The organism is Streptomyces sp. NPDC004051 (assembly GCF_053604275.1).
Genome location: NZ_JBSGHG010000027.1, coordinates 1,863 through 98,383 on the forward strand (window position 1 = coordinate 1,863; position 96,521 = coordinate 98,383).

General features: G+C 69.9%; 70 protein-coding genes and 9 pseudogenes. 41 read left to right on the forward strand and 38 right to left on the reverse strand.

Annotated elements, in window-relative coordinates; genetic code table 11:
- The first annotated feature begins 328 nt into the window (after positions 1 to 328).
- Positions 329 to 715, forward strand: coding sequence for a DoxX family protein (locus ACWEQO_RS24430; RefSeq protein WP_361453478.1), 387 nt, complete (start codon positions 329 to 331; stop codon positions 713 to 715).
- 381 nt (positions 716 to 1,096) lie between these two features.
- Positions 1,097 to 1,744 (forward strand): hypothetical protein, encoded by a 648-nt coding sequence (locus ACWEQO_RS24435; protein WP_452985236.1) that lies wholly within the window; start codon positions 1,097 to 1,099, stop codon positions 1,742 to 1,744.
- 635 nt (positions 1,745 to 2,379) lie between these two features.
- Here the strand turns inward: ACWEQO_RS24435 and ACWEQO_RS24440 are convergent.
- The 5 genes and pseudogenes from ACWEQO_RS24440 to ACWEQO_RS24460 all read right to left on the reverse strand — a co-directional run bounded on the left by ACWEQO_RS24440 (position 2,380) and on the right by ACWEQO_RS24460 (position 6,855).
- Positions 2,380 to 3,225 carry a hypothetical protein gene (locus ACWEQO_RS24440; RefSeq protein WP_452985277.1) on the reverse strand — a complete coding sequence of 282 codons (846 nt, stop codon included), beginning with the start codon at positions 3,223 to 3,225 and terminating at the stop codon, positions 2,380 to 2,382.
- A gap of 65 nt (positions 3,226 to 3,290) precedes the next feature.
- Positions 3,291 to 3,515 (reverse strand): annotated as a pseudogene (locus tag ACWEQO_RS24445) (NAD-dependent protein deacetylase 1); the annotation flags it as partial.
- A gap of 110 nt (positions 3,516 to 3,625) precedes the next feature.
- The gene (locus tag ACWEQO_RS24450; RefSeq protein ID WP_361453487.1) at positions 3,626 to 4,765 is read right to left on the reverse strand and encodes a hypothetical protein; all 1,140 of its coding nucleotides are present in this window, start codon (positions 4,763 to 4,765) and stop codon (positions 3,626 to 3,628) included.
- Positions 4,766 to 5,395: 630 nt separating this feature from the next.
- Positions 5,396 to 6,046 carry a CBS domain-containing protein gene (locus ACWEQO_RS24455; RefSeq protein ID WP_452985237.1) on the reverse strand — a complete coding sequence of 217 codons (651 nt, stop codon included), beginning with the start codon at positions 6,044 to 6,046 and terminating at the stop codon, positions 5,396 to 5,398.
- Between the two features lie 512 nt (positions 6,047 to 6,558).
- A complete protein-coding gene (locus ACWEQO_RS24460) occupies positions 6,559 to 6,855 on the reverse strand; it encodes a hypothetical protein (protein WP_452985238.1) in 297 nt (98 codons plus the stop codon).
- A gap of 119 nt (positions 6,856 to 6,974) precedes the next feature.
- Here ACWEQO_RS24460 and ACWEQO_RS24465 point away from each other — a divergent pair, with 119 nt between their 5' ends.
- A complete protein-coding gene (locus tag ACWEQO_RS24465) occupies positions 6,975 to 7,592 on the forward strand; it encodes a DUF1707 SHOCT-like domain-containing protein (protein WP_452985239.1) in 618 nt (205 codons plus the stop codon).
- Between the two features lie 45 nt (positions 7,593 to 7,637).
- Here the strand turns inward: ACWEQO_RS24465 and ACWEQO_RS24470 are convergent, their stop codons facing one another.
- A complete protein-coding gene (locus ACWEQO_RS24470; protein WP_452985240.1) occupies positions 7,638 to 8,378 on the reverse strand; it encodes a class I SAM-dependent methyltransferase in 741 nt (246 codons plus the stop codon).
- A 402-nt stretch (positions 8,379 to 8,780) separates the two neighbouring features.
- On the opposite strand from ACWEQO_RS24470, the pseudogene ACWEQO_RS24475 reads away from it, so the two are divergent.
- A pseudogene (locus ACWEQO_RS24475) lies at positions 8,781 to 9,170 on the forward strand (helix-turn-helix domain-containing protein); the annotation flags it as partial.
- A gap of 107 nt (positions 9,171 to 9,277) precedes the next feature.
- On the opposite strand, the gene ACWEQO_RS24480 reads toward ACWEQO_RS24475, so the two are convergent.
- Entirely contained in the window at positions 9,278 to 9,556 is a 279-nt protein-coding gene (locus ACWEQO_RS24480; protein ID WP_055609180.1) for a GlsB/YeaQ/YmgE family stress response membrane protein, read from the reverse strand.
- Positions 9,557 to 10,026: 470 nt separating this feature from the next.
- On the opposite strand from ACWEQO_RS24480, the gene ACWEQO_RS24485 reads away from it, so the two are divergent.
- Positions 10,027 to 11,358 carry a hydroxymethylglutaryl-CoA reductase gene (locus ACWEQO_RS24485; protein WP_452985241.1) on the forward strand — a complete coding sequence of 444 codons (1,332 nt, stop codon included), beginning with the start codon at positions 10,027 to 10,029 and terminating at the stop codon, positions 11,356 to 11,358.
- 250 nt (positions 11,359 to 11,608) lie between these two features.
- On the opposite strand, the gene ACWEQO_RS24490 is transcribed toward ACWEQO_RS24485, so the two are convergent.
- The 5 genes from ACWEQO_RS24490 to ACWEQO_RS24510 form a co-directional block, all read right to left on the reverse strand.
- Positions 11,609 to 12,883, reverse strand: a complete 1,275-nt coding sequence (locus ACWEQO_RS24490; protein WP_361453544.1) for an ABC transporter substrate-binding protein — start codon at positions 12,881 to 12,883, stop codon at positions 11,609 to 11,611.
- Positions 12,880 to 13,902: a hypothetical protein gene (locus ACWEQO_RS24495; RefSeq protein WP_361453547.1), complete on the reverse strand. Its 1,023-nt coding sequence runs from the start codon at positions 13,900 to 13,902 to the stop codon at positions 12,880 to 12,882. Before ACWEQO_RS24495 ends, ACWEQO_RS24490 begins: the two co-directional genes overlap by 4 nt.
- Positions 13,899 to 15,287: a hypothetical protein gene (locus ACWEQO_RS24500; protein ID WP_452985242.1), complete on the reverse strand. Its 1,389-nt coding sequence runs from the start codon at positions 15,285 to 15,287 to the stop codon at positions 13,899 to 13,901. The genes ACWEQO_RS24495 and ACWEQO_RS24500 overlap by 4 nt, the downstream gene beginning before the upstream one ends.
- An 81-nt stretch (positions 15,288 to 15,368) precedes the next feature.
- Positions 15,369 to 17,675: a tetratricopeptide repeat protein gene (locus tag ACWEQO_RS24505; protein ID WP_452985243.1), complete on the reverse strand. Its 2,307-nt coding sequence runs from the start codon at positions 17,673 to 17,675 to the stop codon at positions 15,369 to 15,371.
- A 46-nt stretch (positions 17,676 to 17,721) separates the two neighbouring features.
- The gene (locus ACWEQO_RS24510; RefSeq protein WP_361453556.1) at positions 17,722 to 19,044 is read right to left on the reverse strand and encodes a S1 family peptidase; all 1,323 of its coding nucleotides are present in this window, start codon (positions 19,042 to 19,044) and stop codon (positions 17,722 to 17,724) included.
- Positions 19,045 to 19,135: 91 nt separating this feature from the next.
- Between ACWEQO_RS24510 and ACWEQO_RS24515 the strand changes: the two genes are divergently transcribed.
- On the forward strand, positions 19,136 to 19,516 hold the full coding sequence (locus ACWEQO_RS24515; RefSeq protein WP_452985244.1) for a trypco2 family protein: 381 nt from the start codon (positions 19,136 to 19,138) through the stop codon (positions 19,514 to 19,516).
- Here the strand turns inward: ACWEQO_RS24515 and ACWEQO_RS24520 are convergent.
- Positions 19,500 to 19,797, reverse strand: a pseudogene (locus ACWEQO_RS24520) (acyl-CoA dehydrogenase family protein); the annotation flags it as partial. The gene ACWEQO_RS24515 and the pseudogene ACWEQO_RS24520 overlap by 17 nt on opposite strands.
- 883 nt (positions 19,798 to 20,680) lie before the next feature.
- Between ACWEQO_RS24520 and ACWEQO_RS24525 the strand changes: the two are divergent.
- Positions 20,681 to 22,084: a TrkH family potassium uptake protein gene (locus tag ACWEQO_RS24525; protein WP_452985245.1), complete on the forward strand. Its 1,404-nt coding sequence runs from the start codon at positions 20,681 to 20,683 to the stop codon at positions 22,082 to 22,084.
- Between the two features lie 70 nt (positions 22,085 to 22,154).
- Complete coding sequence (locus ACWEQO_RS24530) at positions 22,155 to 22,796, forward strand: potassium channel family protein (RefSeq protein WP_452985246.1); 642 nt, start codon at positions 22,155 to 22,157, stop codon at positions 22,794 to 22,796.
- A gap of 83 nt (positions 22,797 to 22,879) precedes the next feature.
- On the opposite strand, the gene ACWEQO_RS24535 is transcribed toward ACWEQO_RS24530, so the two are convergent.
- The 5 genes and pseudogenes from ACWEQO_RS24535 to ACWEQO_RS24555 all read right to left on the reverse strand — a co-directional run.
- Entirely contained in the window at positions 22,880 to 23,014 is a 135-nt protein-coding gene (locus tag ACWEQO_RS24535; RefSeq protein ID WP_452985247.1) for a hypothetical protein, read from the reverse strand.
- Positions 23,015 to 23,114: 100 nt separating this feature from the next.
- Positions 23,115 to 24,899 carry a hypothetical protein gene (locus tag ACWEQO_RS24540; protein ID WP_452985271.1) on the reverse strand — a complete coding sequence of 595 codons (1,785 nt, stop codon included), beginning with the start codon at positions 24,897 to 24,899 and terminating at the stop codon, positions 23,115 to 23,117.
- Between the two features lie 297 nt (positions 24,900 to 25,196).
- The gene (locus tag ACWEQO_RS24545) at positions 25,197 to 25,481 is read right to left on the reverse strand and encodes a hypothetical protein (protein WP_452985248.1); all 285 of its coding nucleotides are present in this window, start codon (positions 25,479 to 25,481) and stop codon (positions 25,197 to 25,199) included.
- 569 nt (positions 25,482 to 26,050) lie between these two features.
- Positions 26,051 to 28,270, reverse strand: coding sequence for an ATP-binding protein (locus tag ACWEQO_RS24550; RefSeq protein WP_452985272.1), 2,220 nt, complete (start codon positions 28,268 to 28,270; stop codon positions 26,051 to 26,053).
- Positions 28,271 to 28,372: 102 nt separating this feature from the next.
- Positions 28,373 to 28,594, reverse strand: a pseudogene (locus tag ACWEQO_RS24555) (helix-turn-helix domain-containing protein); the annotation flags it as partial.
- A gap of 679 nt (positions 28,595 to 29,273) precedes the next feature.
- Here ACWEQO_RS24555 and ACWEQO_RS24560 point away from each other — a divergent pair.
- The 5 genes and pseudogenes from ACWEQO_RS24560 (at position 29,274) to ACWEQO_RS24580 (ending at position 32,346) form a co-directional block, all read left to right on the forward strand.
- Positions 29,274 to 29,846 carry a DUF6232 family protein gene (locus ACWEQO_RS24560; RefSeq protein ID WP_361453574.1) on the forward strand — a complete coding sequence of 191 codons (573 nt, stop codon included), beginning with the start codon at positions 29,274 to 29,276 and terminating at the stop codon, positions 29,844 to 29,846.
- The gene (locus ACWEQO_RS24565; protein ID WP_361453577.1) at positions 29,843 to 30,202 is read left to right on the forward strand and encodes a hypothetical protein; all 360 of its coding nucleotides are present in this window, start codon (positions 29,843 to 29,845) and stop codon (positions 30,200 to 30,202) included. Before ACWEQO_RS24560 ends, ACWEQO_RS24565 begins: the two co-directional genes overlap by 4 nt.
- 165 nt (positions 30,203 to 30,367) lie before the next feature.
- Entirely contained in the window at positions 30,368 to 31,063 is a 696-nt protein-coding gene (locus ACWEQO_RS24570) for a hypothetical protein (RefSeq protein WP_452985249.1), read from the forward strand.
- Between the two features lie 268 nt (positions 31,064 to 31,331).
- A pseudogene (locus ACWEQO_RS24575) lies at positions 31,332 to 32,006 on the forward strand (IS3 family transposase); the annotation flags it as partial.
- Between the two features lie 16 nt (positions 32,007 to 32,022).
- The gene (locus ACWEQO_RS24580; protein ID WP_452985250.1) at positions 32,023 to 32,346 is read left to right on the forward strand and encodes an IS3 family transposase; all 324 of its coding nucleotides are present in this window, start codon (positions 32,023 to 32,025) and stop codon (positions 32,344 to 32,346) included.
- Positions 32,347 to 32,378: 32 nt separating this feature from the next.
- On the opposite strand, the gene ACWEQO_RS24585 is transcribed toward ACWEQO_RS24580, so the two are convergent.
- The 4 genes from ACWEQO_RS24585 to ACWEQO_RS24600 form a co-directional block, all read right to left on the reverse strand.
- Positions 32,379 to 33,047, reverse strand: a complete 669-nt coding sequence (locus tag ACWEQO_RS24585; protein WP_361453612.1) for a nucleotidyl transferase AbiEii/AbiGii toxin family protein — start codon at positions 33,045 to 33,047, stop codon at positions 32,379 to 32,381.
- Positions 33,048 to 33,052: 5 nt separating this feature from the next.
- Positions 33,053 to 33,445 carry a hypothetical protein gene (locus tag ACWEQO_RS24590; protein ID WP_452985251.1) on the reverse strand — a complete coding sequence of 131 codons (393 nt, stop codon included), beginning with the start codon at positions 33,443 to 33,445 and terminating at the stop codon, positions 33,053 to 33,055.
- Between the two features lie 356 nt (positions 33,446 to 33,801).
- The gene (locus ACWEQO_RS24595; protein ID WP_361461603.1) at positions 33,802 to 35,331 is read right to left on the reverse strand and encodes a helix-turn-helix domain-containing protein; all 1,530 of its coding nucleotides are present in this window, start codon (positions 35,329 to 35,331) and stop codon (positions 33,802 to 33,804) included.
- An 82-nt stretch (positions 35,332 to 35,413) separates the two neighbouring features.
- Positions 35,414 to 35,614 carry a DUF4236 domain-containing protein gene (locus tag ACWEQO_RS24600; RefSeq protein ID WP_361461606.1) on the reverse strand — a complete coding sequence of 67 codons (201 nt, stop codon included), beginning with the start codon at positions 35,612 to 35,614 and terminating at the stop codon, positions 35,414 to 35,416.
- 389 nt (positions 35,615 to 36,003) lie between these two features.
- Between ACWEQO_RS24600 and acnA the strand changes: the two genes are divergently transcribed.
- Positions 36,004 to 38,727, forward strand: coding sequence for an aconitate hydratase AcnA (acnA, locus tag ACWEQO_RS24605; RefSeq protein WP_452985252.1), 2,724 nt, complete (start codon positions 36,004 to 36,006; stop codon positions 38,725 to 38,727).
- Between the two features lie 297 nt (positions 38,728 to 39,024).
- Here the strand turns inward: acnA and ACWEQO_RS24610 are convergent, their stop codons facing one another.
- Positions 39,025 to 42,840 carry a GH92 family glycosyl hydrolase gene (locus ACWEQO_RS24610; RefSeq protein ID WP_452985253.1) on the reverse strand — a complete coding sequence of 1,272 codons (3,816 nt, stop codon included), beginning with the start codon at positions 42,838 to 42,840 and terminating at the stop codon, positions 39,025 to 39,027.
- A gap of 405 nt (positions 42,841 to 43,245) precedes the next feature.
- Between ACWEQO_RS24610 and ngcE the strand changes: the two genes are divergently transcribed.
- The 9 genes from ngcE (at position 43,246) to ACWEQO_RS24655 (ending at position 55,495) form a co-directional block, all read left to right on the forward strand.
- Entirely contained in the window at positions 43,246 to 44,742 is a 1,497-nt protein-coding gene (gene ngcE / locus ACWEQO_RS24615) for an N-acetylglucosamine/diacetylchitobiose ABC transporter substrate-binding protein (RefSeq protein WP_361461613.1), read from the forward strand.
- A gap of 82 nt (positions 44,743 to 44,824) precedes the next feature.
- Positions 44,825 to 45,751 (forward strand): carbohydrate ABC transporter permease, encoded by a 927-nt coding sequence (locus ACWEQO_RS24620; RefSeq protein WP_452985254.1) that lies wholly within the window; start codon positions 44,825 to 44,827, stop codon positions 45,749 to 45,751.
- Positions 45,752 to 45,755: 4 nt separating this feature from the next.
- Positions 45,756 to 46,688, forward strand: coding sequence for a carbohydrate ABC transporter permease (locus ACWEQO_RS24625; protein WP_361461619.1), 933 nt, complete (start codon positions 45,756 to 45,758; stop codon positions 46,686 to 46,688).
- Positions 46,689 to 46,917: 229 nt separating this feature from the next.
- Entirely contained in the window at positions 46,918 to 48,129 is a 1,212-nt protein-coding gene (locus ACWEQO_RS24630; protein ID WP_361461621.1) for an ROK family transcriptional regulator, read from the forward strand.
- A 133-nt stretch (positions 48,130 to 48,262) separates the two neighbouring features.
- A complete protein-coding gene (locus tag ACWEQO_RS24635) occupies positions 48,263 to 49,363 on the forward strand; it encodes a substrate-binding domain-containing protein (protein WP_361461651.1) in 1,101 nt (366 codons plus the stop codon).
- A gap of 180 nt (positions 49,364 to 49,543) precedes the next feature.
- Positions 49,544 to 50,335, forward strand: a complete 792-nt coding sequence (locus ACWEQO_RS24640) for an ATP-binding cassette domain-containing protein (RefSeq protein WP_181383847.1) — start codon at positions 49,544 to 49,546, stop codon at positions 50,333 to 50,335.
- Complete coding sequence (locus ACWEQO_RS24645) at positions 50,332 to 51,621, forward strand: sugar ABC transporter permease (RefSeq protein ID WP_361461624.1); 1,290 nt, start codon at positions 50,332 to 50,334, stop codon at positions 51,619 to 51,621. Before ACWEQO_RS24640 ends, ACWEQO_RS24645 begins: the two co-directional genes overlap by 4 nt.
- A 215-nt stretch (positions 51,622 to 51,836) precedes the next feature.
- The gene (gene dxs, locus ACWEQO_RS24650; RefSeq protein ID WP_452985255.1) at positions 51,837 to 53,822 is read left to right on the forward strand and encodes a 1-deoxy-D-xylulose-5-phosphate synthase; all 1,986 of its coding nucleotides are present in this window, start codon (positions 51,837 to 51,839) and stop codon (positions 53,820 to 53,822) included.
- A 149-nt stretch (positions 53,823 to 53,971) separates the two neighbouring features.
- Positions 53,972 to 55,495, forward strand: coding sequence for an amino acid permease (locus tag ACWEQO_RS24655; protein ID WP_361461630.1), 1,524 nt, complete (start codon positions 53,972 to 53,974; stop codon positions 55,493 to 55,495).
- Between the two features lie 47 nt (positions 55,496 to 55,542).
- Here ACWEQO_RS24655 and ACWEQO_RS24660 read toward each other — a convergent pair whose 3' ends face one another.
- Complete coding sequence (locus ACWEQO_RS24660; RefSeq protein WP_452985256.1) at positions 55,543 to 55,917, reverse strand: NTP pyrophosphohydrolase; 375 nt, start codon at positions 55,915 to 55,917, stop codon at positions 55,543 to 55,545.
- Positions 55,918 to 56,029: 112 nt separating this feature from the next.
- Between ACWEQO_RS24660 and ACWEQO_RS24665 the strand changes: the two are divergent.
- Positions 56,030 to 56,987, forward strand: a pseudogene (locus ACWEQO_RS24665) (hypothetical protein).
- A 114-nt stretch (positions 56,988 to 57,101) separates the two neighbouring features.
- Here the strand turns inward: ACWEQO_RS24665 and ACWEQO_RS24670 are convergent.
- The 5 genes from ACWEQO_RS24670 to ACWEQO_RS24690 form a co-directional block, all read right to left on the reverse strand.
- Positions 57,102 to 59,231, reverse strand: a complete 2,130-nt coding sequence (locus ACWEQO_RS24670) for a 3-hydroxyacyl-CoA dehydrogenase NAD-binding domain-containing protein (RefSeq protein WP_452985257.1) — start codon at positions 59,229 to 59,231, stop codon at positions 57,102 to 57,104.
- The gene (locus ACWEQO_RS24675; RefSeq protein WP_361460661.1) at positions 59,228 to 60,445 is read right to left on the reverse strand and encodes a thiolase family protein; all 1,218 of its coding nucleotides are present in this window, start codon (positions 60,443 to 60,445) and stop codon (positions 59,228 to 59,230) included. The genes ACWEQO_RS24670 and ACWEQO_RS24675 overlap by 4 nt, the downstream gene beginning before the upstream one ends.
- Before the next feature lie 337 nt (positions 60,446 to 60,782).
- Complete coding sequence (locus ACWEQO_RS24680; RefSeq protein ID WP_452985258.1) at positions 60,783 to 62,081, reverse strand: HRDC domain-containing protein; 1,299 nt, start codon at positions 62,079 to 62,081, stop codon at positions 60,783 to 60,785.
- A 169-nt stretch (positions 62,082 to 62,250) separates the two neighbouring features.
- The gene (locus ACWEQO_RS24685; protein WP_361460658.1) at positions 62,251 to 62,910 is read right to left on the reverse strand and encodes a helix-turn-helix transcriptional regulator; all 660 of its coding nucleotides are present in this window, start codon (positions 62,908 to 62,910) and stop codon (positions 62,251 to 62,253) included.
- Positions 62,911 to 63,178: 268 nt separating this feature from the next.
- On the reverse strand, positions 63,179 to 63,856 hold the full coding sequence (locus ACWEQO_RS24690) for a DUF3000 domain-containing protein (RefSeq protein WP_361460656.1): 678 nt from the start codon (positions 63,854 to 63,856) through the stop codon (positions 63,179 to 63,181).
- Between the two features lie 159 nt (positions 63,857 to 64,015).
- On the opposite strand from ACWEQO_RS24690, the gene hemE reads away from it, so the two are divergent.
- Entirely contained in the window at positions 64,016 to 65,083 is a 1,068-nt protein-coding gene (hemE, locus tag ACWEQO_RS24695; protein WP_361460654.1) for a uroporphyrinogen decarboxylase, read from the forward strand.
- Here the strand turns inward: hemE and ACWEQO_RS24700 are convergent.
- The 3 genes and pseudogenes from ACWEQO_RS24700 to ACWEQO_RS24710 all read right to left on the reverse strand — a co-directional run.
- Positions 65,070 to 65,197 (reverse strand): annotated as a pseudogene (locus ACWEQO_RS24700) (rhomboid family intramembrane serine protease); the annotation flags it as partial. The gene hemE and the pseudogene ACWEQO_RS24700 overlap by 14 nt on opposite strands.
- Before the next feature lie 136 nt (positions 65,198 to 65,333).
- The gene (locus tag ACWEQO_RS24705; protein ID WP_452985259.1) at positions 65,334 to 66,797 is read right to left on the reverse strand and encodes an aldehyde dehydrogenase family protein; all 1,464 of its coding nucleotides are present in this window, start codon (positions 66,795 to 66,797) and stop codon (positions 65,334 to 65,336) included.
- Between the two features lie 13 nt (positions 66,798 to 66,810).
- A complete protein-coding gene (locus tag ACWEQO_RS24710) occupies positions 66,811 to 67,449 on the reverse strand; it encodes an ABC transporter substrate-binding protein (RefSeq protein ID WP_452985273.1) in 639 nt (212 codons plus the stop codon).
- Between the two features lie 47 nt (positions 67,450 to 67,496).
- On the opposite strand from ACWEQO_RS24710, the gene ACWEQO_RS24715 reads away from it, so the two are divergent.
- The 3 genes from ACWEQO_RS24715 (at position 67,497) to ACWEQO_RS24725 (ending at position 70,802) form a co-directional block, all read left to right on the forward strand.
- On the forward strand, positions 67,497 to 68,255 hold the full coding sequence (locus ACWEQO_RS24715; protein ID WP_452985274.1) for an aldehyde dehydrogenase family protein: 759 nt from the start codon (positions 67,497 to 67,499) through the stop codon (positions 68,253 to 68,255).
- Between the two features lie 325 nt (positions 68,256 to 68,580).
- The gene (gene argJ / locus ACWEQO_RS24720) at positions 68,581 to 69,741 is read left to right on the forward strand and encodes a bifunctional glutamate N-acetyltransferase/amino-acid acetyltransferase ArgJ (protein ID WP_452985260.1); all 1,161 of its coding nucleotides are present in this window, start codon (positions 68,581 to 68,583) and stop codon (positions 69,739 to 69,741) included.
- A 200-nt stretch (positions 69,742 to 69,941) separates the two neighbouring features.
- Entirely contained in the window at positions 69,942 to 70,802 is an 861-nt protein-coding gene (locus ACWEQO_RS24725; RefSeq protein ID WP_361460651.1) for a DMT family transporter, read from the forward strand.
- Positions 70,803 to 71,056: 254 nt separating this feature from the next.
- On the opposite strand, the gene ACWEQO_RS24730 is transcribed toward ACWEQO_RS24725, so the two are convergent.
- Complete coding sequence (locus ACWEQO_RS24730; protein ID WP_452985261.1) at positions 71,057 to 71,392, reverse strand: hypothetical protein; 336 nt, start codon at positions 71,390 to 71,392, stop codon at positions 71,057 to 71,059.
- Positions 71,393 to 71,568: 176 nt separating this feature from the next.
- Here ACWEQO_RS24730 and ACWEQO_RS24735 point away from each other — a divergent pair, with 176 nt between their 5' ends.
- The gene (locus ACWEQO_RS24735) at positions 71,569 to 71,898 is read left to right on the forward strand and encodes a hypothetical protein (RefSeq protein WP_452985262.1); all 330 of its coding nucleotides are present in this window, start codon (positions 71,569 to 71,571) and stop codon (positions 71,896 to 71,898) included.
- A gap of 659 nt (positions 71,899 to 72,557) precedes the next feature.
- On the opposite strand, the gene ACWEQO_RS24740 is transcribed toward ACWEQO_RS24735, so the two are convergent.
- Both ACWEQO_RS24740 and ACWEQO_RS24745 read right to left on the reverse strand, forming a co-directional pair.
- On the reverse strand, positions 72,558 to 73,790 hold the full coding sequence (locus ACWEQO_RS24740) for a cytochrome P450 family protein (protein ID WP_452985275.1): 1,233 nt from the start codon (positions 73,788 to 73,790) through the stop codon (positions 72,558 to 72,560).
- 9 nt (positions 73,791 to 73,799) lie between these two features.
- A pseudogene (locus ACWEQO_RS24745) lies at positions 73,800 to 74,595 on the reverse strand (IS5 family transposase); the annotation flags it as partial.
- Between the two features lie 725 nt (positions 74,596 to 75,320).
- Between ACWEQO_RS24745 and ACWEQO_RS24750 the strand changes: the two are divergent.
- Both ACWEQO_RS24750 and ACWEQO_RS24755 read left to right on the forward strand, forming a co-directional pair.
- Positions 75,321 to 75,890, forward strand: coding sequence for a hypothetical protein (locus ACWEQO_RS24750; RefSeq protein ID WP_361460645.1), 570 nt, complete (start codon positions 75,321 to 75,323; stop codon positions 75,888 to 75,890).
- Positions 75,891 to 76,098: 208 nt separating this feature from the next.
- Positions 76,099 to 76,380 (forward strand): hypothetical protein, encoded by a 282-nt coding sequence (locus tag ACWEQO_RS24755; RefSeq protein WP_361460643.1) that lies wholly within the window; start codon positions 76,099 to 76,101, stop codon positions 76,378 to 76,380.
- A 270-nt stretch (positions 76,381 to 76,650) separates the two neighbouring features.
- Here ACWEQO_RS24755 and ACWEQO_RS24760 read toward each other — a convergent pair whose 3' ends face one another.
- Positions 76,651 to 76,893: a hypothetical protein gene (locus tag ACWEQO_RS24760; RefSeq protein WP_361460641.1), complete on the reverse strand. Its 243-nt coding sequence runs from the start codon at positions 76,891 to 76,893 to the stop codon at positions 76,651 to 76,653.
- A 435-nt stretch (positions 76,894 to 77,328) separates the two neighbouring features.
- Between ACWEQO_RS24760 and ACWEQO_RS24765 the strand changes: the two genes are divergently transcribed.
- A complete protein-coding gene (locus tag ACWEQO_RS24765) occupies positions 77,329 to 77,787 on the forward strand; it encodes a DoxX family protein (protein ID WP_361460639.1) in 459 nt (152 codons plus the stop codon).
- 609 nt (positions 77,788 to 78,396) lie between these two features.
- Here the strand turns inward: ACWEQO_RS24765 and ACWEQO_RS24770 are convergent.
- Positions 78,397 to 78,858: pseudogene (locus tag ACWEQO_RS24770) on the reverse strand (rhomboid family intramembrane serine protease); the annotation flags it as partial.
- Between the two features lie 146 nt (positions 78,859 to 79,004).
- Here ACWEQO_RS24770 and ACWEQO_RS24775 point away from each other — a divergent pair.
- The gene (locus ACWEQO_RS24775) at positions 79,005 to 80,141 is read left to right on the forward strand and encodes a tyrosine-type recombinase/integrase (RefSeq protein WP_452985263.1); all 1,137 of its coding nucleotides are present in this window, start codon (positions 79,005 to 79,007) and stop codon (positions 80,139 to 80,141) included.
- A 3,649-nt stretch (positions 80,142 to 83,790) separates the two neighbouring features.
- On the opposite strand, the gene ACWEQO_RS24780 is transcribed toward ACWEQO_RS24775, so the two are convergent.
- Complete coding sequence (locus ACWEQO_RS24780; RefSeq protein ID WP_452985264.1) at positions 83,791 to 84,981, reverse strand: IS110 family transposase; 1,191 nt, start codon at positions 84,979 to 84,981, stop codon at positions 83,791 to 83,793.
- Between the two features lie 237 nt (positions 84,982 to 85,218).
- Between ACWEQO_RS24780 and ACWEQO_RS24785 the strand changes: the two genes are divergently transcribed.
- The 8 genes from ACWEQO_RS24785 to ACWEQO_RS24820 all read left to right on the forward strand — a co-directional run bounded on the left by ACWEQO_RS24785 (position 85,219) and on the right by ACWEQO_RS24820 (position 95,952).
- The gene (locus ACWEQO_RS24785) at positions 85,219 to 87,924 is read left to right on the forward strand and encodes a CRISPR-associated endonuclease Cas3'' (protein ID WP_452985265.1); all 2,706 of its coding nucleotides are present in this window, start codon (positions 85,219 to 85,221) and stop codon (positions 87,922 to 87,924) included.
- A 70-nt stretch (positions 87,925 to 87,994) separates the two neighbouring features.
- A complete protein-coding gene (gene casA / locus ACWEQO_RS24790) occupies positions 87,995 to 89,605 on the forward strand; it encodes a type I-E CRISPR-associated protein Cse1/CasA (protein ID WP_452985266.1) in 1,611 nt (536 codons plus the stop codon).
- 28 nt (positions 89,606 to 89,633) lie between these two features.
- Complete coding sequence (casB, locus tag ACWEQO_RS24795) at positions 89,634 to 90,308, forward strand: type I-E CRISPR-associated protein Cse2/CasB (protein WP_452985267.1); 675 nt, start codon at positions 89,634 to 89,636, stop codon at positions 90,306 to 90,308.
- A 23-nt stretch (positions 90,309 to 90,331) separates the two neighbouring features.
- Positions 90,332 to 91,507: a type I-E CRISPR-associated protein Cas7/Cse4/CasC gene (gene cas7e / locus ACWEQO_RS24800; protein ID WP_452985268.1), complete on the forward strand. Its 1,176-nt coding sequence runs from the start codon at positions 90,332 to 90,334 to the stop codon at positions 91,505 to 91,507.
- On the forward strand, positions 91,504 to 92,328 hold the full coding sequence (gene cas5e / locus ACWEQO_RS24805) for a type I-E CRISPR-associated protein Cas5/CasD (protein WP_406357230.1): 825 nt from the start codon (positions 91,504 to 91,506) through the stop codon (positions 92,326 to 92,328). The genes cas7e and cas5e overlap by 4 nt, the downstream gene beginning before the upstream one ends.
- Positions 92,329 to 92,516: 188 nt before the next feature.
- The gene (gene cas5 / locus ACWEQO_RS24810) at positions 92,517 to 92,897 is read left to right on the forward strand and encodes a CRISPR-associated protein Cas5 (protein WP_452985276.1); all 381 of its coding nucleotides are present in this window, start codon (positions 92,517 to 92,519) and stop codon (positions 92,895 to 92,897) included.
- Positions 92,894 to 93,541: a type I-E CRISPR-associated protein Cas6/Cse3/CasE gene (gene cas6e / locus ACWEQO_RS24815; RefSeq protein ID WP_452985269.1), complete on the forward strand. Its 648-nt coding sequence runs from the start codon at positions 92,894 to 92,896 to the stop codon at positions 93,539 to 93,541. The genes cas5 and cas6e overlap by 4 nt, the downstream gene beginning before the upstream one ends.
- Before the next feature lie 1,049 nt (positions 93,542 to 94,590).
- Complete coding sequence (locus ACWEQO_RS24820; protein WP_452985270.1) at positions 94,591 to 95,952, forward strand: hypothetical protein; 1,362 nt, start codon at positions 94,591 to 94,593, stop codon at positions 95,950 to 95,952.
- Positions 95,953 to 96,521: the final 569 nt, after the last annotated feature.

Sequence of the window (96,521 nt, forward strand, 5' to 3'; positions counted from 1 at the left end):
GCTTGAGGGCCTTGCCGGCGGTCGGGTCGGCGAAGTAGTTCAGGCGCGCGTCCATCGTGTGCTCCTCCGCGGTCGTCAGTGGCTACACCCCCCGAAGTGCTTGAGGGCCTTGCCGGCGGTCGGGTCGGCGAAGTAGTTCAGGCGCGCGTCCATCGTGTGCTCCTCCGCGGTCGTCAGTGGCTACACCCCCCGAGACGAGGTGGCCTGACACCGTGTGACATGAAAGCGTGTGATGCACGTCTCCCTGTTGCGAGCAGTTCGGAGATGTCACAGGCCGGGGTGCTGTCTCGTCTCGGGGTGCGGGCAAACCTCGATCAAGGAGCTGATGATGAACCTCGCACTGTGGATCACTGCCGGGCTGCTGGCCATCGTCTCTCTGGCCGGCAGCGCGAAGATGTTCGTGCCCAAGGAGAAGATGGCCGGCATGGGGGGCACCGCCACCCAATGGGTCGAGGACTTCAGTCCTGGCGCCCTCAAGGCCATCGGTGTCCTTGAGCTCCTGGCCGCGGTGGGCCTGGTCCTGCCCGCCGTGCTCGACATCGCACCGGTTCTGGTGCCGCTGGCCGCCACCGGTCTGGTGCTGCTGTTCGTCGGCGCGGTCACGACCCGCCTCCGCCGCGGCGAGAGAATGACGATCACGGGCGACCTGATCTACCTCGCGCTGGCCGCGTTCGTCGCATGGGGCCGCTTCGGTCCCGAGTCCTTCACCGGCTGACCTCTCGGATCGGGGTGAACCGGTTGCCCAAGGCGCCCGGTGAGACTGGACCCCAGGAGGGCTTCGATGCCGTGACCATGCCGGCCGCGACCTGAGATCACCGCGCAGCAGGATTGTTTACGGGACAAGCCTTGCATGGCGGCCTGAGCGCCGAAGCTTGACGAGTCAAAGCCCTGAGGTGCCTATGCGGTCACGGCACCAGCCCTGTCGGCAGTCCCTTCTGACGGTGGTCAGCAAGGGGTGGCACCGGCGTCGCCTGCCCCGAGCGCGAGCCCGAGCGCGAGCCCGAGCTCAGAGATGGCTCAAGTGCTTTGCTCGGCAGGTGACTTGCCGGGCAGGATCGACCGAACCATCTGACCAGTGGTTCCGGGGGACAAGAACATGAAGATCAAAGAGACGTTTCTGGCAGCGTGTGCTGTTGCCGTGGTGCTGGCGGGCACGGCTGCCTGTACCACGGACGGCGACAGGCCGACCGCCAAGGCCACGGCCGACATCCCTTGCGAGGACGGCACCTACTCATGGTTCAACGTGGACAAGCGGGACGTCCTGACGGGTGTCGCCGAGAAGGAGGAGATCAGCAGGAAAGGCGCCAGGCTCACGCACAAGCTGACACCACTTCACACACCGCGTACCGCCGTCACCTTCGAGAAGGGATCCAGGGCGGGCGACGCGGAGGCCGCCCTCCGCTCGCTGGCCGTCCTCATCGGAGAAACGAACGCCGATGACGACGGCGTGAGCACCGCATTCACCGATGTCCACAGGTCCGCACCGGACCTCAACGATGGCAGCATCACCATCGACGGTGTCGGAACCATCGTGCAGTACGCCTGGACGAAACAGGTCACCGCCGACTTCCGGTACACCTGCGGGGACGGCAAGCCGGTGACGGGCCGGGCGATCGGCTGGGTCAACGACGGCTCAGGCCTCCTGGAATGCTCCACACCGATCAAGAACGTGAAGGAGGGGGCACCGGCCCTCGCAGCGGCCCGCCTCTCCTGCGACCCCGACGCCCCGGCCGCCAAGACCTGATCGACCAGGTCGGACACGCCCGCACGCCCGCCTCCACCGACGCTACGAGCGCGAAGCCAAGGCGGCGCTTGCGTGGTGCGGGGCGAGCGGGTGGTGTTCACGGTCGAGGTGGACGTGCTGACGAGCGAGGGTGTGGCGGTCTCTGCCGGAGTCGTTCGGTGCCTCGCCGGCCACCGCGCGCCGTCGGTTCACCTCGTGGACCGAGGCCGCGCTGATGCCGACCGGCGACAGGCGGGCCGGTCCTCCGCACGGCCTTCGGCCCGCCCCCGGAACGGGGGTGCGGGCCGAAGGCCTCCGGGCCGGGCTCCAGCGCATCGCGGCGGTACGCCGTGCAGCGCGGCGCGCAGGCATGACGCTGACCGAGTGGCCTCTCTGGCGAAGATCCGCGAGCTGAAGACGCTCACCGCCGACTCAGGGATTCACGCACGGTGAGAGCCCGACCCGACACGGTGCTGATGACAGTGCCGGCGGCTGTCGTGCTGTTCCTGCAGTCCATCGTCACGCAGGCAGGCCGGCACGCTTGGAGCAGCCCGGGCGGCCATCCTCCGCTCACGGACGGCGGGCATTGCCCCTGAGAGGGGAGGCCTATTGGCCGGTGCGGTATCACCCGGCCGTCCGTGTGTGCGTCTTTGTTGTCAGTCGGTCGAGGTATCGGGGGTGCTCAGGCCCTGGCTGAGGGCTGTGGTCTGCTCCGGGCTCTGGGCGGGGGCGGGTACGCGGTCCGTGACGGAGGGGGAGGCGAAGACCTCGTCGAGGGTGGTGGCGTCGATGGCGCGGTCGAACCAGAGATCCAGGACCGGCATGTCCGTGCAGGTGGTGACGCGCTGCCGGATCTCTTCCGTCATCGAGAAGCCACGGCGCTCCATCAGACGCAGCAGTTGCTCGGATTTTCCGGCCACGCGTCCTTCCTCGAGTCCTTCCTCACGTCCTTCTTCCTGTCCTGCGAGGCGGGCATCGCCCACGATGGTGCCTCGCCTGGGGGTGAAGAGGGTTTCCATCAGGTTCCTCCAGATTTTCCGGGCGTGTTCGCTGCCCAAGCCGTCCTCGATCAGTCCCGCCAGGTCGTCCCGCGCTTCGCGGTCCGTGTCCTGGGCCAACGCCTCGCCCATTACCGTCAGTATGCCCTCGATGTCCGGGTCGTTGCTGTGGATCCACAGGCAGAACGCGGCGAAGTCCAGGTCGGTCGAGGCGTCCTGGATCCGGCTCACACGCGGAACGTTGGAAGGCCCCAGTACATGAGGCACTGTCACCTGGGTGGGGCGTCCCAGACCGGTACGCAGGGGTCTGGCCGCCCATGCCGCCGTCGCCGTGTCCACGCACAGGACCAGCAGGACGACCTCGAGTTTGTACCGGTCACGCAAGTAGGCGATGTAGTACGGCCACGAGGTCTCCTTCTTCGTCTCGACGCCGGTCTGCGCCTCGACCAGGAGGATGAACGGCTCGCGCCCGTCGGGACGGACCACCCGCGGCACGGAGTCCATGCTCCGGGTGAACATCTTCGGGGCGCCGGATGCCGGGCGAGGCGTTCGTGGAGCGTGCGGAGGAGGCGCCGAGCCCGGGCGCCGGCGGTGAAGTCCCGGTAGGTCATCGGGGTGTGCCGGCTCAGGTTCCCGCCCCGGTAGCCGGGGATGCCCGACTCCGTGGAGATGCCCGCCCCGCTGAGCACCAGCACACTGCCGGTGCTCAGCACATCGTCGACCGGCTCCGGATCCGTGGTGCCCGGCGGCAGGTCCTCGGTAGGGGGCTGGCTCACCGTGGGGCGCACGCGCATGCCGCCAGGGCACGGAACCCGGGAGCCACGGGCGGACAGAAAGCACCCGTGCGGTCACTCACCGTGCGAGTGCGGCACCCGGACTCCGGCCTCGTCAACGCTCGGCGCGATCAGAACTCGTCCTCCGGGAAGTCCGGGTCGGCGTAGTCGCCTTCGTCCCACTCGGCGTCGTCCATCGCCGGGCCGAGGAAGAACCCCTCCATGAGTTCCTGCAGATCCAGCTCGGTGGCACCGGCGGGAGCGGTGGGCTTGGTGCCGTCGCTCATCCGCACGGTCAGGCCGAGCTTCTTGACCTTGGCGTCCTCGGCCAACGCGGCGAGGTCCACATTGACCTCGGTCAGCTCGTCGTTCTTCAGCGTGAAGTCCGCCGTCACCTTGGTGTCGGGCGCGTCCTTGAGGTCCTTGTCCGTCGGCAGCTCCATGCCCGGCGGCAGGTCCTTCGCCAGCGGGCGGATCTCGCCGAGCAGCTCGGTGACCAGCGTGCGGAAGGGAGCCGTGGCGGTGACGTGCTCAGTGCCGTTCTCTCCGCCGGCCGTCTTGAAGCTCACCTCACGGGCGACGACCGTCCGGAGGGCTCCCATGAGCTTCTTCTGCGTCTTGGCGTCGAGGGACGGGGCGGGCGCGGGACCGCCCTGGTCCTCCTGGCCCTCGGCGGCGATCTCCTTCATCTTCTTGGCGTTGAACTTCACCCACTTGCCCTCAAGGACGTTCTTGAAGGACTGAGCCTGCGGAGGCAGGTCTTCAGCGGCCGGTACAGGGCTGCCCATCATCTTGCCGATGGTGTCGACGTCGGCACGGACGTAGATGTAGTCGCCGATCATCCGGTACTCGGCGAGATCGCCCTCCGGATTGCTGATCTTCATGGCCATGCCGACGAGATCCTTCTCGCCGGACTCGTCGAGCGGCTTCTTCGACTGCACGGTAACCGTGATCGTCGTGTCGCTCATCAGCTCGGCGGCCTCATCCGGGATCTCGTCGCCGAGCGCGGGGTCGGACTTGGCGTCCAGCGCCTTCAGAGACGTGATGTCGGTGTCCAGGTCGAGCTCGAGGGAGAGCGTCTTCTTCTTGCCGAGCTGCTCGAAGGCCTGGTCGAGCTTCTGGCCGGCGGAAAGCTGCTCCGCCGTTCCGCAGGCAGCGGAGCCCGCGAGTACGGCACCGACGACGGCGGTCGCGGTGAGGGTCTTGCGTATGGCGCTGATGATGGTCTCCTCGTGGGTCCGATCACGAAAGTGATCAATCAGAAGACTCACCACCAGCTCACAAGGTTGCACTGCCCGATCGGGCAACCGAAGTGAGCGGCAGAAGAGGACATTTGACGCAGCGTTCGACGAGCGGTCGGCGTAAAACAGGACGGAGCGTTGAGGGAGCGGCTGCTCACGCTGGACCTGTCGGACGCGCGCTCGACTCCCCACACTGCGCGACTGCTTCCCGTGCCCTGCGGCAGTCTTCGGCGCCGGCAGCCCTCTCGGCGTAGCTCGTCGTTGCGGGCTGTGCAGCGGGACGGTTGTGCGGGCGGGAGCAGCCGGCCGGCGGAGGAACGAGGGTTCTCGTCTTCCGTCCTGAAGGCAATGAGTTGATTTCGAGGCCGTGAAGGGCCGGGACCGTCACCCGCTCGGCCCGGTGCCCCGCGGTTCAAGCGGCTGATCACCGCACATGAGGTGCCTCTGTTCTTCTCGCCGACTCGCGACGAGCCGGAGTGGGCGGCCGAGGCGACGGACAGCGGCGGGACAGTAGGCATCCGGTCAGCGCGGCGGCGAGGCCGGCCGGCCCGGCCGCCGCGAAGCCGCCCGCCGGCACGGAGACGGCGATCGCCCCCCCCGACGATCGGGGATCCGAGCGCGAAACCCGCACTCTGCGCCGAGGATTGCCGACCTGTCGCCTCAGCCCGCCCGGGTGGCGGCGAGGTGGGCGTCCACGGCGGCGACACCGTCGACGCCCTGGCAGAGGCCCACGACCACCGGAACGAGCCGCGGTTCCGGGACGTGTCCCCGCAGGGTGACGACCCCGTCCCGGACCTCGACCGCGACGGTGCCCTCGTCCAGGCCGAGGAGGCGCCCCAGGACGTCCTGCTCGACCTCGCCGCGGATCTCCATGTCGGAGCGGATGAAGGCGTCGAGCAGGTCGCTGCGGGTGACGATGCCGGTGAGGAGCCCGTCGTCGTCGACCACCGGCAGCTGCTTGACGCGCCGCCTGCGGAGTTCCCGCGCGGCCCGGGGGATCGTCCAGTCGGCGCGGGCGGTGAAGGCGGGGCTGCTCATGAGCGCGCCCGCGGTCCGGGCCCGGGCCTTGCCCCAGGAACGCTCGTCGGTCCCGTCCTGACCCTGCGGATCGGGCCTGCCGGTCTCGTGCCGCAGCACGTCGGACGCGGACACGACGCCGACGGGAGCGCCGTCCTCGTCGACGACCGGGGCCGCGACGATGTCGTTCGCGTCCAGCAGGGCGGCGACCTCCTGGAGCGGTGTGGTGGGGCGGAAGGTGACGACCTCCTCGGTCATCACGTCACCGACCGTGCGGCGGTACAGCATGGGCATCGGCCTCCTCCGCTGTGCGACGGGGCGGCCGCGCCCTTGCCGGCTCGTCCACGCCGTCCTCCCTCCCCATGACAGCACCGTGCCGCTCCGGCGACCAGTGACGTTCGGCCTGATGGGGAGGCCGGCGGTCGCACGGTCGAGTGCGCGGGAGACGCCGACGACGCCGGGCGCCCGGCCCCTGCGCTCGTCCACGGGCAGGCCAGGTCGGGGATCACGCGGTTCGGGGAGCACGTCACCACGGCCAGGGAGAGGTACGAGGGGCGTTCGAGGTAGCAGCCGTACGACATGTCGGAACCCGCGTGCAGACGTCCGGCGGCGGCGTCCGCCAGCCGGGCCAGGCGCGCGGACCCGGCCCTCCGCGTCCGGTCCCGCTTCCTGACGCTCCTCCAGCACCCGGTCGACGATCGGCACGACGCACGACAGCGACTTGCCGGAACCGGTACCGGTGGTCAGGACGTAGGAGTCGCCCGCCTGCGCGGCCTCGATCGCCTGCCGCTGGGGGAGGTGGAAGGTTAGCGGCCGGCCGGGCGGGGCGACGTCTCCTCCTTGCCGGCCTGGAAGATCTCCGCGCACCCGGGGTGCAGCACCCCGTCCCGCACGAGGCCGGTGACCTGGCCGCCGTCGGCGAAGAACGGGTTCAGCGACAGCCACGGGTCGGGCCACTGCGACTTCGCCGCCAGGTCGTCCTCGACGAAGCCGGCGATCCGGGCGTCCCGGATCACCGTCCCGCTCTTGGTGAAGCTCGCGTACTCGTCGACCAGGTCGGCGTGGATGCCGAAGACGTCCATCGCGTCGGGCAGGCGCGGCACGGGCGCCGACGCGGCCGGGGCACGCTCCCTGTTCTAAGGAGCAACCCCGTTCGGCCGGGTCGTGTTCGAGATGTGCAGCCCCGGTCCGCTCAGTCCACCGGCTGCTTATCCTTGTGGCCATGACTGCCCAGCCTCCAAAGCCCTCTCCGCACCCTGTTCCCTCAGGAGAGCTCCGTGCCTCCCACGACGAGCGGGAGGCAGTGGTGGAGCAGCTGCGCGATGCGGCGGCCGAGGGGCGCATCGATCTCGACGAGCTGGATTCGCGCCTGGAACAGGCCCTGACGTCCAAGACCCACGCCGAGTTGGCCGTCCTGACCGCCGACCTGCCGAGGCCGGACTCCGCCGAGAGCATGCCGCCCATGGTGCTCAAGGGCGGCATGCACGGCGCGTCCCGGGGCCCCGGGCGCTGGGAGGTTCCCGGGCACGTGATCGCGCACGGAGGCCTGGGGGGTGTGAAGGTCGACTTCAGCCGGGCCGAGTGCCGCCTCACGGAGGTCGCGGTGGAGGCGTACGGGGAGACGGCCGGTGTCACGATCGTCATCCCCGACGGCTGGGCCGCGGACACCGGCGGCATGGATCCCGGCGTCGGCGGCCTGAGGGACAAGACCACTGCCGACCGGCTTCCGGGAACTCCGCTGATCCGGCTCACCGGGTCCGGCGGCATGGCGGGAGTGGTCATCCGCCACCCCAACCGCTGGGAACGGCGCAAGCTGCACAACAACCCGCTGCAGGGCTAGGCCCCTCCGGCGAGGGGATGCCTTCACGTCTCGGCGCGGCGGAACTTACGGTTTGTGGGTCACCCAGAGCAGTTCCGCCGGCCAGCGGTGTGCCCAGTCGGGTGGGTCGGTTTCGTTGTAGCCGTTGGGTGTTCCGGGTTCGGGCCGCGGCTCGATGAGGTCGTCGATGATGAGACCCGCGCCGCGCAGGACCTTGACCCAGTCGCCGTAGGTGAGCTGGTAGCTGGTCGCGCCGTCGTCTTCGGCGATGGTGTTCAGCCCGAAGTAGTCCTTCTGCAGCGTCGTGGTCACGCGGCTGGCGGCTTCGTCGTAGCAAGCTTCGAACCATGGGCTGGCGACGTTGAACACCAGGCGCCCGCCTCGGCCCAAGACGCGTGCGGCCTGCGGGACGGCCAGGTGCGGGGGCGCCCAGCTGAGTCCACCGAAGTCGCAGAACACCAGGTCGAAGCTGTCGGCGGCGAAGGGGAGTCGTTCGGCGGCGCCTTGCACCAGCGGGTAGCGGGCCGCTCCCATCGCGCGGGCTGCTGCGGCGAGTTGGGCTTCGGACAGGTCGAGCCCGACCACGGTGGCGCCCTCGGCGGCGAGCGCCCTGGACCACTGGCCGGCGCCGCAGCCGAGTTCGAGGACGCGCTTGCCGGTGACATCGCCCAGGGCGTGCAGGTGCGCGTCGGGGATGGAGTACATGCCCCACAGCCGGGGTGTGGCGCCGATTTGCGGGTCGTGCTCGTGCTGGTAGGCGCTGCTGATCCGGTTCCAGAACCGCCGGTTGGCGGGGATGCTGTCCACGTGCCGACTCCAGCACTGCCTGCCGGGGGCGGTCAACACGGTCAGGGCACTGGCCGGCCCTCGCCCCGGTCCGGCTTTGCCTCGTCCCATGATCCGCGGGAATCGTCACGAGCCCGAGCAAGCCGAGCAGCAACCACGCGGGCAGCGGCCGGGACAGCGCGCCGTGGACAAGCCCGCCGACCACAGAGGTCACGCCGAGCACGGCCACGACCACGGCGGCCCAGGACACCTGACCTGCCTCGTCGAGCGTGGCGACGCGGCCGGCCGACCGGCGCGCCTCTTGGGTCCGATCCGCCGCAGGAGTCTGCCAGGCGCCCGTACGCCGACGTCGTGGTCGGACGGGGTGGGGGCGAGCGCGGCACCCCGTGCGCAGAGCCGGAGTGCGGACACGAAGAGGGGACGGTGTGTCCGGTTTTCCGTCACGCCGGAGGCGCCGGCGCACGGGTTGTTCCGGCGGGGGAGCGGGAGCCGTATCCGTCGGACAGCCTGCGGACGTTCGGGGCGGTCGTCCAGGCGCTGCGCGGCATGCGGGGGTCAGCCGGGTCGGCCTCGGTGCCCGGGTCCAGTACTCCGAGCACACCGTGGAGTCGGTGGAGTCGGGTCGCCGGATGCCGGACGAGGCGTTCGTGGAGCGGGCGGAGGAAGCCCCGGGCAACACGGGGGCGCTGCGGAAGGCAGCCCGGCATCTCACGCGGGGCGAGGCGGGGCCGGCGGCGTGGTTCCGGCGGTGGGCCCGGCCGGAGGGGGGAGGCGGTGAGCCTGTGCACGTACGAATGCCGGTTGGCGCCGGGGCGCCGGGGACTCGGCCCCGCCGCCCCGCACACCCCGACGGCTCCCGCTCCTGCGGACAGGAGCGGGAGCCGTCCAGGTGGGTTCGGAGGCGGTATGCCTTCGACGGATCATGCGTGACGGTGCGAGCGCCGGTTGCCGGTGATGAGCCGGTAGAGGGCGAGCAGGATGAGGGAGCCGACGATCGCGGCGATCCAGGTGGAGAGTTCGAAGAACCCGTCGATGGAGTCGACGCCGAAGATGACCTTGCCGAGCCAGCCGCCGAGCAGACCGCCGGCGATGCCGATGAGCATGGTGATGATGATTCCGCCCGGGTCCTTGCCCGGCATCAGTGCCTTGGCGATGGCGCCGGCGAGCAGACCGATGATGATCCACGCGATGATGCCCATGGTGTGTCTCCGCTCCGTCGGGTAAAGGCTGTGTCAGTTCATCGTCTGTACCGATCGAGCCCGAACAAACGTCTCTTCCGGATCCGGGTTCTGTCGGCTCCCGGCCCGAGAGGGCCGGCGCGACGTGGCCGGAGGCTCGGCTCGGAACGGGGTGACTCGACGGGGACCGGGGCGCCCCGGCGCCGTTTCGGGTGCGTAACCAGGGGGTCGAGGTGTCGTTGAGCCGGTGCCGGGGCTGCCACCGGCGTCGGGGTGGGGACGAGGGGGAGTTCGGGCGTGGCCAGGACAAGGCGCCGGGCAGGGGCCGTCATCGAAGGCCCGGCTCGGCGCATCGTCCGCCGGGTCCGGCCGCGGGGCCACGTGCGCCGAGCGTCAGGAGCCGGTGATCACGTCGAACCGGTGTCCCCGCCCACCGCGACGACACCTGCGAACAACGGGCCGACGCCCGCCACAGAGGAAAGCGATGCCGTATGAGCTCTGGAGAAAACCCGGGTCTGCCCCGTCCGTCACGGTCCTCGGGGCGGTACGTGCCTGCCCGGGGGCTCTACACGGAGGCGGCGCGGCTCCAGCGGCTGGACTGGCTCCGCTCCAGGACCCGGTCGGGGCTGGACTCCCTGCAGCACACCCGGCTCGACGCCGGCAGGCTGACCGGCAACATCGAGGGGCTCGTCGGCACCGTCGAGATCCCGGTCGGCGTGGCCGGTCCCCTGCTGTTCTGCGGGGCGAACGTCCAGGGTGAGGTCTACGCACCCATGGCCACGACGGAAGGCGCCCTGGTCTCGTCGGCGACGCGGGGAGCCCTGGCCGTCACCATGGCGGGCGGCGTCAGCACACGCGCCACCCTGCAGGCGATGACGCGTGCCCCTGTCTTCGCGTTCTCCCGACTGGCCGGCGCCGCCCGCTTCGCCTCGGCGGTCCTCCGGCACCTCGACGACCTCCGCACGATCATCCGGCAGGTGTCCCAGCACGCCGCGCTCCTCTCGATCGAGCCCGTGGTCCTGGGCAGGGCCGTCCACCTGAGGTTCAGATACACCACCGGGGACGCGGCAGGGCAGAACATGACGACCGCCTGCACCTGGCACGCGTGCCAGTGGATCCTGCGCCAGCCGCACCTGGTCGCGGACGAGGAGCTCGAGTCCTTCCTCATCGAGGGGAACACCTCCGGGGACAAGAAGGCGTCGGCCCAGGCCGTGGCGGAAGGCCGCGGAATCAGGGTGGCCGCCGACTGCCTTCTGCCGGCGGGGGTCGTCCAGCGGGTCCTGAGAACCACCCCCGACGAGCTGGTCACGGGGTATCAGCACATCACGGCCGGAGCAGTGCACAGCGGGGTCCTGGGCTCCAACGCGAACACCGCCAACATCGTGGCGGCGATCTTCACGGCGACGGGCCAGGACATCGCCTGCGTTCACGAGTCGAGCGTGGGGCAGTTCATCCTCGAACGCACGCGGGACGGCGTCTACGCGAGTATGACCCTGCCCGGCCTGGCGGTCGGCACGGTCGGGGGCGGCACCCACCTGCCCACGCAGCACGAGCTCCTGGAAGCGATGGGGTGCACCGGCCGGGGAAGCGCCGTCCGGCTGGCGGAGATCATCGCCGGCTTCGCCCTGGCCCTGGACCTCTCGACGGTCTCCGCGGCCGTTGCCGGGCACTTCGCCGACGCCCACGAACGCCTCGGGCGCAACAGGCCGCCCCGCCGGAGCAGTACCGAACACCGGATCGGCGTCCCTTCGAGGCCGACGCCGACGGCTGGTGAACCCCGACCCGTACCGGTGCCTCGCCCGGCCCCGGAAGCCGGGTCCTGACCCCGGTTCCGGCCAGGGCCTTCATCCCGTATCGGCATGCGTGTCCGTACTTGCCGCAGCGGGGCACGCCTCCGGTCCGGACGAACGGCGGCGCACGCTTCCGGAGCGGCTCGTGGCTGGTGGGGGACCGGGCGCCGGGGGAACGGCGCTCGGCCCATACCCTGGGCGGCCGTGGCCCGTTGACGGTCGGCAGGAGTGGCGGGGCGCCGACGGGGAGGTCCCGAGGCCGGCACGGGCGCCGCCCCCTCGCTCACTGCTTACTGCACACCGTCTTCGGCGCCGCTCTGTTGTCGGTGCCTTGTGCGGACTGCGCGTCCTGCATCCTCTGCACATCGCGGAGGACACCCTTGATGTCGGGGTCCTGATGGTCGGCGACCCTTGCGATGGTCAGCAGGACTGCCTCGTAGAAGGCGCCCCGTACGGCAGGGGCCATCACGTCAGAGGCGTCCAGGCAGCGGGGTCCTTCAAGGAGCTGTTGTGCGATCTTGTGTTTGACTGTTTCGTCCTGTGGTTTCTCCTGCTTCACCCGACGGTTCGCCGAGAAGACGTCCGCCAGATCGACCCACTTCTGCTGGCCCTCCCTGGAGGCCAGCCGGCGGATCAGTTCACGGGCCTGGGGGCGGTCGCTGAACAGCGCGGCGAAGTCGCCGGTCACCTCGTGGGCCCGGACCTCGCCGCCGCCTCCGGGCAGGAGCGGAGCGGAGTCCATCAGGTCCGCGTGCCGCGCGTCGTCCTTGTAGAAGGAGAGCGCGAAGGAGCCCTGGTGCTCCAGGGTGCACCCGCCCCGGCTGTCGAACAGCAGCCCGTTGCCCTTCGGGGCGCCGCGGTGGTCGGTGAGCAGAGCACGCTTGGCCGCGCCCCTGTTCTCCTGGAGCAGCTCGGCCCACGCCTTCCAGGCCGTGTGCACCGGATCACTGCGCCACCACTCCACCTCGCCCGTGCCCAGTGCCCACTTCTCGTAGACGTCCGGGCCCGCGCGTTGCAGCACGAGGTCCTCGATCCAGTCGGTGCCGGGCCAGCCGGAGGCGCCGTCGTCCCCCATGCCGATGCACCAACTTTCCAGTGGGGCAGGCTCCTGGACGGGCTCGTGACCCCGGCGGTACCAGACGATGCTCTTCAGGTCCGCCTTGACCGGGACCCAGTAGACGTCTTCGGAGGGTGAGCCGGTCGGCTTCCAGGGGGCGCCGTACTCCTGCGGCTCGTAGAGCCGGTTCAGCGGTTTGAGGAGGCCCTGCTCGGCGTATTCGGCGAGTTCGCCGAGGCCCGGCATGATCACGATGTCCGGGGGCTCCCCCGACTGCACCTTGGAAAGCAGTACGTCCCGTTGGGCCGCGGTGCCCTGGTAGCGGAAGGGGATGCCGAAGCCGCGCAGCACGGTCTCGAACTGCTTCGCCTGCTTGGCCGTCCACGTTCCGAGGATGGTCACCGGCTCCTCGTCGTGCTGCGCCCAGACCACCACCATGCCGCAGGCGGTAATAAGCAGCATGACCATGACGAAGACCAGCATCTTGAACCGCCGGGTCACCGTCGCCTCCAGTAGTCGTTGTCGAGCCGAAGACCGAGCCCCAGCGCGGGTAGGACGATGGCCAGCAGGCTGCCGACGAAAGTGCCCTGGTACACCGGGGCGGTCCAGGCGTCCTCGGCCGTCTTCTGCCGGACCTCCTCCGACATCTTCGTGACGTACTGCTGTGCGTCGGCCGGCTTCGTGTCGCTTTCCCGGGGCACGTGGGTGATCTGCCGCAGATCCTTGACCGCCCCGTCGAGGCCCTCCTGGGTGGAGGACATCGCCGTCAGCGGGACCACCGCGAGCAGCACGGTGAGGACGAAGGCCGCGAGCAGGTACGGATTCCAGTCACGGCCGCAGCGGTCGCGCAGCACGAACAGCGCCGAGAGCAGGGTCAGCCCCACCAGGGCCAGGGTGACTTCGGCGAGCCACCACCCGCCGCGCTGCCACTGCCCCATGGTGGCTGTGGCTTCGGCGTGCTCCAACTGGACCCCCTGCAGCGCCTCCAGGCGGGGCACGAGTCCCACCGAATCGCGGGTGAGCAGCGATTTCGCTTCTTTGAGCTTCTGCTTCCGCATGAGGGGCTGGTCACGGTAAAGGGACGTGCCGAGGCCGAGTGAGTTGCTGTAGGTGTCGAGCAGGCCCTTGACCGTGCCGAGGTCCTGGTCCGTGCGGTCGGCGATCCCGGACAGGCCCTGGTCGGCGGCCGAGAGCTGGGACCGGTAGGCCTCGCCCGAGCCCGTGACGCCGGTGAGGTCCATTTTCACCAGACTGCGGGCCTCCTGGTCGGCCCGCAGGGCCGCGAGCCGGGTGGCGGCGAGCCCCTGCACGGCCGGTGCCTCGCGGGAAGCGAGCGCTTCGGCGCTGTGCTGGACCTGACGGCAGGAGAGGAACAGGGCGGTCGACGCCACGACCGTGAGCAGGAACAGAACCAGCAGATGCACCTCCAGCAGCCGGCGGGTCCGCCAGGGGCTCAGGCGTCGGCGCCAGAAAGCGGCGGGGGAGAACCGGTACCAGGAGGCGGCGCGTCCGGCCGTCACAGCAGCTTCTCCCCGCATGCGATGCAGTAGCGGGCCTCGCTCCCGGCCGGAGTGCCGCAGGCGCCGCAGCGCGGGCCCGGTCGCGCCCCGACGGCGTCGGCCAGGGGCCCGCCGGGACGGGACCCGGCGCGCAGGATCATCGGGCCGAGGGCACCGGCGTCGACGGCGCGCAGCCGGACCAGCCCCGCGGCCGCGTCCTCGATGTCGGCGACCGTGCGGATCTCGTCCAGCACCCAGTCCGTGCCCAACCGTGCCGCCAGCCGGGCGGCCTGTCCCAGTCGGTCCTCGGCGATGTCCGGCCGGTGTTCCTGGAGAGCGGTGAGGCCCTGGCGGAGAAGCCTCCGCATCCTGACGGTGGCGTTGAGGTCCCGCACGCTGTCGGTGCCCGTCGGGGCGTGGGGCGCGGACTGCTCGGGGAGGTGCCAGCGGGCGACGACGGGCGCGTGGACCTCACCGATGGAGACCATGGCGAACTGCAGCTCGGTCTCCAACGGGTCGGCGTCGGAGTCGGCTACCAGGGTGAGCAGGTAGTCGCGTCTGCCCTGCTCCCACTGGTAGGTCGGGAATCTCCAGCGGTGCGGTCGGCCGGGCTGGGGCAGCCCGCCGAGGCGGTGCGGCCGGGGCGTCTTCTCGCTGAGCGAGACCTGGCGGACCGAGGGCCGCACGGTCACTTCGATCGGCAGCCGGGGAGTGTGCACCCGGCGAAGCCGCTGGATGGCGGCGGTGATCGCACCGCCGAGTCCGTCGTCCACGAACTCGGCCGTGCCGTGCAGCCGTTCGGCGAGGGTCAGCAGGGGGTCGGGAACCCAGTTCGCGCCCACGGCGAACACGTCACAGGTGAACTGCCCTGCGCAGGAGTCCAGTTCTTCTTCCAGACGGGTCTCCCCGACGGCGCTGCTGCCATCGGTGATCAGCACCAGATGGCGTACGGACACCGGCCGTCCGAAGAGCAGGGCACGCGCTTTGGCCACCCAGGCGGCGTATCCGGCGGGGCGCGGCCCCTCCCGGTGCAGCGGGAGCGATCCCGCGACGAAGGCGGCCCGGCGTCTCTCCTCCCGGTCGGCGACGGCCCACTCGTCGGCGCCCCGCGGATAGCAGCGGACCGGTTCGGGGCCGCTGCCGAGCACGGCGAAGGAGATACGGTCGGGCAGGGCACGCAGCGCCGACGGCAGGGCGTGCCGGACGGCCGCCCGGTGGGACTCGGCGACGTCCACCGCGATGATCACGGCGAGCTGGACCGCGGGCAGGTCGGTGGGCGCGCCGTCGGCGGCCACGTCCACCCTCAGATGGGCTTCTATCTTCGCGCTCCGGTGCGGGTGCGGATCGCCGCCGAGGTCGACGTGGAGTCGGATGCCCGGCTGCGGCGGCCGGGTGGGGCTGCTCATGTCGTACGTCACCGCTCCTTCGCCTTCGTCGCCGCGGCACACCGGGTGCCGGGTGCCGAATCGGTCTGTCGTGCCGTGCGGTCAGAACACGCTCTGGGGCCGTACCGCGTGCATGAGGTCCACGAGGTCTTCATGGGCGGCCGGTTCGTGGTGGCGGGCCGCCAGTCGCCGGTAGTGCGCCTCCAGTTGCTTGCGCGCCTCGCGCTCCGGCGTGCTCAGACGTCTCAGCGTGCGGGCGTCGAGACGTCCGGCACCCCCTCCCGGCGCACCGGGCCGGTCGCTGAGGCTGTGCACCGCGTCCAGTTTCCATTCGTGGAGTTCGGTGCCCAGGCGCAGCGCCTCGTCCTCCGACAGGCGGGGCTCCCCGGCGCCCGGACTGCCGCCCTCGAGACCGCGCAGTTCGGCCAGCGCCGCGTCGACCTCGGCGGGCGAGGGCAGTGGATCGCCGTCGCCGGGCAGCCGGGCCGCGCGGATGCGCAGGGAGGCGATCCGGGCGACGGTGTGGTCCAGGGTGCCCTGCCGGACCCGGCCGAGCACCTCGACGGCCGCCCGGCGGTCACGTGCGCGGAGCGCGAGCCTGGCCAGGCCGAGGGCGGCGCCGCCATGCGCGGGGTTGCGGGCGAACACCACCTCGTACAGCTCCCTGGCCGTGGGCTCGGCCGTGTCGTCGCCGAGCCGTTCCGCGCAGTAGGCGAGGGCCAGTTTGGGCGCGTACTCACCGGGCAGTTCGAGGTGGACCCGCGTGAAGTGCCTCCTGGCCTCGACGACCTGCCGCGGGTCGTCGTCGAGGTCGGCGCTGCGCAGCGCGAGCAGGGCGCGATGCCACTCCAGCCGCCACCGGCGCACGGCGGGCGGCCCGGGAATCGAGTCGGCCGTGTCGAGCTCCTCCTGGGCCCGATCCAGGTCCTCTCCGGTGTTCCGGTCCAGCAGAACGCGCACGTTGTGCAGGTGGATCTCCACCGAGCGAGGCTTCTCGTCCTCCTGCTCGAGGAGCTGGCCCGGGTCGTAGCCGCTGCTCACCTCGAACCGCGCGGTCTGCGGATCGCCCGGATACGGTCTCGGCACCGGCAGACAGGCGGCGATCTCGGTGGGTGTGGGGGCGCCGAGGTCCAGGGCCGGTGCCACGGGCGGCTCGTACCGGTCGCGGCGGGGGCGGTCCAGCCAGTGCTCGATGCCCGGCACCGTGCCGAGCCGGGCGCCGAGCAGCCGGGTGGACGGCCGGAAGTAGTCGGAGGGCTCGGGCGGGTCGCTCTTGCCGCGCAGCGCGCGGATCTCCCGCAGGGCGCCGCGCAGTTGGCCGCCCATCTCGCGGGCGTCGGTGAAGCGCCGGTACGGGGAGGGCCGGACGGCGCGGTCGACGACCCGGTGGAAGGAGGCGGCGCCGAGGCCGGGCACCTCGGCGACGGCCCAGCGGGCGAGCTCCCGCAGGGTGGCGCCGACGGTGTGCAGGTCGTGGGCGACGGTGGGCACGGCCGACGTCTCGGTCTCGGGCGCCGTGTAGCCGGCCGTGACATGGGCGGGCGGCTGGCTCTGGCCCTGTTCGCGCATGCCGCCGAGATCGATGACCTTGACGCCGTCCCGGTGGTGCACGACGTTGGAGGGCTTCATGTCCCCGTACACGAAGACCCGTTCGCCGTCGGCATGCAGGTGGACGAAGGCTTCGAGGATCTGGCAGCCGTACGCCGCGACGTGCTCGATGTCGAGGACGGACGCACCGCGCCGGACGTCCTCGACGACTTTCGCGAGGGTGCCGTCGCCGACGTCGTCCATGACGATGTAGCCGCCGGTGATCCGGCCGGTGTCGTCGCTGCGGGCGACGAAGTCGCGGATCTGCACGATGCGGGGGTGGCGGATGGCGACGAGGTTGCGGCGTTCGACGTCGGCGAGCCGAGCGCCGTCGTGCTCGTACCGGTTGAGCAGTCCCTTGACGGCGACGACGTCACCGAGATGGGTGTCCTCGGCGAGGTAGACCCAGCCCTGCCCGCCGTGCGCGATGGGGCCCATGATCCTGTACTGGTCGCGCAGCATGTCGCCCTCGGCGAGTTCGGGCCGGTACGAGTAGCGCTCGCCGCAGACCGGGCAGAATCCCTTGATCGGCACCGGGCCCTCGGTGTAGGGCGGGACGAAGGAGATGCCGCACCCGGGGGACGAGCAGTCCATGCGGATGCGCAGGGGCGCTTCGGGGCGGACGAGGCGTTCCTCGGCGGGGCGTGGTTCCCGCGCGGGGAGGGAGAGGAGTTCGCGGGGGCCGCGTTCCCGGTGGTCCTCGGGAAGGGCGGGCAGTGGGGGGCCGTTCTCCGCGCGGCCGCACGCGGCGCAGTGGCCGGTGGGCAGCACGGTGCCGCCGCAGGGGGCTCCGGTGAAGCGCCGGTGCGGGCAGGTCGTCATCTTCGCGTGGTCCTCCTCCCCCGTCCGGGGCGGGCGGGGCACCGCATCACCGGTCTCCGTGGTGGCTCAGGTCGGCGCGCAGAGCCCTGACCAGTGCGCGCAGTCGGGTGAGTTGCCGCTGCGGGTCCCGCTCCCCATCGACCAGGCGGCGCGCGGCCCAGTGCCGGTCGGCCGTCTCGGTCACGGACTCGAGGGAGGCGCTGTCAACGATGTCGCGGAGGATCGCCCGGCTGAACTCCGCGTTCTGCAGACGGGCGAGCAAGGTGTCCGCGTGGTGGAGCAGCGCGGGCCGCAGGAGCCGGTCGCGGGCCGCGGTCCAGCCGGGGCCGCCCTCGTGGCGGAAGACGAGCAGCAACCGGAAGCCGAACACCCGCAGCCGGGCCAGAAGTTCGATCAGGGGGTCCGGCCGGGGCTCCTCGTCGAGACCGTCGACGAGGACCGTGACCGGCCGGACCGGCGCGCGGTCGGCCGCCTGCGCGGGCGCGGGCTTGGCGCCGCGCAGCCAGTCCCAGTACGCCAGGTACTCGCCGGCCGGGAAGGTGACCTGGTCCAAGGCGTGGTCGACGAGGTCCGGCCTGCTGGCGCCGCCGCGGTGGACCACGTGGGCGCGGTGCAGCAGATGGCGCAGCGAGCGGTCCTTTCCGCTGCCCGGAGGCACCACGGTGATCTTCACCGGGTCCTCGTCCGGGTCGTCGAACCACCGGGTCAGCCGCTCCTCGAAGCCGTGATCCCAAGCCCGCGGACTGATCAACTCCCTGATGATCGGCGAGAGTTCGGCGATACGGTTCATGGGGATCAGATACGAGAAGGAGATCCGGTTGTCCTCGGGCAGCAGTTCGCCCAGATCGCCGCGCCAGCTGACGACGAGGCCGACCACCCGGGCGGGACGGCCTTCCTGCGGCCGGGTGCACACGGCCGCGCCGCTGAAGCCGGCGCGCACCACCTCCGACTTGGTGACGGCGTCGAGCTGCACCCGCTCACCGCTGGCGCCGCCGATCCGCCCCCACAGGCTCATGCCGTCGTCGAAGCCCTCCGCGTAACCGGTCGCGTACACCTCCATCCCGCCCCACAGCCCGGTCTCCAGCAGGGCGCGACGCGCCTGCGGGCGGGGGCTGTCCAGGCGCAGCACGGCGACGTCCTCGCCGTTCTCGCGCTCCGGCAGCCAGCCGCCGGGCAGGACGCGGGCGGAGACCGGTTCGAGCCCGCTGTTCTCGGCGAACTCCAGCCACATGACGGCGTCCGGGCGGCGCACGACGTGTGCGCAGGTCAGTGCCGTATGCTGGTCGACGAGCACGCCGGCGCCACAGACGGGGCCGTGCGCGTCCTCGCGTCGCAGCCTGAGTCTCCAGTCCGCACGCAATTCCCCCATGCTGTCTCACACTACGCGCACAGCATGGTGCGTCCCTAGACTTGTGAGCAGAGTGGATCGGTCAACCAACGGAAAACGGGGGTGCGTTGGCATGAGAGACGTGGAACCGATCGGTCTTGCGGAGGCCATCGGCTCGGTCCGTGCGGAGCTGGCGCGGGCCCAGGCTGAAGGGGCGGAGAGCGACTGGCGGTTCACCGTGGAGCAGGTCAGCCTGGAGTTCTCGGTGCAGTTCCACCGGGCCGGCGAGGGCGGGGCGGGCCTGCGCCTGGGCGTGGTCGAGGCGCGTCTGGGCGGCTCGGTGAGCCATGACTCCACGCACCGCATCGAAGTCGCCCTCAAGCCCCTTCCCCGCCCCGACGGCCGCCACCACGAGGTGAGCCGCGAGGACGCCGCCCCCCGTCGGCCGGCACCGCACGACGGCTCCCTCCTGCGGGGCCGGGCGGTGGAGCCCGGGGTCAGGCGGGAAAGCTGAACGGAGGGTGGGCGCCGTTGAGGAAGTAGTCCCCGACATCGCGGAGCCGGTGGGTGACGGGCTCGTACAAAGTGGGTCCGGGCATTGCGCCAGAAGCGGTCGAAGCCCAGCCGCGAGGAGGCGGAGCGGGCGCCGACGACGCCGAGGACGCGGGTGGTGGACTCCTGCGCGGCCCTGGTGGCGGCGGCTTCGGCCACGGCCACCAGGACGGAGATCTCCGCGCACTCGTCGTAGGTGTCGTAGGTGAGGTCCTCGCCGCGTGCCGACCCCTCGTGCACGGCCGGGGCAGGGAAGCCGCCGGTGCGGCGGTGCAGATCGTGGACCGGGCGGCGTACGCACGACGGGAGGCGCCGGAACCGGCCCGGCTGACCGGCGAGCGGGCGGGCGCCCGCCCGACGGCCGGGGTTCTCGTCCGGGATTTCCGCGCGCGTACGGAAATGGATCTCAGACGTGCATGACGTCGGATTCCCGCCACGCACAGGGCGAAAAGGAGCCGCTCTCCGAAACGGTGCTCAATTCCCGGGTGGCCGTCGTTCCACCGCCGCACATCACTTTTCCGCAGGGAGCCTTCCCGCCTTCCTCGCGGGCTTGTCCGCCCTGTCAGGAGCCCACCGAGAAGGTGGCGCCGGCGCGGTCCGTGGCGGCGCCGAGGGGGACGCAGGCCATCCTGCGCCAGGATGAACGGTTTCCACAGGTCAGGCCGGTACGACGGTCGCAGCCCGCTCCGTATGCGCTGGAAGCGCCGGTGGAATCGGCGAGGAAGGTGTGTGTCGTCCGTTCCGCCTCACCACGGGAGGGGGCCGTAGCGGCCGATGATCCGGCCGGTTCCGGCGCTGGGGTCCTCGGTGGCCGCGTCACGAGGGCGACGGTTCCCTCGGTCACGGTCCGGGTGCCGGTGTGGCCGTCGAGACCGGTCGCGGTGCAGCCGGGATCGACGGCGACGCCCCGGACCGAACCGCGCACGGCCGGTCCCCGCACCGGCGCACGAGCTCCCGCGGAACCCGTGACGCCACACGGTGCCCCGCACACGGCGCACCGCCATCAGCCGGTTCCCACGTCTCCTTGACGCCGTGGCGCGTTCCGTACGCCCGCTCCGGGAGGGATGCTGTGGGCAGGTGGCCGCGTTCACCGGCCTCCTCGTGCGACGGGGCACGAGGAGGAAACGTGGCGGAGGGGCATCGGAGGTTGCTGGTGGCCGTGGGTACGACTCGGGCCCGGTGGTCCTGGCTGGCCGCCTATCCCGCCCGTGGCGTCGTCCTGGCCTTCGCGATCGTCGCCGTGCTGGGTGCGGCCCTGCTGATGCTGCCGGCCGCCACCGAGCCCGGCAGGGACACCGACGTACTGACTGCCCTGTTCACCTCCACGGGGGCGGTCAGCGGCGGGTTGCCCCTCGTGGGGACCGGCAGCCACTGGAGCGCGTTCGGCGAGGGCGTGGTCCTGGCTCTGATCCAGATCGGCGGGTTCGGCATCATGACGCTCGCGTCGCTGCTGGCACTGCTCGTCTCCGGTCGGCTGCGACTGGGGACACAGCTCGCCACGCAGGCGGAGATGAGCCTCAGCGTCGGCGGCATCCGTCGGGTGGTCCTGGGAGTCGCGGGCATCACGCTGGCCATCGAACTGGCCACGGCCGCCGTGCTCACGGTCCGTTTCCACATCGGCCATGGCCTGACGGCCGGAAACGCCGTCTACCACGGGATCTTCTACGGGATCTCCGCCTTCAGCAACGCCGGGTTCGGGCTGCGCGACGACAACCTCGTCGGCTATGCGCACGATCCCTGGATCGTCCTGCCGATCGCCGCCGCCTGTGTGCTCGGTGCCCTCGGCTTCCCCGTACTGTTCGAACTGCTGCGCAGCCGCCCGGGCGCCCGCGGCGGCGCCCGGCACCGCTGGTCCCTGCACACCCGGATCACCCTCCTCACCTCCGCGGTCCTGCTCGCCGTCGGCACCGTCATGACCTGCGCGCTGGAGTGGAGCAACCCGAGGACCCTCGGATCCCTGGAATGGGGGGACAAGCTGCTGGACGGGTTCTTCACCGCTGCCAGCTCGCGTACCGCGGGTTTCAACACCATCGACACCGGTGCCATGGAACCGGCCACCCTCCTGGGCCTCTGCGTGCTGATGTTCATCGGAGGCGGCAGCGCGGGTACCGCGGGCGGCATCAAGGTCACCACGTTCGCGGTTCTGGGAGCGGCGATCCTGGCCGAGATCCGCGGGCGCACCCACGCGGACATCATGGGCCGCCGGATCTCCGCGGCCACGCTGCGCCAGGCCCTCACCGTGGCGCTGCTGGGTGTGGGTCTCGTCATGGCGGGCACGCTGGTGCTGCTCGCCGTCACCGGGGAAAGAGCCGACGCGGTCCTGGCGATCCTGTTCGAGGCCGTCTCTGCTTTCGGCACGGTCGGCCTGAGCACCGGCATCACCGGGAACCTACCCGCAGTGGGCCAACTCACCGTCATCGTCATGATGTTCGTCGGACGCGTCGGCCCGATCACTCTCGCCAGCGCGCTCGCACTGCGTCAGCGCGACCGCCGGTACACCCTGCCCGAGGAGCGACCCGTCATTGGCTGACCACTTCAAGTCACTGCGTCCACACCGACGTCGGAGTTCCGCCGACCGTCGCCCGGCCCGCGATTCCAGAGTGGCGGTGATCGGTCTCGGCCGTTTCGGACAGTCCGTGGCGGCGGAGCTGATGCGGCGTGGCTGGGACGTGCTCGGCGTCGACGCCGACGTCGGCGTCGTCCAGAAGGTCGGCGAAGAGCTGACCCAGGTCGCCGCCGCGGACTGCACCGACCCCGCTGCGCTGGCGCAGCTCGGCGTCGGCGAGTTCTCCCGCGTGGTGGTCGGTATCGGCACCGACCTGGAGGCCAGCATCCTGACCACCTCCAACCTCGTCGACGCCGGCGTGGCCGCCATCTGGGTCCGGGCCACCACCCGGCAGCACGGCCAGATCCTGGAACGCATCGGTGCCCACCACATCGTCCTGCCCGAGCACGACATGGGCGAGCGCGTGGCCCACCTGGTCACCGGCCGGATGCTGGACTTCATCGCCTTCGACAGCGACTACGCGCTGATCAAGACGCTCGCCCCGAAGGTCGTCGGCGGGATCCCGCTGGGCGAGAGCCGGGTGCGCAGTACGTACGGCGTCACCGTCGTCGGCATCAAACGCCCCGGCGCCGACTTCACCCACGCCACCGCCGAGACGGTCGTCCATCCCGGCGACGTCATCATCGTCACGGGCAGGACCCGGGCGGTGGAGATGTTCGCGGAGCTGGACCGGTGAGACGCACTGTCGACGCAGGCACCACGGCCTCGGACAGCGACGGAACGACGATCCAGGTCGGCCGAGCAGCAGCGCGAGCCCGCTCATGGTGTGAACCAGTGCGTGTCCGCGTTCGGGCCGGCGAAGGCCGAGCCGTCGTCGGCGCTCGAGCCGTGCGCGTACGGGATCTCGAAGAAGCTGATCGTCCCCCTTCCTCGTGTCGCAGGGGCCGTCGTCATGCCGGTAGTCCGACGCGGTCGGCGGGGCTCAGGAGGGGAAGCCGTATCGTCCTTGCCGGCGGACGAAACGCGCGGGCGTCAGTATCCCGCCGGCGGTCCGTCACAGCAGGAGCAGTACCGCCGCTCCCCACAGCACCGACAGGGCCACCAGCGGCGGCCCGACCGGTACGCCCTGCCGCCCCGCCGGTGCCTCCTGCAGCGGCCGCAGCTCCGGGCGGAGCAGCAGCGCCCGCACCTCCTCGGCGACGCGCTCCGCATGCGGCGCGCAGCCCAGGCGGCGCTCCAGCCACGCCCAGCCGGTGGGGGAGAGTTCGACGGAGGAGTCCTCGGCCCGGCCGACGCGGATGCCGTCGTCGGAGTGCCGCACGGACGTGATCACGTTCCACGGAACCCGCCGCACGCACCACGCCCCGGTCACCCACAGCCCGTCCCGGTCGGCGGTGATCCGCCAGGTGAGCGCCGTCGCCACGGCCGTCACCAGCCACGGCAGACCCACGGCCAGCCACAGCCAGGTCCACGACGGTCCCTCGTCGAGCATGGCCCAGATGCCGCCGCCCTGCACCGGCAGCAGGCAGAGGCCCACCGCGCGCGAGAAGCCGTGCGCGGCCCACACCCGCGGGCCCGTCGTGGGCGTCATGCCGGCGGCGATCTCGTCGACGGGCCGCCGCGGGTTCTTGCGCCCGCGGCGTCGCGGCCCGCGCTCCACCCACCCCGGGACGGCCGGCTTCACCGCGGTGACGCTGCACTCCACCGACACCTCGGGGTCGTCCGCGTCGTCGCGCGAGACGAAGGCGACTTCGGCACCGGCGTAGGGGACGCCGTACAGGACGGCCTCCCGCAGCGGCGGGGGAGGGTCCTCGCCCCGGAGGATCTCCGCGACCTTGCCGACTTCGACGACGGCCGCGGGGCCGTCGTCCGCGTCGCGGCCGTCCCCGTCCCTGCCCTTGAAGGCGTGCAGCGAGTGGAAGTACAGGATCGGCCGGAGGCCCTCCGGGTCGTCGGCCGCGAACACCCAGGTGCGGACGTCGTCGTCCTGACCCTCGCGTACCAGTACATGCAGCAGCGGCAGCGGCCCGCGCCGCAGCCGCTGCGAACGGGTCCGCCCGTCCACGCCGTTCGCGAGGAACGCCAGCCCCGCGACGGAGCCGACCAGCACCAGCAGCTCCCAGCCGAAGGCGTCGTACGGCTCCGCGACCAGCGCCGCCCAGTCGCCGTCCACGACGATGTCGACCCGGCTGTCCACGGGGAAGTCCTCGGGGAAGGCCGTCTCGAAGCGACGGGTGCGCCCGTCGGCCTCCACCTTGAGGATGTCGATGCCGTCGTCGTCCTGCTCCAGGGCCGTGACCCGTCCGGACAGGACTGTGGCGCCCGCGGCCCGCTCCTCGTACGCGTCGGCGACCTGCTGGGCCTGCCAGCAGCCGAACCCGGCGACGGCCAGCAGCAGCGCGGCCAGGCCGAAGGAGAACCGGCCCCGGCGGAACGTCCGCGCGGCGGCGGGCAGCGGTTGGGTGACCGGTCCGGCCGCCTCCAGGGCCAGCGACCGCTGCCGCCCGGCGACGGCCAGCCGGTGGACGAGCCCGGCGGCGGTGAACGCGGCGGCCAGAAGGAACGCGAGCGCGGACGGTTCGCTGAACGCCGCCGCGAAGCCGCCCTCCACGGCGAACCCCACCAGCGTGGCCGCCAGCCCCGCGAACGCGAGACGCGGCTGCCGCCACACCCAGTACAGGGTCAGCACCAGCACGACGGTCATTCCGAGGCCCGGCCAGTCGGTGCCGCACGGATCGGCGGACGTGCAGGGGGCGGCGGGAACCGTCATCACGTCCCACACCAGCGAGGCGGCCAACGCCAGCAGCGCCCACAGGGGGTGCGCCCACCGGGCGGGCACGGCGGCGAGCCAGCGCCGGGCGTCGGGAGTCCGCCAGTCGGCGGTGTCGGGCGGTATGTGTTCGGCGGGCAACGGCACGGGACGTCTGGTCACCCGCGCATTATGACCACGTGCGGTCTGTCCGGACCGCTCAGCCCGGTGTGCGCGGTACCCGTGCTGCTCCCTGCCTCGTCAGCGGGGCGTGGCCGAGGACGGCACGGTTGACGGAGCGGTCGCCGAGGCCGCGGACGGGCCAGGGCACACGGGTGTGGTCGCAGCGGAACGAGTGCGATGGTCAGGCGCGGCCCCAAGACTTCTTCATGCGCCGGCAAGTCGTTCGATGCCGGTTTCGAGGAGCGAGTCCAGCGAATTCAGTCGGGTCGCTGCTGTGACGAGCTGATCGTATTCCCTTCGGAGGATGGGGATGCGGAAGTATTCGATCACCCGTGCCAGATCGTCCAGGGCCAGCTCCGCCTCATCGTTGTCGATCAGTTCGAGTACTGACCTCAGTGCCGTGGCGGGTCCTTTTTCCCCCGCTACTCGGCATGCGATGCACCTGGTGGTGGCACTCAGGAGGGCGTCGGGTGAGTCGGTGGGCTGCATGTCAGGGGACACCGTCCTTGGGTGAGGCGTACGGACCGGTACGCCGCCGGATACCGCGGTGGCGGAAGGTCCGTCCTCTTCGCCACCGCGGCGCACAGCGTGTCAGCCAGTTCTGTTGTCGTAGGCAGTGGTCACGCCGAGCGGCTTGCCGTCAGGTGCCGCTGTGGTGCGGTATGACACGGTGACGCCGACTTCACCCCATGGGGCAGCAAGGGCAACAGGGGGCATCGAGGCCAAGTGCAACCGCCCCTGGCTGCGACGGCCGGTGCGATCGTTCCGACCTCAAAGTCCCAGAGAAGTCTCACAGATGCCGCCGCACCTGCGTACGACCCTTTCTCAGCGGGTCAGGCAGGGTGCGGCGGCCTCCGCACGTCAGATGTCCCGAAAGTGTGACGCCCAGGCGAACGCATCCCGCTCGGCGTCTCGTTGCCGCACACTCATGTCCACGGCCTTCGTGCTGGTCCCGTGTGTTTCTTGATCCGGAACACAGGATCGGGCGAAGGCCGTCCTGACATACGGCGAATACCCGGCCAGGTGAACGCGTACGAGACTCGTTCGACGGCCGGAGGTTAAAGATCAAGCTGAGGCGTCGCGGGCTGATCAGGCCAGGAGACCTTCGAAAACGTCTTCTCCAGCGCATTGCGTAGGCCCAGGCGTCGGCCTGTGGAGTAGGCGAGTGCGTACTCGGTCTCGCCCAATGACGTACGAGCGTGCCGAAGACCTCGTTCACGGTAGGACGACATGAGGGCGAAACCGAAGAGCCGAGGGGCGCCGGACGGAGACCACACCCGGTCCACGGCGCCGAGGACGACTGCCGCTGAATGGGCGTCACCGGAGAAGGCGAGTACCCAGGCAAGGGTCTCGGCGAGCGTGGCCTCCCCCAGGCGTTCGTCGATTTCCCAGGTGTGGCGAAACGTACGCCGGAGCAGCTCGAGGGCCTCGTGCGGACGCCCCGCCTCGCCGCGGTCGACGGCCAGACCCCACAGTAGGTAACAGCGGTGCCACACGTCCCCCTGTTCCTCGGACAGAGCCAGGGCGCGTTCGAGCAGGGCCGTGGAGCGGTCGTGGTCGCCCCGGATGACAGCGGAGAAACCGAGTTGGGCGATGCACTGCTGCCGCGTCAGGAGCGCCGTGCGCAAGGTTCCGATCGCCAGCGAGGCCAACGCGTACCGTGTCGTGTCCTCGATCTCCTCGGCAAGCAGTGCCGCCAGACTGCGCAACTGCAAGAAAGCGGCCGTCAGTTCGACATAGACCGCGCGGTGCTCCGGCCGGTCGCTGGTGGCACGGTCGACGAACAAGTCTTCACGGAGTGCCTGTTCGGCCCGCAGGATCATCTCGTCGGCTCGACCCCGGTCACCGTGAATGAGGAAGATGAAGCCGGCCACCCATACGGCTCGGCACCAGACGGCGGCTGCCCCGGGGGAAGGTGCCTGCGGGTACCAGTCCATGAGCTTTCGCATCCACCGTGCCCCCTCCCCCACGTTTCCCGAGGTCAGGCAGTGCAGCCAGAAGCCGAGGGACCCCCGCAGCACGATCTCCGCGGGTTCCCCTTGCGGAGGTGGAGCGGCGACGATCTGACGCAGGTTCGGATGCTCGGCTCGCAAGCGGCGCAGCCAGGCGGCCTGCTCGGAGGTGCCGTAGGCGGCCCCCGCCTGCGCAGCGAGGCCGAGGTACCAGGCGCGATGGCAACGCAACGCGTCCAGCATCCGATCGTTCTCCCTGAGTCGTTCCTGCCCGTAGGCGCGAACGGTCTCCAGCATGTGAAGGCGGGTGTGTCCGTCCGCTACGACCCGGGTAAGCAGGGACTTGTCCACCAGCCCTGCCAGTGCCTCATAGACGTCGTCGGACGCCGGACCGGGCGTGCGGCCCTCGGCTTTTGGTGTTCCGCCTTCCTCACCACGCGCGCACAGCGATTCGGCGTCGGTCAGCAGGACCCCGCCGGAGCACAACGACAGCTGTTGCCAGGCCGTTCGCTCCATGGGGGTGCACAACTCGTAGCTCCAGTCGAAGAGGGCGCGTAGCGCGTGGTGGCGAGGATGCGCCGTGCGATCGTGGCCTCCGGGGCCCAGCAGGTGGAACCGCTGGTCGAGCCGTTCGAGCAGTTCACCAGGGGTCAGTGTGCGCAGTCGGCGCGCGGCGATCTCCAGGGCGAGGGGCAGGCCGTCCAGCCTCCGGCACACTCCTGCAACGTCCTGCCGGTTCGCCTCGGTCACCCGGAAGCCGGGCGAGGCGGCCTCGGCCCGGTCGGCGAACAGGGCGACAGCGGGTGAGGCCCGGGAATCCGATTCCGTGGCGTCGGCCTCATGTGAGTGTGGATTGGGCAGTTCGGGAAGGCCGAGCGGGTTCACCCGCAGCACGTGCTCGGGCCCGATGTCGAGCGGCTGCCGGCTGGTGGCGAGGATCCGCATCAACGGCAGCTGGGCCAGCAGCGCTCCAGCGGTGTGAGCGCTCGAGTGCAGGAGATGTTCGCAATTGTCCAGCAGGAGCAGCACGCTGCGGTGTTTCAGCGCCGAAGCAAGCTCGCGCAGCGGTTGCTGTCCCGACCCGGGCTGCACACCGAAGGCAGCCGCCACCGCGTCGGCGACGTCGTCGCCGTGGCCGAGATCGGCGAGTTCCACACAGTACGTGCCGTCGGCGAACCGATTGCCGACCTCCCGGGCGATCCGCCTGGCCAATCGGGTCTTACCCACGCCTCCCACTCCGACCAGCGTGACCAGACGATTGTGCAGCAACAGCGCCACGCCGAGGTCGAGTTCGCGTTCCCGGCCGATGAAGCTGGTGGTATCCACCTGCTCGCACCCGGGCTGACCGCCTGCGGCCGGTTCCGCTTGGAGCCCGTCCAGCTCATGGCGTACGCGTACCCAGCGCCGTTCCCATGGCCCCGGGTCCCCGCCGCATGCATGAACGTAGGCGAGGAGCACGTCCCGGCTGGGAAGCCGGTGCCCGGCGGCGGCCTGCGACAGGGTGCTGGCGCCGAAGTGGGCCGCGGCGGACATCTGCGCATACGTGAGTCCTGCCGCTTGGCGCAGTTCACGCAGCTCAAGCGCGAAACGCTCCAGCGGGCCGCCCTCCGCATCGATCCCTCGCTCGCGGCGTCCAGGCCGTCGCGCCAACTTCTCCTGCCCCTCCGGTAGTTCAGATCGCTGATTGATTGATTATGCCTGCCCATCCACCGTGGCGAACATCTCCGCCGACGTGGATCCTCGTAGTCGACCGGACCGCCGCCGGAATCGGCATCAGGGTGCGATCGACCGCTTCGCCTCCGCCTGTGAAGCATTCAGAGCCTCCTTGAAGGTGAAACGCCGCGCCGGGGCGACCACTTCGCCGATCCGTTCGAAACCGTAGGACTGACGAAGGAGACCGGCCAAGAACACAGACGACCACAGGACCAGGAGCAGAGCATCCGAAAATGAATATCTGACGCGGCAGGCACCGGCGTCCTTGTCATGTGCGGCTGAGGTTTCGCCCGGAAGTTCGCGAGCCGCCCTCATCGCACCTGTACACCTGCCCACGCCGACAGCCCCTGCGCCCTCAACCAGGCGAGAGCGCGTCACCCATGACAGACCTGTTCATCACCCCTTCGTCCTCCTTGTCGGCGCACTGTCGTCGGCCATGAACGTCCTGCCGCCCATCTCAAAGTTCCGCACTGACGCACGGCGCTTCAATGCGCCGGTCGGGGCGGTTGACCGCCGGACCCTCGAACCGAATACGGACCATCCAGGAGAATCAATGGAGCCAACCGAGTCACCCGCTGCGCCGACTGCCCCGCCTCCCCCGACATCACCTCCTGCGATGGGCAACTTCACCGGCTTTTCCGGCAGCATCGATTTGCGTGTCGGCCGGCGTCTCGTATGGGTCGGAAATGCCGCCTACCCCATGCGCAACATTACGCGCGTCCATACATACACAATCCGGCCCAAGCGCCAAGAGGCCGTAACGCAGTTCGTGACGAGGGCGGCGGCCACGGCAGCCATCGTGGTGGCCCTGACCTTACTCGCCTTACCGCCAGCCGCATTCTTGTCCGGGATGGGCGGCAGCGACAGCGGGTTCGGAATCATCGCATTCGTGTGGCTCGCCGGGTTCGGCCTGGGGGTCTACTTCTTCGTGAACATGATCACCGTGGCAACCGCACCCGCCCGTTTCGTGCTGGCGATCGAGACCTCCGGGCCGTCCACCGCACTCGTCACCAGCAGCAATCCTCAATATCTGCCCCAGTTGGCCGGCTGCGTCATCCACGCGATGGAGAATCCCGAGACGGAATTCCAGGTCACGGTGGAAACCCTGGCCATCAATCCACGCAACTATCACTTCGGAGACAGCGTCAACATGTACGGCGGCACAGGAAACGTGGGAGTGGCGGCATGAGTGCGAACAACTACTACTTTGGCGACAACGTCAGCATGCGCGGCGGGCGGAACAATCGGGGCATCGTCAAGCAGCAAGCAGCGCCTGACAATACGGCCACACTTGCACCATCCGTACTGGACGCACTGCACGAGTTGCTCCCGTTGCTCACGGAACTGCGCGATCAGGTACCCGCCCCGAGCGCGCAGGCAATCGATGACGTTCTGCCGAGCATCGGCGCAGACGGCGACGTTCAGCCTCAGGAGCGCTACCGGGCATTGATGATGATTTCCGGAATCGCCACGACGGTCGGAGCGATCGGCCAGCCGGTGTTCGACGCCGTGAACAAGGTCCTCGAGCTGGTAGGGACGCAGTAGCTCGCCGCCCTCCTCAGTGCGAACGGCGCCGGACGCCTTCGCTCCCGCAGGAGCCACAACCTTGGCCGGCGCAACACGCCGGTGCCCAGATCCCAAGCCATCCGAAAAGGAGACCCTCTGCGGCGAAAGCCTCGCCCCCTCGACGAACTCGACGTCGAGTGGGCAGTGGAAAGAGCGCTCAAAGACCATGACAGAAGAAGGGCCGGGAGCGGGCAGTCGACAGGTGGTGACGGCGCGGGATGTTTCGCGGTCGGTGCCGTCATCATCGCTGCAGCGATTGTACTGTTCTTCGTCGCGTCCATCGCGAAGTTCGGCCTTCCCGCCTTCGGGCCCCAGGGCCCGGACAGCACGGCATCGCAGCGCGCCGTAAAAATTACCTACGCCGCGGACGAGAGGCGCGGCATCGCCCTTCCGATCCCGGAAACCTGGGAGAAGAGAGAGACCGCCGGCGGAACTCTCGAATGGGTCAGTAAAAGCGAATACAACCACGACAGCTTCATCGATCCGGTAGGGGTGATCCGAACCGCGAACTCTCCGAGCCGGGTCACCCTGGCCGAGACGGCGCGCACGGCAATTCGCGCTCAGGCCGGGGACACCTCTTCTGAGGCCGACTACAAGGAAACCGCGTCGGGTTCCGTGAAGGTGGCGAAGAGGGATTCCTACTTCGTCAAAGGGGAATTGCGGGACGGCGCCAGGACCGGACTCGTCGGCGTTCTCGCCTTCCCGGCGACCAAGGGAGGCGTTGGAATTCTGGAGATCAACCTTTCCGAAGACTACGGCGACACCAAATCGGAGTTCATGGATTGGATTCTTGCCAATACATGCGATGTCGCCACACACTGCAAGTGGCCGCCAAAGTAGGCATGCGTTTTGCCCGTATTGATCAGAAACAGTTTAGTGCTGGGTCGTTGGGTGGGTGTGAGCGACGGTGGGGACGCGCGGCATCTGTCGCCGTCGGCGCAGGAGGCCCCACGATTGCGGGCGGTGGCCGCGTTGGTGGCGGGGCGGGACCGTGAGAACGTGGCGGCGGTGCTCGGGGTGTCACTGAAGGCGGTCATCGGCTGGTGGGCGAAATGGCTGGCCGTCGGGCGGGTTTTTTCGCGGCACAGCTCGACCCGACCCGGTCCAGGTGACGGCGCTCTTCGACGAGCACCCACACCTGGAGGTCGAGCCCACCCTCCGGGAACTGCACATCCCCTCCTCCACCTACTGGCGGTGGATCCGGTCGGAGAGGGAGTCGTGTGAACGGCGCCGCCGGGACACCGAGCTGACCGGGCGGATCCAGCAGATCCACACCGACTCCGGTGGCATCTACGGCTCGCCCCGGGTGCACGCCGTCCTCAAGCGCGAGGGTGTCCACGTCGGCCGCTGGGGGTGCCCCCGCCGGCGAGGGAGAGTCGAACGGCTCATGCGCGAAGCCGGTGTCGCCGGCGTCAGCCCCCGCAAGACCAAGGGGTTCACCCGCTGCGACCGGGATGCCGAACTCGCACCGGACCTGGTGCAGCGCGACTTCACCGCCAGCAGGCCGAACCGGCTGTGGGTCACCGACCTCACCATGATCCCTACGGGGGAGGGACCCTTGTGGCTGTCGGCAATCAGGGACGCGTTTTCACGCCGGGTGGTGGCCTGGGAGACCTCCGCCCACGCGGACGCCGGCCTCGTCCTGACCGCGCTCGAGTACGCCCTCGCGTCCCGGAACGTCGAACCCGGCCGACTGATTCACCATGCGGACCACGGCTGCCAGTACACGTCCGTGAAGCTGACAAAACGCTTGTTACGGACAAAAGTTGAGGCATCCATGGGCTCCATCGGGGACTCGTATGACTGTCAACGCCCTGGCGGAGAGCCTGTGGATGCTGATCAAGACCGAGGGCCTCCACGGCCGCACCTTCGCCACCCGGGCCGAGGCGAACCTCGCGCTCTTCGAGTACATCGACGGGTTCTACAACAGCCGGCGCATCCAGAAACACCTCGGCTACCTCAGCCCCGTCGAGTTCGAAGAGAAGCACTACGCCGAGCAGACAGCGGCCGAACGAGCGAACCTGCAACCCCGCCGACCCGCTCCGACCAGCTGGCCAGCCCCTCCCGAGCGACGGGGGAACCTCAGTTCACAGCCCGTCCGCTACGCGGTGGATCGAGGCTGATTGCTTGCAGATGCGATCTGACCCGGACGTGATTACTCGATGTCCGGATCATCGGCCTCTTCGAGGAGACGGGTCGCGAGGTCGTCGGCCCACTCCACGGCCCAAGAGCGGAGTGCGGTGATGGTGGCGTCATCGAGCCCGTAGGCGGCGAAGGCTTCGTCGTCGGTCCACTCGGCGCCTGTGAGGTTCGATTGCAGATCCTCGTGTTCGAAGCGGCCGCGGGCGTGGCGGCGGCCGAACTCTTCGAGGTCGGCATTGGTCCAGCGGCGGGAGGCTGCGAACACGTCGATCAGGTCGCGGGGCGCTCCACGGTCGGCGAGGGCGCGGACCTTGGTCCCGATCACGTCCTCCTCCGCGAGGACGGGCCCGTACGGACTCTGGGCGACCGGTCGCCAGAAGATCTCTTTGAGGATGTCGACCTCGCAGTCCTGCCCGGTGGCCGGATCGGACACAGTGAAGCGGGCGGACAGCGGAGCAATTTCCAGCGCGTGCACCTTCCAGCCGCGGGCTTCCAGGCCGGCGCGGAGCGTGCCGGCGATGTCGGCCATGGGCGCCGGGTTCTCGGTGGCCACATCGAGGTCCTGGCTGGGGCGGCTCACGAGGCGATGCGCCCGCACGGCGTATCCGCCGGTGAGGACCAGGGGATACGGGGAACCGAGCGCGATCACATCCGCCAGAAGCCGCGTGTGCAGCTCCGGCATGTCCGTCACGCGGCTGCCCGGGTGCGGGAGGTGAGCTGGGGGAAGGCGTCTTCCCACACGGTGCGCACGGTGCGGCCGACGAGGGTGCGCAGCACCGGCCACAGCTGGAGGAGCAGGTCCTGGTTGAGGTAGCGGGGCAGGTCGTCGCGCAGGCCCTCGTGCAGGACGGTGCGGTACAGGCCCATGCGCTGGCGCGGCTTGCCCAGGTCGTACGACGTCATCCCGGACCAGGCCACGTGCAGCGGCAGCTCCACGACCCCTTGGGTCGGGCCGCGCAACTCGTCCAGCGACTCCGGCAGACGCCGCCGGAACTTCTCCCGGTACAGCGCGAGGTCCTCGACGTCCGTGCCAGAGAGGTCCGTCGGCGCGGGGGCGGGGTGCTGTGGGCTGGAGGACATGACTCCATTATGACGGCCGGGATGTGGTGCGGGCCATGTTGGGCGAGCCGGCGTCTGGAGCGAGCAGCGTGGGCCCGTGCCGAGTGAGCATGGCTGTGGCAGCGTGTTCTGCCTCGGCCAGAGGCATGGGCTGTCGGTCATGACGCTCGTCTGACGCTCTGGACGCTTGCACGCGGGGCAGTGAGCCGGGGAAAGGTCCTGCCCTGGCCCTCCCCCCGGACTCGCTCCGGCCCACAAGATGAAGCCTTCGGTTCCGGCCAAAAGTCCCAGAAAAGTCCCAGAGGTGCCGCCACGCCCCCTCTTGCCTCGCGTTCATGCAGGTAGAAGGGGTGTGGCGGCGTCTTTTCCGAAGACCTTCAGATGTCCCGGAAGATCTCGATCTGTGCCCCGACCGAGTTCAGTCGCTCCGCCAGGTCCTCGTAACCGCGGTTGATGACGTAGACGTTGCGGAGCACCGAGGTTCCCTCGGCGGCCATCATCGCCAGGAGCACGACCACGGCGGGGCGCAGGGCCGGGGGGCACATCATCTCGGCGGCGCGCCAGCGGGTGGGGCCCTCGACCAGGACGCGGTGGGGGTCCAGGAGTTGGAGGCGGCCGCCGAGGCGGTTGAGGTCGGTCAGGTAGATGGCGCGGTTGTCGTAGACCCAGTCGTGGATGAGGGTCTGGCCCTGCGCGACCGCCGCGATCGCCGCGAAGAACGGGACGTTGTCGATGTTCAGGCCCGGGAACGGCATCGGGTGGATCTTGTCGATCGGCGCCTCCAGCTTGGAGGGCCGGACGGTGAGATCGACCAGCCGGGTGCGGCCGTTGTCGGCGACGTACTCGGGGCTGCGGTCGTGGTCGAGGCCCATCTCCTCCAGGACCGCGAGCTCGATCTCCAGGAACTCGATCGGCACCCGGCGCACCGTCAGCTCGGACTCGGTGACGACGGCCGCGGCGAGCAGGCTCATCGCCTCGACCGGGTCCTCGGAGGGGGAGTAGTCCACGTCGACGTCGATGGTGTGCATGCCGTGCACGGTGAGCGTGGTGGTGCCGATGCCCTCGACCTTGACGCCCAGGGCCTCCAGGAAGAAGCACAGGTCCTGGACCATGTAGTTGGAGGAGGCGTTGCGGATGACGGTGACGCCGTCGTGCCGGGCGGCGGCCAGCAGCGCGTTCTCGGTGACCGTGTCCCCGCGTTCGGTCAGCACGATCGGCCGGTCCGGGTGCACGGTGCGGTCCACCACCGCGTGGTACTGGCCCTCGGTCGCGGCGATCTCCAGGCCGAACCGGCGCAGCGCGATCATGTGCGGCTCGACGGTGCGGGTGCCGAGGTCGCAGCCGCCCGCGTACGGCAGCATGAAGCGGTCCTGGCGGTGCAGCAGCGGGCCGAGGAACATGATGATCGAGCGGGTGCGGCGGGCCGCGTCCGCGTCGATGGAGTCCAGGTCCAGCGTGGCGGGCGGCACGATCTCCAGGTCGACGCCGTCGTTGATCCACCGGGTGCGGACGCCGATGGAGCCCAGCACCTCGAGGAGGCGGTACACCTCCTCGATGCGGGCGACGCGGCGCAGCACCGTGCGGCCCCGGTTGAGCAGGGAGGCGCACAGCAGTGCCACGCACGCGTTCTTGCTCGTCTTCACATCGATGGCGCCCGAGAGGCGGCGGCCGCCGACGACCCGCAGATGCATGGGGCCGGCGTAGCCCAGAGAGACGATCTCACTGTCGAGTGCTTCGCCGATGCGGGCGATCATCTCAAGGCTGATGTTCTGATTGCCGCGCTCGATGCGGTTGACAGCGCTCTGGCTGGTACCGAGAGCCTCCGCCAGTTGCGCCTGCGTCCAGCCGCGGTGCTGCCGGGCGTCACGGATGAGCTTACCGATGCGTACGAGGTAGTCGTCTGACATGAGGCTGAGGCTATCTCAGATATGAGATGGCGCCTCCCAGGGGGCCCTTGGGTGGGTCCATTCGGGTGATAAGACGTCAATATTACCTGGTGTGGCGGGTGCTGCGCGTGCGCCGCCATCCGAAAGGTCCGGGCAAATCCACCGATGTCGTACGACGTCCCGTGCTGCTCACGGTGTGGCGCGGGCCGCGCCCCCCGCCGGTGGTGATGGACCAGGAGCGCTTGTTGATGTTCAGGCGCACCCCCGGGAAGATCCTGAAGCTCTTGCGGAACGTGAGCGGCATCCTCGTCTCCCTCGCCGGGTCGGTGGCGTCGGGTTCACGACGCCGGGTTCGCGATGTCCTTCCCGTGCGTCTACCCCGTCCGGGTCCGGTGATGGCGGGGCCGGGGAAGGGGTCGGGGATGAGGAGAGGGTCGGGAACGGGGTACCCGGGAAGGCGGCGTCCGGATGCCGTGAGCGGGCCCACGCATGACCATTCGGCCGCGGTGTACTAGAGTTATCTCGACATCGAGATATCTGCCGAGGTGCACCGCAGCCGTCGCCCTGGTAAGGGGTACCTAACTTAGCCTTACCTTAGCGGATCGGTCGAGACGTGGGTGGCGGCACCACGCGGCGGTAGCCGCACACGGTTTGCGGTGTGGTGGTACGCGTACATCAATGAAGGAGACTGTCGTGTCGGCGAACAGCTTCGACGCCCGCAGCACGCTGCAGGTGGGCGACGAGTCGTACGAGATCTTCCGGCTGGACAAGGTCGAGGGCTCCGCACGCCTTCCCTACAGCCTGAAGGTGCTGCTGGAGAACCTGCTCCGTACCGAGGACGGCGCGAACATCACCGCCGACCACATCCGCGCGCTCGGCTCCTGGGACTCCCAGGCCCAGCCGTCGCAGGAGATCCAGTACACCCCCGCCCGTGTGATCATGCAGGACTTCACCGGTGTCCCCTGCGTCGTGGACCTCGCCACCATGCGCGAGGCCGTCAAGGAGCTCGGCGGCGACCCGGCGAAGATCAACCCGCTGGCCCCGGCCGAGCTGGTCATCGACCACTCCGTCATCGCCGACAAGTTCGGCACCAGCGACGCCTTCAAGGTGAACGTCGACCTGGAGTACGGCCGCAACAAGGAGCGCTACCAGTTCCTGCGCTGGGGCCAGACCGCCTTCGACGAGTTCAAGGTCGTCCCGCCCGGCACCGGCATCGTCCACCAGGTGAACATCGAGCACCTGGCCCGCGTCGTCATGACCCGTGACGGCAAGGCCTACCCCGACACCCTGGTCGGCACCGACTCGCACACCACCATGGTCAACGGCCTCGGCGTCCTCGGCTGGGGCGTCGGCGGCATCGAGGCCGAGGCCGCCATGCTCGGCCAGCCGGTCTCCATGCTGATCCCGCGCGTCGTCGGCTTCAAGCTGACCGGTGAGCTCAAGCCCGGCACCACCGCCACCGACCTGGTGCTGACCATCACCGAGATGCTGCGCAAGCACGGCGTCGTCGGCAAGTTCGTCGAGTTCTACGGCGAGGGCGTCGCCGCGACGAGCCTGGCCAACCGCGCCACCATCGGCAACATGTCGCCGGAGTTCGGCTCCACCGCCGCCATCTTCCCGATCGACGGCGAGACGCTGAACTACCTGCGCCTGACCGGCCGCAGCGACCAGCAGGTCGCGCTCGTCGAGGCGTACGCCAAGGAGCAGGGCCTCTGGCTGGACCCGAAGGCCGAGCCGGACTTCTCCGAGAAGCTCGAGCTGGACCTTGCCACGGTCGTGCCCTCCATCGCCGGCCCGAAGCGCCCGCAGGACCGCATCGTCCTCGCCGACGCGAAGGCCCAGTTCGCCCAGGACGTGCGCAACTACGTCAAGGACGGCGGCGACGTCGACGAGGCCAGCAAGGAGTCCTTCCCGGCCTCCGACGCGCCGGCCATCTCCAACGGCGCGCCCAGCGCCAAGGTGAAGGTCACCGCGGCCGACGGCACGGAGTACGAGCTCGACCACGGCCACGTCACCGTCGCCGCGATCACCTCCTGCACCAACACCTCCAACCCGTACGTCATGGTCGCCGCCGCCCTGGTGGCCAAGAAGGCGGTCGAGAAGGGCCTGACCCGCAAGCCGTGGGTCAAGACCACCCTCGCCCCGGGCTCCAAGGTCGTCACCGACTACTTCGACAAGGCGGGCCTGACCCCCTACCTCGACAAGGTCGGCTTCAACCTCGTCGGCTACGGCTGCACCACCTGCATCGGCAACTCCGGCCCGCTGCCGGAGGAGGTCTCCAAGGCGGTCAACGAGCACGACCTCGCCGTCACCTCGGTGCTCTCCGGCAACCGCAACTTCGAGGGCCGGATCAACCCCGACGTCAAGATGAACTACCTGGCGTCCCCGCCGCTGGTCGTGGCCTACGCCCTCGCCGGTTCGATGAAGGTGGACATCACCCGCGAGTCCCTGGGCCTGGACCAGGACGGCAACCCGGTCTTCCTCAAGGACATCTGGCCGACCGAGGCCGAGGTCAACGACGTCGTCGCCAACACCATCGGCGAGGACATGTTCTCCAAGTCCTACGCCGACGTCTTCGCCGGTGACGCCCAGTGGCAGGCGCTGCCGATCCCGACCGGCGACACCTTCGAGTGGGACGCCGAGTCCACCTACGTCCGCAAGCCCCCGTACTTCGAGGGCATGGGCATGGAGCCGGCCCCGGTCGAGGACATCGCCGGCGCCCGCGTCCTCGCCAAGCTGGGCGACTCGGTCACCACCGACCACATCTCCCCGGCCGGCGCCATCAAGGCCGACACCCCGGCCGGCAAGTACCTCACGGAGCACGGCGTCGAGCGCCGCGACTTCAACAGCTACGGCTCCCGCCGCGGCAACCACGAGGTCATGATCCGCGGCACGTTCGCCAACATCCGCCTGCGCAACCAGATCGCGCCGGGCACCGAGGGCGGCTACACCCGCGACTTCACCCAGGACGGCGGTCCGGTGTCGTTCATCTACGACGCCTCCCGCAACTACATCGAGCAGGGCGTCCCGCTGGTCGTCCTGGCCGGCAAGGAGTACGGCTCCGGTTCGTCCCGCGACTGGGCCGCCAAGGGCACCGCGCTGCTCGGCGTCAAGGCCGTCATCGCCGAGTCGTACGAGCGCATCCACCGCTCGAACCTCATCGGCATGGGCGTGCTGCCGCTCCAGTTCCCGGAGGGCCACACCGCCGAGACGCTCGGCCTGACCGGCGAGGAGACCTTCTCCATCACCGGCGTCACCGAGCTCAACGACGGTTCCATCCCCGGCACGGTGAAGGTCACCACCGACACCGGCGTCGAGTTCGACGGTGTCGTCCGCATCGACACCCCCGGCGAGGCGGACTACTACCGCAACGGCGGCATCCTGCAGTACGTGCTGCGCAGCCTGATCAGCAAGTGACCTGATCGGCGAGTAAGCGGTAGCGCAAGGCAGTCGAGGGCCGCATCTCCGTCCGTCGGGGATGCGGCCCTCGCTGCGTCAGCCGTTTACAACCGGAGCGTACGGCGCTACCGTCCCTGACGAGCGGGATGGGAGCGCTCCCATGTTTTCGGCGGACCGGAACCCGCCGCAGGTGCGCTCCCGTTCCGCTCGCCCCCCCCACGCACCCATGCGCACGACCCGTAATCGCAGCGGGGCGCTTGTCGGCACAAGGGAAAGGCGGGTTCGGGCCAGGCCCGAACCCGCCTCAAGGGGTGCTCAGCTCAGGAGTTCCACCTCCGTCAGCGTCGACTCACCGGTGAGGACCAGCCGGTAGCGGTCGTAGGCCTTCGGTTCGTCGACCGAGAAGGCCCGCGTCTGGCGGTCCCAGCGGAAGGACTCGTCCGCCCGCTCGTCCAGGTCCTTCCAGGTCCGGCCGTCCGAAGACCCCTGCAGCACCCAGCCCGTGGGCGCCTTCGCGGCGTCCGAGGACGTCAGCGTGTACTGCACCGCCTTCGTCCGCCCGGGCACCGGCAGGTCGACCGCGGACACCGTGGCGCCGGTCGCCGACGTGTCGTCGAACAGGGCGCCCTCGCCCTTCAGCACGTCCCTGCGGGGCGCGGGCACCTTGTCGTCCCGGGTGATCGACACCGGCGCCGCGTCCTTGCCGGTGCCCCACGAGGACGGCCGCGGACCCATGTCGAACTCCAGGACGCCGCCCTTCGCGATCAGCGCGTGGGGGAGCGAAGTGGAGTTCCAGCGCTTGCCGTTGACCTTCAGACCCTGCACGTAGACGTTCTTCGCGCTGTTCTTCGGCGCCTTGACGACCAGCTCGCGCCCGTTCTCCAGGTGGACGGTCGCCTTCGTGAACAGCGGGGAGCCGATGGCGTACTCGCCGCTGCCCATCACCAGCGGGTAGAAGCCGAGCGAGGAGAACAGGTACCAGGCCGACTGCTCGCCGTTGTCCTCGTCGCCGTGGTACCCCTGCCCGATCTCGCTGCCGGTGTAGAGCCGGGAGAGCACCTCACGGACGTTCTTCTGGGTCTTCCAGGGCTGCCCGGCCGCGTCGTACATGTACAGGGCGTGGTGGGCGACCTGGTTGGAGTGCCCGTACATGCCCATCCGGACGTCCCGCGCCTCGGTCATCTCGTGGATGACCCCGCCGTAGGAGCCCTTGAACTCCGGGGAGGCCGTCTCCGGGGTGGCCAGGTACTCGTCGAGCTTGTCCGCGAGGCCGCCCCGCCCGCCGTAGAGGTTGGCCAGGCCGCGGCTGTCCTGCGGGGCGGTGAAGGCGTAGCCCCAGCCGTTCGTCTCGGTGTAGTCGTACCCCCAGACCCGCGGGTCGTACTTCGAGGACTCGACGCGCCAGTCGCCCTTCGTGTTCCTCCCCTGGAAGAAGCCGGCCTCGGAGTCGAAGAGGTTGACGTAGTCCCGGGCGCGGTCCAGGAAGTACGCGGACTCCTCCCGGTAGCGCCTGTCGCCGGTCTTCTCGTACAGGGCCTCGCCCATCTTCGCGATGCCGTAGTCGTTGAGGTAGCCCTCCAGCGCCCAGGAGAGGCCCTCGTGCGTCTCGGTGCCGGTGTAGCCGAGGAACGGCGAGGTCGCCATGCCCTTGCGGCCCACACCGGACGACGGGGGCACCACGGTGGCGTTCTTCACCGCCGCGTCGTACGCCGCTTCCGCGTCGAAGCCGACGCCCTTGACGTAGGCGTCCGCGAAGGCCACGTCGGAGGAGGTGCCGGTCATCAGGTCGGCGTAGCCGGGGGAGGACCAGCGGGAGGTCCAGCCGCCGTCCTTGTAGTGCTGCACGAACCCGTCGACCAGCTCACCCGCCTTGGCGGGGGTCAGGAAGGAGTAGGCGGGCCAGGTGGTCCGGTAGGTGTCCCAGAAGCCGTTGTTGACGTACACCTTGCCCTCGACGATCTTCGCGCCGGTGTGCGTCGGGGTGTCGGGGCCGGGCATCTTCGAGAACGGCGAGGCGTACTTGTAGGTGCCGTCGACCTTCTCGAAGCCGGAGTTCGGGTACAGGTACAGCCGGTACAGGCTGGAGTAGAGCGTGGTCAGCTGGTCCGGGGTGGCGCCCTCGACCTCGACCTTGCCGAGGATCCGGTCCCACTGCCGCTGGGCGCTCTTCCTGACCGCCTCGAAGGAGCGGCCCTCGGGGATCTCCTGGCGCAGGTTGTCCTTCGCCTGGTCGACGCTGATCAGGGAGGTGGCCAGGCGCAGGGTGACCGTGCGGTCCTTGCCCGCGTCGAACCGCAGATGGCCCTTGACGCCGTTCGCGCCGCCGCCGGTGACCTTCTTGTCGAACTCGCCGTACACGAACAGCCGGGTGGCGCCCGTGGACAGCCCGGACTTGACGTCCGAGTAGCCGGTGAAGGTGCCGTTCTCCTTGTCGAGGGTCAGGCCGGCCTGGTCGGTGACGTTGTCGAACAGGACGCTCGCGTCGTCGCCGGGGTAGGTGAAGCGCATGACCGCCGCGTGGTCGGCCGGCGCGATCTCGGCCTTCTGGCCGTTCTCGAACCGCACCCCGTAGTAGTACGGCCGCGCGGTCTCGTTCTCGTGCCGGAAGGCCAGTTCGCGTTCCTCCCGGCCGAGGGCCGGGGTGCCGGACGCGGCGGAGGGCAGCACCTGGAAGGTCTGCCGGTCGCCCATCCAGGGGCTCGGCTCATGGCTCGCGCTGAACGCCTGGAGCGTCGGGAGGTTGTCCGCGTTGTTGCCGCGCGCGTAGTCGTACAGCCAGCTCAGCGAGCCGGCGTTGGTCACCGGGGTCCAGAAGTTGAAGCCGTGCGGCACGGCCGTCGCCGGGAAGTTGTTGCCGCGGGAGAAGCCGCTGCTGGAGTTGGTGCCCCGGGTCGTCACCGCGTAGTCGGACAGGTGGGCCTTGGGCCGTTCGGGTTTCACCGTGGTCAGCGAGATGTCGTCCAGCCAGCCGCGGAACTTGGCGGGGCCCTTGGGGGAGTCGTACGCCACCAGGATCCGGTCGACGGTCCGGCCGGCCGCGACCGAGCCGATCCGGGAGGTCACGTTGTTCCACTGGTTGACGTACAGGACCTTCGAGGCGCCCTGTCCGCGCGGGGTCAGCGGGAAGCCGTGCTGGTCGGTGGCGCGCAGGTCGCTCAACCGGGAGCCGTCGGTGAAGACCAGGTCCACGGAGACGTGGGTGGCGTCGTAGTCGAGGTCGCCGTCCGCCATGGACGGGAAGACGCGGTAGGCCAGTTGGGTGTCCCGGCCGACCGCCACATCGACGTCGAACACCTTGTTGTACGAGTACGCCCGCCCCTCGGCGGTGTGCCGTCCGGCGTAGCGCAGGGCACGCTTTCCGGTGAATCCGGCGCCCGACTTCGCCGTCGGGGAGCCGCTCGGGCCGCGGTCGACCAGCGAGAGCATGTCCTGCGGGGCGGGCTCCTCGGTGTCGCCGGTGGAGAACTGGACGTCGGCGAGCTGGAGCGCGTCCGCCCCGCCGTTCTTCGTGATCTCCAGCCGGAAGTGCCGGTACGCGGCGACGGCCGACGCGTCCAGGTCGTAGACCTTGGTCTGGAACCGCTCCGCGAACGTCTCGCCCGAACGGGTGTCGAGGGTCTTCCAGTTCTCGCCGTCGGCCGACCCCTTCAGGGTCCAGTCCCGCGGGTCGCGTTCGGCGTGGTCGTTGGCCGAGGTGAGCGCGTACCGGACCGCCTCGACCGGTGCGTCCAGGTCGAACTCGACCCAGCCGGTGGAGGAGAAGGCCAGCCACTTGCTGCCGGGCTCGCCGTCGGCGAGGTTCTCCTTCACCTCCCCGGCGGCCGTGTGCTCCGAGTTGGCGCGCACCTCCGTGACGTGGTCGGTGACATTGCCCGGTATGCCGCTGCTGAAGCCGCCGTCCACGCCCGAGGCGCGTTTCTTGCCGCCCGGTGCGGTGTCGACCGTGTTCAGCCAGTCGGGGGCGGGCTCCCCCGGCTCGAACGACGAGGTGAACTCCCGGTCGGCCCGGTCGGGGGCCCCGGGCAGGGCGACCGCGACGCCCGGTGAGGCCGCTGCCACGGCGAAGGCCGTCGTCGCGACGAGCGCCGGACCCCATCTGAGGCGAACTCTGTGCCGAACTCCGTGCTGCATGCGCGAGCACCCTCCCTGTGCTGGACAACGTTGTCAGAACTGCTGCGCAAGCACCAGTAGTGGGCCAAGTGCCGAGTGGTGTCAAGGGTGTTGGCTGCGGCATTCGCGTCCGGGGGCAGGGATTCTTCCGCCGCGAAAAGCGAGGACCGATCGTTTTTCCGCCAGGTCTCAACTCGGAAAAGACCGATGGTGAACCTTGTATTCGATCTTGCTCCGTCCGAGGGAAGTGGACTATACCTGTCGGCACTTCGGGGCATTCTCACAGCACCTCGAACAGCAGACCTCCCGTACCACCGGTGCCGTCGGCGCCGGCCGCACTTCCTGCACGACCCAGCTTGACCCGAACGCGGTGCCGGGAAGGATCCGGTTCACCGCCTGAGTCCTGGAGAAGGCGAGGACTTGAGCATGGGATCCACTTCCGCCGAGAACGACGGCACCCGTGACCGCGGCACGCGAGCCCGCGGCATTTTCGGCCACGGCACCACCGGAGTCGGCCGCCGTGATCTGATCAAGCGGTCCGCGGCGCTCGGCCTGGTCTCCGTGCCCGCGATGGGTTTCCTGTCCGCGTGCGCCAGCGGCGGCGGGAAGGACCAGGGCAAGGCCGAGGCGGGCGAGAAGACCGAGCAGAACCCGCTCGGCGTCAATGAGACCGCGCAGATGGAATTCGTCCTGTTCGACGGCGGTTTCGGAAAGGAATACGCCGAGGACGCCGTCAAGATCTACGAGAAGGCGTTCCCCGGGGCGACGGTCGAGTTCTCCGCCACCCAGAAGATCCAGTCCACCCTGCAGCCGCGGTTCAACCAGGGCACCCCGCCCGACCTCATCGACAACTCCGGCGCCGAGCAGATGGACATGGGCGTCCTGGTCGGCAAGAAGCAGCTCGCCGACCTCACCGAGCTGCTGGACGCCCCCTCCTACGACGACCCGGCCAAGAAGGTCCGCGACACGCTGCGCCCCGGCATCGTGGAGATGGGCCAGTTCGACGGCGAGCAGGTCTGGATCCTGTACTACGCCTACACGGTCTACGGCGTCTGGTACTCGCAGAAGGCCCTGGACTCGCTCGACGAGCAGTACCCCGAGACCTGGGACCAGATGCTCGCGGTCTGCGCGAAGGCCAGGAAGAAGGGCATGGCGGGCTGGACGTACGCGGGCAAGTACCCGTACTACCTCCCCTTCTCGCTCTACCCGATGATCGGCAAGGTCGGCGGGCGCGAGGTGCTCGACGCCATCGACAACCTGGAGCCGAACGCCTGGAAGCACCCCGCCGTCAAGGCGTGCTTCGAGGCCTACTACGAGCTCCAGCAGAAGGGCTACGTCCTCAGGGGCACCCCGGGCCTGGACCACGTCCAGTCGCAGACCGCCTGGGCCCAGGGCAAGGCGCTGTTCATCCCGAACGGCTCCTGGGTGGAGAACGAGTCGGCGAAGGTCATCCCCGCCGACTTCGACCTGGCCGTCTCCGCGCCCACCGGACTGGACTCCTCCGACAAGCTGCCCTTCGGCACCATCTGGGCCTCCGGCGGCGAGCCCTTCGTCGTCCCCGCCAAGGCGAAGAACGGCGCCGGCGGCATGGAGCAGCTGCGCATCATGCTCGGCGAGGCGTCCTCGAAGAACTTCACCGGCAAGGTGAAGTCGCTGACCGCGTACAACGGCGGCACCGACGGCGTCGAACTCACCCCGGGCCTGAAGGCCGGTGTCGCCGCGCTCGACAAGGCCGGCGAGAACGTGGTGAACCCGCGCATCCAGGACTGGTACGTGCAGCTCCAGAAGGAGAAGATCGGCGTCTCCGGGCTCGGCGAGATGATGGCCGGCCGCGCGACCCCGGCCGAGACCATCAAGAAGATCCAGGGCTTCGCCGACGAGGCGGCCAAGGACCCGTCGATCAAGCACTACAAGCACCAGTGAGAATCCGCCGCCGGAGCCGCTCCCGCACGCCCGTGCCGGACCGGCCTCGGCGGCGCCCGCGCGTGGAACGGGGTCACCAGCAATGCAGCACGGCAAGTACCGGTTCATCGTGGGGTTCCTGGCGGTTCCCCTGGGGCTGTACGCGCTCTTCGTCGTCTGGCCGTTCATCCAGTCGATCTACTACTCGTTCACGGACTGGACCGGGCTGAGCCCCGACTTCACGATGGTGGGGCTCGACAACTACGCACGCATGCTGGACGACGACATCTTCTGGAAGTCGTTGCGGCACAGCCTGCTGTTCGCCCTGCTGGTACCGGTGGTGACGATCGGGCTGGCGCTGTTCCTCTCCTTCATGATCAACGTGGGCGGCCGGCGGCGCCGCGGCGGACCGGTGATCTCCGGGGTCCGCGGCTCCGGGTTCTACAAGATCGTCTACTTCTTCCCGCAGGTCCTGTCGATCGCGATCGTCGCCCTGCTGTTCGCGTTCGCGTACAACCCGGACAGCGGTGCGATCAACTCGTTCCTGCGGGCGGTCGGGCTCGACGGCGTCCAGCCGCTCTGGCTGGGCGACCCGGATCTCGCCCTGTGGGCCGTGATGGCGGTGGTCGTCTGGTCCACGGTCGGCTTCTTCGTGGTCCTCTTCTCCGCCGGTATGGCCTCCATCCCGACGGACCTCTACGAGGCGGCGCTGCTCGACGGCGCCGACCGGATCACCACCTTCTTCCGCATCACCCTGCCGCTGCTGTGGGACACCGTGCAGTCCGGCTGGGTCTACATGGGCATCCTCGCCCTGGGCGCCGAATCGTTCGCGGTCGTGCACATCATGACGACCGGTCCCGGCGGCCCCGACTACTCGACCACCGTCATGGTCCTGTACGTGTACCAGAAGGCGTTCCGCGACGGTCAGGCCGCCTACGCCACCACCATCGGCGTCGCCCTGCTCGTCGTCACGCTGGCCTTCGCCGCCCTCGTGATGAAGCTGGGACGGCGCGAGCGGCTGGAGTACTGATCCGATGAAGACGACCGAGACCCCCGCCCCGGTGCCGGCCGAGTCCGGTGGCCCCCTCACCGAGCTCACCAAGACCGGCAGCCCCGGCGGCGCGCCCCCCGGCGAGGAGAGGACGGGCGGCGTCCTCGACGTCTTCTCCCACGGCGTCCTGGTGATCTGGGCGATCATGGTGGCCCTGCCGCTGCTGTGGGCGGTGATGACCTCCTTCAAGGACGACGCCGCCATCTTCGGCTCGCCCTGGTCGCTGCCGGACAGGCTCCACTTCGAGAACTGGTCGCGGGCCTGGACCCAGGCCCACATGAGCGAATACTTCCTCAACACCGTCCTGGTGGTGGGCGGTTCACTCGTCGGCACGCTGGTGCTCGGCTCGATGGCCGCCTATGTGCTGGCCCGCTTCGAGTTCCCCGGCAACCGGTTCGTCTACTACCTGTTCATCGGCGGCATGAGCTTCCCGGTCATGCTCGCCCTGGTCCCGCTGTTCTACGTCGTCGACAACATGGGCCTGCTGAACACGATCCACGGGCTGATCCTGGTCTACATCGCGTACTCGCTGCCGTTCACGGTCTTCTTCCTGACCGCGTTCTTCCGGACCCTGCCCGGCACCGTGGCGGAGGCCGCGTTCGTGGACGGGGCCTCGCACACCAGGACGTTCTTCCAGATCATGCTCCCGATGGCCAGGCCGGGCCTGATCAGCGTGGGCATCTTCAACTTCCTGGGCCAGTGGAACCAGTACATGCTGCCCACCGTGCTCAACACCGACGAGGACAAGCACGTCCTCACCCAGGGCCTGGTGCAACTGGCCGTCAGCCAGGGCTACAAGGGGGACTGGTCCGGCCTCTTCGCCGGCCTCGTGATGGCGATGCTCCCGGTGCTCGCCGCGTACATCGTCTTCCAGCGCCAGGTCGTGCAGGGCCTCACCGCGGGCGCCCTGAAATGAGGCCCCGGGCTCTTCCCCGGATCTTCCGCGGACCCTCTGAAGTCACCCTCTGAACCTGCCCGCGCACCCGCCGTACCCGTCCCTGGGAGCGGCGGGTGCCGACGTGTGCAAGTACTCGGAAACGGTTCAACCTCTTGACGGAAGGCAACCGGAACAGCTCATCTTAGAGTTCACTAGTTGGACACGGAATGGGGTCTCATCGAAGCGGCCCCGCGCGCAGGAGGTCGTCGTGGAGACTCCGGGGTCACAGTCGTCGCTGCACCGAGCCAATCTGGAACGGGTCGTTCGAGCGGTACGGCTGGCCGGCTCCCTCACCCAGGCCGAGATCGCGAGGACGACGGGCCTGTCCGCGGCGACGGTCTCCAACATCGTCCGGGAGCTGAGGGAAGGCGGAACGGTCGAGGTCACGCCCACTTCGGCGGGCGGCCGCCGGGCCCGCAGCGTCTCGCTCAGCGGGGACGCCGGGATCGTCATCGGGGTGGACTTCGGGCACGCCCACCTACGGGTGGCCATCGGGAACCTCGCCCACCAGGTGCTGGCCGAGGAGTCCGAGCCGCTGGACGTGGACGCCTCCTCGACGCAGGGCTTCGACCGGGCGGAACAGCTGGTCAGCCGGCTGATCGAGGCGACCGGGGTGGACCCCGCGAAGGTCGCCGGGATCGGCCTCGGCGTGCCCGGCCCGATCGACGTGGAGTCCGGCACCCTGGGCTCGACCGCGATCCTGCCCGGCTGGACCGGCGCCAAGCCCGCCGAGGAGCTGCGGGGGCGGCTCGGCGTGCCCGTGCACGTGGACAACGACGCGAACCTCGGCGCCCTCGGCGAGATGGTCTGGGGCAGCGGCCGGGGCGTGCGCGACCTCGCGTACATCAAGGTCGCCAGCGGTGTCGGCGCCGGACTGGTGATCGACGGGAAGATCTACCGCGGACCCGGCGGCACGGCGGGCGAGATCGGTCACATCACGCTCGACGAGTCGGGGCCGGTCTGCCGGTGCGGCAACCGCGGCTGCCTGGAGACGTTCGCGGCGGCCCGCTACGTGCTTCCGCTGCTCCAGCCCAGCCACGGCACGGACTTGACGATGGAAGGCGTCGTACGGCTGGCGCGCGAGGGCGATCCCGGCTGTCGTAGGGTGATCGCCGACGTCGGCCGTCACATCGGCAGCGGGGTCGCCAATCTCTGCAACCTGCTGAACCCGAGCAGGGTCGTGCTGGGCGGTGACCTCGCCGAGGCGGGTGAGCTGGTGCTCGCGCCGATAAGGGAGTCCGTCGGCCGCTACGCGATCCCCAGTGCGGCGCGTCAACTCTCCGTCCTCCCCGGGGCGCTCGGGGGCCGTGCGGAGGTACTCGGCGCGCTCGCCCTCGCGTTGGGTGAAATGGGCGATTCCACCCTGTTGGACGGCACGGCCACCGGCTCCCTCACCGTGGCCTCCCCTGCCTTCACTTAGAGAACGATTGGCACCGTTGCCATCTCGTTAAGGATTTACTTCTTGACGTCGCACGTGTGGCCGAGTTGACTTCCAGCCACCTCGGCCGCACCGTCGCGGCCTCGTCAGGGAGGTTTCTGAAGTGAACACGCGTATGCGCCGTGCCGCCGTTGCCGTTGCCGCCGGTGCGATGGCCGTCTCTCTCGCCGCCTGCGGCAGCGCCGCCGAGTCCGGTGACAAGAGCGAGTCGACCGAGTCCGCCGCCAAGAAGGGCGACAACATCAAGGTCGGCCTGCTCCTGCCGGAGAACCAGACCGCGCGGTACGAGAAGTTCGACAAGCCCTTGATCGAGAAGAAGGTCAAGGAGCTCACGAACAACAAGGCCGAGGTCGTCTACGCCAACGCCAAGCAGGACGCCAGCCTGCAGAACCAGCAGGTCGACACGATGGTGACCAACAAGGTCGACGTGCTGATCCTGGACGCGGTGGACGCCAAGGCCATCGCCGGCTCGGTGAAGAAGGCCAAGGACGCCGGCATCCCGGTCGTGGCCTACGACCGCCTGGCCGAGGGCCCGATCGACGCCTACACCTCGTTCGACAACGTGACCGTCGGCAAGACGCAGGGCGAGGCCCTGCTCGAGGCGCTGGGCGACAAGGCCAAGAAGGGCCAGATCGTCATGATGAACGGCTCCTCCACCGACCCGAACGCCGCCCAGTTCAAGGAGGGCGCGCACGCCGCCCTCGACGGCAAGGTCAAGGTCGGCCGCGAGTACGACACCAAGGAGTGGAAGCCGGAGAACGCCAACGCCAACATGGAGGGCGCCATCTCCGCCCTCGGCAAGGACAAGATCGTCGGCGTCTACTCCGCCAACGACGGCATGGCGGGCGGCATCATCACCGCCCTGAAGGCCGCCGGCATCAAGGTCCCGGTCACCGGCCAGGACGCCGAGATCGCGGGCGTGCAGCGCATCGTGACGGGTGAGCAGTTCATGAGCGTCTACAAGCCGTACGCCCCGGAGGCCGCGGCCGCCGCCGAGATGGCCGTCGCGCTCGCCCAGGGCAAGTCGCTCGACTCCGTCGCCAAGGACACGGTCGACAGCCCCACCACCAAGGGTGTTCCCGCCGTGCTCGTCCCGGTCGTGTCGCTGACCCAGGAGAACATCAACGACACCGTGATCAAGGACGGTGTCTACACCGTCGAGGAGATCTGCACGGGCAAGTACAAGGCCGCCTGCGACAAGATCGGTCTGAAGTAAGCAGTCCCGAAGTCCCGTGAGATGTACGGGAGTCCGCACCGGGCTCCCGTACGGGACGGACTGCCGCGAACTCCGCCGGCGCCCCGCACACACCAGCCCCGCAAGCTACGCGGGGCGCCGGTCGGAACACCCCCCAAACTGCTTCTGCACAACCTCCCGCCGGGTCAGGCGGCGAAGGAGATGGTTCACGTGTCCGCTACGCCCGTGCTGGCGTTGCGCGGGGTCTCCAAGCGTTTCGGTGCCGTCCAGGCGCTCACCGACGTAGAGCTTGAGGTCCGCGCCGGTGAGGTGGTCGCCCTGGTCGGCGACAACGGCGCCGGTAAGTCCACGCTGGTCAAGACGATTGCCGGCGTGCACCCCATCGATGAGGGTGTCATCGAGTGGGACGGCAAGGCCGTCCAGATCAACAAGCCGCACGACGCCCAGAACCTGGGCATCGCGACGGTCTACCAGGACCTCGCGCTGTGCGACAACATCGACGTCGTCGGCAACCTCTACCTGGGCCGGGAGATCCGCAAGCGCGGCGTCCTGGACGAGGTGGAGATGGAGCGCCGCTCCCGCGAGCTCCTCGACACCCTGTCGATCCGCATCCCCAGCGTCCGGATCCCGATCGCCTCGCTCTCCGGCGGTCAGCGCCAGGTCGTGGCCATCGCCCGGTCCATGCTCGGCGAGCCCAAGCTGGTGATCCTCGACGAACCGACCGCCGCCCTCGGCGTCGAGCAGACCGCGCAGGTCCTCGACCTGGTCGAGCGGCTGCGCGAGCGGGGCCACGCGGTCATCCTCATCAGCCACAACATGGCCGACGTCAAGGCCGTCGCGGACAAGGTCGCCGTGCTGCGCCTCGGGCGCAACAACGGCACCTTCGAGGTCAAGTCGACCTCTCAGGAAGAGATCATCTCCGCCATCACCGGAGCCACGGAGAACGCCGTGACCCGCCGTGCGGCGCGCACCAATGGGGAGGTCAGCAAGTGAGCACCGAAGAGACCTCGACGCCCACCGCCGACACGGTCGAGAACACCGAGGCGGCTGCCGCGGCGGTCACCGCCGTCGACCCCCGGCTGCTGGTCCGCGAACAGGGCTTCGCCGGCTACGTCGGCGAGTTCAAGCGGAAGATGAAGGCCGGTGACCTCGGGTCCGTCCCCGTCATCATCGGCCTGGTGATCATCTGGGCCATCTTCACCGGCCTGAACTCCAACTTCCTCACCGCCGGCAACTTCTCCGACATGTCCGTCGCCATGGTCGGCACGGGCATGATCGCCGTCGGCATCGTCTTCGTCCTGCTGCTCGGCGAGATCGACCTGTCGGTCGGCTCGGTCAGCGGTGTCGCGGGCGCCGCCTTCGCGGTGCTGAGCGTCACCCACGGGATGAACGAGTGGCTGGCCCTGGTGCTGGCCATCCTCACCGGCACGGCGGCCGGCGCCATCCACGGCTTCGTCTTCGCCCGCATCGGCGTCCCCGCCTTCGCCGTGACGCTGGCCGGCCTGCTGTTCTGGCAGGGCTTCATGCTGCAGATACTCGGCAGCAACGGCACCATCAACCTGGACAGCGAAGGCGTCGTCGGCAAGTTCACCAGCTACTACTTCACCGACGTCGCGGCCGCCTACGGCCTCGCCCTGGTGGCCGTGGTCGGGTACTTCCTCACCGCGTTCCTGGGCAACCGCCGCCGCGAGGAAGCCGGCATCCCCTCGCGCCCGCTGAGCGACATCATCGTGCGCACGGTGCTGCTGGCCGTCGTCGCCTTCGCCGTGGCGATCGTCTACAACCAGCACAAGGGCCTGCCGCTCGCCGTGGTGATCTTCCTCGCGGTGCTGGTGTTCACCGACTTCCTGCTCCGCCGCACCGCCTACGGCCGCAAGGTCTTCGCGCTCGGCGGCAGCGTCGAGGCGTCCCGCCGTGCCGGTATCAACGTGGAGATGGTCCGGATCTCGGTCTTCGCGATCGCCGGCACCTTCGCCGCGATCGGCGGCCTCTTCGTCGCCTCGAAGATCGCCTCCGCCAACCAGGGCGCGGGCACCGGTGAGTTCCTGATGAACGTCATCGCCGCGGCCGTGATCGGCGGCACGTCCCTCTTCGGCGGCCGGGGCCGCACCTGGAACGCGCTCCTCGGTGTCCTGGTGATCGTCTCCATCCAGTACGGCCTCGCCCTCGAGGGCATCGCCTCGCCGGTGCAGTACATGATCACCGGTGGTGTGCTGCTGGCGACCGTCGTCATCGACGCGATCACCCGCAAGACGCAGAAGACCGCAGGCCGCGCCTAGCGGCCAGGTCCGCGGTTTCCGCACGGCTGTGCCCGGTACCCCCTGCGGTACCGGGCACAGCCGTGTCCCACGGCCCGGCGCGTGACGCTCCGGGCCCGGGAGGGCTCGGAGCGCGTGAAGCAGGACCCACGGCCCGGACGCCGAGCGCCGGAGGGGAACATTAGACTCGTCGAGCCCGGCAACAGCTCGATCAGCTCTACTGCAAGGAGGCACGGGTGCCGCTGCTGACCCGTATCAGGGGACCGCGCGATCTGGACCGGCTCACCGCTGAGGAGCTGAGCCAGCTGGCCGAGGAGATCCGGACCTTCCTGGTCGACGCGGTCTCCAAGACCGGTGGCCACCTCGGTCCCAACCTGGGTGTGGTGGAGCTCACCATCGCCCTGCACCGCGTCTTCGAATCCCCCAGGGACAAGGTGCTCTGGGACACCGGCCACCAGTCCTACGTGCACAAACTACTGACCGGCCGACAGGACTTCTCCCGGCTGAAGATGAAGGGCGGCCTCTCCGGCTACCCCTCGCAGGCCGAGTCCGCGCACGACGTCATCGAGAACAGCCACGCCTCCACCGTCCTCGGCTGGGCCGACGGCCTGGCCAAGGCCAACCAGCTCAGGAGGACCGGCGACCACGTCGTCGCGGTCATCGGGGACGGTGCGCTCACCGGCGGCATGGCCTGGGAGGCGCTGAACAACATCGCCGACGCCAAGGACCGCCCGCTCGTCATCGTCGTCAACGACAACGAGCGCTCCTACTCGCCCACCATCGGCGGTCTCGCCAACCACCTCGCGACCCTGCGCACCACCGACGGCTACGAGCGCTTCCTGACCCGCACCAAGGAGGTCCTGGAGCGCACCCCGGTCGTCGGCAAGCCCCTCTTCGACACGCTGCACGGCGCCAAGAAGGGCCTGAAGGACTTCATCGCCCCGCAGGGCATGTTCGAGGACCTCGGTCTGAAGTACGTCGGCCCCATCGACGGCCACGACATCGAGGCCCTGGAGTCGGCCCTCACCCGCGCCAAGCGCTTCGGCGGGCCGGTCATCGTGCACTGCCTCACCGAGAAGGGCCGCGGCTACCAGCCCGCCCTGGCGGACGAGGCCGACCGCTTCCACGCCGTCGGCAAGATCCACCCCGACACGGGCCTGCCCATCGCCAGCTCCGGCGCCGACTGGACGTCCGTCTTCGGCGAGGAGATGGTCAAGCTCGGCGAGGAGCGCGAGGACATCGTCGCCATCACCGCTGCCATGCTCCAGCCGGTCGGCCTCGACCGGTTCGCCAAGCGGTTCCCGGACCGGGTCTACGACGTCGGCATCGCCGAGCAGCACGGCGCGGTCTCCGCGGCGGGCCTGGCGCACGGCGGGGTGCACCCCGTCTTCGCCGTGTACGCCACCTTCCTCAACCGTGCCTTCGACCAGGTGCTGATGGACGTGGCCCTGCACAAGTGCGGCGTCACCTTCGTCCTGGACCGGGCCGGTGTCACCGGTACCGACGGCGCCTCCCACAACGGCATGTGGGACATGTCGATCCTCCAGGTCGTCCCCGGCCTGCGGCTGGCCGCCCCGCGCGACGCCGACCAGGTCCGCGCCCAGCTGCGCGAGGCCGTCGAGGTCACCGACGCGCCGACCGTGGTCCGCTTCTCCAAGGGCGCGGTCGGACCCGCCGTACCGGCCGTGGGACGCGTCGGCGGCATGGACCTCCTGCGCGAGCCCGGCACCGACACCCCGGACGTGCTGCTGGTCTCCGTGGGCGCCCTCGCCCCGATGTGCCTGGAGATCGCCGGCCTGCTCGAGAAGCAGGGCATCTCCACCACCGTCGTCGACCCGCGCTGGGTCAAGCCCGTCGACGAGGCCATGGCCCCGCTCGCCGAGAAGCACCGGGTCGTCGTCACCGTCGAGGACAACTCCCGCGTCGGCGGAGTCGGCTCGACGATCGCACAGGCCCTGCGCGACGCTGACGTCGACGTACCGCTGCGCGACTTCGGCATCCCGCCGCGCTTCCTCGACCACGCCTCCCGCGCCGAGGTCCTGGCGGAGATCGGGCTCACCGCTCCCGACATCGCCCGCCAGGTCACCGGCCTGGTGGCGAAGCTGGACGGCGGCCTCTCGCCCTCCCGGCTCCGCTCGAACGGCACGCACGACGCGCACGACGCGAACTCAGCCGTACGCGCCGCGCACGCCGCCGACCGGGCGGAACCGGCCCGCGACTGATCCCCTCCGCCGATGCGCCCGAACGGGCCGCCCGTGCCACTGTGAAGAGTGGTGCGGGCGGCCCGTTCGCGTGACGGCGCCCACGCCGGGGCATACGAGGTACGCCCCCTCTCGACCACGTCGAGGACGACACAGCGTGGGAGGTACCTGTGACCAACACCCTCTTCCGGACGAAGAAGGTCGAGCAGTCCATCCGTGACACCGAGGAACCGGAGCACGCGCTCAAGAAGTCCCTCTCCGCGCTGGACCTGACCGTCTTCGGCGTCGGCGTCATCATCGGCACCGGCATCTTCGTGCTCACCGGCACGGTCGCCAAGAACAACGCCGGACCCGCCGTGGCCCTGTCCTTCGTGGTGGCCGGAGTCGTCTGCGCGCTCGCCGCGCTCTGCTACGCCGAGTTCGCCTCCACCGTCCCGGTGGCAGGCTCCGCCTACACCTTCTCGTACGCCTCCCTCGGCGAACTGCCCGCGTGGATCATCGGCTGGGACCTGGTCCTGGAGTTCGCGCTCGGCACGGCGGTGGTGGCCGTCGGCTGGTCCGGCTACATCCACTCACTGCTGGACAACGCGGGCTGGCAACTGCCCGCGGCCCTCGGCACCCGGGACGGCGCCGAGGGCCTCGGCTTCGACATCCTCGCCGCCGCACTGGTGCTGGTCCTCACCGCCGTCCTCGTCCTCGGCATGAAGCTGTCCGCCCGGGTGACCTCGGTCGTCGTCGCCGTCAAGGTGATCGTCGTCCTCGTCGTCATCATCGCCGGCGCCTTCTTCGTGACCGCCGACAACTACGACCCGTTCATCCCGAAGGCGCAGCCCGTCCCGGCCGGTGACGGTCTCCACTCGCCGCTCATCCAGCTGATGTTCGGCTGGGCACCGGCCAACTTCGGCGTGATGGGCATCTTCACGGCGGCCTCGGTGGTCTTCTTCGCCTTCATCGGCTTCGACATCGTCGCCACGGCCGCCGAGGAGACCAGGAACCCGCAGCGGGACATGCCGCGCGGCATCCTCGGCTCCCTGTTCATCTGCACCGCGCTGTACGTCGCCGTGTCGATCGTCGTCACCGGAATGCAGAACTACTCCCGGCTGTCCGTGGACGCCCCGCTCGCGGACGCCTTCAAGGCCACCGGGCATCCCTGGTTCGCGGGCTTCATCAGCTTCGGCGCCGCCGTCGGCCTGACGGTCGTCTGCATGATCCTGCTGCTCGGCCAGACCCGGGTGTTCTTCGCGATGAGCCGGGACGGGCTGCTGCCCCGCTTCTTCTCCCGCGTCCACCCCCGCTTCAAGACCCCGCACCGGCCGACCATCCTGCTCGGCGTGATCATCGCGGTCCTCGCGGGCTTCACCCCGCTGTCGGAGCTCGCCGAGCTGGTGAACATCGGCACGCTGTTCGCCTTCGTGATCGTCGCGCTCAGTGTGATCATCCTGCGCCGCACCCGCCCCGACCTGCCCCGGGCCTTCCGCATGCCCTGGGTGCCGTTCCTGCCGCTCCTGTCGGTCGCCGCCTCGCTGTGGCTGATGCTGAACCTGCCCGCCGAGACCTGGCTCCGGTTCGGCCTGTGGATGGTGCTCGGCTTCATCGTCTACTTCCTCTACAGCCGCAGCCACAGCCGCCTGGGCCGGGAGGAGGAGGCCGACTCCGGCCGGCCCGGAAGGCCGCCGGGCCCGGCCTTCCGGTGACCCGTACGGCCCCGGCCTCCGCTCCCGCCCCCTCCCGGCGGTGGAGGTCAGGGGCGGACGGCCCGGGGGCCGGTCACGGTGGCGCCCAGGGCGGTCACCCGGCGGCGCAGCTCGCGGTCGGCGGTGACGACCAGGACCGGACGCTCACCCGCCTCGGCCACCAACTCGACCATGCGGTCGTCGCCGCTGCCCGGGGCCGCCTCCACCCGCACCCCGGGCACCGACTCCACACCCCGCGCCGCCCCCTCCACCACCAGGACGATCTCCAACGGCCCCGGACGGCAGGGCAGCCCCCGGGAGGCCAGCCGGTCCCGCAGCCGCTCCGCGGCACCCCGACGGTCCCGCCACCACCCGTCGGGCACCGACCCGACGACGTTCGCGGAGTCGACGATCACGAGCAGGGCGGCGACGCTGTGGTCCATGCGGCCAGAGTCCCACGGAACGGCCCCCGCCCGAGGCGCCCGCCGACCGGTCCGTCCAGGGTGGAACGGCGACCGGCTCCTCCGCGGCCGTGACGGCCGCCCCGGCGTCTGTCTGCCGTCGGACGACGCCGTCCCGTGCCGCGCGGAACCCGCCCCCGGCGGCCCCTGGCAGGCGCCCCGCGCCGTCGGCGGCGACCAGAAGCCGCGCCCGGGAGCGGCGGTCGGCCAGGGCGCCGGCGGCCACGCCCGTCCGGTCGCCCGACGCCCCGCCGGGCCCGGCCGGTCGGGCCCGGTGCACCGCACCCACTTCCGCCCCGGCTCGTCGCCCTCGGCCGGAACCACGTTGGCCACCCCGACCAGAAGGGTGACCGCACCGGAACACCGGCCGTCGCGGTCGACGCCCGTGGACGCGCGCGCCTCTTCGTCCGCGACCAGGGCGGCGGGGTGAGCATGCGGGCGCAGAGGGAGACGGGCGGCCGGGACCCCTGGCACGTCCTCGGCGGAGCGGACGTCCAGGGCGAACTCGCGGCCGTGACCGGCGAGTCGGGCCGGATCGAGCTGTCCGCGGCGACCTCGGACGCCCTGCCGCACCGGCGCCGGGAGGCACCCGGCGAGCGGCTCGTGCGAGCGGTGGAGACCGACGCCCCGGTCCGTCCGGACACCCTGTGCGCGCTCGCCGTCTCCGCCGAGCACACCGCCCTGTTCTGCACCGACACCTCCGGCGAACTGCGCGCCTGGCGTCCCGGAGGCCCCCGGCGCCGCTGTTCACCGCGGCGGGCCCGGCCCGAGCCGTGCGCTGTGCCCTGGCGGGCCACGACCGCGCGGTGCTCGCCCAGCGCTCGGCGAGCGGCAGGATCACCTTCGCCGCGCACCCCACGCAGGCGGAGCCGTCCGGCGCCCGGTGGACCGAGTCCGGCCCCCCGGCGTCGGCCGACGCGGAGGCGGCCCTCGCCCTCGACGAGCACGAGGAGATCGTCGTCACCACCGTCTCCCGCTCCACCGACTCCCTCCGGCTCGCCCGCCGCAAGGACGGGCCGGGCCCGGCCCTGACGGCATGGCGCGAGGTGTGACCCGGGCACCCGCGAGCGGACCGTGCGGCGATCCGCTCGCCGCTCCCGCGACGAAAAAGGGGCGGGCCGCACGGATCGTCACCGTGCGGCCCGCCCCCTGTCAGGGCCGGCCGGTCACGCCGGGACGCTCGCCACGCCCGGGGCCAGGAACCGCTTGCCGTTGACGCGCTCGGAGACGCCCTCGCGGTCCAGGTACGGTGTGATGCCGCCCAGGTGGAAGGGCCAGCCGGCGCCGGTGATCAGGCACAGGTCGATGTCCTGCGCCTCGGCGACGACGCCCTCGTCGAGCATCAGCCCGATCTCCTGCGCCACCGCGTCCAGCACCCGTGCCCGCACCTGCTCCTCGGTGAGGACGGTGTCGCCCTGCTGGAGCAGCGCGGCGACCTCCGGGTCCAGCTCGGGCTTCCCGCTGTCGTAGACGTAGAAGCCGCGCTTGCCCGCCTCGACGACCCTCTTGAGGTTCGGGGAGACCGTGAAACGCTCGGGGAAGGACCGGTTGAGCGTCTCGGACACGTGCAGCCCGATCGCCGGGCCGACCAGCTCCAGCAGCACCAGCGGGGACATCGGCAGACCGAGCGGCTCGACCGCCTTCTCGGCGACCTCGACCGGGGTGCCCTCGTCGATGACGTTCTGGATCTCGCCCATGAAGCGGGTCAGGATGCGGTTCACCACGAACGCCGGGGCGTCCTTGACCAGCACCGCGGTCTTCTTCAGCTTCTTGGCGACACCGAACGCCGTGGCCAGCGAGGCGTCGTCGGTCTGCTCGCCGCGGACGATCTCCAGGAGCGGCAGGATCGCGACCGGGTTGAAGAAGTGGAAGCCGACGACCCGCTCGGGGTGCTTCAGCTTCGACGCCATCTCGGACACCGACAGCGAGGAGGTGTTGGTGGCGAGGATCGCGTGCGCCGGGGCGACCGCCTCGACCTCCGCGAACACCTGCTGCTTGACGCCCATCTCCTCGAAGACGGCCTCGATGATGAAGTCGGCGTCCGCGAAGCCCTCGGCCTTGTCCAGCACACCGGTGACCAGCGCCTTGAGGCGGTTGGCCTTGTCCTGGTTGATCCTGCCCTTGCCGAGCAGCTTGTCGATCTCGGCGTGGACGTAGCCCACGCCCTTGTCGACACGCTCCTGGTCGATGTCGGTCAGCACGACCGGCACCTCGAGGCGGCGCAGGAACAGCAGCGCGAGCTGCGAGGCCATCAGACCGGCGCCGACGACGCCGACCTTGGTGACCGGACGCGCCAGGTTCTTGTCCGGGGCGCCGGCCGGGCGCTTGCCGCGCTTCTGCACCAGGTTGAACGCGTAGAGGCCGGAGCGCAGTTCACCGCCCATGATCAGGTCGGCGAGCGCCTGGTCCTCGGCGTCGTAGCCCTGCTGGAGGTCGCCGTCCTTGGCGGCGGCGATGATGTCCAGGGCGCGGTAGGCGGCCGGGGCCGCGCCGTGCACCTTGGAGTCGGCGATGAAGCGGCCGCGCGCGACCGCCTGGTCCCAGGCCTCGCCGCGGTCGATCACCGGACGGTCGACGACGATTTCGCCCTTGAGGACGGCCGCCGTCCAGATCAGCGACTGCTCCAGGAAGTCGGCGCCCTCGAAGATCGCGTCCGCGATGCCGAGTTCGTGGACCTGCACGCCCTTGAGCTGCTTGTTCTGGTTGAGGCTGTTCTCGATGATCACCGAGACGGCCTTGTCCGCGCCGATCAGGTTCGGCAGCAGCGCGCAGCCGCCCCAGCCGGGGACCAGGCCGAGGAAGACCTCGGGCAGGGAGAACGCGGGGATGGCCGCGGACACCGTGCGGTAGGAGCAGTGCAGGCCGACCTCGACGCCGCCGCCCATGGCCGCGCCGTTGTAGTACGCGAAGGTGGGCACCGCGAGCTTCGACAGCCGCTTGAAGACGTCGTGGCCGCCCTTGCCGATGGCCAGCGCGTCCTCGTGCCGCTTGAGCAGCTCGACGCCCTTGAGGTCGGCGCCGACGGCGAAGATGAACGGCTTGCCGGTGATGCCGACGCCGACGATCTCGCCGTCCGCGGCCTCCTTCTCGACCTGGTCGAGGGCGGCGTCCAGGTTCGCCAGCGACTGCGGGCCGAAGGTGGTCGGCTTGGTGTGGTCCAGCCCGTTGTCGAGGGTGATGAGCGCGAAGCGCCCGGCGTCCAGGGGCAGTTCGAAGTGGCGTACGTGGGAGGTCGTGACGACCTCGTCCGGGAACAGCGCGGCGGCGCCCTTCAACAGTTCTGCGGTGGTGCTCACTTGTCCCCCTCGAAGTGCGGGTTCTCCCAGATGACCGTCGCGCCCATGCCGAAGCCGACGCACATGGTGGTCAGGCCGTAGCGGACGTGCGGCTGCTCCTCGAACTGGCGGGCCAGCTGCGTCATCAGCCGCACACCGGAGGAGGCCAGCGGGTGGCCGAAGGCGATGGCGCCGCCGTACTGGTTGACGCGCGTGTCGTCGTCGGCGATGCCGTAGTGCTCCAGGAAGGCCAGCACCTGGACGGCGAAGGCCTCGTTGATCTCGAACAGGCCGATGTCGGAGATGGACAGGCCCGCCTGGGCGAGCGCCTTCTCCGTGGCCGGGATCGGGCCGTAGCCCATGACCTCCGGCTCGACGCCCGCGAAGGCGTAGGAGACCAGGCGCATCTTCACCGGGAGGTCGTTCTCGCGGGCGAAGTCCTCGGAGGCGATGAGCGAGGCGGTGGCGCCGTCGTTCAGGCCGGCCGCGTTACCGGCGGTGACCCGGCCGTGGACGCGGAACGGCGTCTTCAGCCCGGCCAGGTTCTCCAGGGTGGTGCCCGGGCGCATCGGCTCGTCGGCGGTGACCAGGCCCCAGCCCGTCTCGCCGGCCTCCTCGTTGGTGCGGCGCACCGAGACCGGTACCAGGTCGGCCTGGATCTTGCCGTCGGCGTACGCCTTGGCGGCCTTCTCCTGCGAGCGCACGGCGTACTCGTCGGCGCGCTGCTTGGTGATGGTCGGGTAGCGGTCGTGCAGGTTCTCCGCGGTCATGCCCATGAACAGTGCGGACTCGTCGACCAGCTTCTCGGAGACGAACCGGGGGTTGGGGTCGACGCCCTCGCCCATCGGGTGGCGGCCCATGTGCTCGACACCGCCCGCGACGGCCACGTCGTACGCGCCGAAGGCGACGGAGCCGGCCACCGTGGTCACGGCGGTCAGGGCGCCCGCGCACATGCGGTCGATGGAGTAGCCCGGGACCGAGGTGGGCAGGCCCGCGAGGATGCCCGCGGTGCGGCCGATGGTCAGGCCCTGGTCGCCGATCTGCGTGGTCGCGGCGATGGCGACCTCGTCGATCTTCTTCGGGTCGAGTCCGGGGTTGCGGCGCAGCAGCTCCCGGATCGCCTTCACGACGAGGTCGTCGGCGCGGGTCTCGTGGTAGATGCCCTTGGGGCCCGCCTTGCCGAACGGGGTGCGGACGCCGTCGACGAAGACGACGTCCCTGACGGTACGAGGCACGATGGCTCTCCTCCAGGGTGCGGGATGGCACTGCTGCGTTGCGCTGAGCGCGCGCTCAGAGCCTATGCTACTTGTGGGTAATGTAGCTGCCCAGCCCCACGGGACCGAGCGGTGAAGCTCACACTCCCGGCGGAGCCGTCGCACCGGGCGGAGTCGGGAGGGCGGCCGGGGCGGGCGTGGACCCGCCCCGAGGATCTTGGCGCGATCCCGACGTCGCCGCCCTGCTGTGACGGTCCTTTTGGGCGCGGGGGAACGCAGGGGGGAAGCCGTCCCGGCAGGCGCGGTCCCGGCCGTCCTCTTCCCGTACCCGCCCCGCGACAGGCGCCGTCGGCTGCGCTCAGAGCCCTCCCGAACCGCCGGAGACCAGTGCGGCGACCAGCACCGGGGTCACCTGCTCCACCTGCCACGGCCGTGCCCCGTGCCCGGCCAGCACCGCCGCGACGGACTCCCTGTCGGCCGGCCGCGGGGGCTCCCAGCACACCCTGCGCACCGTGTCCGGGCTGATCAGGTTCTCCTGCGGCATGTTCAGCCGTTCGGCGAGCGCGCTCACCCCCGCGCGGGCCGCGGAGAGCCGGGCGGCGGCCACCGGGTCCTTGTCCGCCCAGGCGCGCGGTGGCGGCGGGCCGGTCACCGGCTGTCCGGGCTGCGGCAGCTGCGCCTCGGGCAGCGCCCTCGCCCGGTCGACGGCCGTCTGCCACTGCTCCAGCTGGCGCCGCCCCACCCGCGGCCCGAACCCGTTCAGCGCGGCCAGGGCGTGGGCGTTGGCCGGCAGGGCGAGCGCGGCCTCGATGATGGCGGCGTCGGAGAGCACCTTGCCCGGGGAGACGTCCCGGCGCTGCGCGATCCGGTCCCGGACCTGCCACAGCTCCCTGACGACGGCCATCTGCCGGCGCCTGCGCACCTTGTGCATGCCGGAGGTGCGCCGCCAGGGGTCCTTGCGGGGCTCCGGCGGCGGTGCCGACGCGATCGCCTCGAACTCCTGCAGGGCCCACTCCAGCTTGCCCTGCCGGTCCAGTTCCTTCTCCAGGGCGTACCGCAGGTCGACCAGGAGCTCGACGTCGAGGGCGGCGTAGCGCAGCCAGGGTTCGGGCAGCGGGCGGGTGGACCAGTCGACGGCGGAGTGGCCCTTCTCCAGGACGAAGCCGAGCACGTTCTCGACCATCGCGCCGAGGCCGACCCGGGGGAAGCCGGCCAGGCGTCCGGCCAGTTCGGTGTCGAAGAGGCGGCCGGGCAGCATCCCTATCTCGCGCAGGCAGGGAAGGTCCTGGGTGGCGGCGTGCAGCACCCACTCGGCACCGGACAGCGCCTCGCCCAGGCCGGACAGGTCCGGGCAGGCGACGGGGTCGATCAGCGCGGACCCGGCGCCCGCACGGCGCAGCTGGACGAGGTAGGCGCGCTGGCCGTAGCGGTAGCCGGAGGCACGCTCGGCGTCGACGGCGACCGGTCCGGTGCCCGCGGCGAAGGCGGCGGTCACCTCGGCGAGGGCGGTCCCGTCCGTGATCACGGGCGGGATGCCCTCACGTGGTTCGAGCAAGGGGGTCGGCGCCTCCGTAGCAGCTGATCCGTTGTCGTCCGGAGGGGCGCCTCCGGTGGTGCGCAGGGAACTGTCTGCTGCGGTGTCGTGGGCGTCGGTCACCTGTCAAGAGTAGCCATGCCGTGAAGGCGCCCGCCGACGGAACGTTCCGTCGGCAGGCGTCGGGGGGTCGTAAACCAGTCAGGTCGGTGAAGGTGCGGCAGGGGGACGAACGGAGCGGAGGGGAGGTGAGCAGGGAGGAGCGGCAGGGGATCGCGGCGGGGTGGTGGGGTCAGTGGATGATGCCCGTGCGCAGGGCCACCGCCACCATCCCCGCGCGGTCGCCCGTACCGAGCTTGCGGGCGATGCGGGCGAGGTGGCTCTTGACGGTCAGCGCGGACAGGCCCATCGAGACGCCGATGGCCTTGTTGGACTGGCCTTCCGCCACCAGCCGCAGCACCTCGACCTCGCGGCCGGACAGTTCGCGGTAGCCGCCCGGGTGGCTCGGAGCACCCGGGGGGCGGCGGTGCAGACGGGCGCCGGCGCCGAGGGGAGCGGCTCCGGGGCGGGAGGGGAGACCGAGGTTGGTGCGGGTGCCGGTGACGACGTAGCCCTTCACTCCGCCCGCGAGGGCGTTGCGCACGGCGCCGATGTCGTCGGCGGCGGACAGGGCGAGGCCGTTGGGCCAGCCCGCCGCTCGGGTCTCGGAGAGGAGGGTGAGGCCGGAACCGTCCGGCAGATGGACGTCGGCGACGCAGATGTCGCGGGGGTTGCCGATGCGGGGACGAGCCTCCGCGACGGACGAGGCCTCGATCACGTCGCGCACACCGAGCGCCCACAGATGGCGGGTGACGGTGGAACGGACACGGGGGTCGGCCACGACCACCATGGCGGTCGGCTTGTTCGGGCGGTAGGCGACCAGGCTTGCGGGCTGCTCGAGGAGAACGGACACCAGGCCTCCTGGGGTGGCGGGGACGGGCCGGCTCGTGGGGGTGAAGCCGGACTCAACCGTGCTTTCAAGGTCACAGTCGTCTTCGGCAACAAACCCGGCCTCCTTTAGAGAGTGATCACGATCTGGTGAGTAACAATATGTGCAATTCGGACACGCGGTCGATCATTCGAAGACCGAACGGTTTCGGTCGACGTCGCAACGCTTCCGAAAGTGGTCGTATCGACAAAGAGATCGGCATGTGGGATTGCCGGGGCTCCGAAGGGGAAACTCAACGCGACTGCGGCCCCCTCCGCTGGGGGAGCGTCACCACCGACGCGTCCCCCGGAGCCGCCGGGGGCAGCCCGGCGACCTGGGCCAGCAGGTCGCACCAGGCGACCAGATGGGCGGCGGTGTCCGGCGCCCCGCCCCGGCCCTCCCGCGGCGTCCACGAGGCGCGGATCTCGATCTGCGAGGCGGCGGGGCGCTCGGACAGCCCGCCGAAGTAGTGCGAACTCGCCCGCGTGACCGTGCCGCTTGGCTCGCCGTACGTCAGGCCGCGGGTCGAGAGCGCGCCGGTCAGCCAGGACCAGCACACCTCCGGCAGCAGCGGATCCGCCGCCATCTCCGGCTCCAGTTCCGCGCGCACCAGCGTCACCAGCCGAAAGGCGCCCCGCCAGGCGTCGTGCCCGGCCGGGTCGTGCAGCAGCACCAGCCGGCCGTCCGCCAGTTCCTGCTCACCGTCCACGACCGCCGCCTCCAGCGCGTGCGCGTAGGGGGCGAGCCGGGTGGGCGCGGGTGTGGTCTCCACCTCGATCTGCGGTCGCAGCCGCGCGCCCCGCATCGCGTCGACGGCCGTCCGAAAGGGCAACGGGGGCGCCGCGCCCCCCTGCCCGAGGTCTTCCCCGGTGTTCTTCGCCTCGTCCATACCGCCCTTGCCGTCCGACAATCGTCCTTGAGCCGCAGCCATGCGGGGAAGATTAAGGGGAACGCGGCCCCGGCGCGGGGAAGGACACCCACGGCGCAGCACGGTGTCCGGATCGTGTCGTCCCGGGCGTGGCGCGCGGGCGCCGTGCGCCGGGTGGCCTGCGGTGCCGGGTCGCCGGCGGACCATGCGAGACTGGCCGGTGTGAGTGCCAATGTCAGCCCCCGGGGCAAGCAGCCGACCCAGACGTACGACAGTGCCTTCCTCAAGGCGTGCCGGCGTGAGCCGGTTCCGCACACTCCGGTGTGGTTCATGCGGCAGGCGGGCCGCTCACTGCCGGAGTACCGCAAGGTGCGCGAGGGCATCGCGATGCTCGACTCCTGCATGCGCCCCGACCTCGTCGCCGAGATCACGCTCCAGCCGGTCCGCCGGCACAACGTCGACGCGGCGATCTACTTCAGCGACATCGTCGTCCCCCTCAAGGCCATCGGTATCGACCTCGACATCAAGCCCGGCATCGGCCCCGTCGTCGAGGAGCCCTTCCGCACCCGCGCCGACCTGGCCCGGCTGCGCGACCTCACCCCGGAGGACGTCTCCTACGTCACCGAGGCGTACCGCCTGCTGACCGCCGAGCTGGGCTCCACCCCGCTGATCGGCTTCGCGGGCGCCCCGTTCACCCTCGCCAGCTACCTCATCGAGGGCGGCCCGTCCCGCACCTACGAGAACGCCAAGGCGATGATGTACGGCGACCCGGAACTCTGGGCCGACCTCCTCGACCGCCTCGCGGACATCACCGCCGCCTTCCTCACCGTGCAGATCGAGGCCGGCGCCTCCGCGGTCCAGCTCTTCGACTCCTGGGCCGGTGCGCTCGCGCCCGCCGACTACCGGCGTTCGGTGATGTCCGCCTCGGCCAAGGTCCTCGACGCGGTGTCCGGCCACGGCGTCCCCCGCATCCACTTCGGTGTCGGCACCGGTGAACTCCTCGGCCTGATGGGCGAGGCCGGCGCGGACGTCGTGGGTGTCGACTGGCGCGTCCCCCTGGACGAGGCCGCCCGCCGCGTCGGCCCCGGCAAGGCGCTCCAGGGCAACCTCGACCCGACCGTGCTGTTCGCCGGCACCGAGGCCGTCGAGGCGAAGACCCGCGAGGTCCTGGCCCAGGCGGAGGGCCTCGAGGGCCACATCTTCAACCTCGGCCACGGCGTCATGCCGAACACCGACGCGGACGCCCTGACCCGCCTGGTCGACCACGTCCACACGCTCACCGCCCGCTGACCCACGGGTACCGGGGCCACGCCCGCCTGCCGAACAGCAGGCCGGGCGGCTCCGGCGGCGGGGGAGTGCCCGGCCCGGGGGCCGGGCGGTCAGCACACCCACGACGAAACCGACCGTCTTCTCGCAGGTCACCGATCCGGACCCCAGCAGGAGTTCTCTTTCCTCATGGCCCTGCCGCCGGAGCCGGCGACGCGCGGTCCGGCCGGGGGCGCCGGAGGCGGCGTCCCCGGCCGGACCGGGGCAGCGTCGGTCAGAAGGGGTAGCGCGCGGCGGTGCCGCGCACGGTGATCCAGCGGGTCTCGGTGAAGGCCTCGATGTTCGCGGCGGCCCCGCCGAAGCGGGACCCCGTGCCCGAGGCCTTCACCCCGCCGAACGGTGCCACCGCTTCGTCGTTCACCGTCTGGTCGTTGATGTGCACGATCCCGGTGGGGATCTCCTCGGCCACGGCCAGGCCGTGCATGGCGTCCTTGGTGACGATGCCGAGGGAGAGCCCGTACTCGCTGTCCCCGGCGATCCGGACCGCGTCCCGCACGGACTCGACGCGGGTGACCGGGGCCACCGGGCCGAACACCTCTTCGGCGAACGCCGGTGCCGTGAGCGGCGTGTCCGCCAGAACCGTCGGACGGTAGAAGAGTTCCTCGTAGGTGCCTCCCGCCGCGACCTTCGCCCCCTGGGCGGCGCTCTCGGTGACCAGGTGGTGGATCTTGTCGCGCTGCCCGGCGTCGATGACCGGTCCGAGGGCGACGTCCCCACCGGCCGGATCTCCGACCGGCAGGCTCTGGGCCTTCTCGGCGAGCGCGGCGACGAAATCGTCGTAGACCGCACTCGACACGAGGTGCCTTCCGGTGGTCATGCAGATCTGACCCTGGTGGAAGAAGGAGCCCCACGCGGCCAGATTGACCGCGTCCTCCACGTCGGCGTCGTCGAGGACGAGCAGGGCGGAGTTGCCGCCGAGTTCGAGGTGAGCGCGCTTCAGGTGCTGGCCGGCGAGCCTGCCGATGTGGCGGCCGACGGCCGTGGAGCCGGTGAACGAGACCACCCGGACATGCGGGTCGACGACCAGCGCCTCGCCGACGTCCGCACCGCCCGGAAGCATCTGCAGCACACCGGCGGGCAGGCCCGCCTCCTCGAATATGCGGGCCATCAGCGTGCCACCGGTGACCGCGGTGCGGGGGTCGGGCTTGAGCAGGACCGAGTTGCCGAGGGCCAGGGCAGGAGCGACGGAGCGGATCGCCAGGATGATCGGCACGTTGAAGGGCGCGATCACCGCCACGACACCGGCGGGGACGCGGCGCGCCATGGACAGCCGCGGCTGCTCCGTCGGCAGCAGCTCGCCCAGCGGACGGCCGGGCAGCGAGGCGGCTTCGTAGCACTCCTCGGCAGCGGTGTGGAGTGCGAACCGGGCCATGCCCGGGACGGCGCCGACCTCACGGATGTTCCACCCGGCGACCTCCTCGGCGTGCTGCTTCCACAGATCACCGGCCCTGCGGAGCACCGCCGCCCGCTCGGTGAACGGAACGGCTGCCCAGGCCTGCTGCGCCGCGGCCGCCGAGGCGGCGGCCTCGGCCACGTCCTCCGGGCCGGCTGCTCCCATGCGGGCCAGCTCCGCCCCGGTCGCGGGCTCGACGACGGAGTAGTCACCGGCGTGGCCTGCCAGCCAGGCGCCGTTCTTGAAGATCTTTCCCTGCCAGTCGACGGATTCCAGAAGTGCCACGACGATTCCTTCGTTAGACGGGTTCACATGTGATGGCGCGTGAGTCGGTCAGGAGGTCCTCACCGAAGCCGCGTGCTGGATCACCGCGGCGACGGCAGCGGCGGTGTGGTCGGCTCCGGGCCGTCCGACGACCTGGACTCCGAATCATCGGACCCAGGCCGTTGCGGAAGGCGTTGGCGTCGGTGTCGTTCGGCCACAGAGCCGCGACGTTCTCGCTGGAGACGTCCATCCTGTCCCACATCGGTATGCAGCAGTCCGCGAACTGCTGCATGCCGAAGAAGAAGAGCGTCGTGTACGGGAAGTCCTCGCCCGACTTGCCCTTGTGGCCGTGGAACCACGCCTCCCGCGGCGCGATGGTCGTCACGTTCGGAACGCCGTTGGCCTCCCACTGGTCGGCGACGGGGTTGGTCGTGTCGGGCGTCGAGGAGCCGACGAACAGGTCGACGCCCTCGTTGATCAGCTGCCGGGTGACCTCGGTGGCCCGGTCGGAGTTCGACTGGGTGTCCTTGACGACGATCTCCAGCCGCCGCTTCTTGCCGCCGATCTTCATCCCCTTCGCCACCGCGGCCTGGACCTGGGAGACGGTGAAGTTGTCGGCCGACGCGAAACTGGCGAGAGGCCCCGTCTGCGGGCTCACGCAGCCGATGCGCAGCGCGTCCGAGGCCGACGAACTCGAGCCCCTTCAGCCCTCCGCACGCGCTGAGCAGCGGCACCGTATCCGGCGCCCTTGAGCAGACTGCGTCTGCTGACGCCCTCCAGCTCGGGGGACAGAACCCCCTGATCGTTCTCGACGGGGTGGACCTCGACTACGCGGTCGACGCCGCCGCGTTCGGGGCGTTCGTCCACCAGGGCCAGGTCTGCATGTGCGCGCGACGGATCTATGTCGAGCGCTCGATCGCCGACGACTTCAGCGAGCGCTTCGCCGCCAAGGTCGCGAGCCTGCCTCTCGGCGATCCCCTCGATCCGCGGACCGTGATCGGCCCGGTGATCAACCAGTGGGCCCTGTCGACGCTCAGCCGCAGGGTCGAAGAGGCCGTGGCGGCGGGCGCCCGCGTCCTCGCCGGGGGAACGGCCCAGCCGCCCTGCTATCCGGCGACCGTGCTGACCGACGTGCCCGACGACATCGAGCTGGCCTTCGACGAGACCTTCGGTCCCCTGGTGGCCCTCACCGTGGTCGAGGACCGCGACGAGGCCGTCGAGCGCGCCAACGCCTCCGGCTTCGGACTCACCGTGGCCGTCCTCGCCGCTGATTCCGTCCAGGGCCTCGAGGTCGCCCGCAGGATCAACGCCGGTATCGTCCACGTCAATGACCAGCCCGTGAACGACGAGCCCCAGATGCCCTTCGGCGGGACCAAGGACAGCGGTTGGGGACGTTTCGGCGTCGGGTTCGCGGTGGAGGACTTCACCGAGCTGCGATGGGTCACCACCCGTGAGACGAAGCGAACCTTCCCTTTCTGACAGCATGTGCCGTCCACTGTGCCGGTAACTCCTCCGGAGCGGTGATCTCCTGGAGCGGGCGGCCCGCGGGGGCGCGTCCGGCAGGCCGTTCGGCGCAGGCGCCGTGCGGGTCGGTCACCAGCCGGGTCGCTTCACGCATGCGTGCCTTGCCGACACGGTCCCTCCCTCACAGAGCGATGCATATTCATGCAGTCGGCTGAATCGCGCCCCATGGCTCCAGGGTGGCAACTCTCGTGCTGCCTGCTCGGTGTTCATTGCCGTGCCGGTTGATTGAATGTACGGTGATCCGCATGTTAATTCATTCGTTGGGGAAGGCGGGCGGGCCATGGTGAGGGCGGCTCCGAAGGGCTTTCGCGGCGTGACCGGGAACATGGGGCTCAAGGACGTCGAGGACGACTTCGCGGTCGTCGTCTCCGAGGTGCCCGCCCGTTCCGCCGCCGTGTTCACGCGTTCGCGCTTCGCGGGACCGAGCGTCGTCCTCAGCCGCGAGGCGGCGCCCCGGCAGCGGAGCCGCGGCATGGTCGTGCTCTCGCGGAACGCGAACGTCGCCACCGGCAGCGCGGGCGCGGCCAACGCCGCCGAGGTGCGCCGCAGGGTCGCCGAGACCGTCGGCATCGACCCCGAGGAGCTGGTGATCGGATCGACCGGGGTGATCGGCCGCCCCTACCCCATGGAGAGCATCCGGGCCGGGCTCGACGCGCTGTCCTGGCCGTTCCCGGAGGCCGACCACGCGGCGGCGGCCGCGGCCATCATGACGACCGACACCCGCCCCAAGCACTTCGGCGTGCGGGTCGGTGACGGTGGCGCCGTGCTCACCGGCATCGCCAAGGGCGTGGGCATGATCGAGCCGAACATGGCCACCCTGCTGACCTTCTTCTTCACCGACGCCGACCTGCCGACCGCCGCACTCGACGCCCTGTTCCGGCGCGTGATGGACCGCACCTTCAACGCGCTGAGCATCGACACCGACACCTCCACCAGCGACACCGCCGCGATCTTCGCCAACGGGCTGGCCGGCCCCGTCGACCCCGCCGAGTTCGAGCAGGCGCTGCACACCGTCGCGCTGCGCCTCGTACGCGACATCGCCTCGGACGGCGAGGGGGCGAGCAAGCTCATCGAGGTCCAGGTCACCGGGGCCCGCGACGACGCGCAGGCCAAGCGGGTCGGCAAGAGCGTGGTCAACTCGCCCCTGGTCAAGACGGCCGTGCACGGAGCCGACCCCAACTGGGGCCGGGTCGCGATGGCCATCGGCAAACTCGAGGACGAGACCGACATCGAGCCGCACCGGGTCCGGATCCGGTTCGGCGACCTCCCCATGCACCCGCAGGAGCCGACCGACGCGCTGCTGGAGCAGGCCGCGCGGCACCTGACCGGCGACGAGGTGGTCATCGGGGTGGACCTCGGCATCGGCGGGGGCGCGTTCACCGTGTACGGCTGCGACCTCACCGAGGGCTACGTGAAGATCAACGCCGACTACACCACCTGAGCCCGGGGACGATCTCGTCTCGTACGCCCATGTGATGACGGCCCCTTGCCGGTGCGCGGCATCGGCGGGCGGGGTCGCGGACCGGTGACGGGTCGAAGTGCTGCAGAATAGACTTCAAAGTGCTGTTCAATGGACTCATCCGCCGTCAGGGGTTACTCCCTGCGGGGACGTCCCCCGACTCCCCTCGCACGGAGTTCCTCATGCATCTGTTCCTGGCCCTCACCTCGGCGATGGTGCTGGGCTCCGCCGACTTCGTCGGCGGCCTGGCGACCAAGCGTGCCCGCGCCTTGGCGGTCGTCTGCTGGTCGAACATCGCCGGACTGCTGACCGCGCTCGCCTTCACCGGCCTCCTCTCGCACGGCGGCACCGGCTGGTCGGAGGCGGCCTGGGGAGGGCTGGCCGGACTCTGCGGCAGCCTGGGCGCCGTACTCCTCTACCACGCGCTGGCCAACGGCGTGATGAGCCTGGTCGCACCGACCACGGCGGCCGCGGCGGCGGCGCTGCCGGTGATCGCCGGGGTGCTGCTGGGCGACCGGCTCACCGCCCTTGCCGTGGTCGGCGTGCTGTGCGCCCTGGGGTCGGTGTTGCTGGTGTCGCTGACCGGTGACGGCGGTGCCGGAGGCGACGGGATCCCCGCCGACCGGAAGAAGACGCTGCGCACGCTGGGGACGGCGCTGACGGCCGGCGCGGGGTTCGGCCTGTTCTTCGTCTTCCTGGCCCGCACCCCGGGCGAGGCCGGTCTGTGGCCGCTGGTGTGGGCCCGCTGCGCCTCCCTGACCCTGCTGCTGCTCCTGAGCCTGGGCCGAGGCACTCCGCTGCGCCTGACCGGCCGGACCCGAGGGCTCGCCCTGCTCTCCGGAGTGCTCGACATGGGAGCGAGCGTCCTCTATCTCGTTGCCGTCCGGGACGGCAGCCTCGCCGTCGTCGGACTGCTCGCGTCGCTCTACCCCCTCAGCACGGTGCTGTTGGCCCGCTTCGTGCTCCAGGAACACATCCGCGGCATCCAGCACGTCGGGGTGATCCTGGCGGTGGGCAGCGTGCTGCTGCTCGCCTGGGGCTGATCCGTGGCCGACCCCTCCGGTCCTCTCCCCGATGCCGGCCGGGTCGCCGTCGTCGACGCCGGGGCGCTGCGGGTGAACACGTTCCTGCGAGCGGGCAGGGCGTCGTCCTTCGTCGCCGTGGACTTCGGGGTGTGGGCAGGATCTGCGGAGGAGACCGGCGGGGCCTGCGCCGAAGCCGAGGTGATCACGGATCCGGACGCGGTGGGACGCGTCGGGACGTGGGGCCTGGAGGTGGCTGAGGCCCGCACCGGCCCTCAGGCCGCAGGCGACGCAAGAGCTATGCGGCGCCCCAGTCCGAACTCCTCGGCCTCGTCGTCACTGACGACCGCGAAAGCGCCCGCGGGGACCCCGGGCAGTGTGGCCACCCGGGAGGCCGCCGCCAGCAGTTCCTGTTCACCGGCTCCGGTGAGGAAGAAGACGTAGGCGTCCTCGTGCTGCTCCCCGTCGTCGAAGACCTCCACGTCACTTCGGTCTTCGAGGTCGCACAGGAAGTCCTCGACCTCCTCGATCCACGGGAACGGGTAGGCGTCTTCCGGCAGGTCCGGAGTCGGCAGCAGCGGTACGTGGATCTCGACGACCATGGTGGGCATGGTGCCCATCCTGCCCCTCGCGCCTCCGCCCGGCGCAACCGGGGCCCGCCGAGAGCCTGGTGAGGTCGAAGAGAACTCAGTGCCGCCGACCTGTCCTGCACCATCGTCGAGCGGAAGTGTCCCGCAGAAAGCAGAAGACCGGTGGCGTCGGGTCCGTCACGTGACACCGCCTTCCCGTGTTCTACGCCGCTTCGGCGTTGTCCCGCTCCAGTGCCGCGCGCAGCCAGTCGTCCGCGGAGCCCGGGGTCGGCTCCGGCGGGCCGCCCGGCGGCGTGAGCACCACGGCCGTCAGTCCCGTCGTCCTCCTCCGTGCGGGGCGGGAGACGCCCGAGATCGCCGCCACCGTAGAGGCGTTCGTGACCGCGGCCGAGGACTGCGGAGCGCACCTGGAACTGATCGACGTCCCCAACGGCCACCACGGCTTCGAGACCCTCGACGCATCCGAGGAGACCCGCCCGGCCCTGCGCCGTGCGATGCGCTCGGTGGTGGCCCACCTGACCAGCTGACGTCCGGGCCGCGCACCGTGCCCCGCCCCGCCCCGCCGACGGAAGCCACGAGGCCACCGGAGACCCCGGTGACGGGCTTACGGATCCGGCCGGTTCATCGGCGCCGGCGGCATCCTCCTGCATGGTGGCCGGCGGTGGCGGGGAGGCGTCTTCGAGGTTTCGGTCGAGGCGGCAGTCACCGTCACCCGGTCCCTCCGTGAGGTCGGTGCCGTACCCGGATGGCTCGGCGGTGCACGGCTCAACGACGCCGATCGGGATTCGAACGCGCTCGATTCCGGACGACGTGGACCCCTTGCGCCGCACGGTCCGTACGGCCCTGGGCCCGCTGTGCCGCCCCTGGACGGCGGCCCGGAATGGCCGAATCGCCGACGCGTGAAACTCCTGTGACGCATGAGGTTCGAGCGGCCGACCGCCCGAAGGCGACGGACGAGTCCGCTGCCTCTCCGCCGTCCGGAAGGTGGAGGTCGAGCAAACTCGGCTCCTGGCGGGGCGGGCCGATTCGTGGAGAGCGGGTGGCCTGCCCCGCGATGAGCGGATGACGCACCAGGACGTGCGGCGCGCCGTGGGTCGGGCGGTGCAGCTTTGCCCGAATCGTGCGGAGGTGGACCGAGACGGTTTTCGGGATGGTGGTCAGGACGGTTTCCCTGGTTGGTACGGCCTCAGCGTGAGGCCGGGCGCAGGTGCACGGGCAGGGCCTGGTGTCCGTTGCTGATCAGCGAAGGCAGCGGCTTCAGTTCGGCCGCGGGGACGGCGAGGCGGATGTCGGGGAACCGGTCGAACAACTGCTGCAGGGCGGTGGCGACTTCGAGGCGGGCGAGCGGGGCGCCGAGGCAGAAGTGCACGCCGTGCCCGAAGGCCAGGTGGTCCTTCGCGGGGCGGACGAGGTCGAAGCGGTCGGCGGACTCGCCGTGCCAGTCGGGATGGCGGTTGGCGGCGGCGTAGGAGGCGAGGATCGCCTCGCCTGCGGCGATGGTCCGTCCGTCGGGCAGGGGGATGTCGGTGAGGGCGTAGCGCAGGGGCAGGTGCTTGACCGCGGGTTCGTGCCGCAGGGTCTCCTCGACGACATCGCTCCAGTCGGCGCGGCCGGCGCGGAGGTGGCCGAGCTGCTCCGGGTCGGTCAGCAGGGCGGTGACGGCCTGGTCGATGACGTTGACGGTGGTCTCGTACCCGGCGCTGATCATCAGCAGGAGCGTGTCGCGCAGTTCTTCGTCCGTGAAGCCGCCGCCGTCGCCCTCGTCGTCGCGGGCCGAGATGAGCAGGGAGGTCAGGTCGTCGCCGGGCTGGACGCGCTTGGCTGCGATCAGCTGGTCGAGGGCCCCGTACAGGGCGGCGGTGTTCGCTGCGGCCTGCTCGGTGGTGAGGGTCGTGGTGAAGACACCGTCGACCATGGAGCGGAAGCCTTGGCGCCGGTCCTCGGGGACGCCCATGAGTCGGCCGATGACCGCGATCGGCAGCGGGTGGGCGAGCTGCTCGCGCAGGTCGACGCTCTCTTCGGCGGGCAGGGTCTCGAGGTCGTCGAGGAGGCCGGTGACGATCGCTTCCACGGCCGGTCGCAGGGCCTGGATGCGGCGAGCGCCGAAGGCCGGCGCGACCATCCGGCGCAGCCTGCGGTGGTCGGCGCCGTAGGCGGTGAACATGTTGCTCACCGCGATCCACAGGGCGAGGGGCCAGGTGGGGACGGTGTCGGCGAAGGCCGGCCAGTGGGCGCGGCCGTCCTTGGAGACCCGCGGGCTGGTGAGTAACCGCTTGAGGAGAGCGGGGTCGGTGATCGACCAGGCGGTCACGCCGAGGACGTCCACCCGGGTGGCCGGGCCGCGGGCGCGCAGGGCCCGGTGCTCGGCGTGGTGGTCGGACGCTGCGGGGTCGAGGACGGGTATCGGCTGCTCGGGCACGAGGACTCCTTCATCGGTGAGACGGCGGGCCATCAGGTCGGTCATGGCTTCGGAGCGGGCGGGCAGGGCTTCGTGGTCGCGGGCCGGACGGCGGTGGAACATCAGCCGTCCGTACGTGCGCTCCACGGTCCGGCGTTCGGGGCAGCGGGGTGAATCCCCTGGTGCCGGGGGTGCGTTGGACGATTTCCCTGTCGATGCCCGGGCGGGCGGCGTGCTCGACGAGGTGTCGGCGGTGGCCGCCGTCACCCCAGGTCCTGCGGACGGTGGGATGCTCCGCGGCGACGTGCTCGGCGAGGGCCTGGCCGGCCTCGGAGTCCTGCACGCTCGCCGCGGTGACCAGCACCGCCGACAGCAGGCCGGGGGTGTCGGTGGCGATGCTCCGTTTGCGGCCCAGATCTTCTTGCCCGCGTCGACGCCCTGCCCGGAGGCGGGGACGCTGATGGGGGTCTTCACGCTCTGCGCGTCGATCACGCACGCGGACGGTTCCGCGCCCTTGCCCTCCTGCCGGCGCAACAGACTGCGCAGCACGCCGGTGAGCCGGGTGAACGCGCCATCGTGCTGCCGTGTGGCGAAGTGGCCGTAGCAGGTCTGAGGGCGGGAAGTCGTGCGGCAGACAGCGCCACCGCACCCCGGTGCGGTCCGTGTACAGGATCGCGTTCATGATCTCGCGCAGGTCGTGCTCGGGTGGGCGGCCGATGTTCGGCGCATGCCGGCGCCGCTCGGCCCGCCACACACTCAGCACCGGCTCGATCGACGCCCAGCGGGCATCGGACAGATCACTCGGACACGGACGACGTTCGGCCATGACCCGGGCATACCGCCGACCAGGGGCGTGCGCCCAGGCGTGCAGCACGACCAGCAGGAGCACGCGCTGCCGGGCATCCCGGAATGAGACAGGCGCAAGCCGTCTCCCGTCTCAGCCGTCACCTCATGGGGCATGACCGCCGCATCCACCACGCCAGCCGCACAGAGACGACGATCCCGCCTCGGGCAACACGGAAGGAAGCGCGATCCAAGGGCGGAAAAGACCTCTGAGCGCCGACGCGACAAGACCGACTCGCATACCGGCGTGGACGACGAGCCGGCCTGGCCCCGGCAGGCTCTACGCCCACTCGATCGCAGCGGCGACAGCTTCCCAGCCCGGGCCGTACTCCCACCACTCCGGGGGCGTGTCGGTGGCGGGTTTTCGTGATGGTCTCCGGACGCCCTGGTCGGCGAACCGGGAATCGGCCTTGCCGCAGGTGGCTCCTGTCAGGAGATGAGAGATCAGGGGTGCCGGTCCTGTCACCGGGCGGTGTACGCGCAGGTGGCGTACTGACACGAAGGCGAGAGACCGCAGGGGTGTTCGCCCCTGCGGCAGCGAAGAGACCGTTTGGATCTGCGCCTGGACACCGGCTCCCCCGATGAACTGCTCCGGGCAGGCGGAGCACCCGCCCGGGTCAGTAGTGATGGCGGCGAGAACAGGGGCCGGTGAGGGTGGAGGAGTGCTCGATGTCCCGTCGGCTCACCCCCTTTCGAAGGAGCGCACTCATGTCCGAACGCAACACCTGGATCCGCAGCCTGCACGATCTGGGCCTGGCCGCCTGGTTCGGCGGCTCACTCATGGGCGCGGTCGGTCTGAACGGCGCGGCCAAGGACGAAGGCGGAACCGATGAGACCAGTGCACGGATCGCTTCGTCGGGCTGGGCGAAGTGGACGCCGGTCAACGCCGCTGCCATAGGCGCGCACCTGTTCGGCGGCGGCGGGCTGCTGGCCGTGAACGCCCACCGGGTCGCCACGCAGCAGGGCGTGGCCGCCTCCACCGCGGCCAAGACCGTCGTCACCGTCGGGGCCCTGGCCGCCACCGCTTACGCCCGCACTCTGGGCAAGAAGATCGAGCTGGCCTCCTCCCCCGACCCGCAGGACGCCGAGAGGGCAGAGCGGCACCCCATCGACACCACCGATGCCCGGCGGCAACTGACCTACGTACAGTGGGCGGTGCCGGCCCTGACCGGATGCCTGGTGATCCTCAACGCCCTGCACGGTGAGCAGCAGCGCCCCAAGGAACAGCTGCGCGGCATGTGGGGGCGGGCCTGCTCCGCCGCCCCTTTCCTCCCGTGAGGATTGTGAAACGCCGGCAGGCCGCCTCCACCGGGTGAGGCGGCCGCGCAGGCAGAGCGGGTGAAGGGTGCTCGCCCTGTCGGCGCCGGTGGTGAGCTCTGTCGGACAGGCCCGGGTGGCCGCCGTTCGCGGCCCGGGCGCGACAGCCGATCGCAGCTGCCCGGCTCGAGGTTGCGGGCGGATCGACCCATCGACCTACGGTAGGGGCATGAGCGACATCGTCGTCGTGTACGAGCTCGACAAGCCGGTGGTCACACGCTCCTCCTCCGGTTCACCAGGTGACGGAGAACGGCCCGTCCGCCGGGTGCACGCGGCGCCCACCGCGCCGGGAACGCCCACCAGGACCGGACCACGAACCCTCTGCGGCAAGGACACGTTCGTCATGGCGACCGCCCGCCGCAGGCCCTCCGAGCGCCGTGGGGCGCCGTGGTACCCCGACGAGTACGCATCCTTGGTCTGCCCCGACTGCGATGCCGTGATGGAGATCTGACCGGCACACGCACCACCATGCCCAGCCGCCTCCCAAGGCTTCTCCCTGGAACGCTTCAGGGCTTGCCCGGCGACTTCGCGCCCGTGCACGCTGCGCACGGGCCGCCCCCCTTGCTCGGCAGCCCTAAAGAGACGTGACCAGTGTGCCTCGGCCGTGCGACCCAGCGCCCCGGAGCCACCGTGACAGACAGTCCCTCTTCGCCGACCAGAACCCAGGCGTCCGGACACGACGGCGGCACCACCGCGACACAGGCCCCACGTGCCACCGACGTCACCGAGCGCATCCGACGTCCAGCACTTCGATCACGTCACCACGGACGGTGTACACGAGCCAGCACCATGCACCGAACGCTGCGGCCGGCTCCGGGACCTGTACCTCCGGATTCGTGGCCACAGCGGTGATGAGCGTGATGATCTCCTCATGCGTGTCGTCCGGGACGTCGAACAGCACGTCGGCAGCCGGTTGGATCAGTTCGACTTTCATTTCGCCCACCGTCAGCGGCAGGAACAGCACGGTACGGCGGAGCCGTGCACTCCGCCCGGCCTGTAAACGACTACGACCAGAATCCCCCGAACACAAGAAATCCGCTACCCGTCCCGTGTGGGACTCACGTAGCGGGACCACGTGCGTCATCCTGCGGCCCGCGGTCGTCCTGGCACCGGGGGTGGTGCTGACACGCTCGGCGACTCGGCTCGCGCGAAGGCTCCCCCGGCCGCAGAATGCGACTCTGGGTGTGCATACGGTTACACCCTTGAGTGTGAGGTCGGGGCCGAGCCGTATTCACCCGTGACAGCAAGCGGTTGACCCCTCATCCCCGCGTTGCCCCAAAACCGAATGCTGCATTTGCAAGCATGAATTGGGTGCGCCGGACGCGGGGTTTCGACTCGGTTCCCGGCCCCGGCCCGGTCCCTTTCGAACCGGACCGGTCTATCGAAGGAGACTCCCCACATGTCCGGACGCCTCAACAGCGCCCAGCCGTACGCCCTCGGCCTCTTCCGCATCGTCGTCGGCCTGCTCTTCGCCTGCCACGGCGCCGCCGCACTGTTCGGTGTGCTCGGCGGCGTGGGCGGCAGCGGCGGCACCGCCGAGCCCGGGGCCTGGCCCAACTGGTACGCGGCCGTGATCGAGCTCGTCGGCGGCAGCCTGGTCCTGCTCGGCCTGGGCACCCGCGTCGCCGCGTTCATATCGTCCGGCGCCATGGCCTACGCCTACTTCAGCGTGCACCAGCCCGAAGCCCTGTGGCCGCTCCAGAACAGCGGCGAGGGCGCGGCCATGTACTGCTGGGCCATGTTCCTGCTGGTGTTCACCGGCTCCGGCGCCTTCGGCCTGGACCGGCTGCTCACCCGGCGCAACGGCACGCGGACCGCGGAACAGCGCCCGGCCGAACAGACCCCGGTCACCGCCTGACGTTCCACGGACCCGCCCCGCGGTGCCCTCCCCGATCCTCACCCGCGGGGAGGGCACCCTCACGTCCGAGCGGGTGCAACGCGCGAGGGAGGGCGACTCTCCTGCTGCCGGGCGGGAAGGCGACACCGAGGGTCGAGGCGCGGGCACAGAACCGAACCTCCTTTCCCAGGGGCGGCTGCCCGGGGCGAGCAGCCCCGCAAGCCTCGGAGGTTCCTGTCCGCCTTCGGCGGCATCTCACCCCCGCTGCCGGCCCCGTCACGCCCCGACGCACCGTCGTCCGCGGCCTGCTGTCGGCGGCCGGTGTGCTGGTGGGCGTCGGCTGTCACTCACGCTCTCTTGTCCAGGCCTGGCTGTCGGCCTGGGGGCGGGGGACGGGCGCTGTCCACCGGGGCCGCCGCCGTCTGACGGCGGGGGTAGTGGTTCCAGGGCCGGCCGAGGGCGTCGTTGCCGGTCGGGGCTTACGGCTCCGCGCTCCCGGCCGTACGCAGCGGCGCCGGCGTGCCGCGCCCAGCCCGAGCCGGGCGCCACCGCCGAGGCGGGCGCCTGCTTCATCGCGGTCACCGTATCCGGCCCGGCCGCCCAGTGCTGTCCGGCTCCTGGCGTGTGGCTCTACCAGTCCCGTCGGGTCTGTCGTCCGAAGAGGACGCCGCCCGGTTCGGGTGGTGGGGGAGTGCCCGGTTTGAGGGGCCAGGCGATCAGCATGCCGACGACGAAGCCGACCAGGTGGGCCGCGTAGGCCACCGTTCCGGCACCGGTGACGCCCGCGCCCGCCGAGTACGCCGCCTGGAGCAGGAACCACAGGCCCAGGACGATCCAGGCCGGCAGGCGCAGGGGCAGGAAGATCAGGAAGGGGACGAGGACCCAGACGCGGGCCTTCGGGTAGAGGACCAGGTAGGCGCCCAGCACCCCCGCGATGGCGCCCGAGGCGCCGATCAGGGGAGTGGTGGCGTTCGGGTTCGTGAGGGCGAATCCGTATGCGGCCGCGTAGCCGCAGAGCAGGTAGAACAGCAGGTACCGCAGATGGCCCATGCGGTCCTCGATGTTGTTGCCGAAGATCTGAAGGATGGACATCAGCGCAGGTCATGGGCATGATTGCTGAGCCCCAGGTCAGCAAATAGCCAGCAAGCGGCGAGCGGGAGACCCCGCCATGCCGACCGCGGGGAGCGTCAGCAGGACCAGGTCCGCTGGTCCACTCGTCCTCCGGAAGGCGTCACTCCTTGGCTCGTCAGCTCGCCCGCGGCATGGGCTCCTTCTTCAAGCCCTGTGACTGCCCCAAGCCCAGCCGTTGCCCGCACGCCTACACCATCCGGTTTCGCGACGCTCGGGGAAAACAGCGGGAGGAGACCGGGTACCGGACCCAGGAAGCGGCGGTCGAACGGCTGACGGAGCTGTACGCCGACCGGAAGAAGATGTCTCCCTCGGTGGCGGAGGCTCGACGTGAACTGGGGCATCAGACGATAGAGGAGTACGCCCAGACGTGGTTGCCCCGGCAGCGCCAGATGACCGAGTACTCGACCGCGAAAAACCTGGCGAGCCATTTCAAGGTACAGATCAACCCGGTGATCGGCTCCCGGAAGCTGAATGCGGTGACACCGACCGTGGTGGAGGACTTTCTCGATCACTTGGAGGCGGAGGGGGTGGGCCGCGGACACCAGCTGAACGTCTACCGGGCCCTGTCGGCTCTCCTCCGAGACGCGTTCGAGAAGGGGGCCATTGCTGACAACCCTCTGCGCGGAGTGCAGAAACCCGAGTACGCCCCACAGCGGGTAGCCATCCCTGACGTCGAGTACATCGCCAGAGCGATCCAGGTGGCGGACTACAAGCTGGCACTGGAGATAGTCCTGATGGTCGGCTGCGGGCTCCGCAACGGCGAGGCGCGTGCGGTGAACGCGAACAACATCGTCGCGGACGACGTGTATCGGGTGACCGAGCAGGTGCACTCCAGCACGCACCAGCTGGCGAAGCTCAAGCACCGCAAGGAAGGCGAGTTCCGGGAGGTGCCCCTGCCGCGCACGGTCAAGGACGCCATCGAACGATTCGCGGAAGAGCACGGGACCACGGAGGACGGGTACCTCTTGAGGGGGCCGAAAGGGCCCTTCAGCGAACCGAACGAGCGATACCGGGTGTCGAAGCTGTTCAAGGCCCTCCCGCCGGCGGAAGGCGTCGGAATGTACAGCTTCCGGCACTTCTTTGCGTCCAACTCGCTGAGCCACGGCATTCCCATCACGGACGTGGCGGAGTGGATGGGGCACACGTCGATCCAGGTCACCTACCGCACGTACAGGCACCTCATGCCCGGAAGCATCACCAAGGCGGCGACGATCTTGGACGAACAGTTGCGAGCTGTCGTGTGAGGGTTGGAAGCCGGCGCCCGAAGCGGTAGCGGGATACCGGCAGGACCGACGGCCCGCCCCCAGCCCCTCCCTGCCAGCCTTGGGTGAGATATCCCGTGTCGGCGGGGAGGGCGAGTGGGAAAGAGCCGCACCCTGATCCATCGGCGGAACACCCCGCGTCGGCGGGGAGGACACACGGTCCACGGCGAAGCTGCCGCCGAGCGGCGGAACACCCCCGCGTCGGCGGGGAGAACCGCGGCGTGCGAGGACTTGGTCACGCGTCCTCCGGAACACCCCCGCGTCGGCCGGGAGGACCGGACGCCCGTCATGAAGCCGTCGACCATGGGCGGAACACCCCCGCGTCGGCGGGAAGGACGTGATGACGCGCACCGCCTCGTCCATCTCGTACGGAGCACCCCCGCGTCGGCGGGGAGGACGTCACCGCGACCACAGGCACCACGGCGATCATCGGATCACCCCCGCGTCGGCGAGGAGGACCGCATCGGCGTCGGCCACTTCGGCGTGCAGGGCGGAACACCCCCGCGTCGGCGGGGAGGACCACTACATCGGCAAGGGGCGCCTCTACGACGGCGGATCACCCCCGCGTCGGCGGGGAGGACTGCTGTGGTGCGCGCGGCCGTACGGGTCGGTGCGGAACACCCCCGCGTCGGCGGGGAAGACTCATGGAAGGGGGCCGCGATGCCGGCCGCTGACGGAGCACCCCCGCGTCGGCGGGGAGGACCCCACCTCACCCGCCACGCCCTGCGTGGTGGTCGGAACACCCTCGCGGCGGCGGGGAGGACCGGATCCACCTCGGCACGTGGGACGAGGCCCGCGGAACACCCCCGCGTCGGCAGGGAGGGCAACGCCGAGAACTTCGAGAAGGGCCTGATCACCGGAACACCCCCGCGTCGGCGGGGAAGACGTCGAAGAGTCCGCCCGCATCGGCATGAAGAACGGAACACCCCCGCGTTGGCGGGGAGGACGCCGACTTCATGTCCAACGAGGACATCCGCGCCGGAACACCCCCACGTCGGTGGGGAGGACGGCTCGCGCGGCGGGGGCCGTCACCTCGTCTCCGGAACACTCCCACGTCGGTGGGGAGGACGAAGCCGCCGGCGCCCCCGCCCAACTCGGCGCCGGAACACCCCCACATGGGTGAGGAGGACGCCCGGGCCCGCTCGGTGGTGATGCCGTGGACCGGAACACCCCCGCGTCGGTGGGGAGGACCTGAAGTAGAGCTTCACCCCGGACCACCAGAGCGGAACACCCCCGCGTCGGCGGGGATGACGGGAACTTCCGCTCGTGCTCGGCCAGAATCTGCGGAACACTCCCGCGTCGGCGGGGAGGACGCCTGCCCTGCGACGATGCAAGTCAGTGACCACGGAACACCCCCGCGTCGGCGGGGAAGACTCGACGACGTCCCGGGCCATCCAGGCGGTGAGCGGAACACCCTCGCGTCGGCGGGGAAGACGGCAGCCTCTCCCTCGACCCACGCCGCACCGTCGGAACACCCCCACGTCGGCGGGGAAGACCCCGGTGTCGGCGGGGAGGACCATGAGCTTGGACGGCGAGGCGATCCCCAGGGCGGAACACCCCCGCGTCGGCGGGGAGGACGGCCGCCTGTACGCGAACGCCGTCACCGACGACGGAACACCCCCGCGTCGGCAGGGAGGATGTCGAGCCGCGCCACAGTGGCACGCCGAGCATCGGAACACCCCCGCGCCAGCGGGGAGGACATCCGGCCTCAGCGCTGCCCCGAATGCCGTACCGGAACACCCCCGCGTCGGCAGAGAACACTTCATGATGCGCTGTCCCATCATGATGCCCAGTGGAGCCCTCGGTATCGGCGGGGAGAACCGAACGCGGGTCAGCCAGCACCCGGACACGGACGGAACACCCCCGCGTCGGCGGGGAGGACACGATGACCACCCGGTCGTGCCCGGAGAACTCCGGAACACCCCCGCGTCGGCGGGGAGGACACGGAGAAGAGCCACCCGGAGTACGCCGACTGCGGAACACCCCCGCGTCGGCGGGGAGGGCGATGGCGTCTACGTCCTGCACTGGCTGGACGCCGGGTCACCCCAGCATTGGCGGGGAGGACTCAACGAAGCCGCAGGCCCACACGGTCTGCGCCGGAACACCCCCGCGTCGGCGGGGAGGACGTGCCCAGGTACGCGCCCGGCTGCGGGTGCGTCGGAACACCCCCGCGTCTGCGGGGACCACCCGCGTCTATCGGGCGCCGCACCCTGGACTGCGGAACATACCTGCGTCAGCGAGGACAAGGGTGCCGGCGCACGGGGTCGGTCCGGGGTCGGAACATCCCCGCGTTGGCGGGGAGGACTGCAACCCCCGATGCCGCACCCTCTGGTTCGTCGGAACATCCCTGCGGCGGCAGGGAGGACACGGGGGCCGGGCACGGGATCCGGTAACACGGCGGAACACCCCCGCGTCGGCGGGGAGGACCGCGCGATCCAACGGCCCTGTGCCTTCGTCACCGGAACACCCCCGCGTCGGCAGGGAGGACATGGACCCGGGATCGGCCTGGAACCTGTACGACGGAACGCCCCCGCGTCGGCGGGGAGGACTCGACGATCTCCTTCAGTTCGCCGACGGTGAGCGGAACACCCCCGCATCGGCGGGGAGGGCACCCGCCCCCAACGCTGCCCCGAATGCCGCACCGGAACACCCCCGCGTCGGCGGGGAGGACCACTTCTTCCACGGCGGCCGGCACTCGCCCCTCGGAACACCCCCGCGTCGGCGGGGAGGACAAGGTCAACGGCCACGCCGCGGCCGACCGTGGCGGAACACTCCCGCGTTGGTGGGGAGGACCACCCGCGTCTATCGGGCGCCGCACCCTGGACTGCGGAACATACCTGCGTCAGCGAGGACGAGGATGCCGGTGCACGGGGTCGGTCCGGGGTCGGGACATCCCCGCGTTGGCGGGGAGGAGAAGTCTTGGAGGGGCGGGCCGCCTGGCCGGCTTGTTGAGGTAGGGCGCGAGCGTGTTGTTGGGGCCTGCTGCATGCCCAGGTCCTCATATGTCGATACGTTCGAGGCGACGCGTGGCGTCCGGCGCAGCAGTGAGGGCGGGGTCGCCTCCGCTCGCGTGGAGTCGGCATCATCGGCTTGTAGCCGGATATCTCGTTCTGCGGGGTAACCCGGCTGCGTAGAAGGTGTTCGGCCGGCGGGGGTCGTTTGCACACAAGAGGTGACGGACCCCAGGGGTCCGTCACCGTTGGCTCAGAAGAGCCAGCCGACGAGTTCGCTGATCAGAGCACGGATCACCGCGCTGACCACTACGCGTGAGGCACCGAGAAGTACCTCGCGACGCAGGACGAACTTGTGCAGGAACCGGGACACTGCATCTCCAGAGCGCAGACTGGGCCGAGGTTGCGCCACATCCCTCGGGAGGGTCGTGCGTTCGTCTCGGCGTGTCGTCGTCTGGAGAGTCAATGGGGCTCCGCGCACCTCCCAGGGAGGCGTGCAGCGGTTATGTACTCTACGGCGGAAGCACGTTGGTGTGGCAATGCTTGGGAGAATTTCCCTCCTCCGGTCTTCAAAGAGGTGCGGCAGGAGGACGGGGGGAGTTGCGGTTGGGTCTTTCTGCCGTGACCTTTTGAGGTACACCTGCACTGCATCCGCGACAAGGAGCTTCCCAATGCTGATGTCAAGCCGCTGCCGTGACAGGTGGTGTGGCTTGGTAGCACGCCCCGTCACGGATCATCGCCCACAGAACGTTCAGGCGGCGGCGGGCGAGCGCCAGCAGCGCCTGCTTGTGGCCCTTTCCCTCGGCACGCTTGCGCGCGTAGTACGTCTTGGAGGCCGGGCAGCTCTTGAGGCTGGAGAGCGCGGAGAGGTACATGGCGTTGAGCAGGCCGCGGTGGAAGCGGCGGGGTCTGCGGAGGTTGCCACTGACGCGGCCGGAGTCGCGGGGTGCCGGTGCCAGGCCGGCGTAGCCGGCGAGCCGGTCGGCGCTGCCAAAGGCGTCCATGTCCCCGCCGGTGGATGCGATGAACACCGCGCCCATCAGCTTGCCCATGCCGGGCAGACTGAGGATCACCTCGGCGTCCGGGTGCTCGCGAAACCGGGCCTCGATGAGGGTTTCGACTTCCGCGATCTCCTCATCGAGGGCCATCACCCCCTTCGCGAGCCGCAGCACCATCGCGGCGGCCGGCTTCTCCCCGGGCAGGGCCGTGTGCTGGGCCTCGGCGGCCTCCACGGCTGTCCGGGCGAGGGCTGCGGCTCCGCGGACCTTGCGGTTGCGCAGCCACGTCTCGATGCGCTTCGCCCCCGCCCGGCGGATCGCGGCCGGCGTCTGGTAGCCCGTCAGCAGCATGACGGGGCCCTTGTTCGTCAGGTCCAGTTCGCGTTCCAACGTCGGGAATATCTCCAGCAGTTGAGCGCGGAGCCGGTTGATCTGGCGGGTCCGGTCGGCCACCAGGTCAGTGCGGCGGGTGGTCAGAGTGCGCAGGTCCACGGCGACCTCGTCGCCGGGCCGCAGCGGGCCCAGGTCACGGCGCGTGCGGGCCTGGTCGGCGATGACGAAGGCATCCTTGGCATCCGTCTTTCCCTCGCCCCGGTAGGAGGCCGAGGCACGGTGCACGGTCAGGCCGGTGATGTAGACCATCGGCTGGTCGTGGCCAAGGAGCAGGCCGATCAGCAGGGCGGCACCGCCGCTGTTGAGGTCGACCGCCCACAGCACGTCTTCGTCGAGGGCCAGTACGTCGCCGATCAACTCCAGCAGGGTCGATTCGTCGTTGAGGACCCGGCGAGACAGCAGTCGTTCGCCGTCCGCGTTGATCACCACGCAATGGTGGTGCTCCTTGCCGATGTCCACTCCGGCCCATATCCGGGGCACGGTCACCTCCGTCAGCTCGTCGCGCGTTCACAGCCCAGCAGACGACCTCGCCGACGTTGCCCTACGCAGCGATCGAGTCGCATCTCCCAATTGGCGGTCGAGTCGTCGCGGGGCTCTGGGCGGCCAAGCTCCTTGAGCCATTTACGGCGCACCGCATGCAGCCATACCCAGAGCCCCTGGGTCCACCGATCTTACGAATGATCAGTTCAAACCCACCACTGAAAGGTAGGGCACCGCATGTCCCTGGACTCCCGCCTGTGGGGCAAGGCTGCCGGGCTGGGCAAGGACGCCCGCGGGGCTCACCGCACGCACCCTTTGATCTGTCATCTGCTGGATACGGCGGCCGTCGCGGAGGTCGTCTGGGATGAACTGCTGACCTCGCACCAGCGGAGCATGGTGGTCGGGGCGCTGCAGGTTCCGGACGGGGAGGTGCGGGCGCTCGCGGCGTTCTGGGCGGGCTTGCACGACATCGGGAAGATCAGCGTGCCGTTCCAGCTTCACCGGAGTGGCCCGAAGAACGCGGATGGAGAGCTGCTGGCGCAGGAGCTGGGCGGTGAGCAGGGGTATGGATTCGCGGCTGGCGCCGCGCAGGACAGGCAGTCGCACGAGGTGGCAGCGCACTGGTGGTTGGTGGGGATCTTCGAGGAGATCGGTTATCCGTCGTCGAAGCGGCGTCCGCAGTCCCAGCTCAGTCACGCGGTGGCCCAGATGCTCGGTGGGCACGGCGGTCGCTACCCCCCGGCCGTCCGCGGCAAGGACTATAGGTGCCCTGCCGTCCGTCACCCCGGTCTGGGAACGGGTGGGTGGGAGGAGCAGCGGCGGGTCCACTTTGACGAGGTGCGCAGAGTGACAGGGGCGACCTCGGTTCCGCGAGGGCGGATGACGTCGGGAGCGGCTGTCGTTCTGACGGGGCTGGTGGTTTTGTCGGACTGGCTGGCCAGCATCGAGGTAGAGATTCAGGCCAGGCTCAGGCAGGAGGGATGGGCTGGGGCTCTTGAGGACCTGGACGCTTACTGGAAGATCGCCCGTGAAGCGGCTCTTCGTCTGGTGCAGAGGACCGGCCTGCTCGGGACGGGTTTCGCCCAGCCGGATGCGGTTCAGTGTGCGGGGGAGACCAGCCTTCTGGCCAGTATGGAGGGCCAGCTGCCTGATTTGGTGACCGAACACGGGCCGGGCCTGGTGGTGGTGACGTCTTCGCCGTCAAAGGAGCGTACGGAGGCGGCTCTTCGCGCAGCGGCGGTCCTGGGGCATGCAGCGGGCGCGCGCGGTCTTTTCTATGCGCTGCCGACCGGTTCATCGGCCGACAGCCACATGGCGCAGGTGCATGCTTTCGCTGAGCAGGCCCTGACGGGCCCCTGGCGGTCGCTGCTGCTCCACAGCTCTTCGCGGTTGAAGCCGGCGGAAGCCGCGAAGCAGTGGGCGCAGGCCCATGTGCCCGGTGATGTCAGCGCGGAGCCTGGTGAGGAGTGGGTCCCGGCAGCGAACAGCTGGCTCAACTCCCATCACCGCGCGCTGCTTGCTGCGCTGGGCACGGGGACGGTGGACGAACTTCTCCAGGCGGTCATGCCGGTGAAGTTCAATGTGATGCGACTCTTCGCCTTCTCCGGCAAGGTCGTCGTGGTGGACGAGGCCCATGCCCGCGGTGCCTGGGGGCAGAAGCTGATGCTCCGGTTTCTGGAGTGGGCCGCTGCGCTGCGGATTCCGGTTGTCCTGGCTGCGATGTCTGCGGACAAGTCGGTTGATGCGATGCTGGCGGCCTATCACCGTGGCGCTGGAGGGGGCAGAGAGCCGATGGTGCAGCCTCGCCGGCTGCCGGCGTGGTCGTTCGTGGATGCTCATTGCGGAGGCGGGCACCTGCCTCGGCAGCCTGCGGGAGCCGTTCGCGCTGGCACGCTCAGCATCGAGGTCCTTGATGGTGCACCGTACGACGGGATTCAGGCGGCTCTTGTGCCGCTGGTCGAGGCCGGCAACGGCAGGGCCGTCGTCTACCGGTCGACGCCTGTGGAGGCCATCCGTACGTTTCGTCAGCTCTCGCAGGATCTGCCCGGCCTTGGGGTGTCCCTGGTTCATGAGCAGATGCGCAACAAGGACCGGTGGCGGCGTCTCGCGGCCTGCCGGGACGCCTTCTCTCCCGACGGCGGCGTCAGCGGTCCTTCCGTGCTGGTGACGACGCCGATGCTGGAACACGTCAGGGGTCTGCGATTCGACCTCGTCGTATCGGGGCCGGCACCGCTCGCGGGTCTGCTGGCCCGTGCGGCACAGGGCGCGGGCGACCGGCCGCGGCTCGTGGTGCTCCGAGCGGACAACAAGTCCGAACTGGACGACGTCGCCCTGGTGCGGCGTACAGACATAGTCCTGGGGGCCGGCAGGACGATTTCCATGCCGGAGGACGTGCCCCTGCTGTTGGACGAGGTGTACGCCGACGAGCTCGTCGACAGGGTGGGGGAGGCTGCGGCGCGTGAGCTTCAGCAGCTGGACAACCGGCGGACGGTCCGAGAACGAAGAGCCACCGGTACTGCAGGCTGGCTGCAGGTGCCAGGGCCGCGGGAGCTTGATGGCGACCTCGGCCTACTGAGCCGCGACCACCCCGGTATGGAGCCCGAACTGCTCTCCTGCGTGCTCGGTGAGGAGATGGTGCATGTGGTGTGCCTGTACCAGGGGTTCCTCCTGGAGGAGGGGGGCCCCGAGGAGAGGCTTGTGTTCGAGTCCAAGCGCAAGCGCAGACCGAAGCCGGGCCAGCTTGTCCCCTATCTGATCCCCGTACCGCAGCGGCTCGTCGACGGCGTGACGGGCGATGCAAACAGCGACTGGCGCGACATGGCCGCCCTCAAGAATGTCCTCCGGCTGAACATGAGCGGGGAAGACGGTACGTGGGTGCGAACCGGCGAGAGGCGCCGGTTCCGCTTAAGTGAACTGGGCCTGACTGTTGATCGGTTGCCGTAACGGCCCACATCCTCCCCGCTTGTCCTTCTAGTATTCCGTGACGTGCAACGATGCGGGGGGGGGAGGGGGCGTGATCACGTCTGCGTCCAATCTGATCGACCAGCCATGGATCCCGGTCGCGTGGGGGAAGGGGCAGTCGGGTCCACCTGAAGTGGGGCTCAGGGACCTGTTTGTGCACGCCCGGGAGATCCGCACTCTGCTGGTCCCGGAAGCTCCGGCTCACTCGGCGCTGCTGCGCTTGCTGTACGCGCTGACCGCCCGGATCACCGCTCTAGACGAGGCAGGGCCTGGAAGCTGGGGTGACCGGCGGGAACAGGTCAGGGAACAGGGGTTTCCCGAGCAGAGCATCGACCTGTCTGACGGCCGCAAGGCCGGCATCGAAGGCTATTTCGGTCAGTGGAGCCACCGCTTCGACCTGTTCGACGGTGATCGTCCGTGGCTCCAGGACCCCCGCCTCCCTGACCAGTGCGACAGGAACAACACGGCCGGCGTCCACAAGCTGGTCATGAGCCGGGCAGCGGGCAACAACCACTCCTGGTTCGAGCACTGGAGCCACGACAGTCCCGTACCTCTCGATCTTTCGCAGGCGGCATTATCGCTGCTGACCTGGCATTACTGGGGAGACCCCGGTGCCCTTTCGAGACGTGCGGTCGGGCAAGTGAGGAGCCACTATGCGAAAGCGTCACCCCTGCGGGCCGCGCTGTCGTACCACCCGCAGTGCGACAACCTGCTCCTGACGCTGCTGGCCGGTCTCACACCGCCGGACGGCGGCGTCAGCCGACACACGGACCTGTGCCCGTGGGAGCGTGAAGACCTCCCGGACCCGCTCAAGCCGATGCCCGAGCCGCAGGGCCCCTGCTCACGGCTCACCGCCTGTTCACAGCACGCACTCTGTCTCGTCCCCACCCCGGACGGCGAGCATACGGCCGACGCGTACATCACCTGGGCCTATGACGCCGAGCGGATCCGACCGGAAGACGACTACCTGATCTGGGACATCACCAAGGACGGGAAGACATCCCCCCGCCTCGCACACTCCTCCCGCTCTCTGTGGCGCGACATCGACGCCCTCCTGCTCAAGCAACTGGACGACGCACACCCCATCCAGCCGAAGGTCATGGACCATGCCTTCGACATCAGTGAGTACCTACGCGTACGCGCCCTCGGCTTCGAACAGGACGCCAGCCAGGCAGCCAACCACCAGTACGTCGACTCCGTGACCCCGGTGCTCCTGTCCCGAGTGGAAGAGGATGCGGCGAGCACCGAGCGGCCCGTACGCCAGCTCCGCGAACTCGGCGAGCTCTTCGGGCACCGGCTGGAGCAGGCCACGAAGGAAGCCTGGCTGAAGTACACGGATGACAAGAAGAAGGATCCGGGGGCCTGGCTGGACGCGGTCGCGGCACGGTACTGGCCATCGGCGGAGGACGAGTTCTGGTCACGGTTCAGGCAGTTGACACGCTCTGACGGCGCCACGGACACCGGATTCGACTTCGAGGCCGCATGCCGAGCCTTCGGGCGGCACGCGCTCGACGCCTACGAAGCGGTGACCGACTCCGTGACGCGCACACCACGAGGCGCGAAGGCCGTCACCAAGGCGAAGGCCGTCATCCTCGCCGCCCTGAAAGACCCGCACAAGGCGATGGAGCAACCGGTGACGAAAAGCGCAGCCAAGAAGCCGTGACCGTCACCCGCCGACCCGAGGACAAGCTGTGACCTTCCAAGCTTCTGAACCGAGCAAGCGGCAGAGAAACCGCGCCACGTACGCCGCATTCACCGCACACATCGAACATCTGTGCCGCACAGACCCCGGTGCCCGTGCGGCGCTGCGCGCGGGCCTGCGCCGCGACCTGGACCACCCGCGCACACGCCCCATGCACCGGCTGCTGACGCCGCGACTGCCGGAAGGGTGCGACGACAAGACAGCACAGGCTTACTACACGGTGGCCTCGCTGATCGCGGCTCAGCCCCGGCACGCCTTCTCACCCGACCAGGCAGACGACGAAGACACCGCAGCCGAATACGGGACGGCAAAGAAGCAGACTCCTCGGGAAGAAGGAGAACCGGACGAGAGGCAGACCCCGCCCGGGCCGATCCCGTATGGCTCCTCGTTCGGTGCCACCCTGGGCCAAGCCGTCACCGCAAAGGGCACCTCGATGCGGATGAGCGCCGCAGAGAGCCGTATCAACCTCCTGACGCGGCAGAGCCTGCGCGGTATCCACCTGCACCTTCCTGCTGCGGTGAATCAGGTACGCACCACCGACACCTCCATCGACTGGGAACAGCTGCTGGTAGACCTGGTCGACTGGCAGTACCAGTCGGGGCGTATCAGCCGCCGCTGGTTGCAGGACTTCTACCGGATCACGGCCGGCGCCGACCAGGACTGACCCTCACCCACAGGAGACCCCCGATGAACCCCAAGCCACGCTTCATCGACATCCATGTCGTCCAACCCGTTCCCTACGCGAACCTGAATCGGGACGACACCAATTCAGTGAAAAGCATGCTCTACGGCGACGTCCTGCGTACCCGCATCTCCAGCCAGTCCTGGAAGCGGGCCACCCGCAAGCACTTCCAGGACACGCTCGGTGAGAACGCGCTACGCACACGCCGTATCGGCGAGCGGGTCGCCGAGGTGCTTCACGAGCGTGGGTGGGACAAGGCGCTTGCCGAACGCGCGGGCGCGCACGTCGCGGCGGGGAGCAGCATCAAGTGGGAGGTGGCCAAGGGGAAGGACAAGCAGCCCATCACGAACAAGGTCCTGACCAACGCGCTCGTCTATCTTCCCGAAGACGCTGTCGAGGACTTGGCCGACATCGCCGAAGCCCACAAGGACGCGCTCACGACCGACTTCACCGGCAAAGGAAAGAACAAGCCTGAAAGCGCCCTGAAAGGGAAGATCGACAATATCCTGGTCAAAAAGAACGGGGTCATCAACCTCTTCGGCCGCATGCTCACCGAGGTCGACCAGGCCAATGTCGACGGTGCCGTCCAGGTCGCGCACGCCTTCACCACGCACACCACCGAAGTCGAACTCGACTACTTCGCAGCTGTCGACGATGTCACCGAGGCGAAGGGCGACGAAACGGGCAGCGGCCACATGGGCACGGCCGAGTTCAGCACCGGCACCTTCTACCGGTTCGCCACCGTCGATCTCAAGGAACTCAGCAAGAACCTGAGCGATGACAGCGACATCGCACTCGATGCCACCCGCGAGCTCGTCAGCCAGTTCCTGCTCTCCTTCATCGAGTCCCTGCCGCAGGCGAAGAAGAACTCCACCGCCCCGCACACCATCCCGCATCTGGTCCACGTGGCGGTCCGCTCCGACCGGCCGCTGTCGTTCGCCGCAGCCTTCGAGGAACCCGTCCGATCAGCCGGACACGGCGGCTTCGTCGGACGCTCCGTGGAAGGCATCGACGCGTACGCCAAAGCCGCGAACACCCTCCTCGGCCCCGACCGCGTTCTGCACGCGGCACATGCTTCCCTCCAGTTCGACAAGCTCGAGCACCTCGGCGAGCGTCACTCGTCCTTCGAGGCTCTCGTCACCGCCGCTGTCGACTTCGCTCTCGCCGAGGCCCCGCAGTGACCGACCGTCCCTCCCGAGGGCTGCTGTTGCGTCTGGCAGGCCCACTCCAGTCCTGGGGCACGCACAGCAAGTACGCGCGGCGTGACACAGCCCGATTCCCCACTCGGTCCGGCATCGTGGGCATGCTAGCCGCAGGACTCGGGCGAGTGCGCCAGGCGTCCTTGGACGACCTCACGGAGCTGTCGATGACGGTACGTGTCGACCGACCCGGTGTCGTGCTGTCCGACTTCCACACCGTTGGCGGTGGACTGCCCGCCGATGAGACAGTGATCACCGTCGATGGAAAACACCGCCCCGAAGGTAAGGGCACTCTGGTATCCAGGCGCCAGTACCTAGCCGACGCTGCTTTCACGCTCGCGCTGACGTCCGATGATGAAGCGCTGCTGCACGCGTGCGCCGCTGCCCTGCGTGACCCGTACTGGCCGCTCTTTCTCGGCCGCCGGTCATGCCCGCCGGAAGGCCCGATCCTGCTGGGCTGCGGGGAAGATCCGCTGCGCCACCTGGTACAGCTGCCCTTGGCAGCCAAGAGGCCGCGCAGCGGCCGGCAGCCGATTGAGTTCTACGGCGACAGACCGCTCGGTGCGCTCCCCGTGAACTCCGACGCCCCGGACAAGGGCGACGGGGATCACCACAGCGGCGAGGTCACCGACGAGCCGATGTCGTTCACACCACTGGCGCGCCAGTACCGGCCTCGGCCGCTGTACCGGCGTGCCGTGCACCTGCCGGACGCCGCCTACAAAGGCTTCGGCACCGGCTACCTGGAGACGCTCCAGAGCTACATCGACACCCACTTCGCAACGGCGGAAAGGAGCACCCGGTGACTGTATGGCCGACCCCCATCGTGCCCTGCTCTCGCGAGGCCCGCCGAACTGAGCGGCAATGTGCAAGGCATCCGACTGCGCCAGCGCATGGTGCAGATGTTCCCCGACGCGCTCGAAGCGGCGTACGACTCCTGCTACACCCTCATCGACGCTGCCTGCTACGCCAGGGCGCGGGCGTGAACGGGCTCGTGCTCCGGCTGGCCGGCCCGATGCAGTCCGGGGATGAACGCTTGGCGTTCACCCCCGACGGGGACACCGCCCCGTTCCCCAGGCGCTCCGCGCTGCTCGGCGCGCTTGCCGCGGCGCAGGGCATCACCCGCCAGGACACAGGCGCACTCGACCGGTACGCGGCTCTAGAGTTCACCGTCCGGGTGGACCGGCCCGGCGGCCGGCGAAGCAGACGTGCTCACCGTGTACGACATACCCCTCTGCTTCGCCCTACACGGCCGCAATTACGGACGGCGCCAGCTCCACCGCACCGGGGAACGGTACTCCCTGCACCTGGTTACCGGCCCCACACCTTGCCCACGAAGCTGATCCACTACGCCATGAAGGAGGCCGCCGCATGAGCCCCAGCGCGGCCCTCGCCCGCATCCGCCTCAATCCCCACAGCCGCGCCGTCCAGCGCGACCTGCGCAACGCCACCGACATGCACCGCACCCTTATGCGTCTGGTACCCGACGGCCTGGGCGGCAGTCCCCGGCAGGCGGCCGGGCTCCTGTACCGCCTCGACGTAACCGACACCTTCAGCACGCTCCTGGTCCAGGCCACCGCCCTCGACCCGACACGCCTGCCCGACGACTACGGCCACGCCGACGTCAAAGACCTCACCCCTGTGTTCAACGCCCTTCAGAAGGGCCTCGCCGTCCGCTACCGCATCGTCGTCAACCCGGTCAAAACCGAACGCCTGCCACTGGAGAACAAGGGCCAACGTGGCAAACGCATCGCGCTCACCGGACCGGACGCCGACCAATGGTGGGCACGCCGCGCCCACACGGCCGGACTGCACCTGACCACAGCGCTGCCCACCCTGATCGCTGCCGTGCACGGCAGCGACAACAGCACCGCCGGCGTGCGGCATCACCTGGTGCGCTACGACGGCACCGCCACCGTCACCGACCCTGACGCCCTGACCGAGGCCGTACTGGTCGGCATCGGACGAGCCAAGCCTTACGGCGCTGGCCTGCTCAGCCTTGCCCGCGCAGCCGCATAAGCCCACCTTCGACGGCGGCCAGGCCCAACAAGCACCTGGCCGCCCCCGCCCTGGCCATGCTGCCGCGCGTCGCGGACTCCCTGTCCTTTCTACGTGGACATGGTCCGCGTGGTGCAGGACGACACCGGAGTGTGCGCGCAAATCCAGGTCAACGGCCACCGCACCGACCTCGTCTACCTCCCCACCGCCGCCCTGTCCTGCCTGCTGCTGGGCCCAGGCGTCTCCATGACCACCCCGGCCCTGACCACCCTCGCCCGCCACAACACCAGCGTCATCTGCGTCAGGGCTGGCGGCGTCCCCGCCGACATGAGGGCGTTCCGAATGCCGTGGAGGCCCTCGCTCTTGCGACGAAGGACGTGTCCTCCCCGCCGACGCGGGGGTGTTCCGATCTCTTCATGCCGCCGCTCGTCCCCCTCGGGGTCCTCCCCGCCGACGCGGGGGTGTTCCGGACATGGGCCAGGCCACGATCTCGGCCGGTGCGTCCTCCCCGCCGACGCGGGGGTGTTCCGACGCCGCCGATCCCGCCCCGGCTGGAAGTCTTGTCCTCTCCGCCGACGCGGGGGTGTTCCGCACGCCATGGTGCTGGCCCAGACGCTGCAGGTGTCCTCCTTCTCTGAGATGAGTGGGACTTGTTGTCGGCTCAAGCACCGGCCGGTGAGACGGCCGCACTTCACGGATCCCCGTCGTTGCGGCTCGCGTGTCCGGCCGGTAGGCGGGGCGTGGGCACAGTTTGGGTTCGACGCGACGAAGATCCCCGCCCGTCACGGACGGACGGGCGTCGGGGGTGGCGTGCGGCTGGGGGATCGGGGCCGTCCTGGTCCTGTTGCGCGTCGGCCGGGACCTCCGTGCGCTGACGGCAGAGCGCCTGCCTGCGTCCCTAGGCCCTGCCGTGAGTGATGGCAGCGCCCGCACCAGATCTTGTGCTGCTCTGACGTTGATAGGCGTCGGCCAACTTCCTCCTGAGAAAGTAGGTTTAGCAGCGCTGTACCGTGGGGATCACAAGCGCTGTAGATAGTTACAGCACTCACGTGGTGAGGAGTACAGCACTCATGCATCGTCTTCAGCCCATCGCCAACGGACTGCACACCGACCATCCCGTTCCGGGCCTGCCCTTCGTCGACGACAGTCACCTCCCGGTCGATGACCCGGCCGCCGTCGAAGCCATCGGACGCCACGAGGAGGGAGGCACCTGGGGCCGCTGGGACAAGGACCGGCAAGTGGAGGGAGCCTGGCTCGCCTTCACGACAGACCCGATCCGCCAGGACCTCGCCTGGGTCCTGCGCTACCACCCCGACCAAGGCCGGACGATACTGCTTGTCCCGGACAAGGACGCTTCGCCCTGGCACAGCAGCTGGTGGGGGCCACAACTGCTGTTCCGTCAGGGCGGCTACTGGTGGGACGGAACCACCTGGTACCGGCCCGACCAGATCTGGGACACGCCCAGCGAGCGCTTCGAACGCCGCCCGGTGAAAGCCGCGACCACCATCACCGCGGCCGACCTGCTCGACGACAACGCACACCCCGCCGGCGGACGTCTGCTCAAGGTCGCCAACGTCGACCTCGAAGCCCCCGTGCCCGATTCATGGAACGACCACCTCGCCCTGTGGGCCTCCCGCCGGCCTCGCAACGCCCGCCCGCTCTCCCAGTGCGTGGTGCGCCTGTCCGCACCCGAACTTGCTGCCGACCAGCTCATTGGCGTCGCCGAGATGGCGCAGATCGGCAACATCGCCGCCTCGACACTTCGCGCATACATCGCTCGCAACCAGCGAGACGTGCCGCCACCCCAGGCAACCGTCAACGGCCGCAACCTCTGGGCACGCCCTGTAGCCATGGACTGGGCAGAGGGACGAGACCGCTCTCCGGAGAGCGCGGCCGCCAGACTCGCCACCGAGGACGACCTGCCCATCGGCCTGGCCGAACTGCGACAGCAGCTCACCCGAAGGTTCTTCGGCGCACTGTGGGAGCGGCCCGACTGGCGCAAGCGCTGGGCCTTGCGTTTCCGCACCGAAAAGGCTGTTCAGGAAGTCGCTGACGAACTCGCCCTCAGCGTGGCCGCCGACACCGACAGCATCATCGACGCCCACGACCTGGCCGCCACCGTCCGCCACGCCATCCTCGACGAGTTTGCCAGCGGCAAGGAACTCGACGAGTCGCTCGGCGACACAGGACCGACGACGTTCTACGGGATCACGACACCAGTCGCGAAGATGCTGGACTGGATCATCCGGCACCACCCTCGAACAGCCCACTACCTCATCGGCGAGATCATCGGAGACGCTGAACGCCGTTTCGCCATCCCACGCGACGTCAGTGCCGAATCCATCCGCACCGCCCTCGGTCTCGACAGCACACTGCCACGCCCGGTGCGGCTCGAGTTCCTCGAGCGTGCCCTGCCTCCAGACACCCACTGATGCAGGACGTCGGAGCTGGCTGGCCGGAGCGCGCACCGGCCAGCCAGCTCCGACAGGTACCCGCAAGCCACCGCGCACCTGTAGAGCCCAAAGACATTCGTGATATCGGCCCCCAGTGGACACAGTCTGTTTTCGTCCTCGACGGCGCCTTCATCGCTGACCGACGCAGCTGTCGGGCTGGCGCCGCCCGGCGCCTCACAAGCCCTCGAAGCTCCGGCGGCAGTGGCCGCTGGGCGGCTGGATGTACTGGGTGGGCGTGCCGATGTGGGTCAACATGTAAAACCGCCAACAGTTGCACCGTCGCCACAGGCATTGCCGTACTCGCCTGGACGATCTCCTCCACCTTGGCCTTGTGCGGCCTGAGCCTGCGATCGTTATCCGCATCTACAACGCCACCCCGCTCTTCCAGTTGGAGTTCTACGCTGAACTCGGCTGAGAAAAGCTGGGACTTCGTCCCAGCTTTTCTGTCTCATTAGAGCTCGTAACACGATCATGATCGGGCTTTCTTGAGACGTCTCCAGCAGATCAGGCTGCAGGCCAGGGAGACGAAGGCATCGTGGAGTTCGGTG

What these genes read in the sequence shown, in the direction of transcription:
- ACWEQO_RS24430 (WP_361453478.1), top strand. Translation starts at nt 329, where the DNA reads ATGAACCTCGCACTGTGGATCACTGCCGGGCTGCTGGCCATCGTCTCT.
- ACWEQO_RS24435 (WP_452985236.1), top strand. Translation starts at nt 1,097, where the DNA reads ATGAAGATCAAAGAGACGTTTCTGGCAGCGTGTGCTGTTGCCGTGGTG.
- ACWEQO_RS24440 (WP_452985277.1), bottom strand. Translation starts at nt 3,225, where the DNA reads ATGGACTCCGTGCCGCGGGTGGTCCGTCCCGACGGGCGCGAGCCGTTC.
- ACWEQO_RS24455 (WP_452985237.1), bottom strand. Translation starts at nt 6,046, where the DNA reads ATGCCCATGCTGTACCGCCGCACGGTCGGTGACGTGATGACCGAGGAG.
- ACWEQO_RS24465 (WP_452985239.1), top strand. Translation starts at nt 6,975, where the DNA reads ATGACTGCCCAGCCTCCAAAGCCCTCTCCGCACCCTGTTCCCTCAGGA.
- ACWEQO_RS24480 (WP_055609180.1), bottom strand. Translation starts at nt 9,556, where the DNA reads ATGGGCATCATCGCGTGGATCATCATCGGTCTGCTCGCCGGCGCCATC.
- ACWEQO_RS24485 (WP_452985241.1), top strand. Translation starts at nt 10,027, where the DNA reads ATGAGCTCTGGAGAAAACCCGGGTCTGCCCCGTCCGTCACGGTCCTCG.
- ACWEQO_RS24500 (WP_452985242.1), bottom strand. Translation starts at nt 15,287, where the DNA reads ATGAGCAGCCCCACCCGGCCGCCGCAGCCGGGCATCCGACTCCACGTC.
- ACWEQO_RS24505 (WP_452985243.1), bottom strand. Translation starts at nt 17,675, where the DNA reads ATGACGACCTGCCCGCACCGGCGCTTCACCGGAGCCCCCTGCGGCGGC.
- ACWEQO_RS24510 (WP_361453556.1), bottom strand. Translation starts at nt 19,044, where the DNA reads ATGGGGGAATTGCGTGCGGACTGGAGACTCAGGCTGCGACGCGAGGAC.
- ACWEQO_RS24515 (WP_452985244.1), top strand. Translation starts at nt 19,136, where the DNA reads ATGAGAGACGTGGAACCGATCGGTCTTGCGGAGGCCATCGGCTCGGTC.
- ACWEQO_RS24535 (WP_452985247.1), bottom strand. Translation starts at nt 23,014, where the DNA reads ATGACGACGGCCCCTGCGACACGAGGAAGGGGGACGATCAGCTTCTTC.
- ACWEQO_RS24545 (WP_452985248.1), bottom strand. Translation starts at nt 25,481, where the DNA reads ATGCAGCCCACCGACTCACCCGACGCCCTCCTGAGTGCCACCACCAGG.
- ACWEQO_RS24560 (WP_361453574.1), top strand. Translation starts at nt 29,274, where the DNA reads ATGGGCAACTTCACCGGCTTTTCCGGCAGCATCGATTTGCGTGTCGGC.
- ACWEQO_RS24565 (WP_361453577.1), top strand. Translation starts at nt 29,843, where the DNA reads ATGAGTGCGAACAACTACTACTTTGGCGACAACGTCAGCATGCGCGGC.
- ACWEQO_RS24580 (WP_452985250.1), top strand. Translation starts at nt 32,023, where the DNA reads ATGACTGTCAACGCCCTGGCGGAGAGCCTGTGGATGCTGATCAAGACC.
- ACWEQO_RS24585 (WP_361453612.1), bottom strand. Translation starts at nt 33,047, where the DNA reads ATGCCGGAGCTGCACACGCGGCTTCTGGCGGATGTGATCGCGCTCGGT.
- ACWEQO_RS24590 (WP_452985251.1), bottom strand. Translation starts at nt 33,445, where the DNA reads ATGTCCTCCAGCCCACAGCACCCCGCCCCCGCGCCGACGGACCTCTCT.
- ACWEQO_RS24595 (WP_361461603.1), bottom strand. Translation starts at nt 35,331, where the DNA reads ATGTCAGACGACTACCTCGTACGCATCGGTAAGCTCATCCGTGACGCC.
- ACWEQO_RS24600 (WP_361461606.1), bottom strand. Translation starts at nt 35,614, where the DNA reads ATGCCGCTCACGTTCCGCAAGAGCTTCAGGATCTTCCCGGGGGTGCGC.
- ACWEQO_RS24610 (WP_452985253.1), bottom strand. Translation starts at nt 42,840, where the DNA reads ATGCAGCACGGAGTTCGGCACAGAGTTCGCCTCAGATGGGGTCCGGCG.
- ngcE (WP_361461613.1), top strand. Translation starts at nt 43,246, where the DNA reads ATGGGATCCACTTCCGCCGAGAACGACGGCACCCGTGACCGCGGCACG.
- ACWEQO_RS24620 (WP_452985254.1), top strand. Translation starts at nt 44,825, where the DNA reads ATGCAGCACGGCAAGTACCGGTTCATCGTGGGGTTCCTGGCGGTTCCC.
- ACWEQO_RS24625 (WP_361461619.1), top strand. Translation starts at nt 45,756, where the DNA reads ATGAAGACGACCGAGACCCCCGCCCCGGTGCCGGCCGAGTCCGGTGGC.
- ACWEQO_RS24635 (WP_361461651.1), top strand. Translation starts at nt 48,263, where the DNA reads ATGCGCCGTGCCGCCGTTGCCGTTGCCGCCGGTGCGATGGCCGTCTCT.
- ACWEQO_RS24640 (WP_181383847.1), top strand. Translation starts at nt 49,544, where the DNA reads ATGGTTCACGTGTCCGCTACGCCCGTGCTGGCGTTGCGCGGGGTCTCC.
- ACWEQO_RS24660 (WP_452985256.1), bottom strand. Translation starts at nt 55,917, where the DNA reads ATGGACCACAGCGTCGCCGCCCTGCTCGTGATCGTCGACTCCGCGAAC.
- ACWEQO_RS24690 (WP_361460656.1), bottom strand. Translation starts at nt 63,856, where the DNA reads ATGGCTGCGGCTCAAGGACGATTGTCGGACGGCAAGGGCGGTATGGAC.
- argJ (WP_452985260.1), top strand. Translation starts at nt 68,581, where the DNA reads ATGGTGAGGGCGGCTCCGAAGGGCTTTCGCGGCGTGACCGGGAACATG.
- ACWEQO_RS24725 (WP_361460651.1), top strand. Translation starts at nt 69,942, where the DNA reads ATGCATCTGTTCCTGGCCCTCACCTCGGCGATGGTGCTGGGCTCCGCC.
- ACWEQO_RS24730 (WP_452985261.1), bottom strand. Translation starts at nt 71,392, where the DNA reads ATGCCCACCATGGTCGTCGAGATCCACGTACCGCTGCTGCCGACTCCG.
- ACWEQO_RS24750 (WP_361460645.1), top strand. Translation starts at nt 75,321, where the DNA reads ATGTCCGAACGCAACACCTGGATCCGCAGCCTGCACGATCTGGGCCTG.
- ACWEQO_RS24755 (WP_361460643.1), top strand. Translation starts at nt 76,099, where the DNA reads ATGAGCGACATCGTCGTCGTGTACGAGCTCGACAAGCCGGTGGTCACA.
- ACWEQO_RS24765 (WP_361460639.1), top strand. Translation starts at nt 77,329, where the DNA reads ATGTCCGGACGCCTCAACAGCGCCCAGCCGTACGCCCTCGGCCTCTTC.
- ACWEQO_RS24785 (WP_452985265.1), top strand. Translation starts at nt 85,219, where the DNA reads ATGTCCCTGGACTCCCGCCTGTGGGGCAAGGCTGCCGGGCTGGGCAAG.
- cas7e (WP_452985268.1), top strand. Translation starts at nt 90,332, where the DNA reads ATGAACCCCAAGCCACGCTTCATCGACATCCATGTCGTCCAACCCGTT.
- cas6e (WP_452985269.1), top strand. Translation starts at nt 92,894, where the DNA reads ATGAGCCCCAGCGCGGCCCTCGCCCGCATCCGCCTCAATCCCCACAGC.
- ACWEQO_RS24820 (WP_452985270.1), top strand. Translation starts at nt 94,591, where the DNA reads ATGCATCGTCTTCAGCCCATCGCCAACGGACTGCACACCGACCATCCC.